General features: G+C 47.6%; 106 protein-coding genes (1 of these 106 running past the window's edge). 59 read left to right on the top strand and 47 right to left on the bottom strand.

Features of this window, described 5'->3' with window-relative positions; genetic code table 11:
• The 4 genes from QU605_RS11440 to QU605_RS11425 all read left to right on the top strand — a co-directional run.
• Window positions 1-858 carry the 3' portion of a hypothetical protein gene (locus QU605_RS11440; protein WP_289725448.1) on the top strand. The gene continues 9 nt to the left of window position 1, outside the view, so the window shows 858 of its 867 coding nt (coding positions 10-867); the start codon falls outside the window, past its left edge; it ends in the stop codon at window positions 856-858.
• 3 nt (window positions 859-861) lie between these two features.
• Window positions 862-1260, top strand: a complete 399-nt coding sequence (locus QU605_RS11435) for a c-type cytochrome (protein ID WP_289725447.1) — start codon at window positions 862-864, stop codon at window positions 1258-1260.
• A gap of 64 nt (window positions 1261-1324) precedes the next feature.
• The gene (locus tag QU605_RS11430; protein ID WP_289725446.1) at window positions 1325-2548 is read left to right on the top strand and encodes a glutamyl-tRNA reductase; all 1224 of its coding nucleotides are present in this window, start codon (window positions 1325-1327) and stop codon (window positions 2546-2548) included.
• 19 nt (window positions 2549-2567) lie between these two features.
• Window positions 2568-3338 (top strand): hypothetical protein, encoded by a 771-nt coding sequence (locus tag QU605_RS11425; RefSeq protein WP_289725445.1) that lies wholly within the window; start codon window positions 2568-2570, stop codon window positions 3336-3338.
• An 87-nt stretch (window positions 3339-3425) separates the two neighbouring features.
• On the opposite strand, the gene QU605_RS11420 is transcribed toward QU605_RS11425, so the two are convergent.
• On the bottom strand, window positions 3426-11948 hold the full coding sequence (locus tag QU605_RS11420; protein WP_289725444.1) for a T9SS type B sorting domain-containing protein: 8523 nt from the start codon (window positions 11946-11948) through the stop codon (window positions 3426-3428).
• 161 nt (window positions 11949-12109) lie between these two features.
• Between QU605_RS11420 and QU605_RS11415 the strand changes: the two genes are divergently transcribed.
• Window positions 12110-13231: a PQQ-dependent sugar dehydrogenase gene (locus QU605_RS11415; RefSeq protein ID WP_289725443.1), complete on the top strand. Its 1122-nt coding sequence runs from the start codon at window positions 12110-12112 to the stop codon at window positions 13229-13231.
• A 32-nt stretch (window positions 13232-13263) separates the two neighbouring features.
• Here the strand turns inward: QU605_RS11415 and QU605_RS11410 are convergent, their stop codons facing one another.
• Entirely contained in the window at window positions 13264-14079 is an 816-nt protein-coding gene (locus QU605_RS11410) for an N-acetylmuramic acid 6-phosphate etherase (RefSeq protein WP_289725442.1), read from the bottom strand.
• 2 nt (window positions 14080-14081) lie between these two features.
• On the bottom strand, window positions 14082-14831 hold the full coding sequence (locus QU605_RS11405) for a DeoR/GlpR family DNA-binding transcription regulator (protein ID WP_289725441.1): 750 nt from the start codon (window positions 14829-14831) through the stop codon (window positions 14082-14084).
• A gap of 165 nt (window positions 14832-14996) precedes the next feature.
• Here QU605_RS11405 and nagB point away from each other — a divergent pair, with 165 nt between their 5' ends.
• From nagB to QU605_RS11385, 4 genes are all read left to right on the top strand, one after another.
• Entirely contained in the window at window positions 14997-16937 is a 1941-nt protein-coding gene (gene nagB / locus QU605_RS11400) for a glucosamine-6-phosphate deaminase (protein ID WP_289725440.1), read from the top strand.
• Between the two features lie 142 nt (window positions 16938-17079).
• Window positions 17080-18348, top strand: coding sequence for an MFS transporter (locus QU605_RS11395; RefSeq protein ID WP_289725439.1), 1269 nt, complete (start codon window positions 17080-17082; stop codon window positions 18346-18348).
• Window positions 18341-19933, top strand: a complete 1593-nt coding sequence (locus tag QU605_RS11390; protein ID WP_289725438.1) for a glycoside hydrolase family 3 protein — start codon at window positions 18341-18343, stop codon at window positions 19931-19933. Before QU605_RS11395 ends, QU605_RS11390 begins: the two co-directional genes overlap by 8 nt.
• Window positions 19923-21005: an anhydro-N-acetylmuramic acid kinase gene (locus QU605_RS11385; RefSeq protein ID WP_289725437.1), complete on the top strand. Its 1083-nt coding sequence runs from the start codon at window positions 19923-19925 to the stop codon at window positions 21003-21005. The genes QU605_RS11390 and QU605_RS11385 overlap by 11 nt, the downstream gene beginning before the upstream one ends.
• Before the next feature lie 217 nt (window positions 21006-21222).
• Here the strand turns inward: QU605_RS11385 and QU605_RS11380 are convergent, their stop codons facing one another.
• From QU605_RS11380 to QU605_RS11370, 3 genes are read right to left on the bottom strand one after another with little or no spacing between them, the layout of a single operon-like run.
• Window positions 21223-22764 carry an acyl-CoA carboxylase subunit beta gene (locus QU605_RS11380; RefSeq protein WP_289725436.1) on the bottom strand — a complete coding sequence of 514 codons (1542 nt, stop codon included), beginning with the start codon at window positions 22762-22764 and terminating at the stop codon, window positions 21223-21225.
• 2 nt (window positions 22765-22766) lie between these two features.
• A complete protein-coding gene (accC, locus tag QU605_RS11375) occupies window positions 22767-24209 on the bottom strand; it encodes an acetyl-CoA carboxylase biotin carboxylase subunit (RefSeq protein WP_289725435.1) in 1443 nt (480 codons plus the stop codon).
• 12 nt (window positions 24210-24221) lie between these two features.
• A complete protein-coding gene (locus QU605_RS11370) occupies window positions 24222-24707 on the bottom strand; it encodes an acyl-CoA carboxylase biotin carboxyl carrier protein subunit (RefSeq protein ID WP_289725434.1) in 486 nt (161 codons plus the stop codon).
• Between the two features lie 255 nt (window positions 24708-24962).
• On the opposite strand from QU605_RS11370, the gene udk reads away from it, so the two are divergent.
• The 11 genes from udk to QU605_RS11315 all read left to right on the top strand — a co-directional run bounded on the left by udk (window position 24963) and on the right by QU605_RS11315 (window position 35319).
• Complete coding sequence (gene udk / locus QU605_RS11365) at window positions 24963-25574, top strand: uridine kinase (RefSeq protein WP_289725485.1); 612 nt, start codon at window positions 24963-24965, stop codon at window positions 25572-25574.
• A complete protein-coding gene (locus tag QU605_RS11360) occupies window positions 25571-25912 on the top strand; it encodes an FtsB family cell division protein (protein ID WP_289725433.1) in 342 nt (113 codons plus the stop codon). The genes udk and QU605_RS11360 overlap by 4 nt, the downstream gene beginning before the upstream one ends.
• On the top strand, window positions 25896-27269 hold the full coding sequence (locus QU605_RS11355) for a methylmalonyl-CoA mutase subunit beta (protein ID WP_289725432.1): 1374 nt from the start codon (window positions 25896-25898) through the stop codon (window positions 27267-27269). The genes QU605_RS11360 and QU605_RS11355 overlap by 17 nt, the downstream gene beginning before the upstream one ends.
• On the top strand, window positions 27256-29412 hold the full coding sequence (scpA, locus tag QU605_RS11350; protein WP_289725431.1) for a methylmalonyl-CoA mutase: 2157 nt from the start codon (window positions 27256-27258) through the stop codon (window positions 29410-29412). The genes QU605_RS11355 and scpA overlap by 14 nt, the downstream gene beginning before the upstream one ends.
• Window positions 29413-29583: 171 nt before the next feature.
• Window positions 29584-30357: a ParA family protein gene (locus QU605_RS11345; protein WP_289725430.1), complete on the top strand. Its 774-nt coding sequence runs from the start codon at window positions 29584-29586 to the stop codon at window positions 30355-30357.
• Window positions 30357-31265 (top strand): ParB/RepB/Spo0J family partition protein, encoded by a 909-nt coding sequence (locus QU605_RS11340; RefSeq protein ID WP_289725429.1) that lies wholly within the window; start codon window positions 30357-30359, stop codon window positions 31263-31265. Before QU605_RS11345 ends, QU605_RS11340 begins: the two co-directional genes overlap by 1 nt.
• Window positions 31258-31899, top strand: coding sequence for a DUF5683 domain-containing protein (locus tag QU605_RS11335; protein ID WP_289725428.1), 642 nt, complete (start codon window positions 31258-31260; stop codon window positions 31897-31899). The genes QU605_RS11340 and QU605_RS11335 overlap by 8 nt, the downstream gene beginning before the upstream one ends.
• Window positions 31900-31904: 5 nt before the next feature.
• On the top strand, window positions 31905-32606 hold the full coding sequence (gene dapB / locus QU605_RS11330) for a 4-hydroxy-tetrahydrodipicolinate reductase (RefSeq protein ID WP_289725427.1): 702 nt from the start codon (window positions 31905-31907) through the stop codon (window positions 32604-32606).
• Window positions 32607-32657: 51 nt separating this feature from the next.
• Window positions 32658-34370 carry a signal peptidase I gene (gene lepB, locus QU605_RS11325; RefSeq protein ID WP_289725426.1) on the top strand — a complete coding sequence of 571 codons (1713 nt, stop codon included), beginning with the start codon at window positions 32658-32660 and terminating at the stop codon, window positions 34368-34370.
• 6 nt (window positions 34371-34376) lie between these two features.
• Window positions 34377-35006 (top strand): WbqC family protein, encoded by a 630-nt coding sequence (locus QU605_RS11320; protein WP_289725425.1) that lies wholly within the window; start codon window positions 34377-34379, stop codon window positions 35004-35006.
• A complete protein-coding gene (locus tag QU605_RS11315) occupies window positions 34999-35319 on the top strand; it encodes a DUF6122 family protein (protein WP_289725424.1) in 321 nt (106 codons plus the stop codon). The genes QU605_RS11320 and QU605_RS11315 overlap by 8 nt, the downstream gene beginning before the upstream one ends.
• Here the strand turns inward: QU605_RS11315 and QU605_RS11310 are convergent.
• From QU605_RS11310 to QU605_RS11280, 7 genes are read right to left on the bottom strand one after another with little or no spacing between them, the layout of a single operon-like run.
• On the bottom strand, window positions 35299-36318 hold the full coding sequence (locus QU605_RS11310; protein WP_289725423.1) for an endonuclease/exonuclease/phosphatase family protein: 1020 nt from the start codon (window positions 36316-36318) through the stop codon (window positions 35299-35301). The two genes, QU605_RS11315 and QU605_RS11310, sit on opposite strands and share 21 nt — an antisense overlap.
• A 9-nt stretch (window positions 36319-36327) precedes the next feature.
• Complete coding sequence (locus tag QU605_RS11305; RefSeq protein WP_289725422.1) at window positions 36328-37197, bottom strand: rhomboid family protein; 870 nt, start codon at window positions 37195-37197, stop codon at window positions 36328-36330.
• Window positions 37198-37944 (bottom strand): rhomboid family intramembrane serine protease, encoded by a 747-nt coding sequence (locus tag QU605_RS11300; RefSeq protein WP_289725421.1) that lies wholly within the window; start codon window positions 37942-37944, stop codon window positions 37198-37200. It lies immediately after the preceding gene.
• Window positions 37945-39795, bottom strand: coding sequence for a DNA mismatch repair endonuclease MutL (gene mutL / locus QU605_RS11295; RefSeq protein WP_289725420.1), 1851 nt, complete (start codon window positions 39793-39795; stop codon window positions 37945-37947).
• Window positions 39779-40153 carry a riboflavin synthase subunit beta gene (locus tag QU605_RS11290; RefSeq protein WP_353655887.1) on the bottom strand — a complete coding sequence of 125 codons (375 nt, stop codon included), beginning with the start codon at window positions 40151-40153 and terminating at the stop codon, window positions 39779-39781. The genes mutL and QU605_RS11290 overlap by 17 nt, the downstream gene beginning before the upstream one ends.
• A gap of 43 nt (window positions 40154-40196) precedes the next feature.
• A complete protein-coding gene (gene ribH / locus QU605_RS11285; protein WP_289725419.1) occupies window positions 40197-40673 on the bottom strand; it encodes a 6,7-dimethyl-8-ribityllumazine synthase in 477 nt (158 codons plus the stop codon).
• Entirely contained in the window at window positions 40673-41440 is a 768-nt protein-coding gene (locus tag QU605_RS11280) for a tetratricopeptide repeat protein (RefSeq protein WP_289725418.1), read from the bottom strand. The genes ribH and QU605_RS11280 overlap by 1 nt, the downstream gene beginning before the upstream one ends.
• Before the next feature lie 117 nt (window positions 41441-41557).
• On the opposite strand from QU605_RS11280, the gene recF reads away from it, so the two are divergent.
• Genes recF through QU605_RS11265 form a run of 3 tightly spaced genes read left to right on the top strand, consistent with a single transcriptional unit; the run spans window position 41558 to window position 43347 of the window.
• Window positions 41558-42637: a DNA replication/repair protein RecF gene (gene recF / locus QU605_RS11275; protein WP_289725417.1), complete on the top strand. Its 1080-nt coding sequence runs from the start codon at window positions 41558-41560 to the stop codon at window positions 42635-42637.
• Window positions 42618-43064 carry a hypothetical protein gene (locus tag QU605_RS11270; protein ID WP_289725416.1) on the top strand — a complete coding sequence of 149 codons (447 nt, stop codon included), beginning with the start codon at window positions 42618-42620 and terminating at the stop codon, window positions 43062-43064. The genes recF and QU605_RS11270 overlap by 20 nt, the downstream gene beginning before the upstream one ends.
• A complete protein-coding gene (locus tag QU605_RS11265) occupies window positions 43054-43347 on the top strand; it encodes a DciA family protein (RefSeq protein ID WP_289725415.1) in 294 nt (97 codons plus the stop codon). The genes QU605_RS11270 and QU605_RS11265 overlap by 11 nt, the downstream gene beginning before the upstream one ends.
• A gap of 51 nt (window positions 43348-43398) precedes the next feature.
• On the opposite strand, the gene QU605_RS11260 is transcribed toward QU605_RS11265, so the two are convergent.
• From QU605_RS11260 to QU605_RS11245, 4 genes are all read right to left on the bottom strand, one after another.
• Window positions 43399-43821 (bottom strand): nucleoside-diphosphate kinase, encoded by a 423-nt coding sequence (locus tag QU605_RS11260; protein ID WP_289725414.1) that lies wholly within the window; start codon window positions 43819-43821, stop codon window positions 43399-43401.
• Window positions 43822-43869: 48 nt separating this feature from the next.
• Window positions 43870-44319, bottom strand: a complete 450-nt coding sequence (locus tag QU605_RS11255; RefSeq protein WP_434967927.1) for an alkaline phosphatase D family protein — start codon at window positions 44317-44319, stop codon at window positions 43870-43872.
• Window positions 44320-44464: 145 nt separating this feature from the next.
• Window positions 44465-45223, bottom strand: a complete 759-nt coding sequence (locus tag QU605_RS11250; RefSeq protein WP_289725413.1) for a DUF6090 family protein — start codon at window positions 45221-45223, stop codon at window positions 44465-44467.
• 78 nt (window positions 45224-45301) lie between these two features.
• Window positions 45302-45907: an alkaline phosphatase D family protein gene (locus QU605_RS11245; protein WP_289725412.1), complete on the bottom strand. Its 606-nt coding sequence runs from the start codon at window positions 45905-45907 to the stop codon at window positions 45302-45304.
• A gap of 71 nt (window positions 45908-45978) precedes the next feature.
• On the opposite strand from QU605_RS11245, the gene QU605_RS11240 reads away from it, so the two are divergent.
• From QU605_RS11240 to QU605_RS11230, 3 genes are read left to right on the top strand one after another with little or no spacing between them, the layout of a single operon-like run.
• Window positions 45979-46995 carry a DHH family phosphoesterase gene (locus QU605_RS11240; RefSeq protein WP_289725411.1) on the top strand — a complete coding sequence of 339 codons (1017 nt, stop codon included), beginning with the start codon at window positions 45979-45981 and terminating at the stop codon, window positions 46993-46995.
• Window positions 46992-47543 (top strand): gliding motility-associated peptidyl-prolyl isomerase GldI, encoded by a 552-nt coding sequence (gene gldI, locus QU605_RS11235; protein WP_289725410.1) that lies wholly within the window; start codon window positions 46992-46994, stop codon window positions 47541-47543. The genes QU605_RS11240 and gldI overlap by 4 nt, the downstream gene beginning before the upstream one ends.
• A gap of 7 nt (window positions 47544-47550) precedes the next feature.
• Window positions 47551-48645: a peptidylprolyl isomerase gene (locus QU605_RS11230; protein WP_289725409.1), complete on the top strand. Its 1095-nt coding sequence runs from the start codon at window positions 47551-47553 to the stop codon at window positions 48643-48645.
• A 15-nt stretch (window positions 48646-48660) separates the two neighbouring features.
• On the opposite strand, the gene QU605_RS11225 is transcribed toward QU605_RS11230, so the two are convergent.
• The gene (locus QU605_RS11225) at window positions 48661-50124 is read right to left on the bottom strand and encodes an aminoacyl-histidine dipeptidase (RefSeq protein WP_289725408.1); all 1464 of its coding nucleotides are present in this window, start codon (window positions 50122-50124) and stop codon (window positions 48661-48663) included.
• 73 nt (window positions 50125-50197) lie between these two features.
• Here QU605_RS11225 and QU605_RS11220 point away from each other — a divergent pair, with 73 nt between their 5' ends.
• The 20 genes from QU605_RS11220 to QU605_RS11125 all read left to right on the top strand — a co-directional run bounded on the left by QU605_RS11220 (window position 50198) and on the right by QU605_RS11125 (window position 76203).
• Complete coding sequence (locus QU605_RS11220; protein ID WP_289725407.1) at window positions 50198-51271, top strand: DUF3810 domain-containing protein; 1074 nt, start codon at window positions 50198-50200, stop codon at window positions 51269-51271.
• A 113-nt stretch (window positions 51272-51384) separates the two neighbouring features.
• The gene (locus QU605_RS11215) at window positions 51385-54330 is read left to right on the top strand and encodes an amidohydrolase family protein (protein WP_289725406.1); all 2946 of its coding nucleotides are present in this window, start codon (window positions 51385-51387) and stop codon (window positions 54328-54330) included.
• A gap of 24 nt (window positions 54331-54354) precedes the next feature.
• Window positions 54355-55641 (top strand): amidohydrolase family protein, encoded by a 1287-nt coding sequence (locus tag QU605_RS11210; RefSeq protein ID WP_289725405.1) that lies wholly within the window; start codon window positions 54355-54357, stop codon window positions 55639-55641.
• A gap of 57 nt (window positions 55642-55698) precedes the next feature.
• Window positions 55699-56514 carry a TrmH family RNA methyltransferase gene (locus QU605_RS11205; protein ID WP_289725404.1) on the top strand — a complete coding sequence of 272 codons (816 nt, stop codon included), beginning with the start codon at window positions 55699-55701 and terminating at the stop codon, window positions 56512-56514.
• A gap of 84 nt (window positions 56515-56598) precedes the next feature.
• On the top strand, window positions 56599-57840 hold the full coding sequence (locus QU605_RS11200; RefSeq protein WP_289725403.1) for a M48 family metallopeptidase: 1242 nt from the start codon (window positions 56599-56601) through the stop codon (window positions 57838-57840).
• Between the two features lie 112 nt (window positions 57841-57952).
• Window positions 57953-58495, top strand: coding sequence for a DUF4287 domain-containing protein (locus QU605_RS11195; protein WP_289725402.1), 543 nt, complete (start codon window positions 57953-57955; stop codon window positions 58493-58495).
• A gap of 164 nt (window positions 58496-58659) precedes the next feature.
• Window positions 58660-59421 (top strand): hypothetical protein, encoded by a 762-nt coding sequence (locus QU605_RS11190; protein ID WP_289725401.1) that lies wholly within the window; start codon window positions 58660-58662, stop codon window positions 59419-59421.
• 92 nt (window positions 59422-59513) lie between these two features.
• On the top strand, window positions 59514-60083 hold the full coding sequence (locus QU605_RS11185) for a hypothetical protein (RefSeq protein ID WP_289725400.1): 570 nt from the start codon (window positions 59514-59516) through the stop codon (window positions 60081-60083).
• A gap of 341 nt (window positions 60084-60424) precedes the next feature.
• Window positions 60425-61150, top strand: a complete 726-nt coding sequence (locus QU605_RS11180) for a DUF2092 domain-containing protein (RefSeq protein WP_289725399.1) — start codon at window positions 60425-60427, stop codon at window positions 61148-61150.
• 16 nt (window positions 61151-61166) lie between these two features.
• Window positions 61167-62282: a DUF6515 family protein gene (locus QU605_RS11175; RefSeq protein ID WP_289725398.1), complete on the top strand. Its 1116-nt coding sequence runs from the start codon at window positions 61167-61169 to the stop codon at window positions 62280-62282.
• Window positions 62283-62495: 213 nt separating this feature from the next.
• The gene (locus QU605_RS11170; protein WP_289725397.1) at window positions 62496-64703 is read left to right on the top strand and encodes a RelA/SpoT family protein; all 2208 of its coding nucleotides are present in this window, start codon (window positions 62496-62498) and stop codon (window positions 64701-64703) included.
• Window positions 64704-64793: 90 nt separating this feature from the next.
• Entirely contained in the window at window positions 64794-65246 is a 453-nt protein-coding gene (locus tag QU605_RS11165) for a Fur family transcriptional regulator (protein WP_289725396.1), read from the top strand.
• Window positions 65247-65258: 12 nt separating this feature from the next.
• Complete coding sequence (locus QU605_RS11160; protein WP_289725395.1) at window positions 65259-66530, top strand: adenylosuccinate synthase; 1272 nt, start codon at window positions 65259-65261, stop codon at window positions 66528-66530.
• 27 nt (window positions 66531-66557) lie between these two features.
• Window positions 66558-68234 carry an OstA-like protein gene (locus QU605_RS11155; protein WP_289725394.1) on the top strand — a complete coding sequence of 559 codons (1677 nt, stop codon included), beginning with the start codon at window positions 66558-66560 and terminating at the stop codon, window positions 68232-68234.
• A 14-nt stretch (window positions 68235-68248) separates the two neighbouring features.
• Window positions 68249-69442 carry an aspartate aminotransferase family protein gene (locus QU605_RS11150; protein WP_289725482.1) on the top strand — a complete coding sequence of 398 codons (1194 nt, stop codon included), beginning with the start codon at window positions 68249-68251 and terminating at the stop codon, window positions 69440-69442.
• Between the two features lie 144 nt (window positions 69443-69586).
• A complete protein-coding gene (locus QU605_RS11145; RefSeq protein WP_353655886.1) occupies window positions 69587-70933 on the top strand; it encodes a tetratricopeptide repeat protein in 1347 nt (448 codons plus the stop codon).
• Window positions 70934-70960: 27 nt separating this feature from the next.
• Complete coding sequence (locus QU605_RS11140; RefSeq protein WP_289725392.1) at window positions 70961-71884, top strand: DUF368 domain-containing protein; 924 nt, start codon at window positions 70961-70963, stop codon at window positions 71882-71884.
• A 4-nt stretch (window positions 71885-71888) separates the two neighbouring features.
• Window positions 71889-72908 (top strand): DUF368 domain-containing protein, encoded by a 1020-nt coding sequence (locus QU605_RS11135; protein WP_289725391.1) that lies wholly within the window; start codon window positions 71889-71891, stop codon window positions 72906-72908.
• On the top strand, window positions 72901-73647 hold the full coding sequence (locus QU605_RS11130; RefSeq protein WP_289725390.1) for a shikimate dehydrogenase family protein: 747 nt from the start codon (window positions 72901-72903) through the stop codon (window positions 73645-73647). The genes QU605_RS11135 and QU605_RS11130 overlap by 8 nt, the downstream gene beginning before the upstream one ends.
• A gap of 99 nt (window positions 73648-73746) precedes the next feature.
• Window positions 73747-76203, top strand: coding sequence for a DUF349 domain-containing protein (locus QU605_RS11125; RefSeq protein ID WP_289725389.1), 2457 nt, complete (start codon window positions 73747-73749; stop codon window positions 76201-76203).
• Between the two features lie 8 nt (window positions 76204-76211).
• Here the strand turns inward: QU605_RS11125 and rimO are convergent, their stop codons facing one another.
• Complete coding sequence (gene rimO / locus QU605_RS11120; RefSeq protein ID WP_289725388.1) at window positions 76212-77534, bottom strand: 30S ribosomal protein S12 methylthiotransferase RimO; 1323 nt, start codon at window positions 77532-77534, stop codon at window positions 76212-76214.
• Between the two features lie 86 nt (window positions 77535-77620).
• Between rimO and QU605_RS11115 the strand changes: the two genes are divergently transcribed.
• Complete coding sequence (locus QU605_RS11115) at window positions 77621-78754, top strand: serine hydrolase domain-containing protein (RefSeq protein ID WP_289725387.1); 1134 nt, start codon at window positions 77621-77623, stop codon at window positions 78752-78754.
• 20 nt (window positions 78755-78774) lie between these two features.
• Here the strand turns inward: QU605_RS11115 and QU605_RS11110 are convergent, their stop codons facing one another.
• From QU605_RS11110 to recR, 12 genes are all read right to left on the bottom strand, one after another.
• The gene (locus tag QU605_RS11110) at window positions 78775-80577 is read right to left on the bottom strand and encodes an amidase family protein (protein WP_289725386.1); all 1803 of its coding nucleotides are present in this window, start codon (window positions 80575-80577) and stop codon (window positions 78775-78777) included.
• Window positions 80553-81404, bottom strand: a complete 852-nt coding sequence (locus QU605_RS11105; RefSeq protein WP_289725385.1) for a DUF2911 domain-containing protein — start codon at window positions 81402-81404, stop codon at window positions 80553-80555. Before QU605_RS11105 ends, QU605_RS11110 begins: the two co-directional genes overlap by 25 nt.
• On the bottom strand, window positions 81401-82363 hold the full coding sequence (gene ftsY, locus QU605_RS11100) for a signal recognition particle-docking protein FtsY (RefSeq protein ID WP_289725384.1): 963 nt from the start codon (window positions 82361-82363) through the stop codon (window positions 81401-81403). The genes QU605_RS11105 and ftsY overlap by 4 nt, the downstream gene beginning before the upstream one ends.
• A 139-nt stretch (window positions 82364-82502) precedes the next feature.
• Window positions 82503-82655 (bottom strand): DUF4295 domain-containing protein, encoded by a 153-nt coding sequence (locus QU605_RS11095; protein ID WP_289725383.1) that lies wholly within the window; start codon window positions 82653-82655, stop codon window positions 82503-82505.
• Window positions 82656-82662: 7 nt separating this feature from the next.
• Complete coding sequence (gene rpmG, locus QU605_RS11090; protein ID WP_289725382.1) at window positions 82663-82845, bottom strand: 50S ribosomal protein L33; 183 nt, start codon at window positions 82843-82845, stop codon at window positions 82663-82665.
• A gap of 19 nt (window positions 82846-82864) precedes the next feature.
• Window positions 82865-83104, bottom strand: coding sequence for a 50S ribosomal protein L28 (rpmB, locus tag QU605_RS11085; protein ID WP_289725381.1), 240 nt, complete (start codon window positions 83102-83104; stop codon window positions 82865-82867).
• 72 nt (window positions 83105-83176) lie between these two features.
• Window positions 83177-84424 carry a competence/damage-inducible protein A gene (locus QU605_RS11080; RefSeq protein ID WP_289725380.1) on the bottom strand — a complete coding sequence of 416 codons (1248 nt, stop codon included), beginning with the start codon at window positions 84422-84424 and terminating at the stop codon, window positions 83177-83179.
• Entirely contained in the window at window positions 84424-84762 is a 339-nt protein-coding gene (locus QU605_RS11075; RefSeq protein WP_289725379.1) for an Hpt domain-containing protein, read from the bottom strand. The genes QU605_RS11080 and QU605_RS11075 overlap by 1 nt, the downstream gene beginning before the upstream one ends.
• Window position 84763: 1 nt before the next feature.
• Window positions 84764-85375 carry a fumarylacetoacetate hydrolase family protein gene (locus QU605_RS11070; RefSeq protein ID WP_289725378.1) on the bottom strand — a complete coding sequence of 204 codons (612 nt, stop codon included), beginning with the start codon at window positions 85373-85375 and terminating at the stop codon, window positions 84764-84766.
• A gap of 35 nt (window positions 85376-85410) precedes the next feature.
• Window positions 85411-86184, bottom strand: coding sequence for a 3'-5' exonuclease (locus QU605_RS11065; protein WP_289725377.1), 774 nt, complete (start codon window positions 86182-86184; stop codon window positions 85411-85413).
• 24 nt (window positions 86185-86208) lie between these two features.
• Window positions 86209-87555 carry a dihydrolipoamide acetyltransferase family protein gene (locus QU605_RS11060; protein WP_289725376.1) on the bottom strand — a complete coding sequence of 449 codons (1347 nt, stop codon included), beginning with the start codon at window positions 87553-87555 and terminating at the stop codon, window positions 86209-86211.
• Window positions 87556-87639: 84 nt separating this feature from the next.
• Entirely contained in the window at window positions 87640-88257 is a 618-nt protein-coding gene (gene recR, locus QU605_RS11055) for a recombination mediator RecR (protein WP_289725375.1), read from the bottom strand.
• A 119-nt stretch (window positions 88258-88376) separates the two neighbouring features.
• Between recR and QU605_RS11050 the strand changes: the two genes are divergently transcribed.
• Window positions 88377-89858 (top strand): sodium:solute symporter, encoded by a 1482-nt coding sequence (locus QU605_RS11050; RefSeq protein WP_289725374.1) that lies wholly within the window; start codon window positions 88377-88379, stop codon window positions 89856-89858.
• On the opposite strand, the gene QU605_RS11045 is transcribed toward QU605_RS11050, so the two are convergent.
• The gene (locus QU605_RS11045; RefSeq protein ID WP_289725373.1) at window positions 89837-90211 is read right to left on the bottom strand and encodes a CoA-binding protein; all 375 of its coding nucleotides are present in this window, start codon (window positions 90209-90211) and stop codon (window positions 89837-89839) included. The two genes, QU605_RS11050 and QU605_RS11045, sit on opposite strands and share 22 nt — an antisense overlap.
• 382 nt (window positions 90212-90593) lie before the next feature.
• A complete protein-coding gene (locus tag QU605_RS11040; protein ID WP_289725372.1) occupies window positions 90594-91601 on the bottom strand; it encodes a 3-oxoacyl-ACP synthase III family protein in 1008 nt (335 codons plus the stop codon).
• A 204-nt stretch (window positions 91602-91805) separates the two neighbouring features.
• On the opposite strand from QU605_RS11040, the gene QU605_RS11035 reads away from it, so the two are divergent.
• Entirely contained in the window at window positions 91806-94241 is a 2436-nt protein-coding gene (locus QU605_RS11035) for an alpha/beta hydrolase family protein (RefSeq protein WP_289725371.1), read from the top strand.
• Between the two features lie 10 nt (window positions 94242-94251).
• Here the strand turns inward: QU605_RS11035 and QU605_RS11030 are convergent, their stop codons facing one another.
• A complete protein-coding gene (locus QU605_RS11030; protein ID WP_289725370.1) occupies window positions 94252-95565 on the bottom strand; it encodes an ABC1 kinase family protein in 1314 nt (437 codons plus the stop codon).
• A gap of 18 nt (window positions 95566-95583) precedes the next feature.
• Entirely contained in the window at window positions 95584-96243 is a 660-nt protein-coding gene (locus QU605_RS11025; protein ID WP_289725369.1) for a TetR family transcriptional regulator C-terminal domain-containing protein, read from the bottom strand.
• Between the two features lie 349 nt (window positions 96244-96592).
• Here QU605_RS11025 and htpG point away from each other — a divergent pair, with 349 nt between their 5' ends.
• Together htpG and QU605_RS11015 are read left to right on the top strand one after the other, a co-directional pair.
• Entirely contained in the window at window positions 96593-98482 is a 1890-nt protein-coding gene (htpG, locus tag QU605_RS11020; protein ID WP_289725368.1) for a molecular chaperone HtpG, read from the top strand.
• A gap of 89 nt (window positions 98483-98571) precedes the next feature.
• A complete protein-coding gene (locus QU605_RS11015) occupies window positions 98572-98925 on the top strand; it encodes a DoxX family protein (RefSeq protein ID WP_289725367.1) in 354 nt (117 codons plus the stop codon).
• A 47-nt stretch (window positions 98926-98972) separates the two neighbouring features.
• Here the strand turns inward: QU605_RS11015 and QU605_RS11010 are convergent, their stop codons facing one another.
• Both QU605_RS11010 and QU605_RS11005 read right to left on the bottom strand, forming a co-directional pair.
• Window positions 98973-99359, bottom strand: coding sequence for a hypothetical protein (locus QU605_RS11010; RefSeq protein ID WP_289725366.1), 387 nt, complete (start codon window positions 99357-99359; stop codon window positions 98973-98975).
• Window positions 99360-99373: 14 nt separating this feature from the next.
• Window positions 99374-99958 (bottom strand): RNA polymerase sigma factor, encoded by a 585-nt coding sequence (locus QU605_RS11005; RefSeq protein ID WP_289725365.1) that lies wholly within the window; start codon window positions 99956-99958, stop codon window positions 99374-99376.
• A 127-nt stretch (window positions 99959-100085) separates the two neighbouring features.
• Here QU605_RS11005 and QU605_RS11000 point away from each other — a divergent pair, with 127 nt between their 5' ends.
• Both QU605_RS11000 and QU605_RS10995 read left to right on the top strand, forming a co-directional pair.
• Complete coding sequence (locus QU605_RS11000) at window positions 100086-100436, top strand: DUF6249 domain-containing protein (RefSeq protein ID WP_289725364.1); 351 nt, start codon at window positions 100086-100088, stop codon at window positions 100434-100436.
• Window positions 100437-100622: 186 nt separating this feature from the next.
• Complete coding sequence (locus QU605_RS10995) at window positions 100623-101258, top strand: MOSC domain-containing protein (RefSeq protein WP_289725363.1); 636 nt, start codon at window positions 100623-100625, stop codon at window positions 101256-101258.
• A gap of 55 nt (window positions 101259-101313) precedes the next feature.
• Here QU605_RS10995 and QU605_RS10990 read toward each other — a convergent pair whose 3' ends face one another.
• Window positions 101314-101673, bottom strand: a complete 360-nt coding sequence (locus tag QU605_RS10990; protein ID WP_289725362.1) for a hypothetical protein — start codon at window positions 101671-101673, stop codon at window positions 101314-101316.
• A 213-nt stretch (window positions 101674-101886) separates the two neighbouring features.
• Between QU605_RS10990 and QU605_RS10985 the strand changes: the two genes are divergently transcribed.
• Genes QU605_RS10985 through QU605_RS10975 form a run of 3 tightly spaced genes read left to right on the top strand, consistent with a single transcriptional unit; the run spans window position 101887 to window position 103700 of the window.
• Window positions 101887-102768, top strand: coding sequence for an AraC family transcriptional regulator (locus QU605_RS10985; RefSeq protein WP_289725361.1), 882 nt, complete (start codon window positions 101887-101889; stop codon window positions 102766-102768).
• Window positions 102768-103364, top strand: coding sequence for an alpha-ketoglutarate-dependent dioxygenase AlkB family protein (locus tag QU605_RS10980; protein ID WP_289725360.1), 597 nt, complete (start codon window positions 102768-102770; stop codon window positions 103362-103364). Before QU605_RS10985 ends, QU605_RS10980 begins: the two co-directional genes overlap by 1 nt.
• A gap of 21 nt (window positions 103365-103385) precedes the next feature.
• Window positions 103386-103700 carry a TIGR03643 family protein gene (locus QU605_RS10975; RefSeq protein WP_289725481.1) on the top strand — a complete coding sequence of 105 codons (315 nt, stop codon included), beginning with the start codon at window positions 103386-103388 and terminating at the stop codon, window positions 103698-103700.
• Window positions 103701-103708: 8 nt separating this feature from the next.
• Here the strand turns inward: QU605_RS10975 and QU605_RS10970 are convergent, their stop codons facing one another.
• A complete protein-coding gene (locus QU605_RS10970; protein ID WP_289725359.1) occupies window positions 103709-104497 on the bottom strand; it encodes a S1/P1 nuclease in 789 nt (262 codons plus the stop codon).
• 183 nt (window positions 104498-104680) lie between these two features.
• Here QU605_RS10970 and QU605_RS10965 point away from each other — a divergent pair, with 183 nt between their 5' ends.
• The 3 genes from QU605_RS10965 to QU605_RS10955 all read left to right on the top strand — a co-directional run bounded on the left by QU605_RS10965 (window position 104681) and on the right by QU605_RS10955 (window position 108974).
• Window positions 104681-106882, top strand: coding sequence for a DUF5916 domain-containing protein (locus tag QU605_RS10965; RefSeq protein ID WP_289725358.1), 2202 nt, complete (start codon window positions 104681-104683; stop codon window positions 106880-106882).
• A 72-nt stretch (window positions 106883-106954) separates the two neighbouring features.
• The gene (locus QU605_RS10960) at window positions 106955-108217 is read left to right on the top strand and encodes a DUF819 family protein (protein WP_289725357.1); all 1263 of its coding nucleotides are present in this window, start codon (window positions 106955-106957) and stop codon (window positions 108215-108217) included.
• A 55-nt stretch (window positions 108218-108272) separates the two neighbouring features.
• On the top strand, window positions 108273-108974 hold the full coding sequence (locus tag QU605_RS10955) for a DUF4369 domain-containing protein (protein ID WP_289725356.1): 702 nt from the start codon (window positions 108273-108275) through the stop codon (window positions 108972-108974).
• Window positions 108975-108978: 4 nt separating this feature from the next.
• On the opposite strand, the gene QU605_RS10950 is transcribed toward QU605_RS10955, so the two are convergent.
• The 8 genes from QU605_RS10950 to QU605_RS10915 all read right to left on the bottom strand — a co-directional run.
• Entirely contained in the window at window positions 108979-109248 is a 270-nt protein-coding gene (locus QU605_RS10950; protein WP_289725355.1) for a hypothetical protein, read from the bottom strand.
• 57 nt (window positions 109249-109305) lie between these two features.
• A complete protein-coding gene (locus QU605_RS10945) occupies window positions 109306-110274 on the bottom strand; it encodes a type I phosphomannose isomerase catalytic subunit (RefSeq protein WP_289725354.1) in 969 nt (322 codons plus the stop codon).
• Window positions 110249-110731, bottom strand: coding sequence for a peroxiredoxin (locus QU605_RS10940; RefSeq protein ID WP_289725353.1), 483 nt, complete (start codon window positions 110729-110731; stop codon window positions 110249-110251). Before QU605_RS10940 ends, QU605_RS10945 begins: the two co-directional genes overlap by 26 nt.
• Window positions 110731-111141, bottom strand: coding sequence for a 6-pyruvoyl trahydropterin synthase family protein (locus tag QU605_RS10935; protein ID WP_289725480.1), 411 nt, complete (start codon window positions 111139-111141; stop codon window positions 110731-110733). Before QU605_RS10935 ends, QU605_RS10940 begins: the two co-directional genes overlap by 1 nt.
• 4 nt (window positions 111142-111145) lie before the next feature.
• Window positions 111146-111673: an isopentenyl-diphosphate Delta-isomerase gene (gene idi / locus QU605_RS10930; protein ID WP_289725352.1), complete on the bottom strand. Its 528-nt coding sequence runs from the start codon at window positions 111671-111673 to the stop codon at window positions 111146-111148.
• Between the two features lie 152 nt (window positions 111674-111825).
• Entirely contained in the window at window positions 111826-112785 is a 960-nt protein-coding gene (locus QU605_RS10925) for a PorP/SprF family type IX secretion system membrane protein (protein WP_289725351.1), read from the bottom strand.
• Window positions 112786-112789: 4 nt separating this feature from the next.
• Window positions 112790-114793, bottom strand: a complete 2004-nt coding sequence (locus QU605_RS10920) for a T9SS type B sorting domain-containing protein (protein ID WP_434967928.1) — start codon at window positions 114791-114793, stop codon at window positions 112790-112792.
• Window positions 114794-114824: 31 nt separating this feature from the next.
• On the bottom strand, window positions 114825-115343 hold a 519-nt coding region (locus tag QU605_RS10915), incomplete at its 5' end, for a hypothetical protein (protein ID WP_353655884.1).

Genomic DNA, 115343 nt, shown 5'->3' with positions numbered 1-115343 from the left:
GGCTCAAAAATCAATCGCCCTTTATTGCAGGGTATCTCCTGCATCCTGCTAGTGTTTTTCATTCAGGCAGGCCTGGCCCAGGATAAGGAACGTCTCAGACTTTCTACCTCTTATACCAAGGTGATGGACGGCCCCCTGTATCTGGATTTTCAAACCTCCGCCCGGATCGACAAAACGAACATCACTGTCCCTGACGCTGAACTTGAGGTGTATTATGAAGTAGACGGGCAGGAATTTCCCCTCGGGACCACAATCACTGGCCCTGATGGCAAAGGGCAATTTACTCTGGAGGGATTAGAGGCTATCCAACCGGATTCCACAGGCCTTTATATTCTCGGAGCGTCTTTTGCAGGCAATGATACTTTCAGAAGAGCCAGCAGCTCCGTTGAATTCAGGGATGCCCTTCTGATTGCTTCCCTGGTTCAAAAAGACAGCCTGAACTTTATAGAAGCCACATTAAAGGATAAGGCACTGGATAGCACTATTGCCGATGCACTGATCAGAGTACAGGTCACCCGGATGTTTAAACCTTTGGTGATTAGTGAAGACCTCCTGATGACCGACGAATCCGGCACTGTCATGGTTGAGATTCCCGCGGACATTCCCGGAAAGGATGGCAATCTGTCCATGGAAGTAGTTATTGAAGAAAACGACGATTATGGAACCGTTAAAGCCCGTCTGGATGCCGCGGTTGGCACTCCTATTGTCACATCGAGTACGTATGACCAGAGAACCCTTTGGGGACGCAGCGGTCGCGCGCCTTTGTTTATTCTGTTCTTTACTGGAATGCTGGTGATTGGTTCCTGGGGTATTATCTTTTATTTACTTTTTAATCTTTATAAAATCACTAAAAACTGATCTATGAAAACAATTAAAATCCTTTTACCCCTTGCCTTTCTCGCTCTGGCGTTTTACGCCTTTACGACCCCTCCTCAGGATGAATGGGTGGTTCCCGAGAAGTATGTAAACATGAAAAACCCCACAGATCCGACTGCGGATTTGAACATAGGTAAAGCCCTTTACTCCAAACACTGCCAGTCCTGCCACGGAAAAGAAGGGTACGGAGACGGTAAGAAAGCCGCAGGTCTCAAAGGGGATTTAGGGGATTTCTCCTCCGCAGAATATCAGGCACAGACCGACGGGGAGTTGTTCTACAAAACCTCTTTTGGCTTTGGTGATATGCCGGAGTACACCAAGAAAATGCCGGACGATGAAGACCGCTGGCTGATTGTAAATTATATGAGAACCCTGAAGGAATAAACCGCAGGTTCAGCAGCGTTAAGCGGATAAAACTGATTTTTGATCAAAACCCGTTCCAGCCATTATGGAGTCGAGATTAAGATACCTTAGCATTTCACACCACACAGCCCCGGTAGCCCGAAGGGAGCGATTTCACCTGTCCGATACACAGAAGCAAAAAGTAGCCCATGGGCTGCAATCGGCTTTTCCGGACCTTCGTTCCCTATTGTTGCTCGTTACCTGTAACCGTACGGAATGCTATTTTGAATCTAAGCAGACCGCCGCAGCCGAGGTTCGGGACTACCTTTTGCAGCTTATCGTCGGTTCGGTTGAGGCTTCCGATCAGTCGGATTTCAGGCTCAGCGATCGCACCAAAGATACCGTCCTGCATTTGCTCAGGGTTTCGGCAGGTTTGGAATCCTCTGTACTGGGAGACTCTGAAATTATTCACCAAATCAGGAAAGCCTATCATTTCTCGCTTGAAAATAATTTGCAGGGATCCCATTTGGAACGCAGCATGCAAACGCTTTTCAGAACACACAAACGGGTGAGTAATGAAACCGGGTTCAGGGATGGTACTACCTCCACGGCCTACAAGGCATTAAAGCTAATTGGAGACACCTTTGGAAGTGAGGCAAGTCAGAAAAAAATCCTCTTTGTGGGTGCTGGCGATATCGTAAGGCAACTTTTTAAATACAACAGTAAATTCGGGTATCGGAATATTTTTGTCACAAACCGGACCATGGCGCGCGCGGAAAGGCTGGCCAGGCTAAACAAAATATCCGCCTGGCCGTGGGAAAAACTCCTGAAAAATGACCTCGGTGAATTCGATGTGATCATTTCAGCGGTCAGTCATGCCTCCGGATTAATCCATAAGGGAATAGGTGTCGATAAACCGGTCCTGCTCGTCGATCTGGCGGTTCCCGGAAATTTCAGCCCTGCCCTGGCAACAAACCCTGCAGTTGAGATGCACAATCTGGATTCCATCGCTTCCCAGTTAAAATCCAACCGCATGGCGCGTAATGCTGCGGCTGAAAACGTTGAGGAAATCATACATCAGGAATGGTCTGCCTTCAATGAATGGCAGGAAATGCAGCCTTTCAGAAGCCTGATGGCCGAACGGAAAAAGCAGGTATTCAAGACCCTGAAGCGCATTGGGGTTGCAGAAGGCCATGGTTGGTCCAAAGGCGAAATCTCAGTCTTGTCCAATCGCATTATGCGGAAAATCCTCAAAAAACCGGAGACGCTTCAAAACTCCAAAAACCTGGAAAAACTGATTGCCCAATACGCGTCAGTCCCGGCACTCTAAACTTTAACCCTATATAAGCATGCAAATTTTTAACAACAGGTATATCCTGTTCTTTTTTGGTATCACCCTTACACTATCTGTGATCTCCTGTAAACAAGGTCCGAATGCAGGAGATACGATTCCCCTTAAGACCGAGCCCAGTATGGAAGATGTTCATAAGGATGTCATTATGGACCTGCGAAAAATTACGATTGCTGAAGCGGTACCCACGAGTAAATACCTTTATCTCAAAGTGACGGAGGACGGTCGGGAATACTGGATGGCAACTTCTCAAACAGCGGTTAATTCAGGTGAGGTTTATTATTACAACGAAGCCCTCATCCGAACTGACTTTGAAAGTAAGGAGATGCAGCGGGTTTTTGACACCATATATCTGGTAACCCGAATTGTACCGGAAGCACAGGTCGATAAACTCAAGTCCCAGGAAACTAAGGCAACCCCTCAGGCGGATGCCTCGACTCCTGATGATCCCGATTCCCCTGCAGAGATGATGCAGGGTAATGCCTCCCCCGTACAGATTTCAGAAATATTTGACAACCCCGAGGCCTTCGAAGGCCGAAAAGTTGAGATCTCCGGAACCTGTACCAAGGTTAATGAGGGGATTCTCAGTCGTAACTGGATACATCTAAAGGATGGAAGCGCAGATGATAAAGACCTTGTGGTAACCTCTTCTGCCTCAGTTAAGCCAGGTGATCGGGTGAAGCTGCAGGCCTTTGTACGCCTCGACAAAGATTTCGGCGCCGGCTACCGGTATGCGATTATCCTGGAAGACGGTATCCTGGTAGAATAAATACCCGGATGACTTAAAGTGCGTTCATGCGGAAACTAAAAAAGCCTGTACACGTTTGTACAGGCTTTTTTACTCGTAAATCCGACCCTATCTGAATAGGGTAAAGTGGCCAACATATTGTTGCTTTTCGTTGTCATTGGCATTAACCACATACCAGTAGTCTCCGGAGGGGAGCTCTTTACTGTCATAGGTTCCATCCCAATTGGTTACCTGGTCAAGGGTTGCCACTACCCTGCCGTAACGGTCGTATATGATCACTTCGATATTCGGGAAGAACTCCCGGTTAAGGGGTGCCCAGACATCATTCATGCCGTCGCCGTCAGGGGTGAAAAAATTGGGGAAGTCCACCATTCCGGTAAAATCAAATGGGAAATCGATACTGATTTCACATCCTTCCCGGTCCCTTACCCTGATATTGACCATTGCGTCGAAATTCAGGTAGAACACGTTGGTACTGCCAAGAGACTCACCCTGGAAGAAGTACTCATAACCTCCATATCCCCCACTGGCTGTTGCAGTGATCTCATTCGGCCCGGTCTGCATGGCGTCCAGCGTAAGCGGCTCATAAGCCTCTATAGTGAACTCGATAAAATTAGTACATCCGTTTTCATGGTAGATATATACGATATGGTCTCCTGCAGGTAAATCACCCCAGGTTCTGGTCAAATCCGCCATTGCCGTAATTGCGTCTGTAGGATCCACAGGATCAAGGGCAAAAAGCACTTGATCGAGGACACTGTCATCCTGCATTTCGATACGCGTGGTACTGAAGGGGAAAATTCCATCACACCCATAATCGACTACTGCTTCTGCCCCCAGCTCCACGCCAATATCTATAGGGAGGATCACATTGGTCAGACAGCCGTTGGCGTCCCGAATAAATACTACATAGGACTCTCCGCCCTGCAGATTGTCGAAAAAGAGATTGTCATTCCGCACAAAATCGGCGTCATCTGCGGAATTCAAACTTGTTTCATAGTACCGGATACCTGCCGGTGTCGTAAATGGTGTTCCTCCGGAAACTGTTAGTTGGGCAGTACCATCGGCAAACCCGATACATGTTTCAGGTGTTGTCGTAAAATCTGCATCCAAAGGCTCCGGTTCAATTATACGAACCGTGGTAATTTCAGAACAACCCTGCTCATCCTGAATCAGGATGTCGTATTCCCTTCCGGGGAAAGGTGCCCCTTCCAGGTCTGTAAAGGTATAGGCTCCCGGAGTAGCGGCATCTGTAAAGAATTCGTTGAAATTTGGTTCAATCGCAAACTGTACAAGTCCCTGTCCACCGCCAGTTACTTCAACCGTTGCGGTACCATCAGTCTCACCGGCACAACTTATTTGTGTAGTGGATATGCTGTAGGTGATCGGATCGGGCCGGGCTATGGAGAGGGGTCCTTCCACATCCGCACACGTACTTCCGCTAATTACAGCAACGTAATAATCGGTTCCTTCGGACAAACCTTCAAAAGTACCATCTGGTTGGGGGCCCCGAACGACAACCGCACCCGGATTCGGGCTAAACGGATCTCCCGGGTCTCCTCTGTAAAGGAAAAAACTATTATTACCCACACCACCTCCTGCGAAGGATTCAATACGTCCATCGAGTTCGGTCGCACAGGAAATATCGTCCGGCAGGTTCACTACCAGATCCAGATCCTGGGCATCGATTAAGGTAAGCCCGTTGGAGGTCACAACATCACAGGCATTGGTCGCATTTACTTTCCGAACTTCGAATTGATAGAAACCTGGCAGTCCCTGAATCAATACGGAGTTTACACCTGCTCCCATTGAAATAAAGGGATCCGTCGGAGGTACTCCCACGGGGCGGTACTCATAGTTGAAACCAACCTCAGGATTGGTCACCGTAAGGCGCATTTCTCCAAAACCACCACATCCGGGAGCCTGTACCTGAAGTAAGGTAGGGACAATGGCCGGTGGGGGATCCACGTAATACGGTGTTGTAACACCCAGACAATCAAAGCTTGACGATACTTCGATAGCGTACCAGCCAGCACTTAAATATCCAAAGCCATTAGCACCGATAAATGTCGGCGAACTCTGCAGACCACTTCGGGAGAGCTCATCGTTGATGTCGTTGCTTCCCAGGTAAATCAGCTGATAGATAAACCCAGCTCCCGTAACACCTCCGGAAGCTCCCGCGACAGCGGTAGTTTCATCTCCTGTGGCCGGATCGAAGGCCTCGAGAACGGCATTATTTCCTCCGGGACATATCAGGCCCTGCGGCTCGCGTATACCCACCAAAATCGGTGGAACCGGATCCAGGGTAATATCCGTAAACTCTGTACATCCCTCAATGTCCTCTACCTCTACCCTGTAATTCCCGCTAGAGAGATTCTCGAAACGCGACTGAGCGGATAAGGGGACAACCTCTACATAGGTTCCGGTGCCATTATCTCTCAATAACCGGAATTGATAGGGACTCGTATCCCAACCTCCGGAGGAGGCGGCATTAATTATACCTGTATTGTCCGTACAACTTACGTTGCCTTCGGAACTGGCAATGGGTACTAAGGGTCCGTTCGGAGCCCTTACAGTGGCCAGATTACTTATGCCTGGGCAACCTGGTGCCGAAATTGTAGAGATCTCCACAACATAGTTCCCTCCTGAAAGGCCGGTAATTCGGGCCGGATCACCGCTGGCATCCGGGAAGTTGGCGGTGTCAAAGCTTCCACTGGCAGCTGCAGGGAGTATGCGATTTCCACTTGTGTCTATAAGGAAGGCGTCATAGTTGTACACCCCACTGTAATCCGAAACCTCAATGAAGAGTGCACCATCATCGCCGGGTACGGCACAACGGACCGGATTCGCTTCTCTGATCACCACATCCGGATAGAGCGGATCGGAAACCTGATGAAGGGGCAGCGGATAGCTACATCCCTCGATATTATCAGTTACCTGTAAAAGATAGCCCCCGGCTGCAGGGAGATCAACCAATACAAAGGAATTTCCAGGGGTATTCGTAACAGGGGTTACGGCCGCAGGTCCATTGACCAGGGATACTGTAAAGTCAGTGGTACCAGCCACATCAATACGGACTTGTTCGGGATCCGTACAGGTCAGGACATCCATGACGCTCAGGGATGGAATTACATTTGAAGGCGGATTAATCACAGGCAGGGTTACCTGATCCTGGCATCCATTTCCGTCAATGGCATAAACAGTAATGGTCTGGGGAGCGCCATTGTCGATAATTTCAAAGGTATTTGCGCTCTGATAATTCTCAAAACCAGTGATACTGTACTGATAACCTCCGGAAGCCGTTCCCGGATCTACCACAGATACCGTTATGATTGTGGAACTGAACTGGTTGGCACCGGGTACACAACTAAAAGGCGGAGCCGAAGCGCTAATCGAAAAGACGGGGGGCTCCACGATATCGATATTGTCCTGTCTGACCTCACAACCGCGGTTAGACACTACGGTGACATCATAAACCCCGGGGGGCAGATTGCTAAACGAACCCGCTCCGTTCTGATCGACAACTGTTGCCGTACCGTTTACAAACAAGGTGTATACCAGGGGACTATCCAAATCCGTCCCGGGTTGCAGGATGACCTCAATGCTCCCATCGTCAGCCCCGTTACACGAAATATCGGTATCGAGTATCGTGGCAATTACAGGTTCATTGGCAGCAGGCATCGTAATATCATCCACAAGGAAGGTACAATTCCCAGTGAGGTCGATAACCAGGTTATCTGTGACGAGTACCTCATAATCACCGGGTGCGTAGCCTGTAAAGACCCCTGTAGTATTGTCGGCGATATAGGCGCCGCTGCCATCACGAAGTTCAAATGTAAAATCACCACTACCGCCATTGGTCGAGATTGTAATGACCCCATCGGTATTATTACAGGAAGGGTCTGTTGTGAAATCCCCGGAGGCATTAAGAAATTCATAGACCGTAGCCGTTCCCTGACTGGCACAACCACTGGCATCTACCACATCCACGATATAATCTCCCGGCGATCCCACCGTATAGGTATATTCCCAAAACCCACCATTGAGCACAGGGAATTGTTCATCCCCATTTAATGAGAACCGGGGCGTATCTACCGTGCCAGGCATTTGTACCAGGATGTCAAAGGTCGTAGCTGTTATATCACAGCCGTTTTCTACCAGGAAGGTGGGTGGTACCAGGTCCGGGTTTAGGCCAATAATTGTTTGAATGGCAAAGGAGGCACAATTGGCGACATCTCTGACGTAAATATCATAGGTGCCCGCAGGGGCGACGAAGGTCGTCTCGAGGGTCCAATCGCCGGGTGTAGGGCTCACTCCAGCATCCATATAGGCAAACACATAGGGGCCACCAGAGCCACCTGTACCCTGTACCGTCAATTGACCGAAGGCATTACAATTAGCCGGTGAGGACGCCACTATATCGAATGCCGGTAAATTCTGATCCACGGTTACTGCAGCAGCATCTGTACAATTATTGGTCAGGTCGGTCGCAATGATCTGATAATTCCCGGCCGGGGTCTCATAGGTATTGGAATATATAGGGGAAACATTGGTCGGGTTCTCAATCGTGATCCGGGTACCGTTATCCGTATTGAGAAGTTCAATCAATAAATCACTGCTCGCGGCAAAGCCGTCAATGTTATAGACGATTTGTCCATTTCTACTCAGGTCACAGAAGTCCGGAGTCGAGGTGGCCGTAATGTCCAAGGGTGTAGGGCCGGCAACGGGAGCTATTTCATCCAGGTATACACATCCCGTTCCCTGGTCGGTCACCTCAACTTCATAGGCAACTCCAAACTGCAATCCTGTAAAAGTATGCCGTCTCGGGGGGCTGTTCGGTGTAACCGGAGGATTGGGATCTATGGCCAGACGGATCAGGAAGGGCCCTGTACCTCCCACAATTTCCACGGTATTGGTAAACCCGGAGGGGTCACAGACCGGGGCAAGGACCGGATCTGGTACGACATCCAGTGTCGTTTGGTCGATGGTCACCAGGTCTTCGTCACGACACCCATTCGCATCCAGGGTGACGATGCGATACGTATCCGGAGCCAGGTTCGAAAAAGATTCCGAGGTACTGGAGGTTGGGCCAATGCGGCTGATTTCTGTACCGAATTGATCCTGCAGGATATAGGTGAAATCCGGAGTGCCATCAGAAACGGATGTAATATCGATACTTCCCTCAAGAACACCTGTAAGGCAAACCGCGGTAACGGGGTTTACAGTAGCATCTGGAGGAAGCGTTGGGTCATTTGGAATCGTAACAGTTGCAGGAGCCGTTTCACAACCGATGGCATCCCTAACCGCATAGGTATAGGTTTGGCCGGCATTCAGGTTTGAAAATACGGTCTGACTCCCAAAGGCACCACCTTCAAAACTGACCAGAAAAGGCGGGATCCCGCTGGTAGCATCGGGGACTACGGTAAGAATCCCATTATTGGTTTGACCACAACTGGCTGGAATTACACTCGCAGAAGCCGGGTCAAGCGGAATTGGCGGATTGAGCGTAACCGGTACGGATTCCGAGATACATCCCTGGTTATCCGTTACCCGGAATACATAATCCCCAGGCGTATTGGTATCGAAGAGGAAAGAGTTGGATGTAAGTGGAATCGGCGGACCGAAGGTCGATCCGTTATCCGCACTTATTTCATACTGTTTGGCTCCCGCCCCGGTAGTGTACCCACCGGAAACTTGTACGCGAAGACTACCATCTGCGCCACCACAGGGGATTTCCGTTTCAATGGAACCTGTGACACGCAATTGCGGATTAACAGTCACATTTATCTCATCTTCACAATTGTTGCTGTCGACGACCTGAATTCGATAGTTCCCGGGACTGAGTCCAGAAAATACCGGGCTTACCTGCAGGGCACCTCCGTTGATACGGTATCTGTGACTCCCGACAGGCGCTGATCCTGCCGTAGAGGTAACCGCCAGTGTCGCCCCGATTCCCGGAACAAAACAGAAATCTGAGGATGGCCCATCCAGCGCGATATTCGGGGAGGAAACCGGTGTAAGGTCAAATGAAAAGGAGTCCGTACACCCTTCCGAATCCGTAACCGTAAGAATATAGGTTCCGGACTGCGTTAGGTTTCCAAAAGTACGACCACTTTTGGGTCCCCGGGTTGAACCGTTTGGTTGTTCAAGGCTATAGCGGTACGAGCCCCAACCACCTGAGGCTATGGAAGTCACCCGCCCCCTGTTCCCGTTGCTACAGGTCATCGCGGTAACATTCCCACTTAAGGTGAGCGGACTTGACGGCTCCTCTATTTGCAGGGAGCTTGAATCCGTACACCCCGTATCGGCATCGGTCACTACAATGGTATATGTACCTGCCCCCGAGGGTGGCAGGGTAACCTGTGGGGTATTCTGAACAGGGCTCGTAGGGCCTCCGTTAATCGAATAGGTAAACCCATTGAGAAAACCGTCCACGATAAATGTACCCGACCCATCTGTAGCCCCCGTACAAACCCTTAAATCACCACCGGAACTTAAACGAACTCCGATGGAATTCAGCAGGGCAGGGGTAAAACTCTCTTCGTAAAAACACCCGTTGGCATCTGTTATACGGAAGGTATATGCCGTATTTACACTAAGCCCGGGGAATGTATCACTTGCCCCGTTGTCAAGAGTGATCGGACTGACAATCTCATATTGGACAATTGCGGCATTACTGGTTCCGGTCAATTGCACATCAGAAGTTCCTGCGGCACAATTGATGATCCCCTGGGCAAAGTCAATGTCCGTTGGTGGATCGGCATCCAGGATATCTATAGCGGTCAACTGCAGGCGACAGCCCCCGGTATCCCGAATTATGGGCGTATACGTCCCCGGTGCGAGGTTCGAGTAGGTCAACTGGGTGCTGAAGTTCACTCCATCGATACTGAATTCGTACCCGCTTCCGGAACCGCCACTAAAGGGTCCCTGAAATTCTATGATCCCCCCGTCTGTTCCTCCACTTGCGTTACAGACGCGATCCTGGAGTTTCACTGCATTTCCCGTAATGGCTCCAACATTGGTTAGCGTAAGGGAAGTAGGAAGGGTATAAATACAGCTAAAACTTCCTGATTCATACCGTACCTGAATGGAATTGTAGGTCCCGTCCCCTACGGTCAGAACAGGATTTGCAGACCAGGGGTCGACTGGCTGGGCTCGAAATGAAAGATCGTAGCCCTTGGCATCCAGAACGTTAATATCGATCCGCGCTCCGTTATTACAATCGCCATCCGTTCCCGAGGCGGTAACGTCGGGGGGAGAGAGCTCCTGTACAGAAGCAGAGGCCGTAATTAAACAGCCATTGGCATCGGTTATCGTAAATTGGTAGGATCCGGCCGTGGTAACATTATATGTGGTTTGGCCTACATATGTTCCACCAGAATTACCGCCATCGCTAACGGTAAACGTATAGGGAGGAACCCCCCCGGAGGTTCTGACAATGATATCGGCATCGTTCGCACCACAGGCAGGATCGGTACTCAGGCTTTCATTTACCTCTGTTGAGGCCGCCAGGGCAACAAGGCCATCCCCGATTATTATCGGGTTCCCATTGACATCCAGGGATTCCTGAGGTGGCAGAATACCCAGGGTAGGATCCCCTGCACATTGCTGGGTTTCGACCTGAACACTGTATGTTCCCTGTCCTACTGCTGCAAAGGTATATGGGTTATTGGGGATGAAAGTGGTAAATTCCTGAGGAACGCCATTCTGGTCCAGCAACGTATACCGGTAGGGGCCAGGAACGTTATTTACATTCACTGTAATCGTACCCGTATCCCCAAAACAAGTTGCATCTGTAAAGGTCACATCCAGGTCGATAATACGATCTTCGATTACTATCGGCTCGTAAGGGTACTCACAGGTATTGGCCGTATTTCTCAGGCGTGTTTTAACAAGGTAAGTACCAGGGGTAAGGCCATCAAAAATGGCGGAATTTTGCCAGGGACCAAAACCAGATCCATTATCGATGCTGTATTCATAAGCACTGGAGAGGTTAGTCAACTGGATACGTCCGGGCACACCACAGATAAAATCCCTTTTAATATAGGTTTGCGTGATGCTGCTCTTTTTGACTTTAAAGTAGTAATATGTGCCGCCATTCGCGCGTACACGGAACTCCGCTCCCGTAGTTGGCGGTATTGTTCCCGCTGAAACTGTATATGAAGCAGAGGTCCCGACGGTTTGCCATGAGGAATTACATTCATTTCCTATAATTGGGGGACAGTCATCATTAACATCAAAAGTACAGCTCCCGCTGGGTACGAGTTGCTGCCATTCATAAGAACTGAATGATCCGCTCAGGCTAATCAAGCGATCATCAAAATCCCCGCACAGGTTGAATCGGGCAATTGTGAAGCCGTTATCCGAACAGGTCACCTGTTCGTCAGCGTTCAAAATAATCGTGGAAAACATCGGGGCGGCTTCTGCCGCTGCAACATCAGCTTTTGTCGGAGAAACAATCGAAATTGCGTCAGCGGTCGTATCGGATTGCGTTTCAGCCTTGTCAGAAAGGCTTTCTACGGCCTCTACCAAATGGTACAGCGGACTGTATTCGAAAGCCGAAGCACTAACAAAAGATATTCCCACTACAAGCAGGGCATACCAAAGGTGCCTGGTTTTTTTCGGGAGCATAGACTAAGTAGGCTTCAGAGAGCACAGCAGGGATTCGGGAGTCCTTCTGTACTCTGGTTGTAATTATTTACGCTTATAATTTCTCTTTATCTTTGGGGCTTAACCCTGTTTGCCACCTTATCACATATTTTGGAAAAATGGTACTACATCAACGAAATGGTATGAAAAATAGTATTGTCAGCCTGTGGTTTTTCGCTGTAATGATCTGCATGTCATGTGCGCAAAACGATCAAAACAGTGCAGAAAACCCTTCCCAGGAAGTGTTTTCTGCAGAGTTGTTTGTCGATGACCTCCAAATACCGTGGGGGATGGTGTTCCTGCCGGATGGCAGCCTCTTGATTTCGGAGAAATCCGGGTCGCTGATTTGCTTCCGGGATGGAAAAAAAATTGAGATTCAGGGGGTACCGGAAGTCTATGTCCGGGGCCAGGGAGGCCTTTTAGATCTGGAACTTCATCCCAACTTTGCACAAAATGGATGGATTTACCTGAGTTATGCCTCTGAGGAAGGTCCGGAGAAAGGCGGGCATACTGCCATTGCAAGGGCACGTCTTAGCGGAGATCAACTAATCGATTTGCAAGTACTTTACAAAGGAAGCCCAAATACCACCCAGGGCCAGCACTTCGGTTCCAGAATTGAATTCGACGCGGAAGGCTACCTCTACTTTACCATCGGGGAGCGGGGTGCACGCGATACCAACCCTCAGGATTTATCCCGTGACGGCGGAAAAGTCTATCGCCTGCACGATGATGGTACAGTACCTTCCGACAACCCATTCGTCAATACCCCGGATGCTATTCAAGCCATCTATACCTATGGCAACCGCAATCCCCAGGGTATGATTCAACATCCTGAGACGGGCGAAATATGGATTCACGAGCACGGGCCACGAGGCGGAGATGAAATCAATATCGTCTCGGCAGGGGAGAATTACGGCTGGCCCCTGGTTACTTATGGCATTAACTACAGTGGCACACCTATTACAGATAAAACCGAAATGGAGGGTATTATAGCCCCTATCCACTATTGGGTTCCTTCCATAGCCCCCAGCGGGATGTGCTTTGTTACCTCGGATCGGTATCCGGGATGGAAGGGAAGTCTGCTGGTGGGGTCCCTTTCCTTTCAATACCTGGAGCGTCTGGAAATGAAGGGAGAACAGGTGCTGAGGCGCGAGAAACTCATGGAAGATATCGGTCGGGTTCGCAACGTAAGACAAGGTCCGGATGGATTGATCTACGTGGCCGTGGAAGGCAAGGGAATTTATCGTCTGAACCCCAAGTCCTGATGCTTTAAGGGGGATGCGTGTTTAAATCCCCTTCAGCTGTTGTAGGCCTCGAGCGCTTTTTGGACTGAGCCATATCTGGCCAGTGCCTCACCGGCCTTTTCATAAGAAAGGCCCAGGTGCTCTACCAGATACCGGGTTCCCCGATCGATGAGTTTATTATTACTCAATTGCATATGAACCATTTTGTTTCCGCGAACCCTGCCGATTCGGATCATCAGGGCCGTGGTAATCATGTTAAGGGCGAGTTTCTGGGAGGTACCGCTTTTCATTCGCGTGCTTCCGGTAACAAACTCGGGCCCCACCCGGATTTCTATAGGAATTTCCGCAGTCAAAGCCAGGGGTGAGCCGGGGTTATTGGTAATCCCTGCGGTCAGGAGTCCTGCTTCCCTGGCCATTTGTATTCCCCCCACAACATAGGGCGTGGTCCCGGAAGCGGCAATTCCCACAAGGGTATCCATTTCATTGATTTCATGGGTTATCAGGTCTTTCCAGGCCTGTTCCGGGTCATCTTCGGCATGCTCAACCGCCTTGCGAATGGCCCGATCCCCTCCCGCGATGAGTCCGATTACCCGGTCGTGGGGCATCCCATAAGTAGGAGGGATTTCTGAGGCGTCGAGTATCCCGAGCCGTCCACTGGTACCGGCCCCAATATAGAACAGGCGCCCCCCGCTCAGAAAACGGGGCTCCATTGCCTCCACCAGTGCACCGATAGCCGGAAGTGTTTCCCGAACGGCCAGGGCAACTTTCTGGTCTTCCTGATTGATGCGGTCGAGCAACTCGGGAACTTCCAGCTGCTCTAAATTATCGTGTAAGGAAGGCTGTTCTGTAATCTTTATAAAATCGGACATTTTTAGAGAATGTGAATTTGATGTTTTCGAAATGAGTTTAGTCGGCTGGAATCTGGATTCAATTCGGTGACCATTGTGTTGATCGAACTGATGTCACAGGTTCGGTATCTATGCTGGGAATTCAATTTTTCTGCAATACACAACAGAACTACTTTGCGGGAGGAGGCAATGACCGCCTTTTTGACCTGTACGACATCCCAGTCAAATTCGGTCAGGCCGTGAAGGGCATCTACATACCCTGTCCCGATAAACCCGTAATCGACCCTGATATCCGCCAGTGCATTGATGGCTGTTACGCCAGTAGTGATCTGGGCCTCCCTGGAGACTTCTCCCCCGATCAGGATCACGCGTACCCCGGGCTTGGTCTGCAGCAATAAGGCTACAGGAAGGCTAATGGTAAAACAGGTGAGTTGCATTTCCTCGGGAAGCAGCCGTGCCAGTTCCTGGCAAGTGGTCCCGCCATCCATAAAGATTACACTGCCATTCTTTAGAATACTTATGGCTTTACTGGCAATCGCAATTTTCTCCTCAATGGCATAGGTATTCGTGTTGGCGGCGGCGGGAGAAATAAATCCCAGGGATACAGCTCCCCCATGAACTTTCCTGAGCTTTTGAATGGCATCGAGTTCTTTAACATCGCGCCGGACGGTATCCACAGAAACCTCAAGCTTCTCGGCCAGATCGGTGAGAAGCACCCGGTTGTGTACTTCGACTTCTCTGAGAATTATTCGCTGTCGTTCTTCCTTTAACATCAGATTGTTTGTCCAAAGATACGAATTTCGATTTTTTGCAAGTATTAATTCTATAAAAACATTTTTATGGCTTTTATTGCAATTTATTGCAGTTTTTATTGCATTTTATTGCAGGTTTAAAAACTTAAATGTAATTTTGCCTACGAATTCAAGACCTAAATTCTCATGCCTGATCTAACCCCTGCCACCTCTTCCTATCCCATCCCCAGCGATGAAGAGGCCGTTAAATTTGAAAAAATACGCTCGAGTATCCACGAGAATTCAGAATCCGCTTCGCATTATGTAGCCTGCGAAATCGCCGAATTGATACGCAGCAGGCAAAAGGAAGGAAAAAATGTAGTACTCGGGCTGGCTACCGGATCCACCCCAACGAAACTATATGACTATCTGGTCCGATTCCATAAGGAAGAGGGTCTGAGTTTTAAAAATGTGATCACTTTCAACCTGGATGAATACTACCCGATGGAGCCGGATTCGATCCACAGCTATGTGCGCTTCATGAAAGAACACCTTTTTGACCATATCGATATCCCGGCGAAGAACATCCATATACCCGACGGAACGCTCGAGAAAGAAGACGTGAGAGCCTTCTGCCTGGACTATGAAAAGAAAATACAGCAAGCCGGAGGCCTTGATATTCAGATTCTCGGTATCGGACGCACCGGGCATATCGGTTTTAATGAGCCGGGATCTTCCCTTGGCAGCATCACCCGAATGGTTCGTTTGGATCGGGTCACCCGCCTGGATGCGGCAAGCGATTTTTTTGGCCTGGACAACGTGCCGACAAAAGCAATTACCATGGGGGTAGGCACCATCCTGTCTGCAAAGCGGATTATCATGATGGCCTGGGGAGAAGGCAAGTCAGACATTATTCACAAAGCTGTTGAGGGAAAGCAACGTGAGTCTATCCCTGCCACTTTCCTCCAGAATCACCCAAATTGTGAAGTGATAACCGACCGGCCTGCGGCCTCTGCCCTGACCAGAATCGCGACACCGTGGCTGGTCAGTGAGTGTGACTGGGATGATATCCTGATCAAAAGAGCTGCTATATGGCTCTCCCAAACGCTCGGGAAAGCCATCTTGAAGTTGACCAATGAGGATTATAATGAGTACGGCATGGGGAATCTTATCGCTGAAATTGGCTCCGCAGAACACATCAACCTGCAGGTCTTTAACAACCTGCAACGAACCATTTCGGGCTGGCCGGGTGGTAAACCCAATGCGGATGACAGCAACAGACCTGAACGTCGGGATCCCTTCCCCAAACGAAGCCTGATTTTCAGTCCGCATCCCGATGATGATGTCATTTCCATGGGCGGCACCCTGCTGCGACTAGTAGATCAGGGGCACCAGGTGCACGTCGCATACCAAACTTCCGGAAACATTGCAGTTTTTGATGACGAGGTAATTCGTTTCCTTGATTTTGCCACGGATATTCAGGAGGGAAACCAGGAACTGCATGACCAGTTCAAAGAGGTACGCACTTTTTTAAGTCAAAAGAAACCCGGGGAAGTGGACAGTGCCGAAATTCAGAATTTTAAGGCGCTGATTCGGAAAGGAGAAGCCCTTTCTGCCTGCAGGTATTGCGGGGTTCCTGAAGCGAACGCCTATTTTATGAATCTCCCTTTTTATGAAACAGGCACTGTGAAGAAAAAACCCCATTCTGAAGCGGATATCATCCAAACATACGAACTGCTTCAATCCATCAGGCCACACCAGATTTTTGCCGCCGGTGACCTGTCCGATCCACACGGCACCCACAGGGTGTGCCTTCAGATTATTTTTCAGGCCCTGGAGCGACTCAAAAAAGAAGAGGCCTCCTGGCTGAAAGACTGTTATGTCTGGCTCTACCGGGGCGCATGGCAGGAATGGGATATCGCCGATATGGAAATGGCTGTTCCCATTGGCCCAAAAGACATGGAACGTAAAAAGAATGCGATTTTCAAACATCAATCCCAAAAAGACAGCGCCATGTTCCCGGGGCATGACCAACGTGAATTCTGGCAACGCGCGGAACAGCGAAACCGGGAAACGGCGCGAAGATATGACGCCCTTGGCCTGGCAGAATACGAAGCCCTGGAAGGTTTTGTGCGATACCCCTTATAAGGTGCAAAGCGGCTTTCCGGCCCAATACAAAAACCGATAGCAGGTTTATGGAGTCCTGTGAATAATGGTATTATTTGGAAAGGCAGAAGGTTGACTGCAGGTTTCAATCCTATTTTTTTACTTTTAAGGCAAACTTCACGGCATGACCCCGAAAGATGCGCGGGCCTGGTGGTGGGTACCCAGTCTGTATTTCACCCAGGGCCTTCCTTATATACTTGTAGTTACCGTTTCGGTAATCATGTATAAACAACTGGGCCTGGGCAATGCCGAAATCGGCCTATACACAAGTTGGCTCTACCTCCCCTGGGTCCTTAAACCCCTTTGGAGTCCATTTGTGGACCTGACAGGTACCAAACGCCGCTGGTTTCTCTGGATGCAATTACTCATATCGGTCGCCTTATTCGGGGTTGGAGTCAGCCTGCCCACCAATGCATTCCTGGTCACTACCCTGGCCTGTTTCTGGATGGTGGCTTTTGCCTCCGCTACAAACGATATTGCTTCCGACGGATATTACATGATCGCCTTAAGTGAGAAAAAACAATCTTTTTTCGTCGGGCTTCGGAGTACATTTTATCGCCTTGCCATGATTACAGGTCAGGGCCTAATCGTGATTTTAGCGGGGTATTTGGAACAGCGATTGGGAGATCCGGCGCGAGCCTGGTCGATCACCATGATATTCACGTCCTTTCTCATGGTACTTCTGACCGTAGCGAACTTTTTTGCCACACCGGTTTATGAAGTAAAATCAAAACAGGCAACAGGTGAGGGATTTGTTACTGTTCTAAGGGGCTTCTTCCAAAAGCCCGGTATCGGCTGGGCAATTGCCTTTATACTGACCTACAGACTCGGTGAGTCCCAACTTGTCAAAATGGCGGCCCCTTTCCTCCTGGATACCCCGGGGGCAGGAGGGTTGGAATATTCCACTGAAGCCGTAGGTACGATTTACGGTACCCTTGGCGTAATCTTTCTTTCAATTGGAGGCATTCTCGGTGGTATCCTGATCTCGAGGGATGGCTTGAAAAAGTGGATGCTCCCCATGATACTGGCATTAAACCTTCCCAACCTGCTCTATGCCATACTCGCGTGGACGGGCACAGACAATCTCTGGGCTGTCAGCGGCACGGTGATCCTAGAACAGTTCGGATATGGTTTTGGATTTGCCGCTTTTCTCGTCTACCTGATTTATATCGCCAAAGGCCCCTATAAGACAGCGCATTATGCTTTAGCTACTGGTTTTATGGCCCTGGGAATGATGCTTCCGGGAATGGTCAGTGGCTATATTCAGGAATCTTTGGGCTATCCCGGTTTTTTCGTTTGGGTAGTGGTCGCCGCCTTTCCTTCGCTAATCCTCCTGAAATATGTGAGGTATCCTGAAGATTTTGGTAAAAAAATCGCCGAGAAAGATGTGTAAGGTCCCTGCATACGAAGAAGTTAAAATCCAGTTTACGAATCGGGAAAAGGCCGCACAGCTCTTTATGCCAGCGGCCTTTATCAATGATTCAGAATCGGAAGTCCGGGCTCTGGAATCGCTGATTCAAACCCATCAGGTGGGTGGCCTGTGCTTTTTTCATAGCAGGGCGAGTGCAGCGACAAACTTCGAAGGCCAGCGTGAAATCCCCTATAATGAAAATAGCCTGGAGCGGCTTAAACAACTTATCTCGCGTTATCAGAAGTCTGCCAGGCACCCGCTGCTGATTGCCATCGATGCAGAATGGGGTTTGGCCATGCGGGTGGAACACGGATCGCGTTACCCTTTCGCGATAACCCTGGGAGCCCTGAAGCCTGCTTCGGAACCTCTCTTGTATGAAATGGGACTTTCAATGGCAAGGGATTGCAGGGATATTGGAATTCACCTGAACCTCACTCCTGTAGTTGATGTCAATACGAATATTGACAATCCTGTAATCGGGTTCAGGGCTTTCGGAAGCATCCCTGAAGATGTCGGCCGAAAAGCAGCAACCTTGCATAAGGGTCTGGCGGAAGGTGGTATCCTCAGCTGTGCCAAACATTTCCCGGGCCATGGAGATACGGATATGGATTCGCACCTGAACCTTCCGGTCCTTCAAAAAAACCTTTCACAATTGAAAGGTGAAGAACTGATCCCGTTCCGTGAATTGATAAAAGCCGGGGTCCCCGTAGTGATGACAGGACATTTATCACTCCCCCACCTGGATCCCACCGGCCTGCCTGCAAGCCTGTCGGAACCGATTATTGCGTTACTCCGCAATATGGGATTTGAAGGGACTGTTATAACCGATGCGATGAATATGCATGCGCTCCTCGGTTTCGAAACCAGGGCAGAACGGTTGAATTTAAGGGCCCTGCAGGCAGGTAATGACCTTTTGTGTTATGCCGATCGCATACCTGAAAGTATAGACCTTATTTTAAAGGAAGTTTCAGAATCGCGTCTGGAGGAATCCTTCCAAAGGGTGTGGAGGCTAAAGGAAGAGGCATTCAGGAAGCACGGTACATCCCTCCAACCGAAAAACAGTATCAATTCCCTGAACCGCGAGCTTGCCCGGAACTGCATTTGCGAAGTCAATATGGCCAAAGGTTTGCTTTCTCAATTCAGAAGAGATGGCTTTTCAATACTATCTGTGGGTACGGCACCAGAGTTATTTATCAATTCAGTGCGCACCACCCTGGATTTTGATCATTATCCATGTCCTTCGGGCCTGGATATTCAAAATCAAATCCCGACCAAGACCCGGAATATTCTGTTAACGCTCAATCCCCCGAGCATGAAGCCCAGGGACCTGTTTGGCCTTCCGGAATCCCTGGTTGCACAATTGGTGGCATTATCCTCAGATCGTCAAGTCCTTTTGTATCTGTTTGGAAATCCGTACTTGATACCAAAATTACCCTTAAACCATTTTAAGGGAATCGTTTGTGCCTTCCAGGACCTGCCGGCCTTTCAGGAAATGGCCGGGGCACATTTTACAGGTGGACTCAAAGCCACTGGTATACTTCCCGTAAAACTACAGTATGGCACATAAGAATTCCTTCAGAGTATTGGGTATGATGTCAGGTACTTCCCTCGATGGACTGGACCTGGCCCTTTGTGATTTTGAACGAAAAGGAGACTTTTGGTCCTATAGGCTCATCCGGGCAGGTTATCAGAATTACAGCCCTGAATTGAGGACAGAACTGGCGACAGCAATCTCCCTGGGCGCCCCCGAATTAATGGAATTGGATGCCAGATACGGGGCTTGGCTGGGAAAACAGGCTATAGACTTCCTGGACACCGAGGCGGCTTCCCTTGACGCTATAGCCTCTCATGGACATACGGTTCACCACAGGCCCCATATGGGCTTTACTTTTCAGCTTGGATCGCCCCAAAATATCGCCCTGTCCAGCGGGCTGCCTGCGATTGGCGATTTTCGTTCAGGCGATATTGCATTGGGAGGGCAGGGAGCCCCTTTGGTTCCCATTGGGGATCGCCTTTTATTTGGAAAGTATGCGTATTGTCTGAATCTGGGGGGAATTGCCAATATTTCCTTTGAAAGGGGCGGAGAACGGGTTGCCTTTGATATCGGGATTGCGAACATGCTTTTAAACCATCTCGTCAAACCGCTGGATTTACATTATGACGCTGAGGGTTCTCTGGCGCGAAGTGGTCAGATTAACGTAGGGTACCTCCAGGCCCTGGATGCCCTGCCGTATTACAAAAAGCCCTACCCGAAATCCACAGGATACGAGTGGTTCGAGGAAACCATCATTCCGTTGACCAGGAATTTCCCGGACAAACCCGAAAACCTGCTACGCACCGCGGTTCAGCATATTGCCAATCAGATTGCGATCCAGATCCACAAGGTGGGCAAAGGGGCCCCTGGGGAGGTTTTGGTAACCGGGGGGGGTGCCTTGAATGTATTTTTGATTGAACTTCTTCGGGACCAATTGGACCCGAATTTTCAGGTGGTCATCCCGGATAGGGAACTGATTGATTATAAAGAGGCCATCGTATTTGGCTTCCTGGGTGCCCTGCGGCTATGCAATCAGCACAATGTGCTGGCTTCGGTAACCGGTGCCAGCCGCAATTCCTGTTCCGGAATACTGTGTTTGCCCTGATCTGGGATGCACCGCGACCTTCACAGGAAGTTTCAAAGTCCATTTTGGGTTACCTGCATTGGTTTCCCGCTGGTTACAATCCCGGATTATTCGGCCGCTTTTATGAGTGTTTACAGTGCGTTCCGATTTGATTTTGCAGGTTGAAAGAATATCTTATTTACGGGTGGGTGGGGGTTCCCATGAACCCCGATCGAAACCTGCCGCCTCCCGCCATTTGCTAGAGGGGTATATTCCCGTGTTTACGCCTGGGCTGAGCTACTTCCTTGTTTTGAAGGGAAGCAAAACCCTTTATCAATTTTCTCCGCGTCTCATTGGGAACAATAACCTCATCGATAAAACCCCTTTTGGCCGCACGGTACGGATTTGCAAATTTTGCCGCATAAGCTGCCTCCTTCTCGGCTAACTCCCTTTCTGGATCGGCTGCCTCCTTGATTTCTTTTCGGAATATTATCTCACTTGCTCCTTTTGCGCCCATAACGGCAATTTCAGCCCCGGGCCAGGCGTAATTCAAATCAGCACCGATATGTTTGGAATTCATCACATCGTAGGCACCGCCATAGGCTTTACGGGTAATCACCGTAATTCTGGGTACGGTTGCTTCGCTCAGGGCATATAATAGCTTGGCCCCATGCATGATGATTCCAGACCACTCCTGATCCGTTCCCGGCAGAAACCCGGGCACATCCACCAAAATGAGCAAAGGGATATTAAAGCTATCACAAAAGCGTGTGAATCGGGCTGCCTTTCGCGAGCTGTTGCTGTCGAGCACCCCGGCCAGGAACATCGGCTGATTGGCCACGATTCCGATACTTTTTCCTGCGAGGCGCGCAAAACCAGTGATGATGTTTTCAGCGTAATCTTTGTGAATTTCAAAAAATGAATCCGAATCAATGATTCCCCCGATCACCTCATGCATATCATAAGGCTTATTGGGGTTTTCAGGCACAATTCCCCCGAGTTCCTCGCGCCACTCGGTGTCCAGTTCATAGGGGAGATCCGGAGCTTTTTCACGGTTGTTCTGGGGAAGGTACGAAAGCAGTGTTCTAAGGTCTTCCAGGCACACCACGTCGTTTGAGGCAGTCCGGTGCGCAACTCCCGATTTTACAGCGTGTGTTGTGGCTCCTCCCAGTTCTTCTGAGCTCACCGTTTCATTGGTCACCGTTTTGACGACATTGGGCCCGGTAACAAACATATAGCTCGTTTCCTCCACCATAAGAATGAAGTCGGTCATCGCGGGTGAATAAACAGCCCCCCCGGCGCATGGCCCCATAATGGCAGATAATTGGGGTACGACTCCCGAGGCCTGTACATTGCGATAAAAAATATCGGCATACCCTCCCAGGGATCGCACACCTTCCTGAATTCGGGCGCCACCGGAATCATTCAACCCAATTACAGGGGCGCCCACGCGCACGGCCAGGTCCATTACTTTACAAATTTTCTCTGCGTGCGTTTCTGATAGGGAACCTCCAAACACCGTAAAATCCTGGGCGTAGACATAGACCAACCTGTTGTGAATTGTACCATATCCCGTAATTACACCGTCCCCGTAAAATTGTTGATCTTCCATTCCAAAGTCCGTAGTCCGGTGGGTGACCAGGGCTCCCATCTCCTCAAAGGAACCCTCATCAAGGAGGTACATAACCCGTTCCCGGGCCGTCAGTTTTTTCTGTGCGTGTTGCCTTTCAATCCGCTTGACCCCGCCACCAAGGTGGGCTTCCTTTAATCGGTTCTGAAGTTCCTCTAGTTTCTTATCCATAATTATGTAGTGGGGGTCCGTAATTGTTTTTGTTGTTCTAAATAATGCTTTAAAGCAACAGCCGCTGCCACTCCGGCCTCCTGTTCATCGATAGCTTTGAGCATCTCAGGCGCGTAGTGATCTTTAACAAAATGCGTATTGAACATCCCGCTTCTAAAAGACTGGTGCCTGCAAACAAATGCACCGAAAGGCAGGGTCGTTTGTACACCCTCCACCTGGTATTGTGATATTGCCTCGAGCATAAGCTGAATGGCTTCCATGCGGTCCGCCCCATAGGTGATCAGTTTGGATAGCATGGGATCGTAATAAATTGGGACCTGCATCCCCTCTTCAAAACCATTGTCTACCCGAATTCCTTTTCCTTCCGGAAGTTTGTAGCGTTCCAGGGTTCCTACCGATGGCAAAAAATCATTTCGCGGATCTTCGGCATAAACCCTTAATTCTATGGCGTGTCCCTGGATATGAAGGTCATCCTGCTTCAGGGGGAGAACTTCCCCCCTGGCCACACGAATCTGAAGGGCAACCAGGTCGTGCCCGGTAATCAACTCGGTTACCGGGTGCTCCACCTGGAGTCGGGTATTCATCTCCAGAAAATAGAAATTATGTGCATCGTCAATCAAGAATTCCACCGTGCCGGCCCCAACATAACCGCAGGATCTGGCAACATCAACTGCCGCCTGGCCCATGCGATCCCGAAGTTCAGGTGTGAGTACGGCTGAAGGAGCTTCCTCAACGACTTTCTGATGGCGTCGCTGTATACTGCATTCCCGTTCAAAAAAGTGAAGGATATTGCCGTGTGTATCCGCCATTACCTGTATTTCGATATGACGGGGGGAACTGATATATTTCTCGATAAAAACCGAACCATCCCCAAAGGCTGAGGCTGCTTCACTCATGGCCCTTTGAATCTGAGATTTGAGCTCCTTTTCAGCCTCAACAATGCGCATCCCCTTACCTCCCCCTCCGGCAGCTGCCTTAATGAGTATCGGAAACCCGATTTCTTTGGCCACCTCAAGGGCCTCCTCCAAATCCGTTACCGGATGGTCCGTTCCGGGGACCATTGGAATATCGTAGGCCTTTACGGCTTCCTTGGCCGCCAGTTTATCGCCCATGGTGTGAATGGCCTCTGGTCCGGGTCCGATAAAAATCAGGCCATTCTCCGATACCGTTTTCGCAAATTCAGCATTTTCACTTAAAAACCCGTATCCGGGATGGATTCCATCAACACCCATCGATTTGGCGACTTCCACAATATGTGCTCCCCTGAGGTATGATTTATTAGAAGGGGCTTCTCCAATGCAGACCGCCTGATCGGCAAACCGAACATGGGGGGCATCCCTGTCGGCTTCTGAGTAAACCGCCACTGTTTGAATGCCCATTTTACGCGCCGTCCTCATCACCCGGATTGCGATTTCACCCCGGTTGGCTATCAGTATTTTATCCATTTGCCGTGTATTTTATTCAAATTCTAAAAGAAGGCTTTTCTTGTCTACAGCAGCTCCCTTCTCGACCGCAACTTTCGCAATCTTACCATCCCGGGGGGAGAGAATTACATTTTCCATTTTCATCGCCTCCAAGACCAATAAGGGGTCTCCTTCCCTGACCTCGTCGCCCTGAGAAACCTGAATATCGAGTATCAAACCGGGCATGGGAGCCTCAATATGTGAAACGTTCTTAGAAGTTCCCAGTTCAAAGCCCATAGTGGAGATCAACTGGTCAAGGGGATTCGAAATCGATATTGTGTAAGGTTTCCCATTTACGGACACCTTGTAGGATTTTGAATCAAAATCTTCCTCGAGGATCTGTACCTCAAAAGAATGGGAATTGTGAATTACATGAAACGTATTGGAGGAAAGGCGGGCCTGATCATAAGTCTCCAGGGATTCCGAATCCATATGAAAAGACCATTCCCCGTTAACTTTAATTTCAAAAGGGTTTGCCATAGGGCCGTTTTTTGCTTTGGTATAAAAATACGTGATAGGAACTGAATCTATAAATTCAGCCATATAATTTTCATGAGAGCATGCGGGTTTGAAAAGTGGCAAACCTGAAATTCACCACTTCAAAACTATAAATCTGCACGAGTTCTAACTATGAGTATTATCATTTGAATCGATTAAAATCCTCACGAGATTCGCCGAAGAAGTCTCGATATGGCTTAAACTAAATTCCTATTTTTGAGACAAATTTCAATTTCCATGGTAACTATTGGAATTGCGGGAGGAACGGGATGTGGAAAAACGACTGTGGTCAATCAGATCATAGAAGAGCTCCCCCCTGATGAAGTTGGAATTTTATCTCAGGATTCCTACTACAAGGATCTGTCCGGAATGAGTTACGAAGAGCGGTGTCAGATTAATTTTGACCACCCCAGCACTATTGATTTCGATCTTCTGGAAGCCCATCTGAAAGCGCTTAAATCAGGGAGGCCTGTTGAGCAACCGATCTACTCTTTTTCCGAGCATAACCGGACGGGGGAGACCATACTGACCCCGCCCCGGAAAGTAATGATCATTGAAGGGATACTGATTATGACGCAACCCGAAATCAGGGATCTCTGCGATATTAAAATTTTTGTGCATGCAGATTCGGATGAGCGGCTGATCCGTAGGTTAAAAAGGGATATTACGGAACGCAATCGCAGTATTTCCGAGGTGCTGGATCGTTATCAGCATACGCTCAAGCCCATGCACGAGCAATTTATTGAACCTACCAAGGAGTTTGCGGACATCATTATTCCTAACAACAAATACAATACGGTAGCCGTAGACATTGTTCGCACCATTATATCCGAAAAACTGACTCAATGAGCTGGAAAGATTTCAGAAAAAAGCGATGGTTTGGGATCGTAAGCAATATTTACGTTCTGGTGCTTACCATCTTTGCCATTTGGATGCTTTTTTTTGACACCAATTCCCTGCTGATTCACCGGGAACTTCGCAAAGAAATCAATAAACTGGAGAAGCAACAGGAATTTTTGAAGGAGGAGATCTCCAAGGATAAGGCGATAATTGAAAAACTTTCAGATCCCAAGGAACTCGAGAAATTTGCACGGGAGCAGTATTATCTGAAAAGAAAAAATGAAGAGATATTTCTAATCGAATACGAAGACAGTATAAAGCCAGACCCGGATGAAGAATCCAATTGATTTTAAAGACTTCCCTCCAATTTCAGACAAAGCCTGGAAACAACAGATTCAGGCGGATCTCAAAGGAGGGGATTACAACGAACTACTCACCTGGACCTCTCCCGAGGGAATTGTCGTAAAACCTTTTTACACCGAAGCGGACATTCCTGAGGCGGGCGAAGGAAAATCCGAACCTGGGGCTGGAGGCTGGAAAATCGGATACGCGTTTAACCTGGGTTCTGAAAAGGCCCGTGATCTGGTCGGTACTAACCTGGAAAACGGTGTCGAAGCGCTGTTAGTCCGGGTCCCTTATGAGGAACTGGAAAAATTGGGTGAAATCAAATCGGTACCTGTACCCCAATTCTGGGATCTCCCCGGTTCTGATCAGAAGCTCCTCAATGGGCTGAAGAAGGTTGCGCACCCTAAGGCTGAATGCCTTCTCGATCCGATCCATACCCTGGTTACATCCGGAAACTGGGTCGTAAACAAGGAGATGGATTTAGAGGTTTTAGGATCATTTGCGTCGGCAAATGAATTAAATACATGCCTTGCCATCCATATGGACCGCTACCAAAACGCGGGTGCCACCCGGGTACAGGAATTAGCCTACGCCCTTGCACACGGGCATGAGTATCTCCTTAGAAGCGTTGACGATCAGCGACTCAAACCCCTTCTTGAAGCGCCTGTTTTTCTAGTTTCCATGGGCAATGAATACTTTTTTGAAATCGCAAAACTACGGGCCCTGAGAAAGCTTTGGGAACTGCTGGCCCAGGAATACGGGTATTCGGGAAAATGTAAAATTATCGCACGTCCTTCGCTGCGCAATAAAACACTCTACGACTACAACACCAATATGCTGCGGACCACTACAGAATGTATGTCCGCGATCCTGGGGGGCGCTGATGTAATTTGCAACCTCCCTTACGATACGCTCTACCATTACCCCAATGATTTCGCGTCACGCATCAGTCGCAATCAGCTGCTGTTATTGAAGCATGAAAGTTATTTCGACAGTGTTTCCAACCCGGCTGACGGGAGCTATTATATTGAATCCTTGACGGATCAGCTCGGGCAGAAAGCCCTTGAGGTGTTTAAATCCATTGAAAAAGGCGGAGGGTTTCTTTCTCAACTCCGGGAACACACCATTCAGAAGAAAATTGAAGAGAGTGCCCTAAAGGAACAGAAAGCTTTTGACGCGGGTAAGCGGGTTCTTGTTGGATCCAATAAATATTCCAATAGCGATGACCACATGGCGGAAACCCTGGAGAAAAACCCCTTCAGACCTTTTAGGAAGGTACAGACACAGATCGCTCCAATCCTGGCAAAACGACTATCTGAAGCCAGCGAACGCAAAAGACTTGAAGATGAAAAGATCTAAAGCACTGAATATTCAGTGGACCCCTTCGACCCCTGGGAATTCCAGTTCTGCTAAGGCTAATGGAAATCTGAAAACGGCTGAGGGGATACATCTGAAACGCAACTATTCCCACGAAGACCTCAGCGGTTTAGAACACCTCGAGTTCGGCGCAGGCATTCCTCCTTATTTACGGGGGCCTTACAGCACCATGTATGTCAGGCGTCCTTGGACCATCCGCCAGTATGCCGGGTTTTCAACGGCCGAAGAGAGCAATGCCTTTTACAAACGAAATCTCGCCGCAGGTCAGAAAGGCCTTTCTGTAGCCTTCGATCTCCCCACCCACAGGGGGTACGACAGTGACCATGAACGCGTAAGGGGTGATGTTGGGAAAGCCGGGGTGGCCATTGACACCGTAGCGGACATGAAACTCCTTTTTGATGATATCCCCCTGGATAAAATGTCTGTTTCCATGACGATGAATGGTGCCGTAATCCCCATTATGGCCTTCTACATTGTCGCCGCTGAGGAACAGGGGGTTGCTGCAGATCAACTTACCGGAACCATACAGAACGACATCCTCAAAGAATTTATGGTGCGCAACACCTATATCTATCCCCCTGCCCCATCCATGCAGATCGTTGCCGATATTTTTGAGTACACGAGCCGGCATATGCCGCGGTTTAACAGCATCAGTATTTCCGGTTACCACATGCACGAAGCGGGAGCCCCGGCACATATTGAGCTTGCCTATACCCTTGCCGATGGTCTGGAATACATCCGGACAGGTCTTAAAGCGGGGTTGAAAATCGACGCCTTTGCCCCAAGGCTTTCTTTTTTCTGGGGTATTGGCATGAACCATTTTATGGAAATTGCCAAATTAAGGGCCGGAAGGTTGCTTTGGGCGAAACTGGTCAGGAGTTTCGACCCGGAATTGTCCAAATCCATGGCGCTTCGCACACATTGCCAGACCAGCGGTTGGAGTCTTACCGAGCAGGATCCCTTTAACAATGTTGCCCGAACCATGATCGAAGCTTCTGCAGCTGCCTTCGGCGGAACCCAGAGCCTGCATACCAATGCGCTGGATGAAGCCATTGCTTTGCCCACAGATTTTTCAGCCCGGATTGCGAGGAATACCCAGTTAATCCTGCAGGAGGAAACCGGAATAACCCGCACTGTGGATCCCTGGGGCGGCAGTTATTACGTGGAGAGTCTTACGGCCGAGCTTTGCGAAAAGGCCTGGGAACTTATAGAGGAGACGGAATCCTATGGCGGGATGACACGGGCGATAGAAGCCGGCATCCCCAAATTGCGCATAGAGGAAGCGGCTGCCCGCAAACAGGCTCGAATCGATGGAGGTCAGGATCTGATTATAGGATTAAATACCTACCAGAGTCCGGAGGAGGACTTCCTGAACATTCTGGAAGTAGATAATTCTAAAGTGCGACAGCAGCAAGTAGACCGTCTGGAAGAAATTAGAAGCAACAGGGATGCCCAAAAAGTACAGCGGGCCCTTGATCGCCTTGCACTGGCCGCTGCCAAAAAGAAAGCCGGGAAGGCCACAGGACCGGATGAAAATTTATTAGCTTTGGCTGTAGAAGCCGCCAGGCACAGAGCCAGTCTGGGCGAAATCAGCCAGGCGATGGAAACCGCATTTGGCAGACATAAGGCTCAGGTACAATCAATTTCAGGAGTGTATTCAGACGAAATCAAAAAAGATGAATCTTTTGCAAAAGCGCGGGAACTCTCCGACGCTTTTGCCATTAAGGAAGGGCGCAGGCCCCGGATCATGATCGCAAAGATGGGTCAGGATGGACACGACCGGGGTGCTAAGGTAGTGGCTACCGCCTACGCCGATCTCGGATTTGATGTGGATATCGGCCCGCTGTTTCAAACTCCGGAAGAGGCCGCCAAGCAGGCGGTGGAAAACGATGTACATATCCTTGGGGTTTCCTCCCTTGCCGCCGGGCATAAGACCTTAGTTCCTGAGGTAATAAACGCCCTCAAAGTGCTCGGCAGGGACGATATTCTCGTAATTGTGGGAGGTGTAATTCCCAAGCCGGATTACGATTTCCTCTATGAGTCGGGGGTTGTAGGAGTTTTCGGACCCGGAACACGGATTCCGGATGCGGCCATCGAAATCCTGGAATTGCTTACAAGCACCTGAATCCGTGTCCAATAGCGGATGTGGCCCCGGCCTGATCCCATAAGGCGAAAGGGTACCTTATAAGGTCAATTAACCGCATTTAAAGGCAGAGTTATTCACCTTGTGTTAACAAGTTCCGCTTTCTTCAACGGCAAATAATCGTATTTTTAACCCCTAACTTTTTTGGCACCTATGGGTAAGATAATTGCGATTGCGAACCAGAAAGGGGGCGTTGGGAAAACGACTACTACAGTTAATCTCGCTGCCGCTTTGGGGGTATTGGAGAAAAAAGTGCTGGTAATCGATGCCGATCCGCAGGCCAATGCGACCTCTGGACTTGGGATTGATGCAGATGCCCATTCTGCGGGGAGTTATCAACTTCTTGAACACACGCTGTCGGCAGCTGAAACGATAATCGAAACCAGTTCTCCTAACGTCGATCTGATTCCGGCTCATATTGATTTGGTGGCTATTGAAATTGAACTGGTCGATAAGGATGACCGGGAATACATGCTCAAAAGAGCGGTTGCTGAACTCGGGGACCGGTACGAGTACATTCTGATTGACTGCGCACCTTCTCTCGGACTTTTGACCCTGAACGCGCTTACTGCTGCGGATTCGGTAATTATCCCCATCCAATGCGAATACTACGCCCTTGAGGGTCTTGGAAAATTACTGAATACCGTAAAGAGCGTACAGCGGATTCACAACCCGGATCTGGATATCGAGGGAATGTTGCTCACGATGTATGATTCGCGCCTGAGACTTTCGAATCAGGTGGTTGAAGAGGTTAAAAAACACTTTGGCGATATGGTTTTTGAAACGATAATCCAAAGGAACGTCCGCCTGGGCGAAGCTCCCAGTTTCGGGGAGAGCATAATCAAATACGACGCGAGTAGTAAAGGGGCTGCGAATTACCTGAATATGGCCCATGAATTGCTTCAGAAAAACAGACAAACCGTTTAATGGCAAAGGCTACCCGAAAACAGGCACTGGGTCGCGGGCTTTCTGCCCTGCTGAAAGACCCTGAAAATGACATTCAGTCGGCTTCCGATCAGAATGCAGACAAGGTAGTGGGAAGCATCGTGGAGTTGGATTTGGAATCCATTACGGTCAACCCATTTCAACCCCGGTCTAATTTTGACGATGAGTCTCTGAACGAACTGGCGGATTCTATCAGGCAATTAGGCCTTATTCAGCCCATCACTGTTCGAAAACTCGGATTTAACTCCTACCAACTCGTTTCCGGGGAAAGGCGCTATCGGGCTTCTAAAAAAATAGGCCTCAAACAGATTCCGGCATATATCCGGATTGCCAACGATCAGGAATCCCTTGAAATGGCCCTGGTTGAAAATATTCAGCGGCAGGATCTGGATCCGGTTGAAATCGCACTTTCTTATCAACGCCTAATAGATGACATTGGTCTTACCCAGGAAAAACTCAGCGAGCGCGTCGGGAAAAAGCGTTCAACCATAACAAATTATTTGAGGCTTCTCAGGCTGGATCCTATTATTCAAACGGGGATGCGGGATGGATTTATCAGTATGGGACATGGCAGGAGTCTGGTCAATGTTGACTCCAGGGAAGACCAGATTTCGATCTATGAACGTATCATCGGTGAAAATCTTTCCGTACGCGAAACGGAGTCCCTGGTCCGGAATTATCACCACCCTGGCGAAAAGGTTCAAAAGGGAAGTACTTCCAAAAAAGCGGGAATTCCTGATTTTGCTGCCGAAGGCATGGAAGCCCTTAGGGAATACCTGGATACCGATGTAAAATTGGCAGTTACTAAAGATGGTAAAGGGAGGATTAGCATCCCCTTCAAAAATGCGGCCGATTTCATTAAACTCAAAAAACGCATAACCGGTGCCTAAGCTTCTTCTCGTTCTGGGATTTTTTTGTGCCCTAACCTCCTTGTGGGCCCAGGAAGAAAGTCCTACTGAGCGGGAGATCGATTCGATTCAGAACAACATATCGCAGCAGGGCATTACTGTGGAAGAGGTCACTAAAAAACCTGCTAATAATCCCCTGGCGCCAAGTAAGGCAGCCTTTTACTCGGCTGTCGTGCCCGGACTTGGGCAAGCATACAACAAGAGATACTGGAAAATCCCCATAGTTTGGGGTGCTATTGGTACCGGAGTCTACGCTTATATGTACAACGACGATCTGTACGACAGGACCCGAACGGCATTCAAACGCCGGTTGGCAGGATTTACGGATGACGAATTTTACGACGTGAACCCGGATGATGATTTTGTTCCCACAACTCCGGATTTTTCCACCGAAGCACTCCAGGATGCCCAGGAACGGTATCAGCGCGACAGGGATTTGGCCCTTCTCATTACCATTGCACTATACGCCCTTAATATTATAGATGCCAACGTGGATGCCCACCTTAAGCAATACAACGTAAGCGAAGACCTCAGTTTGCATTTTGAACCCTATCTCGGTACGCATCCCATAAACACCGATGCAAGCTATGGTTTAGGACTCGCAATTCGATTTTAACAGCTATGAGAATTGTTTTGTTTGGATATGGGACCATGGGTAAGATGATCGACAGGATTGCCACAGCCCGAAACCACAAGATTGTCTCCCGAATAGACACCCCTGGGGATATTCCCCCATTTGGAGAACTGGATGTGGCCATTGACTTCAGCACCCCGGATTCCGCTTTGGGTAATATAAGTGCATGCCTGGAAAACGGAGTTCCCGTAGTATCGGGGACCACCGGTTGGCTCGATGGCTTTCCCAAAGCCGAACTCCTTTGTAGGCAGCAAAACGGGGCATTTTTATACGCATCCAATTTTAGTTTGGGGGTGAACTTGTTTTTTGAGCTCAATGCCCATCTGGCACGGATGATGTCCGGGTTTCCGGACTACGCCCCCACGATGACTGAGATACACCATACCCGGAAACTGGACGCCCCCAGTGGGACGGCTATTACGCTTGCAGAAGGAATAATCGAGAATAGCACCTATACGGCCTGGGATTCAGAGCGCTCCTCATCGGAAACAATTCCCATCACCTCTGAACGCATCGGGGATACCCCTGGAACGCACCGCATTGCCTATGATTCCGAAGTGGACCGGATTGAGATACAGCACACCGCCCATAACCGTGAAGGATTTGCACTTGGGGCCGTTCTTGCAGCCGAATGGCTGATCGGGAAAAAAGGTGTTTTTGGTATGAGAGACGTGTTAAACCTCCGTTAAATAGAATGTAATTTCGCCATCAGCTGGCTTTCTTTGACTTAAAAGGTACGTATGAATTACACACAGTGGCTACTTTTTTTCCTGATCATTCAAATCATCCACTTCCTGGGAACCTGGAAATTATATGTTAAAGCAGGGCGTAAAGCCTGGGAAGCCGCCGTTCCCGTATACAATGCCATTATCCTGATGAAAATTATCCGCAGACCCGCCTGGTGGGTGGTTTTGCTCTTTATCCCCATTATTAATCTGCTCATGTTTCCGGTCATATGGGTGGAAACCATCCGTAGTTTCGGTCGGAATCGACTTATGGAGACCTGGTTGGTCATCCTTACCCTCGGGTTCTATATCTATTATGTCAACTATGCGCTGGATGTGCAATATATCACCGACCGTGACCTGCATCCCAAATCAGCCTCGGGGGAATGGGTCAGCTCCATTGTCTTTGCCATTGTAGCTGCCACCCTTGTCCACACGTACTTTATTCAACCTTATGTGATCCCTACCGGGTCCCTTGAGCGCACACTCAGGGTTGGCGACCTGCTTTTTGTAAGCAAATTCCACTTCGGCGCCCGTGTCCCCATGACGACCGTTGCGGCCCCAATGGTACACGATACCCTGCCGGTTCTCCATACCCGTTCGTATCTTAAAAAACCCCAGCTGCCCTATATGCGACTTCCTGGATTTCAGAAAGTCTCGCGTACGGATCTCGTGGTCTTCAGCTGGCCGGCAGATACGGTTCGACAATTCTTTAAAGCCGAGGCCGGGGTAAAGAAACCCATAGATAAAAAATCGAACTACGTCAAGCGCTGCGTTGGTGTTCCCGGTGATTCCCTGGAAGTTCGGGATGGATATGTATTTATCAATGGGAAACAACTCGAATTACCCGGCCGGGCAAAACCGATGTACGATTACAGGGTCTACAGTCAAAAAGGCGTTTCCTCAAGGGTCCTGGATCAGGCAGGGGTATCCGACTTTACCCGAACCTATGTAACAGCACCTCTTAACCGTTCCCAGTTCCAAATACTCAGCACTGCGAATCTCATGGGAGCTCAATCCAGGGAAGATGGACAAATAGAACTGATGACAGGTCCAAACGGACTCTCTCTCGAAATCATTCGGAAGGCGGGAATTTCTTCCATCAAAGAGGTTACCCCTAGGGAGCGTGTGACCACCATGACCGCAGATATGGTCAGGGAACTTGAGAAAATATCGGCCATCGATTCCGTGGTTCGAATCCTGGAAACCCCCGGTGTAGCGGGGTACAATATTTTTCCTCAGGACCAGAGATACCCCTGGAATTACGATCAATTGGGACCCATATACATCCCCTCCAAGGGAGATGAAATAGCCCTTACCCCTGAGACGTTTCCCCTGTACCGGAAAATCATCCGGGACTATGAGGGGAATACGGCATCGGTTTCGGGAAATCAGGTACTCATCAATGGTTCGCCTGCAAGTAGCTATACCTTTAAACAGGACTATTACTGGATGATGGGAGATAACCGCGATCATTCTGAAGACAGCCGGGCCTGGGGTTATGTTCCCGAAGATCACATCGTCGGTAAGCCTGTTTTTATATGGATGAGCTTCGATAATTTTAAGGAAGGAATAGCCAATTGGAGACCCCGCTGGAATCGTATTTTTACTACAGTGGGGGGGGATGGTGAACCAAGGTCTTATTTCAAATATTTCCTCCTGTTGCTCATCGGGTATTTTGTATTTGATTTCTTCAGAAAACGTAAACGGAAGCAACCAAAGAGCTAAGCATCCATGGCATTGTTGCTCCATCCGGGTTATTTTCCCAATTGCCTTACGATGGCCGTAGTGGCACAGCATCAGGTGATTTGGGAAGTCTGGGATAATTTCCAGAAACAGACTTATAGAAACCGATGCTATATCGCAACGGACCAGGGGGCCCTTATGCTGAACATTCCTATTGTCCACGTAGGCGGGTCTACAGGAAGACAGCTCTACAGGGACGTGCGTATCGAGAACACCTATCCGTGGCAGCGACAGCACTGGAGGAGCCTGGCTACTGCCTACAGATCCGCTCCCTTTTTTGAATTCTACGAAGAGGACTTTATGCCGATTTTCGAAAACTCATTTGGGTTTCTTATGGATTTAAATCTGGAAACCATTACGGTTCTTTGCAGACTCCTGGACCTTCCATTCCCCACCGGTAAAACGACACGTTACCAGACCAAGCCTGAAAATGTTCAGGATGGCCGAAGCTTGATTTGCGCTAAGGAAAAAAACCCAATACCAACACCCGAATATCCACAGGTTTTTCAGGAAAGGCATGGATTTCTGCAAAACCTCAGTACGCTGGACCTGTTATTTAATGAAGGTCCGGCTGCAAAGGCCTATCTGAAGGGTGTCGAATTCCCCTGGAATGCTTAGGGAAATCGTCCATTACGGGATTCATTTTATCCTACCCATTATAGCAGGGATTCTTTTTTATCCGGGCAAACGCCTGAAAGCTACCCTCATCTTGCTTTCCGGCATTATCATTGACCTGGATCACCTGCTCGCCAACCCGGTTTTCGATCCGAACCGATGCAGTATCGGGTTTCATCCGCTCCACGCCCCCTGGGCCATTGTCCTATATGCTACCTTGCTAATTCCTAAATCCACCCGTATTTTCGGGTTGGCGCTGATGATTCATATCCTGGCTGATGCCTCGGATTGCTGGCTACTCTTCAAGGGGTTTTAGGGTAACCTGAATCGGAAGGTGGTCCGAATACCGTATATCAAAATTTGTGTGGTCGAGGACCTCAATCCCCTCAGATACCAGCACGACATCTATCCGGTAAGGCAGCATTTGATTCAGGTAATAGGTAGCACCCCATCCGTTGCCCCTCCGCCGAAAACTGTCAGACATTCCCTTGCTCAACACGCGATACGGTCGGGAGAACGGAGTGGCATTCAGGTCGCCGGCAAGGATAACCGGATAGGGAGAAGCCTTTATGTGATCCCTTACGATTGCAGCCTGTTCCCTGTGCTTTAAGGCGACTTTATTCAGCCGGTTGAAAAAACTCCGTCCCTTATTGGCAAACAGGAAACTCCGTGACGGAATCTGATAGGATTGCAGGTGTATATTGTAAATCCGTAGCGTATCCCCTCCCCTGAGGATATCCGCAAAAATGGCGCTGTTTCCCGAATTCGGGAATAAGATCAAATCTGAATTGATAATTGGAAATTTTGAAAAGATAGCCTGTGGGCTTTTGCCCGATGTGGCCGGGGTAACCAACCTGTATGCGAATCGCTTAAAGGGAGGGAGATAGGTTCGGTTGAACTCCTGAATGCAGATGATATCCGGGTCCTTATCTTCCAGGAAAGCTACAATATGGTCACCTGCATTCCGGGGTTCATAGTATCCCCTGGCATTAAACCCTCGTGTGTTGTAGGAAATCAGGGTGAAACTGTCCTCTGATTCCTCAGCCCTGTTTAAGCTGAAACCGTATACCGATCCGAAACTCAGCAACGAGATGACCAAAGCAGAGAAAGGCCACCAGAAAACCCTGGTTTTCATTGGAAACGTAAGCAGCAGATAAAGCAGGTTAGCCAGCATAAGCCAGGGAACGGCAATACTCATGGCGTCGAGGATGGGAAAAAAGGGAAGGGGAAGAAAATAGTGGATGCAGGCGAGGATAAGCGTTCCCGAGAGCAGCACACCAACCCAGAATAAAAACCGCTTTATCAATGCCCGCATACCCGATATTTAATCGTCTTCCTTGCCCGCCTTAAAGAGGAAGTCTTTTTCAGATTTGGTCAGGCTGTCGTATCCGGACTTGCTTATTTTATCCAGAATACCATCGATCTTGCGTTGACGGGTTTCACGGTTGTAGTCTACAGGTCGGGTTGGGCTGTTCTGCCGCTTGCGATACACGGTCTTCATGGGGGCTTTCTTTTTTTCGAACATACTTCCGATTTGATCGAGCAATTTTGAAAAACCGGCCCCCAGGTCTTTGCCTTCATGAGACTTCCTGGCATACAAGTACCCCAGCAATGCACCGCCGAGATGGGCAATATGGCCACCGGGATTTTCAACTGGGATCATAACAAGGTCCAGGAGCACCAGAAATGCACCGATATACCAAAGCTTTAAGTTAAAAAAGAAGACCCTTACCTCCTGCTGGGGGATGTAGGTGCAAACGTAAATAAGGACAGCCATAACCCCGGCAGAAGCCCCGATAAGCGGGGACTGGCTGTTATAGAATGCCGGAAAAAGATTGTATGCCAGTAAAAATAAAGCCCCTCCGGAAATGACGCCCAGAAAATACACATTGATAAAACGTCTGGATCCAAAATAGTTAAAGAATATCCGGGCGGCATAATAAAGCAGGAGCATATTGAAAAAAATATGCCAAATCCCTCCATGCAGAAAGGAATAGGTTACAATAGACCAGGGCTGGGACACAAAATCCAGAAAGCCTTTAGGTAATTCAAACCAGCGCCCCAGGGCCCAGGGCTCCAGCTGCAGCAAAAAAGTCAACAACCGCACAACAAGAAAAACTGCTGCATTTACCACAATTAGCTTTTCAGCTATATTGAGCCTGGCAAACTGATATTTAAGATTAGTATTACTCATTTATGAATCCCAGCGATTTTTGTTGAATTGAGTTTTTTTCCAGTACCACATCATCAGGAAACCAAACAGGGCTCCCCCCACGTGCGCAAAATGCGCGATCCCATTTCCAAAAATCGAATACCCGGTAACCCCGGAAAATAAATCCAGGCCAATCAGTACCGGTATAAAGTATTTCGCTTTTATGGGAACGGGCAAAAATATCAAAAATAGTTCGCTGTTCGGGAACAACATGCCAAAAGCGACAAGGATTCCATATATAGCTCCGGACGCCCCTACTGCAGGAGTCATAAAGGAGCTGAGCATCGATTCCACCTCGCCCCGGGGGGCCACTTGCATCCATCCCTCATTGTATTTCCCTTCGATAAGCAGGCTGAGAACATCCGATTCGGGCACCCCGGCTGCAGCAAGGGCTTGTAACCCCTGACTTACGTGGTAATAATTTACCCCTGTATGGATCAATGCCGCACCGAGACCTGCCGAAAAGTAAAAAAACAGAAACTTCTTGGTACCCCACATTCGTTCCAATGGGGTGCCGAAAGCCCAGAGCGCATACATATTAAAAGCCAGGTGCATCAGTCCGCCGTGCATAAACATATGAGAGACGATTTGCCAGGCGGAGAAGTTGGGATTCTGGGGGTACCAGAGTGAAAACAACTGGTAAAACAGGTCGCTGTACAAGGCTGTCCCAATAAAAAACAGCCCGTTAATTACCAGTAAATGCTTGATGCCATCAGTGATTCTACCCATTTAATGGAGTTTTTTTTCGAGTTCATCCACCCCAAAGGTGGCGTATATTTTTTTATTAAACGGACTGCGCTCCGATTCCTTACAGGCGAACAAATCGTCGATAAGTGCCTGCCTCGAGGTTGTGTCGAGGGTTCGGCCCGGTCGTATTGAAAGGGCTCTTGATAGCAAACGCGCCATTCGGTCGGCCTCTGAATAGCCCTCAGACCCCAGTTGTTCCTTCCAGTTTGTCAATAGATCTTCCAGAACATTACCCACCTGTGCTTCCGGAATCAGAACAGGAAGTGCACTAATGGTGATGCCCGTTTCCGTTTCAAACTCCATCTGAAAACCCAATGCCTTAAGGGATTCCTGCATTTCTCTGAGTATAGCAAGATCCATGGGGTCAAAGGGCAGGTGAAGCGGAAATAACAATATCTGGGAAGCGGGTTCTTTCTGGGATATATTCTCCAGGAATTGTTCATAGAGCACCCGCTGATGGGCACGTTGCTGATCGATTAGCAAAAGGCCAGATTTTACGCGCGTGAGTATGAATTTTCGATCTACCTGAAAGGAAGTTACCTCAGTGAGGGAATCCAGGGTGTCTTCCTGAAAGAGCGCTTGTGAAGAGGTCTCCGATTCGACCACCCAATGCGATCCTTCTCCTTCCCGGTATTGACCCTCTCCCAGCCCTTCGTAAAGGGCTGTCCAGGAACCTTCTTCCTTTCTCGAATAGGGTTTCCCCTTTAAAGGATTACCGGTACCCTCTGAAAACGGGTTAAAATTACGGTCTACCTCTATTTGGGGGCGCGTTACCTGCTGATTCCTCAAGTTATAGGGAGTTTCCAAATTGGGATCAGAATCAAAATCAAGTACCGGCCGGATATTAAACTGACCCAGGCTGTGCTTAACCGCTGACCTTAGAATCGCATAAACGGTTTGCTCATTTTCAAATTTAATCTCCGTTTTTGTCGGATGAATGTTGATGTCGATGGTATCAGGCGGTACCTCTAGAAAGATGAAATATCCCGGAAGCGTATCCGGGCGAAGTAAACCTTCATAGGCATTCATTATCGCATGGTGCAAATAGGGATTCTTGACGAACCGGTTGTTGACAAAGAAAAATTGCATCCCCCTGCTTTTTTTGGCGTATTCGGGTTTACAGATAAATCCTCCAACCCGAACAACCTGGGTCTCCTCTCCTACAGGCACGAGCTGGTCATTCATGCGGCTGCCAAACAAATTCACAATACGCCTGCGAAGGTTGGACTCCGGAATGTTCAGGAATTGTGCATCGTTATGGGTCATCTTAAAGGATACTTCGGGATGTGCAAGGGCGACCCGCTGGAATTCCTCGAGAACATGCCGGAATTCCACTTTGGATGACTTTAAAAAATTTCGCCTGGCCGGAATATTGAAAAAAAGGTTCTTGACGCTAATGGAAGTACCCTGAGGAATGACCGTTTCCTCAACAGATTCCCGGGTGCCCCCCATCATTTTTAGATGGGTACCCAAATCATCCTTTCCGTTTCGGGTCTGCAGGTCAAGACGGGCAATGGCAGCGATGGATGCCAGGGCTTCCCCTCTAAAGCCCATCGTATGAATTTCAAACAGGTCTTCGGCCTTTCGAATTTTGGAAGTCGCATGCCTGACTACCGACAATTCCGCATCGGCCCTGTTCATGCCTGCCCCGTTATCTACGACCTGTATAAGGGTTTTTCCTCCTTCTTTGACGATGAGTTGAATTTCAGTGCCTCCGGCGTCTATGGCGTTTTCAAGCAATTCTTTGACGACTGACGCCGGTCTCTGAACCACTTCACCTGCCGCGATCTGATTGGCTACATGTTCCGGTAAAAGTTCAATCCGTTCTGACATCGGCAGGGAAAAAAATAGATAAATCAAAGTCGAGAATGTAGAGCACAATCAATACGAGGATTATTATAATAATGAGCATACGCCATCGGTGATTCTGATCTCCTTCCCGTTTTAAATCGGACATGGCATTGCGAAATCGATTTTTAATCCCTCCGGGATGATCCACCGTGGAGCGATATTTGTCGAGTTTATGCCCAATTTTATAAGGGTTGCCCTCGCCCTTATCGTCGTAATACCTCGGTTTGTAGCCGTATTTTTTGTTCTTACGAAGTTTTGAAAACCGTCCCATAGCACCTTTCTCAAAATTACTTAAAAACAAAAGGAGTGCCGAAACCACACTCCCAAAAATTGTTAACACCCATAAGTATTTCCTGGATTCGCTTTTTCAGCCTCCTGTTGGATCAGAGAACAGCCATTTTTAAGGCGGCAATTGCGGCTTCTGCTCCCTTATTGCCATGCCGACCCCCGCTGCGGTCCTTTGCCTGCTGAAAGGTATCATCTGTAAGTACGCAAAAGATAACCGGGACATCGAGCTTCAGGTTGAGGTCCATGATCCCCTGGGCGGTGGCACTACATACAAAATCGAAATGCGCCGTCTCCCCCCTGATAACACTACCAATGGCGATCACTGCGTCCGGAGATTCCTTTTGAATGATTTTGCCGCAACCGTATGCGAGTTCAAAACTTCCGGGCACATCCCAACGGAGGATATTGTCGGGTACTGCGCCACAATCCAATAGGGCTTCATGAGCACCCAGGTAAAGGGCCTCTGTTATTTCGGAATTCCATTCAGAGACCACGATCCCAATGCGCAGGTTTTTCGCATCAGGTACTTTCTCCCTATCGTACTGAGAGAGGTTTTTACCCGCTGTGGCCATCAGTTTCCTGTTTTAGCCATACCAATAAATGCATCCACTCCCGAACCCTGTGCGGATTGCGGGTAGGATTCCTTTATGCGGGTGAAGTGTTTTAGGGCTTTTTCCTTTTGTCCGAGTTCCAGGGCGGTTACCCCGGCTTTCTGGAGGTAAAGGGGAGTTGTAAAGTCATTTGAATCTTCTGCAAGGGCTCTCTCATAATATCGGAGCGCATCCTCGTATTGCTCGAGTTGCACAAAAGCATCCCCAATATTTCCCAGGCTTACCGGGCCGAGCATGGCATCGTCCGTCTTGAAGTCTTCCAGGTACGAAATCGCTTCCTGGTACTGATTCAATTTCATATACGATATCCCAGCGGCATACCGGGCAAGGTTCGCTGCCTTGGTACCCGAATACTCATCTACGATATCCAAAAGGCCGTATTTCCCTTCAGCTCCTTCGAGAGCCAGGGTGTACAAAGAATCTGCCTGTACCCCACTCTGCTGCGCCTGGCTAAAATACTGAAGTGGGTAAAAAAGCTCATTGCTGGCACTTTCTTCACGCGGCTCCTGTATAAATTGCTGGTACCCGAGGTACGCTAAAACAGAAACAGCTACGATCCCGATGATGCCAAGGATGTAGTTTTGATTCCTCGCCACCCACTGCTCCGTCTTGGAAGCACTGGAATCCAGAGTACTAAATACCTCAGCAGTAGTACTGCCATGAACATCGAGTTCATGCTCCTCTGCTTTGTTTTTCGGTTTATACCCCCGCTTTTTGTATGTGGCCATTTTTTGTAATATTGGTCGCGCAAAAATAAAGGTTTTATCTAAAACAGAAAGGTAATTTATTCCTTATTTTTAGATATTTTAAATCGGCCTGATGCCTTGAAAGCCTCCTGAATCCAAATGCACTTAAAGCGTTTATCCTTACTTAATTACAAGAATTTCGAAACGCGGGAATTTGAGTTTGATGCAAAGATTAATTGTCTGGTTGGCTCCAATGGCGTCGGAAAGACCAATGTATTGGATTCAATCTACCACCTGGCGTTCGGTAAAAGTTATTTCAACCCCGTCACCACACAAAATATCCGGCATGGGGAAGAATTTTTTGTCATAGAGGGTTTATTTGAGAAAAAGGATCGGGAAGAGCGCATTGTTTGCAGCTTTAAGAAAGGAGGCAAGAAAGTTCTTAAACGCAATGGTAAGGTGTACGATCGTATTTCGGACCATATTGGCCAGGTTCCCCTGGTGATTGTCTCCCCTTCGGACAGAGACCTGATCCTGGAAGGGAGTGATGTGAGACGCAAGTTTATGGACGGTGTGATTTCCCAGTCAGATAAAGGGTACCTGCAGGATGTGCTCGATTATCAAAAACTGGTCTCCCAGCGGAATGCCCTCTTGAAATTCTTCGCTGCCAATCGGACTTTCGACGCCGACAGCCTGGAAGTGTATAATGATCAGTTACATGCCCTGGGTACGCGTATTTATGAGAAACGGGTGGCTTTTATGGTCGATTTTACCCCGATTTTTGCGGCCCAGTACAAGGTCATTTCAGGCGGAGATGAACCGGTACAACTCAGCTATCAAAGTCAGCTGGATGCGGCTCCCCTCTCGGATTTGTTGCGCGATAATCTCGAGAAAGACAGGGTACTGCAATATACGAGCCAGGGGATTCACAAGGATGACCTGAATATGGAGATAGGTGGACATCCCATCAAGAAATTCGGAAGCCAGGGACAACAAAAATCCTTTCTGATCGCCCTGAAATTTGCGCAGTTTCAATTTATGAAAGCTCAGGTATCGGGAATGCCCGTTTTGCTTCTGGATGATATTTTCGATAAATTAGATGAAGACAGGGTTTCACACATTATAAGCCTGGTTAATCAAGATCATTTCGGACAAATTTTTATCAGTGATACCCATGCCGAACGCACCGAAGCAACCGTTAAGCGAATTCATCAGACCTATGCGCTCATCGCCCTTTAGACCCGTGTTGTCCTTAATCGGCCTGCTCTTTATACTATCCTGTAACAGCGGACCCGCTCCTGAGGACCTAAACTACCTTCAGGGCTACTGGGAAATTCGAAAAGTGGCATTTGAGGACGGTGCAGAAAAAGCATATGCCGTAAACACTACAATTGAGTACTTTCAATGGGATGGGAAGACCGGGTATCGCAAAAAAGTTCAGCCGACCCTGGAGGGGAGATACCTCACTTCGGATGATGCACTGCCTATGGAAGTAAACTGGCGGGAAGAAAGTCTTTTTCTGGAATTTTCTGGTGGAGATTCCCGGTGGGAGGAAGAAGTTCTGCTCCTGGATACCCTGAACCTGACCACCCGCCACAGCAATGGAATCATTTATTCCTATACCCGCCATGAACCCTTTTCACTAAAAGAAACAAATGTCGAATAAGGAGGAAGATCACTCGCTCAATAAGGTCCTCAAGGATTTTATTAAAAACAACCATCTGGAGGACGGCCTGGACCAGGTGCAGGCGGCCGAAGCCTGGAAACGGGTCATGGGACCCGGTGTGTCCAACTACACCCTTAAGGTACGCCTGGATGGGAGCACACTGGTGGTGTATCTGAAGTCCTCAGTACTGAGAGAGGAATTAAGCCTGGGCGCAACCCGTATCAAAGAGATGATGAATGAGGATCTGGGTCGAAAGCTGATCGAAAAGATTCGACTTCAATAAAAAAACCCGGAGCAAATGCCCGGGTTTGTAGGTATCGTATTTTCAGAGGTGTCAGGAGAAAATTTCCCGTCCTGAAAAATGGAATGCACCTTCTATTGAGGCATTCTCATCACTATCTGAACCGTGTACCGCATTCTCTCCAATATCTTTCGCAAAGAGTTTCCTGATGGTACCTTCAGCCGCCTCAGCGGGGTTTGTAGCTCCGATCAGGGCACGAAAATCTTCCACTGCATTTTCCTTTTCAAGGATAGCGGAGACGATAGGTCCACGTGTCATAAAGGTCACCAATTCGTCAAAAAACGGCCGATCTTTGTGAATTGCATAGAATTCCCGGGCGTCACGCCGACTGAGTTGGGTGTATTTCATTGCCACGATTCGAAAACCTGCTGAAGTGATTTTTTCTAGAATCGCTCCGATATGCCCGTTTTCGACCGCGTCGGGTTTGATCATGGTAAAGGTTCTGCTTCCTGCCATTTGTAAAATTTTCGGCAAAAATACGCTTTCTCCCCTCAACCCGCAAACTCAATACGTTTGTGTGAGCTCCTGAACTATTTTATTGCCATCCGTATGGATTTGAAAGATCGCTTTGTGCTTTTGAAAATCAAGAATAACCCATCCAAAACTCACCTCAGGCACAACCTTACCCACACGATATGGATTGACTTCCCCCTTAAAACTGCTGTAGGCATGCGTCAGGCCGCTGGAGGTAAAATCAACAAGCGGGTATAGCAGGGGCTCTGAATCCATTCGGGAAAATTCTGATATGTGCCGGTCTCCGGACAATACCATAACCCCTCGGGCACCCGAACTACCGATCAATTCGATGAGCCGGTTTACTTCGTGGGGAAAATTACCCCAGGTTTCAAATCCGTGTTCCCCTGACAATACTTGTATACTGCTGACGATCATATTAAAGTCTGCTTCAGAAGTTTTGAGTTCTTTTTCCAGCCATTCCCATTGGGCTGCACCCAATACGGTTCCAGAAGTAGTGGTGGTCAGATTTGTGAACAGAGTTTGGAATAGTAGATTGGTAGCTATTAGACGTATATGTTGTTAGTTTTTGCTTGAATCAAATATTAATACCCTTATGCAATATGTGTTTATATGATTTCTAGCTTTAGTCTATATTTTGCCTTATTTGCGCAATTAATCGTTTAGATTGCTCTTCTAGCGGTAAATAGAAATTCTTATTTAGGTTTATTGACATTACAATGAATATGTAAAGATTGCTTTCAAATTCTGGCTTTTCAAGAAAAGTGAAGTCATTGTTTGGAAACCTACTTGGTTCAACAGCAATAAGAGCGTCCTCGATAATATCTAAGTGTCTTCTGAAATTTCCATTATTGATAAAGAATTGATGGGTGTAAGCCCCCTTTTCAGTAACAGCGTTTTCTTGAATTTTCACAAGTTCTAATTGTGATTGTAATTCAGAAATTGCCTTTCTCAAGGATGGATCAGAAATGATTGATAATTTTCCAGAATTATTTATTTCATTATAAATTCCTTGGTTGGGTATATACCTAGAAGCATATTTAAAAGCTCCCACCATATTTTGGGATAATTCTTTTTCACTTAGTACGGGTAATGACGGCCCAGTGAATTTTCCAATAGTTATGCAATTTTTAATAATTTCGGTATTGGTTTCAATAGTCTTAGTGAGTATCGTGAGATTGGTTTCAAGCTCTAGTAACAACGACGTCAATAATTGCTGTTCGATAACCTTATTTTTTTGTTCTTCATTCCAATTATTTATCTGCAATGCAATCAAAATACCAATAACTACAAGGACAATTTCTCCAATAGCATACAAAACGTATTTGCTGAACTTGTTATCAGCAAGGAGTCTTTGACGAATTTTACGGAAAAATTTAATCATGCGAAGTAAAAAATTAGTTGTCTTTTCTAAGATGCTGAATTAATATAAGCGACTTAAAATCAGGCGGATAATATTTAATTAAAAGACCGCCACATTAGATACTATCACAGAGGTGTCAGTATGGGGCAAATACCTTTTATCCCCTGTGGGATCTTCCCTTAAGGCAGTTCTGAAGCACCGGGTATCCAGAACCAGGATTTTTACGCTCCCTTTACCGTGTCTGTAGGTATGAGAGGCATAAATACCTTCCCGCTGGCGCCTGGGACTATCGGCCGGGACATCCATGAAATCCATAAATTCCTGCTGGCTTACTTCCCGGGCCGTAAACTCCGCTCCCCCGTCATTCAGACCGTAGTCGTGATCATCCCAGGTTCCGATTACTGGAGTGGCAGCCTTTAATCTGGAATAGCCCGGAACCTTCTTGAGTTCAGCATAGTATTCCCGCAACTTTTCCTTTTCTGCTGTATCGGCGTAGACATTATCCCCTCCCCAGATCCAGAGATCCGGATCAAGCGCTAGAATGTCATCCCACAGCAGATTCCCCCGCCCGGTATCGTTACAGGAGCCGAAGGCAATTCTGAATGTTTCCCTTTCCGGGCTCGCCGATGCTGCAGATGCATCCTTTCCCGGCTTGCAGGAGAGCAATATCAGCAACAGCAACAATTGAAAATGAAATAGTTTCAAAACTTGTACTTTATTCTTCTAAAGGTATCATTTCTGATCCGGCTTTAATCAAATTTAATATCTTTGCCCGCATGAATTCTGACTTAGTCGGGCCTTTAAATGCCTTCTTGAAAACCGGACGCCGGATCGTTCTGGTCCCTCACAAGAACCCTGATGGAGATGCTATAGGCTCATGCCTGGGGTTGCAGCGCTTCCTGGAAAAGAACAACCACACCACCCACCTGATTTCCCCCAACGATTTCCCTGAATTTCTCAAATGGATGCCCGGAGCCGATTCGGTTCTTAATTTTGAGAAAAATCGGGAGGAGGCTTCGGAACTTATCGAAAGGGCAGAACTGATTTTTACACTGGATTTTAATTCCCTTGGAAGAATTGGGGCTATGCAGCCGGTCCTTGAAAAGGCCACATGTCCCTTTATAATGGTCGATCATCACCAGAGCCCGGATACCTATGCAGCAATTACCTATTCCGACCCGGAAATGAGTTCCACCTGTGAGATGGTCTTTCATCTGATCGATGCTTTGGGTGCGGTTGACCAAATAGATGGAGCGCTCGCGTCCTGTCTCTATACAGGTATCCTGACCGATACGGGATCGTTTAAATACTCAGGGACGACCCCAACGACCATGAGGGTTGCCGCAGAACTTATGGAACACGGAGCCAACCATACTGAAATACACAGGCACATCTACGACACCAACCGGGCTGAACGTCTCCAGTTGCTGGGTTGCGCGCTTCAGAACCTGGTGATCTTAAAGCCTTATCGCACGGCATATATCACCCTAACCCAAAATGACCTGGACCAACACGGCTTCCAGAAAGGTGATACGGAGGGCTTTGTCAACTATGCACTCTCCCTGAAAGATGTGGTCCTTGCCGCAATTTTTATCGAAAACAGGGACGAAGGAATTATAAAAATTTCCCTGAGGTCGCAGGGTGAATTCTCGGTTAACGACATGGCACGGTTACACTTCAACGGAGGTGGGCATATAAATGCTGCCGGTGGACGCAGCGATGAATCGCTGGAGGCTACCACGGCGCGGTTTGAATCCCTCCTTCCTTCATATGAAAAGCAACTAAACCGATGAGACAGGTTTTAATTTGTACAGCTGTTATGATTTTTTTGGCCTCCTGCCAGGAGCAGACCCCGCGCCGACCGCTGGAGGTTCGCAGCGGGAGTTTTTTAAAAACTTCTGCAGAGCGCAACAAACGCTTGCTGGAACTGGAAACCGCAGCCATGACGAAATTAGTACAGGAAGACAGCCTGAACACTTATCAGGAAAGTTCCAGTGGTTTTATGTTCACTTATGAAAAGAGGGTCTCTGAGGCCCGCCCCCCGGCCAAACCAGATGATCTGGTCACACTTACCTATAACATCCGCACCTGGAATGAGGATACGATATACAGGAGAGATGAAATCGGAATGCTTCGCTATAAGGTGGATAAACAGGAACTTTTTCCGGGACTTCGTTATAGTGTAAAATTGCTCAGGGAAGGAGAATCGGCAACCTTTTTATACCCGTCTTCCCTGGGGTATGGATACCATGGGGATGATGCCCGGATTGGTCCCAACACCCCGCTTAAATGTACTGTTGAGATTTTTAAAATAGAACCAGATACTAAAAACGAAAATTGATTGAGCTATGAATAAAACTGCTATAATACTGTTGATGACCATTGGTTTGATGTGGTCGTGCAAGTCCAATTACGCGGATCTCGGGGATGGCCTTTACGTGGAATTACAAACGACCAAAGGCGATGTTGTCCTGAAACTCGAACAGGACAAAGTTCCGTTAACCGTGGCAAACTTTGTGAGTCTTGCAGAGGGAACCAACCCGTATGTCAGCGAGGAATTCAAGGGAAAGCCCTTTTATGATGGCCTTATCTTCCACCGGGTTATGCCCGATTTTATGATTCAGGGAGGAGATCCGTTAGGAAATGGCACCGGGAATCCGGGCTACCGTTTTAAAGATGAATTCAATGCGGACCTCAAGCACAATGCCAAGGGAGTGCTCTCCATGGCAAATGGCGGACCAAACACCAACGGCAGTCAATTCTTCATTACCGTAAAAGAAACTCCGTGGCTCGATGGAGTGCATTCCGTTTTTGGTAAGGTGATAATGGGAATGGACGTGGTTGACTCCATCGTCGCAGTACCCACCCAGCCAGGGGATCGACCTGTGGACTCTGTAATCATGAAAAAAGTGACGATTCTCCGCAAGGGCAAAGAGGCCAAAGACTTTGATGCTTTGGAGATTCTTGCGGATTACTTTGCCGAAGAAGAAGCGATTCAGGAAAAAATCAGAGCGTACGGCCAGGAATTGATCGACCAGAAATCAGAAGCCGTTGAACTTCCATCGGGACTCAGATACATAGTGATCAAGGAGGGTGAAGGCCCAAAACCTTCAACAGGACAAAGAGTTTCGGTCAATTACGCCGGCTGGCTGGAAAATGGAACCCTCATTGATACGAGCGTAGATTCCATCGCGAGGCAATTCGGTAAATACGAACAATTGCGCTCCCTCCATCGCGGTGATTTTAGCCCCTTAACCATGGTACTGACCCCGGACATGCAATTATTTGCCGGTTTTAAAGAAGCGATGCTGGGGATGAAGGCCGGGGACAAATGGCGCATTTTCGTACCGCCTCATTTGGGATATGGCAGCCAGGGTAGCGGACCCATCCCTCCGAATGCCAATTTGGTATTCGATCTGGAAATGTTACCGCTGTCTGAATAGCCTCGGAATACCTTACTAATCTGCTTCGGGAATGTGCGCTAACACATCCTGAAGCAGCTTCCAGAATTTAAGGGTAGAAGAGACAGAAGCCCGCTCATCCGGGGAGTGTGCCCCCAATATGGTCGGCCCGAAACTGATCATATCGATCCCAGGATAATGGTTCTTAAGAATTCCGCATTCAAGGCCTCCATGGCCTGCAAGTACCTTGGGGTCTTCTCCGAAAAGGGACGCATACCGACGGGAAACCACCTTTAGAACAGGTGAGGTGATATCAGGGAGCCAGCCGGGATAATCCCCGCTGGTTGTAACGAGGTAGCCTGCCGGTTCAAAAGAGGCCCTTAATTTGCGTACCAGGTCCGATTTGGCAGATTCCCGGGACGATCGTGTAAGACATGCAATCTCTATTTTTCCACCCCCAACGTTTACCCGCGCAACGTTATTCGATGTCTCAACAAGGTCGGGGAATTCGGAACTCATGGCATAAACCCCATTTTGGAGGCTGTATAAACAATTCAGCAAGCGGACTGTGTCCTCCGACTGCATTACTTTTTCCGGGGTTTCAACGGATTCGATTCCAATTTGCAGTGCATCTTCTTTCACTTCGTATTCTTGCAGGATGGCGCTCTTTTCAGATTCCAATGCCTGAAGGACTGCCTTCTCCACCGCTGAAGAAAACACGATACCTGCAGTTGCCTCACGCGGAATGGCGTTCCTCAGACTCCCGCCTTCCATTGAAGCGAGCCTTAACGGTGCAGCTTCAAGGCCGCTCAGTATGAGCCGGCTGATGATCAGGTTGGCATTCCCCAGTCCTTTATGGATATCCATACCACTATGACCGCCCTTGAGGCCTTTGATGCTGAGCACAAGCCCCCGGTACCCGTCTCCGGGTGTCACCTGGTCATAGGTGCCTGTGGCGGTAACATCTACCCCCCCGGCACAGCCAACGCACAAGGTATCGTCCTCTTCTGTATCGAGGTTTAACAAAATGCTGCCGGTTAAAAAATCGGCATCCAGATTCTTGGCACCGGTCATCCCGGTTTCCTCATCGATGGTAAAAAGCGCTTCTATCGCAGGATGCGGGATCGTTTCTGAGGCGAGTATCCCCATTATGGCTGCGACGCCCAGACCATTATCTGCACCCAGTGTTGTACCCGCTGCCCGGACCCAGTCGCCATCAACATACATTTGAATGCCCTGGGTTGAAAAATCGAACTGGGTTGCCCCGTTTTTCTGATGCACCATATCGAGGTGCGCCTGCAGGACCACCGTTTTCCTGCCCTCCATTCCGGGAGTCGCCGGTTTACGGATCAAAACGTTTCCGGAGGGATCGGTTTGCGTGTCCAGTCCGAGTGAGTTCCCGAATTCGACCATAAAGGCAATCACCCTTTCTTCTTCTTTGGAAGGCCTGGGTACTGCATTGAGATTGGCAAAGTGTTTCCAGACAGGAATGGGTTCTATTGAAGCGATGGCAGCAGACATAATATGCATTTAGTGAGTCTCAAAAATAACCATTACGAGTCATGCTCGAAGGAATATTATCTATTTTTACGCCATGCGTTCTCGTTTTAAGATCGGTATTGCCCTTTCCCTTCCCATTCAACTTCTCGCTGTAAACTGGATGTCCGCCCATCCTCAGTGGGTTGAGACCTATTACAGCCTGGGCCTTTATCCACACATTGCTGCTTTCTTTAGACGACTCTACGGGTGGATTCCCTTTTCTGTAGGTGACGTGCTTTATTTTTCGCTTAGTGTCGTTGCCGTCATTTATTTAATTCGCAAATGGCACTGGATCCGAAATCATTTTTGGTCCTTTATCAGAAATGTTTTCGTTTTAATTTCTGTACTCCACTTTACTTTTTATCTGCTCTGGGGAAGCAACTACTTTAGGGTGCCGCTTTCAAAAACACTGGGGTACGATGTAAAATATTCCACTGAAGAGCTAATATCGGTCACTAAACATCTGATCGGCAAGACGAATTCCCTGCAGGAAAAGCTGAGTGGGAATACCGAGCAGGCGGTTGATATTCCGCTCACGCGAACTGAAATCCTCAATAAAACGGTCTCAGGCTATGGCAGCCTGGCCCATACCTTCCCAGGTTTCAGATATAAAAACCCGAGTCTTAAACCTTCCCTCTTCAGCACAATGCTCACCTATATGGGATATGGGGGGTATCTGAATCCATTTACGGCAGAAGCACAGGTCAATCACCGTTTACCCACCTTCAGGTATCCGGTTGTTTCAGGACACGAGGTAGGTCACCAGTTGGGATATTCCGCTGAGAATGAGACCAATTTTATAGGTTATCTGGTCACCCTTAGGAACCCCGATGAATATTTCCAGTATTCGGCATCTGCCTATGGGCTGAGCTACTGCCTATCCGAAATTCGAAGAAGGGACAAAACGGCTTATGAAAATCTACTGACGACCATAAACCCGGGCGTTCGCGCAAATTACAGGCAGCTAAATGCTTTCTGGAAATCATTTGAGAATCCCATGGAGCCCATTTTTAAATCCATCTTTAACCAATACCTCGAGATAAATAAACAAAAGGACGGTATCCGCTCCTACAACAGGGTAGTGGCGTTGATCGTGGGCTATCACAGGGTTTATCCGGTCAATCCATAAAACCGTTAATCTTAGGTTTTTGCATAAAGTCTTCCTGAGAATAGCTGATTTTGGTATATTGCCCAATTGAACTACCCAAAATTCACACTACTCATTCAAACTACAGTCCTCTTATGAAATGGAAACTATTGCTCCTCGCCCTATTGGGCCTGAGTTATGGCTCTTATGCCCAGAAATATTTCCCAAAAAACGACGGGGTTAAAGCCAGCAACAGCAACTACACGGCCCTTACCAACGCCCGCATCTATGTAAGCCCAACAGAAGTGATCGATAAAGGCACCCTGCTGATACACGACGGGAAAGTCGTTAGTGTGGGCAAGCGCGTGGATGTCCCGGCTAATAGCATGGTACTGGATTTGGAAGGAAAATCAGTTTATCCTTCTTTTATCGATATCTTTTCTTCATTTGGCGTGGAACAGGCCAAACGAAACCCGTCAGGCGGCAGATCTGCCCAATACGGACCCAGCCGCGAGGGTTTCTATTGGAATGACCATATAATGCCTGAAAATAATGCAGTTTCCAAATATAAGTTCGATACCAAAGAAGCCAAAGACTTGCGCGGACTCGGTTTTGGCGTGGTCAACAGCCATATTCAGGATGGCATTGTTCGGGGAACAGGGGTGTTGCTCGCCCTAAATGAAGAAGGCAATGATTCTGAGCGCATACTGGAAGACGCCTCAGGACAGTATCTGTCTTTTGATCGCAGTATTGCAAAAGCGCAATCCTACCCTACTTCCCTAATGGGTTCGATGGCTTTATTGCGCCAAATGTACCATGATGCTTCCTGGTACGAAGGCGGAAACGTTTCAACAACCGACCGTTCCCTAGAGGCCCTGCTCAAAAACAAGAACCAGGTGCAATTTTTCGCAGCCGGAGATAATGGACATATCCTCAGGGCAGATGGCATTGGTGATGCCTTCGGAATTCAATACGTGATTCTGGCCGGAGGTCAGGAGTATGAGAACATCCAGGATGTAAAAGCGACGATGGCCCCCCTTGTTGTGCCACTGAACTTTCCCGAGGCATTTGACGTTTCCAATCCTTATCAGGCCGGATACGTAAGTCTCGAGGATATGAGGCACTGGAACCATGCGCCTTCCAACCCCGGCGTTCTTGAGGAAAATGACATTCCATTTGCCTTCACACTAAAGGATTTAAAAAACACCAAGGACGTCCACAAAATGATTCGGAAAGCCATGGAATACGGGCTTTCGGAGACAAGGGCCCTTGAAGCCCTGACGGCTGAACCGGCTCGAATACTGGGGAAATCCGAAGAAATAGGCACCTTGCAACAAGGGCGGTATGCCAACTTCCTGATCACTTCCGGGCCCGTTTTCGGATCAGAGACAACCCTTTATGAAAACTGGGTGATGGGTAAACGGCATGTACTGGCGGATATGGATAAAAAAGATATCCGGGGCGAATATGCCCTTAGCGCGGATGGAAAAGAATTCGCCCTTTCGGTAAGCGGGAAGGCAAGCAGCCCAAAACTCGAAGTCAAAAAAGGTGAGGAAGTCCTGAAATCAAAAATGAGTTACGACAATGACTGGGTCATGGTCTCCTTTTCGGACGGCAGTGATTCGTACCGTACTTCGGCTTTGGCAGATCCAAAATCGGACAACCTCAGCGGCAAGATGATTTTACCCAACGGAAAAGAAACGCGTTTTACAGCCCGAAAAACCGGCCCCTTTAAACCTGAAGAGGAAAAGTCAAAGGATAAAAAAACACCGGAATTGCTTCCTTTGAGCTACCCCAACGTCGGATATGGGTATCAGAAAGTCCCGGAACAGCAAAACCTGCTCTTTAAAAATGCCACAGTTTGGACTGGGGAAGCCGAAGGGATCCTGCAGAATGCAGACGTCCTGATCAAAAACGGCAAGATCACCAAGGTGGGAACAAATCTCTCAGCTGGAGGGGCTAAGGTCATCGATGCGACCGGCAAACACCTGACGGCCGGAATTATCGATGAACACACGCACATCGCCGGTCTTGCCATAAATGAAGCCGGTCATAATTCTTCGGCAGAGGTAAAAATGACCGATGTGCTGGATTCTGAGGATATCAACATCTACAGAAACCTGGGCGGGGGCGTGACCTCGGCTCAGCTCCTCCACGGGTCGGCCAATCCCATAGGGGGCCGCTCGGCAATCTTTAAGCTGAAATGGGGACAGAGTGCTTCTGAGATGATCTACACGGATATGCCCAAATTCATCAAGTTTGCTTTGGGTGAAAACGTTAAGCAATCCAATTGGCAGAGCTTTGACAGGTTTCCACAGACCCGTATGGGGGTGGAACAGGTATTTGAAAACTACTTTCAGCGCGCCAAAGAGTACCAGGTATTGAAAGATTCGGGAAAACCTTACCGGTACGATGAGGAGATGGAAGTGCTGGCAGAGATTCTCAGGGGAGAACGCTATATAAGCTGTCACTCCTATGTTCAGAGCGAAATCAATATGCTGATGAAACTGGCCGATCGCATGGATTTCAAGGTCAACACCTTTACCCATATCCTCGAAGGGTACAAGGTAGCCGATAAAATGGCTGAACACGGTGCTGGTGGTTCCACCTTCAGTGACTGGTGGGCCTATAAATACGAAGTTAAAGACGCCATTCCTTACAACGCAGCCATCATGCATAGTCAGGGGGTAACAGTAGCCATCAACAGCGACGACAGGGAAATGTCGCGCCGTTTGAATCAGGAAGCGGGTAAAACTGTAAAATACGGGGGGCTTTCGGAGGAAGAAGCCTGGAAAACAGTAACATTGAATCCCGCAAAATTGCTTCATATCGACGACCGCGTTGGAAGCATAAAAGTGGGGAAAGACGCCGATTTGGTCCTGTGGACGGACCATCCGCTCTCCATATATGCCGTTGCTGAAACCACCTATATCGAAGGGGTTCCCTACTTTGACAGGAACGAGGATGCCAAACTCCAGCAACGCATGGCATCGGAGCGGAGTAAGCTGGTTGAGATGATGCTCGATGAAAAAGCAGGAGGGGCGTCCGTACAGCCTCCGAGACAAAAACAGAAAAGAGCCTTTACTTGTAACAGCCTCTAAAAGCAAGACGTAATTATGAAAAATATGAAATCATATATAGCAAGTACACTTTTAGCCGTGATAATGACCGCAACGGGATGGGGGCAACAAACTCCTGCCCTCCCCCAGAGTGAAACGATCAGCATCACCGGGGCGACACTCCACCTGGGTAATGGGGAAATCGTCGAAAATGGCACGGTGACTTTTACCGAGGGCACCATAACCGCGATCGGAGCAGGATTACAGGGATCCGGGCGCGTTATCGACGGCAGCGGCAAACACGTCTATCCGGGCTTCATCGCCCCGGGGAAATCCCTCGGGCTTATTGAGATCAATGCAGTTCGTGCGAGTAACGACCAGGATGAGATCGGATCGCTCATACCGCACGTCCGCAGTGTCATTGCCTACAACGCTGAATCTCAGCTGGTGGAAAGCATGCGGCCTAACGGGGTTTTACTCGGGCAGATAACGCCTCAGGGTGGACGTATCTCAGGGACTTCTTCCATAGTTCAATTCGATGCCTGGAATTGGGAAGACGCCGTAGTACATGAAGATGATGGCATACACCTTCACTGGCCAGGGGCCTTTCGAAGAGGCCGCTGGTGGATGGGGGAACCCCGCGGTTTCCAGCCTAATAAGGACTATGAATCCCAGAAGCAGGAAGTACTCACCTTTATCAGCAATTCCAAAGTATACGGCTCTGGTAAAGCGGAGGAGGTCAATCCGGCGTTTGAAGCGATGCAGGGACTCTTTAAGGGAACACAAACCCTTTACCTGTACGCGGATGGAGAACAGGAGATTATCGATGGGGTCACCCGCTCGAAGGCTGCCGGTATTCAGAAAGTTGTTCTTGTAGGGGGGTATCAGGCACATAAGATTACCGATTTCCTGAAATCGCACAATATTCCGGTTCTGGTGAATTTCACCCATACCCTGCCTAACCTGAATGACGATGCCTACGACCTGCCGTACCGCCTCCCAAAATTACTCGCTGATGCGGGGCTCCTTGTAGGTATTCAGAATGCCGATGCATCGAATTTCCAAACCCGGAACCTCCCGTTTTACGCGGGCCAGGTTGTCGGACAGGGACTCGATAAAGAAAAGGCCCTGGCGATGATCAGTGGGAATACGGCTCGGATTCTGGGGATTGACGACAAATATGGCACCCTGGAAACCGGGAAAAGTGCAACCCTCTTTATTTCGGAAGGGGATGCCCTGGATATGCGTGGGAATCAATTGACCCATGCCTTTATCGATGGGCGCGAACTTTCCCTGGAAACACATCAGACCGAGCTCTGGAAACGCTACATGGGCAAATATGCCAGGGAGTAAACCCTGACATGTGTATCTTTAACAACGGAGGGGTTCATTGAACCGTTCCGTTTTTTTATGACACAACCTGGGATGAAATTCATCAGCAGCATACAAAACCCGGAAGTCCGGCAAATAGAACACTGGAACCGAAAATCCCGTAACCGGAGACGAGACGGCGTTTTTGTACTGGAAGGTTTGCGGGAGCTCCAGCTTGCCCTCTCAGGAGGGTATCAGCCTGAGAAACTCTATTTCTGCCCTGAAATCCTGGATGAATCCGTCTTGAATGACATTCTCGGACTGGAGGATTGCTCCAGGGCAAGCCTTAGCCCGGACGTATATGGCCATCTGGCCTACAGGGGAAAAACTGAAGGAGTTATCGCCCTGATGCGCACTGGGGATCACAGACTTCAAAACCTGATCTGGAAGCGAAAAAACCCGCTTATTCTGGTCGCAGAGGCCCCGGAAAAACCAGGAAACATCGGAGCCCTCCTCCGGACCGCTGACGCAGCCGGACTCGATGCAGTTTTAATAGCAGATCTCAAAGGAGATCTCTACAATCCGAACATAATCCGCTCCAGTGTGGGGTGTTTGTTTACCGTACCCGTTGCCATAGGCGACAGTGCTGAAATCCTCGACTTCCTGAAAACATCAGATTTCCAGGTCCTGGGAGCTGCATTGGGTGCTTCCATTCCATACCATAAGGCAGATTATACCAGAGCAACAGCCATAGTTGTGGGCACAGAGGCTACGGGACTCACTTCGGTTTGGAAGGAAGGCGCTGATCAGCTTATCGAGATTCCGATGGGAGGAGTAATCGATTCCATGAATGTTTCTGTAGCCGCTGCAATCCTGATATTTGAAGGTCTCAGACAACGCGGGTTTCCAGGCTGAATGCGCAATGTCCCCTTGTCATTGACCTAATAAATTACGGGACTACGGATATTATTTCTATTTTGCCTCCCTTACTTCGATGCAATGACTTCAGAAACGCTCTTATATGCCATTGTTGGCATCCTTATTCTGGATTATTTTCTGGACACCGTCCTGGAAATGCTGAATGCCCGGAGATTTTCAGATCCTGTCCCTGCCGAATTGGAAGGTATTTACGATCCGGAAGAATACCTTAAATCGCAGCAGTACAAAAAAGTGAATTACCGCTTTGGTCTGCTTTCCTCAGGACTCTCCCTTGCGGTAACCCTCCTTTTTCTGCTTTCCGGCGGTTTCGGGTGGTTGGACGCACTGGCTGGCTCCATCACACCAGCCCCCATCCCCCACGCCCTGATTTTCTTTGGACTGATCTTTCTGGGCAGCGACCTTCTGTCAACCCCCTTTAGCTATTACCACACTTTTGTAATTGAAGAGCGCTTTGGCTTCAACAAGAGCACCCCTGCACTCTTTTTTGCCGACAAAATAAAGGGTTGGGGCCTCCTGATGTTTATTGGCGGGGGAATCCTCGCACTGATTATGTGGTTTTATGCCTGGGCAGGGATACATTTCTGGCTCTATGCCTGGGGCCTGATCACACTTTTTACCCTGGTGATGAACCTATTTTACAGCCGGCTTATCGTTCCCCTATTCAACAAGCAGGTTCCCCTGGAGTCGGGTGGCCTGAAAAGCCGTATTGAAAAGTATGTCCACAATGTCGGTTTTGAACTCAAAAACATCTTTGTGATCGATGGCTCGAAACGATCGACAAAGGCGAATGCTTATTTCTCAGGTTTCGGGCGGGAGAAACGGGTGGCCCTGTATGATACCCTGATCGATGACCTTAAGGAAGAGGAAATCGTGGCGGTTTTGGCCCATGAAGTAGGCCATTACAAAAAACACCATATCCTCTTCAATTTGTTTGCCTCCATTATCCTCACCGGACTAACGCTTTATATACTCTCGCTCTTTATAAACCATCCGGAGCTTTCCCTGGCCATAGGTGTTAAAGAACCCAGTTTTCATGCCTCGTTACTTGGTTTTGGTATGCTCTACAGCCCCATCAGTGAACTCACCGGACTGGTTATGAATTACTTTTCAAGGAAGTTCGAATATCAGGCAGACCGATATGCCCGGCAAACCTACGCCGCCCAGCCACTGATCGATTCCCTGAAAAAGCTTTCGCGTAAAAACCTCAGCAACCTTACCCCCCACCCAGCCTACGTCTTTGTGCACTATTCCCATCCGCCCCTGATAAAACGGATACGGGCGCTCAACAAGGCCACCCACTAAACGTTTCAGGGCTTCTGCAGCCCATAAGAATAGTATTGCACGGGTTTCGTATCTTTAGGAGTATCCCCCTTGAAGTTGTAAAATAAATCCATTAACCCTAAAGCACCCTGCTATGGATTCCGCACTGAAATCAATGATCGAAAACATGCCTGAGAAAACGGGCAAATCTTTGGACGAATGGAAAAATATACTCCGCACAAAGGCATTTAACAAGCATTCTGAGGCCCTGAATTTCCTTAAAAAGGAGCATGGAGTTACCCATGGGTTTGCCAACACCATTGTGGCGCTTTTCAGGGATGGGGGAGAATCTCCCGAGGATCATGTCGAGAATCAATATAAAGGAAAAGAATCCCTGATCCCGATTTACGAAAAGCTCCTGGAAGTAGTCCGGGACTTTGGTCCGGATGTACAGATCTCACCTAAGAAAACCACTGTTAGCCTGGTGCGGAAAAAACAGTTTGCCCTTATAAAACCTGCTACGAAAACACGAATTGATCTCGGCCTGAAACTTCGGGAAAAGGAACCTGCCGGCCGGCTGGAAGGTTCCGGACCCTTTGGCACCATGTGCACGCACCGCGTCCGGCTGGAAGCGGTTAACCAGGTGGATGCCGAACTCAGGAGTTGGCTCGAAGCTGCCTACGAAGAAGCAAATTAATGGGTTTACCGGGATCTGAATAGTCCTGTGATCTTATAAAAGCATATCTCAAGGTCCCCAAAAATGGCCCGCCTTATTTTAAAATTTTGCCACCCATTAAAAAGAAAAAATTAGTAAATTCAACGGTTGTTTTTCTTTCTTAAATCCAAATAAACTTCGATCATATGAAAGCCTTTTTCAAACCCAACCTGTTTTTAATGATTTTGTTCGGGATGCTACTTATGAGTACTTCCGGAGAAACGCTCCAGGCCCAGGATATGCGGACCGAACGCGTCGCTTTCCAGAAGGGAGCGAGCAGTGCAACCGTAGAGGGCGCGATCAGCGGGCGGGAAATCGTCGACTACCTATTAAACGTTCGTGCAGGCCAGAATATGAATGTCAGTTTGGCCTCCCAAAATGCCGGTATTTATTTCAATATTATGGAGCCAGGCGAAGCATACGTGGCTGTCTACAATGGTTCCGTCAACGGGAACCAGTTCGAAGGGTTCACTGCCAAAAGCGGGGATTACCGAATTCGCGTATATCTGATGAAGGGCGCGCAAAATACATCCGCCAACTACCGCCTCGAGATGATTGTCGGCGGGTCCGGGGATTCCGGAAATTCAGTAACATCAGGCGATGCCACGGTAGCAGGAACGGACTTCAATGCCACTGGCAATATCCCATGCAGTCTGGGGAACGGGCAACCCGCCGGAAACTGCCCCTTTGGGGTTATGCGGCGTGGGAATGGAGATGCAGATGTACAGGTCACCCTATCCGATGGGAGAATGCGATACATCTACTTCCAAAATGGTAAGGCAGTCGGATACGACCGCAGCCAGGCCGATACGGGTGAATTCCGCGCCACCAAAGAATCGGATCTGTATATTATCCATATAGGAAGTGAACGATACGAAATCCCAGAAGCCGTAATTTACGGAGGCTGAGCAAACTGATTTAACTCCATAATTTTCAGCCTTTTGAAGGCTGCTCATAGCAAAAGAAACGAAATACACCTATTTATTAACAGAACCCAATTATGAAAAGAAACGACTATTTGATTCCAATGGCGCTACTCCTTGCCATTTCCCTGACCTCATGTAAGCAGGATACCAAGGACAAGATCAATCAGGCCCAGGAGGCTGTTGTAGAAGAGACCAAAGAAGCCGCAAAAACTGTTGGAGATGCCGCCGAGAAGGCAGGGGAAGCCGTCGGGGAAGCCGCTGAAAAAGCAGGTGAAGCTGTCGGGGATGCCGCTGAGGCCGTCAAAGATGAAATCAAAAAAGTGCGCATTCAATTTGATTCCGGAGCCAACAGTAAAACCATTGAAAGCAGCATTTCCGGGCGGGAAACCGTGGATTACGTGCTTAACGGACAGGAAGGCCAGTATATGAACATTAGTATGGCCACACAACACGGCGCCACCTATTTTAATGTTATGGAACCCGGGGAAGCATACGTTGCGATCTATAACGGATCCACCAGTGGGAACCAGTTCGAAGGTACGGCTGCCAAAAGCGGGGACTACACCATCCGTGTCTACATGATGCGCAGCGCGGCGCGGCGGGGTGAAACTGCCGATTACCGCCTGGAGATGATTGTAGAATAGTCGCTTTACAAAATGGGCTCTAACGCGGAAAGGAGACCCTACAGGAATCCGGAGGCCAAAGCACGGCGTGTCATGATGACACATTAAACCCAATAGCCTCAAGCCTTTAAAGTATAAATGGCAGGACTAACATCCTGCCCTTTATACTTTGTCCTACTCCCTGTTTTACAAGGTTCCTCGAACAAACCGTTGCCCCAGAAGAAATGATAAAGCTCCAAAGGCAAATATGATCCCGCAGGGTTCATTAAACTTGATTTCCTTTGTCAAATTCATAAAATTCCGATATTTTACTCCTGAGAACTTTTATGTATCTTATCCAACCATTTTAAATCGTCAATCCGATGACACGAATTCTGATTTGTTTCCTAAGTATACTTCCCTTTACCGGGGTTTCCCAAACGACCGACAACATAGATCCAGTTGCCATTTCACTTATTGATAAAATGGGAGAAGTAATTGGCGGGATGGAAGCGATCAGCTTTCACCTGAGGTCAGTAAATGATGACAGGAATCAGTTGGGCCTCATGGAACGTACTTTCACCGCTCATGAAGTCTACTTTAGAGGACCGGACCGGATGGCGGTCTATAACTCAGGAGATAAAGGAAGTACGGGCTATTGGTACAATGGGGAATACATAACCTGGTACTCCTTCGACGAGAACAACTATGTAACGCTTCCGGCTCCCGAGAGCATTATTAAAACCATTGATAGTGTCAATTCCAAATTCGGTATGGAATTCCCGGCGGCTGACCTTTTTTATCCATCCTTCGGGGATGACCTGCTGGAATACTTTGGCAACGTCACTTATATGGGGATTAAAAATGTAGAAGGCGTAGCATGTCACCATATAATCGCAGAGACCAAAACAGATAATTTCCAAATTTGGATTGAGAACGGGGCGTTTTACCTTCCAAAGAAGTTCCTGTTTATCAAAAAAGGGGACTCCCCTTCAGTGGTAGAGGGTACTTTTGAGAATTGGGACACAAATCCGCAGCTCCCCGATGAGATATTTGAATTTAATCCTCCTGCAAACGCGGATCTGATCAGCATAATGCCTAAGAATTAAAATTAAGACACACCCTATGAAATCGGTTAGTAAAACACTTTTAAAAATAGCTGTCCCGGCTCTACTCCTACTTCTGGCTCCAGTTGAACTGGAAGCACAACGGATGGGACACAGAAGTTCCAGAAGCAGCATGTCCAGACCGAGCAGCAGACCGGCCAGTACTCCATCTACACGCCAAAGCAGGCCATCAACCAGTCGGAATACGCGATCAACAAATACAAGGGCTACTACATCCAGGCCCTCCTCAAAACCCTCCGTAAATGGAGGATACAATAAGTCGTCAAGGGATGTTTCCAGACCATCCACGTCGACAAGACCAGCGACAACGGATCGGAGTGCCTCGAATGCCAGAGACCGCGCGTCCAGTTCGGACAGGAATAAGGCTGTGGACAGGTCCTCAAGGGACAAAACCTCCAATGTCACCCGGCCCGGGGACCGCGGTAGTAATACAAGGGATCGCGCTGGCGACCGAAACTCTAACAACCGGGTAAATGTCGATAACAGCCGCAGGGGGAATACCAATATAAATATCGACAACAGCCGGAACGTCAATGTCAACAGGCGAAACACGTACGTACGGACGAGTCCCGTGCGCTATACAAGGCCCCCGTACCGATATGGCGGCTGGGGATTCTATTGCCACAGACCTTATTACTATCACCCGTACAGACCCTTTTACTGGGGACCCGTCTGGCATCCCTGGGGTTATTTTGTGACCACCATGGTCACAACAGCCATCGTGGTGAGTATTGTCAATGATAGCGGGCAGGAAGAAGAGTATCATTACGACGAAGGAAACTACTACATCAAAACAGATAAAGGATACGAAGTGGTCCAGGCGCCTGTTGGGGCTACGGTCAACAACATACCCGAATCGGCGGAACAGGTACAGGTCGGCGACACCTATAATTATTACTACGGCGGAGCATATTACGACAAAACCGAGGAGGGTTACACCGTTGTTCCGGCTACTGCGGGTACCATCGTTCCCGCCCTGCCCGAGGGAGGCGAAGAAGTAAAAGCGGGTGATCGGACGTATGTAAAGTTCGGAGACACCTATTACCAGCCTGTACAGGTAGATGGTAAGGACATGTATGAGATTGTTGAAATGAAGGAAGAGGAAACCTCCTAAATACATATTCTAATAAGGACAAATCGTCCTTAGACCCTGCATTGCAACGGAAAACCGGAGCCTTGCAGGGTTTTTTATGGACCGAACCATCTTGGCACCCATAGAGAATCTCCGGAAGCAACGTATTTATCGCACATGCGCAACTCATCATGACAACTTGGCGGAGGCACGATTTTTGTAGGTTGTAAGAAGGTTTTATCCTATTTTTAAAGTATGGCCACACAGGCAGTCATAGAAGAAGAAAACAAGGCAATCGCCCGGGAGTACAAAGAACTGCTGCGCATCAGTTATCAAAACCTTACCAATGAGGACAAGAAACTGATTCGCCAGGCCTTTGACGTAGCTGTTGATGCCCATAAGGATCAGAGGCGAAAATCCGGGGAAGCCTATATTTTCCATCCTATTGCGGTGGCAAAAATCGTGGCCTCAGAAATTGGGTTGGATGCCACCTCCATAGCCGCAGCACTGCTTCACGACGTTGTAGAAGACACCCCGTATACCCTTGATGACATCGAGCAGATATTTGGAGAGACCATCGCAAGGATCGTCGATGGGCTGACCAAAATAGGTCACCTTAAAAAAGACATGAATATTTCTCAGCAGGCGGAGAACTTCCGTAAAATGCTGCTGACTCTACATGACGATGTCCGCGTAATTATCATCAAGATCGCAGATCGGTATCACAACCTGCTCACCCTGGATTCAATGGCGGAACACAAGCAGGTCAAAATCGCTTCAGAAACGCTTTATATTTATGCCCCTCTGGCGCATCGTATAGGGCTTTACAATATTAAAACAGAACTCGAAGACCTAAGCCTTAAATACACGGAACCCGAAGTGTATAAGGATATACAGGGGAAAATAGAAGGCAGTAAGGAAGCCCAGGAAAAATATATTCAGGATTTTTCTAAGGTTATCCAGGATTCCCTGGATAAGGAAGGACTGAATTACGAAATCAAAGGCCGGATGAAGTCCACCTTTTCCATCCGGCGCAAAATGCAGTCGCAAAATGTAACCTTTGAAGAGATCTACGACAAGTTTGCGATTCGGATCATCTATAAATCGGACCGGAAAAACGAGAAATTCCTCGCCTGGAAAATTTATTCCATTGTAACGGATAACTTCACCCCAAATCCCGTTCGCCTGAGGGACTGGATTTCTTCACCCAAATCGACGGGTTACGAAGCGCTGCATATTACCGTGATGGGACCCATGGGACGCTGGGTCGAAGTACAGATCCGAAGTGAGCGCATGCATGAGATTGCCGAAAAAGGCTATGCGGCCCACTTTAAATACAAGCACGGGGACCAGAAAGAACAGGGAATCGAAATATGGCTCAACCGGCTACAGGAAGCCATGGAAACCTCCAACGGAAGTGCCGTGGATTTTGTGGAGGAGTTCAAACTCAACCTCTACTCCAAAGAGATTTTTGTGTTTACACCCAACGGAGAGCTCAAAGCCCTTCCGAAAGGAGCCACCCCCCTTGATTTTGCTTTCAACATTCACACGGAAGTGGGAATGCACACACGGGGAGCCAAGGTAAACGGAAAGCTCGTTCCCCTGAATACGGTTCTGAAGAGTGGTGACCAGGTGGAAATAATCACCTCGGACAATGCAAAACCAAACCAGAACTGGCTGGATTATGCAACCACGGCAAGGGCGCGTTCCAAGATCCGTTCCTCGCTCAGGGAAGAGAAAAAGGAAGTAGCTACGGAAGGTAAGGAAATCCTCAGGCGTAAACTTAAGTCCCTGAAGATTACCTTAAATGAGGATGTCATCAATAAGATGGTCACCTACTTTAAGCTCAAGACCAGTCTTGACTTGTTCTATCGCATAGGTAACGGAGTCATAGACAATAAACAGATACGGGATTTTGCGGCTTCATACAACAACGCCTTCCTCAATTTTTTCAAAAATCGGATGCGCCGAAAAGGTGCGCCTGAAGGGATTGACCGGGATGAAATTACCGCGACCTATGACATGCTGGTCTTTGGAAAGGAGGAAGAAAAACTCAGCTATACCCTGGCGAATTGTTGCAACCCCATACCCGGGGACCCTGTCTTCGGATTTGTTACCGTAAATGAAGGCATTAAGGTCCATAAGAAAGACTGCCCTAATGCGATTTCCATGCAATCCAAATTTGCCTACAGGATAATCTCAGCAAAATGGATCGACTCCTCACAAGAAGAATTCATCGCCGAAATCCGAATGAGTGGCATCGACAACCTCGGCCTGATTAACTCCATAACCGATATTATATCAGATGAGATGCATGTCAATATGCGAAATATCAACTTCAGTACAGACGGAGGAACTTTTACAGGCCGTATCAAACTGGTTGTCAAGAATAAGTCCATTTTGAAAAAGCTGCTGGATAATCTTAAACGAATTAACGGAATCGATAAGGTTACGCGGGTTTAACACCCTTTTAGGTATCAAATTCAGGCATAGAATCGGCCCCTTTTCCTTTTTTTAAATGTACTTTTGTAACCGGATTGCAAGCCCTCTTTTATGAATCGGAAAGATCAGGAAATCGTAAAAAGCGTGTTCACTTCCTTCCTGGAGGAAAACGGGCATCGGAAGACCCCGGAGCGCTATGCGATTTTACAGGAAATTTACGATAATGACGACCATTTTGATATCGAGTCACTCTATATCAAAATGAAAAACAAGAATTATCGCGTCAGCCGGGCTACACTCTACAACACCATCGAATTGCTCCTTGAATGCAAACTGGTGCGCAAACACCAATTTGGAAAAAACCAGGCGCAATACGAAAAATCCTATTTTGACCGCCAGCACGATCACGTTATCCTGACGGATACAGGAGAAGTCGTCGAGTTTTGCGATCCGAGAATTGAATCGATTAAAAAAACCATTGAAGAGGTTTTTGACATTGAAATTAACAACCACTCACTTTACTTTTACGGAACTCGTAAAAAGAAAGAAGAAGTCACGGACTAACCCAGCCATATCATGCGCGTAGATTTGCTGCTCGGCCTCCAATGGGGAGACGAGGGAAAAGGAAAAATTGTTGATGTTCTAACACGGGATTACGATATTATCGCTCGTTTTCAAGGGGGGCCTAACGCAGGCCATACCCTGGAGTTCGATGGGATAAAGCACGTTCTGCATACGATCCCTTCAGGTATCTTTCATAAGAATGCCACAAATGTCGTAGGCAATGGGGTCGTTATCGACCCTGTGATCTTTGATAAAGAACTCGAAAAGCTGGAAGGCTTTGATATCGACATTCAGAAAAAACTCCTGATATCGAGAAAGGCACACCTTATACTGCCGACGCACCGGTTGCTCGATGCGGCTTCGGAAGCTTCGAAAGGTAAGGCGAAGATCGGAAGCACCCTAAAGGGAATCGGGCCGACATATATGGACAAGACCGGGCGCAACGGGCTCAGGGTCGGCGACCTGGAATTACCGGACTGGAAGGACAAATACAATGCCCTGGCCGAAAAACACCAGGCCATGATCCATTTCTACGACGTGGACATACAGTACAACCTTCAGGAACTTGAAGCGGAATTCTTTACGGCTGTAGAGCGTCTGAAAGCGCTTGAATTTATAGATAGTGAGGAATATCTGTATCAGGCTCTGAGTTCTGGGAAAAAAGTGCTGGCTGAAGGTGCACAGGGCTCCCTGCTCGATATTGATTTCGGCACATACCCCTATGTAACTTCCTCAAATACAACCGCAGCCGGAGCTTGTACCGGCCTTGGGATTTCACCGGGAAGTATAAAGGAGGTCTTCGGTATTTTTAAAGCCTACACCACCCGGGTTGGAAGCGGCCCCTTCCCAACGGAGCTCTTTGATGAGGATGGGAAGACGATGGCGAGGGTTGGCAATGAATTCGGGGCAACCACCGGAAGGCCCAGACGTTGTGGCTGGCTGGATTTGGTTGCGCTTAAATACACCGTCAGGATCAATGGGGTAACCCAGCTGATGATGATGAAAGCCGACGTGCTCAGTGGGTTTGAAACCCTTAAAGTATGTACCGCCTATCACTATCAGGGCAAACAGATCGACCACCTCCCCTATTCTATCGAGGCACCATTTTTAACCCCTGTTTACAAGGAGTTACCAGGCTGGAAAGAAGATCTCACCAAAATGACTGAGGCTTCTCAGCTTCCTAAGGAACTCGAAGCTTACATCCAGTATCTCGAATCGGAGCTTCAGGTCCCGATACGGATTGTCTCTGTTGGTCCGGATCGGACGCAGACCATCCATCGGTAAAATGTTACTTTTGTAGAAACAACCCTGGTGAAATCCTTCATCCTCTTTCTCGGAATCTGTATCCTGACTACAGGACTTTGGAGTCAGCAGAACACGGATCAGGGCAAAAAGATCACTATCGTCTATGGGGGTAGTTTTACCAAAGACGAAACCCTCAGACCGGGAGCTTCTATTTTTTCAAAAGACCAGAAACAGGTGCAATTTGAGCATCAGGGTGCTGATCTCTGGTGCGATTATGCTTTGCTGTATCAAAAAGAAAATCGCCTTGAAGCCATCGGGAATGTCCGTTTAAAGCAGGGTGACTCCATCCTGATGACCAGCGGGTATATCGAGTATGATGGCAACAGTAAACTGGCAAAGGCCTATAAGGAAGTCCGGCTGACCAACAGCAGCATGACCCTGACCACGGATACCCTGTATTTTGATCGCGAAAAGCAGGAGTCCTACTACAGGGATTACGGAAAGATCGTAGATTCAGCAAATGTACTTACCAGCCGGGTGGGCAGGTACTATATGATTCCGGAAAAATACCAGTTTCAGGACAGTGTCCTGATCGAGAATCCGGAGTACACGATGGAATCGAGTCGCCTGGATTATTACACAACTTCCAAAAATGCCTATATGTACGGACCCTCAACGATTACAGGGGAAACGTACCAGCTCTATTGTGAACGCGGATATTACGATACACAGGCAGAACAGGGATACGGCATTAAGAATACGGAAATCCATTACAGCAACCGCATCATTGAAGGAGACAGCGTCTATTTTGACAAAGCCCGGGAATTTGCTTCAGCCACCAACAATATAAAAGTCACAGATACCATTAACCAGGGAATCATACGGGCGCAATATGCGGAAGTGCACCGGGCTAAAGACTCCCTTTTTGCGACCCGAAGAGCCGTTTCAGTCAGCCTGATGGAGCAAGACTCGGTGTATATGCACGGAGATACGCTAATGGTTACCGGGCCCCCTGATGCCCGTTCCCTAAGAGCATTCCGCAACGCAAAGTTTTACAAAACGGATATGAGCGGGAAATGCGACAGTATTCATTTTGAGGAGCGAACAGGGTTGACCGAACTGATCCGAAATCCGGTACTTTGGAATCTTGAGAACCAGATGACCGGTGACAGTATACACCTGCTCAGTGACATGGAGACGGATAAATTGGATTCGCTGAAGGTCATAAATAATGCCTTTATCATATCCGAAGATACGGTAGGCCAGCGCGGTTTTAATCAGGCAAAGGGCAAAGACCTGTTTGGAAAATTCATCGAAAATGAATTAAAACTCGTCGATCTTGTCAGGAATACCGAGGTCATCTATTACATGTATGACGACGATGGCGCCCTGATTGGAATCAACAAAACCAAATGCAGTAAAATCCGCCTGACTTTAGAACAAAGCGATATTGAAGACATCACTTTTATAACCGAACCGGATGGGGATATCACCCCTGAGAAGGACTTTCCACCGAATAGCAAAAAACTGGAAGGGTTTATATGGAGGGGAGATGAACGTATTCGCAGTCCGGAAGACATATTTGATACAGACGACAACAACCTTGTTTTGCCTGTTATACGGGGTATTACAGAACCTATCGACCTGGAAAATCCGGAATCGGAATCCGCGGGGGAAGACCCGCTACCCAAGGGTTCTAAAACCTCAGAACCAGCTGCCAAGCACAAATTACCCAGGGCGTGAATTCTCTTGAGGACATGAATGCTGATTTTCGTGCTTTTCAAAGCCAGACTACTCCGCATCCGCTGGGCCTGGAGATTTCGCACGCCTCAGGCAGTTTCCTCTACGACGCAGATGGGAAGGAGTACCTCGACTTTATTGCAGGTGTTTCCGCGGTGTCCCTTGGACACTGCCACCCGGAGGTGGTCGCAGCAGTCCAGAAACAGGCGGCTTTGTACATGCACGTCATGGTCTATGGAGAGTTCATACAGGAACCGGCCCTCCGCCTCTGCAAGGCCCTTGCAGAAGCACTTCCCGAACCCCTGCAAACCACATATCTGGTAAATTCGGGTACCGAAGCAATGGAAGGTGCCATTAAACTGGCGAGACGCGTTACCGGGCGATCAGAGTTGATCGCCGCCCGGAATGCATATCACGGCAACACGCTTGGGAGTTTAAGCCTCATGGACTTTGAATCCCGGAAGGCGCCTTTCCGACCATTGATCCCAGATGTACGTCATATTGAATTCAATAACCCTTTAGACCTTGAAACCATAAGTACCAGGACGGCGGCGGTGATTCTGGAAACCATTCAGGGCGGGGCGGGCTTTATCCTCCCCGATCCGGATTACCTCCGGCAGGTCAGGCAGCGCTGCCATGAAACCGGATCCTTACTTATTCTGGACGAGATTCAACCGGGATTCGGGCGAACCGGCACCCTCTTCGCTTTTCAGCAATTTCAATGCATCCCGGATATCCTGGTCATGGGCAAGGGAATGGCGTCAGGATTGCCCATTGGGGCGTTTACCGCATCCAAAGAACATATGGATAGTTTGATGCTAGACCCGAAACTGGGACATATCACCACCTTTGGAGGGAATCCTGTAGTGGCTGCGGCGGCCCTCAAAACACTCCAGATCCTTCAGGAATCCAGCCTGATAGCGGATACGCTGCGTAAGGAAGCGCTTTTTCGCGAACGCCTGTTGCACCCTTCCATATTGGAAATCCGCGGCAGGGGCCTGATGCTGGCCCTGATTTTAGAAACTCCGGCCCAGGCCGAATTCCTGGTCCTCGAGGCTAAAAAGGAAGGCCTGTTGTTGTTTTGGTTGCTTTTTGAACCCAGGGCTGTTCGTATTAGCCCGCCTCTGACCCTCTCTGAAGCTGAGATAAGAAGGGGCTGCGACCTTATTCTGAAGGTTCTTGAGCGGTACTCCACAAACCCTGTTAACTAATTTGTTGATAAGAAAGGACCGGGACAGGCCATAACGCTGCCTAAAAAAAATATTTTTAAATCCATACGAACAGTATCCAAGAAGTCATGTATGGCATTAGACTCCAGTGAACAACCGGGTCCACCGATTGCAAAATTCGAATCCATGCTCAGAACGGATGACGTTTATTTCTTCGATGCAGAAGATTTCGAAGAAATCATCCACCATTATCTGAATCACGGAAAAGTTTCTCTCGCCAAAAAGGCGATAAAAATGGGACTGCAGCAGCACCCGAATTCCCTCGATATTCGCTTGTTGGATGTTGAGGTAATGGTTTTTGAAAACGAGTTTGACCTGGCGGAAGGCGTGCTTGATGAATTACAGATCCTGGAACCCAACAACGAGGAGATATTTGTACAGAGAGCCAATATCCAGTCCAAACAAGACAATCACCTGGCTGCGATTGCCCTCCTGCATCAGGCCCTTGAAATGACCGATGACGTGGTTGACCTATACTCTCTTCTCGGGATGGAATACCTGTTCATCGACGATTATACAATGGCCAGGAAATGCTTTATCCGATGCCTGGAAGCAGACCCTGAGGATTACGCATCCCTCTATAATACCATCTATTGCTACGAATTCCTGGACGAACACGAAGGCGCCATTAGCTACCTGAACACCTATCTGGACAGCAATCCGTACTGCCAGATTGCCTGGCATCAGTTGGGAAAACAGTACTTTGCCGTTAAAATGTACCCTGAGGCTCTTGCTGCCTTTGATTTTGCGATTATTTCTGATGACAGCTTTTTAGGGGCGTATTTTGAAAAGGGGAAAGTCCTTGAAAAACTTGGAAGGTATGAGGAGGCCATTGAAAATTACAATACAACCACGGAATTAGAAGATCCGACCTCCCACGCCTACCTGCGTATCGGAAAGTGTTATGAGCAATTGGACCGGCCGGAAAAAGCCCGTTACTACTTCTATTTGACCGTACACGAAGACCCACTTCTGGATAAGGGATGGCTTGCCATAACCGACCATTACCTGAAGAAGAAAGACTACCAGAAAGCCCAGGAATATATCGATAAAGCCCTGAGCATTGACGGGGAAAATGCGATCTACTGGAAGCGTTCCGGAATGATTCACAAGGCGCTAAAACAAGTCCATGAAGCTGATTTTGCCTTTAAACAAGCCACAGAACTCGGGAACTACGAGGTAGATACCTGGCTGAACTGGGCTGAGATCCTCTGCGAATGCGATGAGCTCGAAGCAGCGGAGGTGGTGCTGAGGCAGGGGTGTGAATTCCACCCGGAATCCGCTGAACTCCAGTATCAGCTGGCCGGAGTCTATCTGCGGCAACACTTCCCGGACAAGGGTAAAAGAACCTTGCAGAAAGCCCTGAAGGAGGCTCCCGATAAATACCCCTATTTTGAAACCAGATTTCCCGAAATCTCCCGTGCTTTATGGGTGCAGCGCCTGCTTCGGGAGTCCGGGAAAGCTTCCAAATAAAAAGGCTACTTTTGCTTTTTTAAAACTATGGAAGGACGCACTCCGATTCAGTATCTATGGGTAGTTCTCAAAGGAATGGCCATGGGCGCAGCCGATGTTGTCCCTGGGGTTTCCGGAGGTACAATTGCTTTCATTTCAGGGATTTATGAGGAATTGATCCGATCCATAAACAACATTCGACCCTCGCTGATCGGCGTGTTGAAAAAAGAGGGATTCAAGGCTTTCTGGCGGGAACTGAACGGCAGCTTTCTCCTGGCCTTACTAACCGGTATTGCCATAAGTGTGATTACCCTGGCCAAGAGCATTAGCTGGCTACTGATCCACCAGCCTGTCTTACTCTGGTCATTTTTCTTCGGACTGGTAGTTGCCAGTGTATTTTATGTCGCCAGATCGATCGATCAATGGAAGCTGAATATCCTCATCATGGCTTTACTCGGTGCAGTTATCGCCTACGCCGTAGCATCTCTCCCGGTTTCGCAAAGGGAAGCGGGAATGCCCTTTCTCTTCCTTTCCGGGGCCCTTGCCATATGTGCTATGATTCTGCCGGGGATTTCAGGGGCATTTATCCTCGTTCTTCTGGGATCGTACAAAACCATACTGGACGCAGTTCACGAGCGGGATCTTAAAATTATTGCCGTTGTGGGTGTGGGTGCAATTATTGGTCTGTTGAGTTTTGCACGCCTTTTAAAATGGATGTTTTCCCGATTTAAGAATGCGACCCTCGGCCTGCTCACAGGTTTTATTATTGGTTCACTGCCAAAAATCTGGCCCTGGAAGATTGTGCGTGAGACCGAAGTTTTTGATGACAAAGAGATCGTCGTTGCGGAATCTGTGGTGGCCCCATGGAATTTTCCGGAGGACCCCCAATGGGTACCGGCCATTATCCTGGCTATCCTCGGTTTTTGCCTTATTTTTATGCTGGAGCGACTGGCTTCAAAAAAGACTACCTAATCCGATGGACGAAATCAGGACATTCGGCGACAAGATTTTGTTGTTTATAAAGGGGTTAGCCATGGGCGCAGCCAATAAGGTTCCCGGGGTCTCGGGAGGGATTGTAGCGTTTGTTGTCGGCTTTTATGAGGAATTTATAGACTCCCTCAGGCGCATAAACCTCACTGCGTTCAGGCTTTTATTCAATGGCCGTTTTAAGAGTTTTTACCGGTATGTGAATGGTCCTTTTCTATCGATTCTCATCCTTGGAATGTTATTCAGTTATTTCAGCGTCTCAAAAGTCCTGGACTATTTTTTGGATCGGAGGGAGCTTTATGTCTGGTCCCTGTTTTTTGGTATGATCATCGGATCGATCTATTTTATTTCCAGTGAATTTGAGGACTGGAACAGAAAGACTGTAATTGCCGGGATTGTCGGTCTTGTGGTGGGTATTTCCATCAGCTTCCTGAGCCCGGCCCGGGAAAATGATAACCTGTGGTTTATTTTTTTCTGTGGAATCATCAGCGTCTCCGGGATGACGTTACCCGGGCTTTCGGGTTCGTTTATACTCATATTACTTGGTAATTATGTCCTCCTCCTTGTGGATTCTGTAAATGCCCTGTACGATACCATGGCTGAATTCCTGGTAGGAGATTTCAGTGTCGTCAACAATGGGGAACGAAAAAGGACCCTGCTTATTCTATCTGTTTTTACACTGGGATCGGCGGTCGGCCTGGTGACGCTCTCCCATCTGCTGGGGTATGTGCTAAAGCATTTCAAGAGCATAACTACCGCCGTTATTATAGGCTTTATTACAGGTTCACTGGGCGTGGTCTGGCCATGGAAAAAAACAATCTTCCTTCTGGATGAGGCCGGGAACCGGATACTGGATTCCAATGGGGACGGAATTATTGTGAATTACACGCGATTCCTACCTGATCCGGGAGATCCCCAGACCTGGTGGGCTTTGGTCTACATACTCCTGGGTATCGTTATCCTTGTAGCCCTGGAATGGTATGGTAAATACAGATTGAAAGATGCGTAGGTTCGGGCTCATAGGCAAAGACATCTCCTATTCTTTTTCTCCAGGATACTTCAGTGCAAAATTTGAATCCCTGGGCCTGAAGGAGTGTTCGTATGAAATATTTGACCTTCCCGAAATTTCCGGATTTTCAGAGATTTTGTCCCAGCCGGATCTGTGCGGACTCAATGTTACAATCCCCTACAAAACCGCCATTTGTTCGTTCATGGACCGCCTGGACCCGGACGCCGCAGAAATTGGGGCTGTAAATACGATTCGGTTCACAAGGAAAGGACTCGTGGGATACAATACGGATGTAATCGGATTTACCAGGTCCCTTTCACCCATGCTCTATCCTGAGGATACTGCTGCCCTAATCCTGGGAACCGGAGGAGCTTCTAAGGCCGTTGCCTATGGACTGACCAAACTTGGGATTCGGTTTCGATTTGTTTCCAGGTCCGCCAAGGACGGTGCGCTCGGCTATGCAGATCTCAACCAAACCATCCTTAACGACTATCAGCTAATTATCAACTGCACCCCTTGTGGGACGTACCCACGGGTGGATGAGGCGCCCCCTATACCCTACGATGCCCTGAATACAACCCACCTGCTTTACGACCTCATTTACAACCCTGAGAAAACCGCCTTTTTAAAGAAGGGAAGTAAGGCCGGATGCCGTGTAAAAAATGGTCTGGAAATGCTCCATTTGCAGGCAGAGGCTTCCTGGGAAATCTGGAATACCGAGCCCACGGATTTACCCTAAATCCGAATTTGGGAAAAAAGAATTGAGATACCTTTTGTGGTGAGCCTACATGTTAGTATCTTGGAAAAGGAGAACGAAGGATTCCGAAAATTTACAGCAATGTCTGAAGCGGATAACAATGAACTGCAGAAAAAACCTGCAGGGGGGAAAGTACCAACAGAAACACCTAAAAGAAACTCGAGCACCGAACCTGACGAGCGCACAGAGGTTATTGTGGATACCGGCCATGTGAAACCGGAAAACGAACCGCAAGAGCAATCCCCGGCCCAATCGGAGCAGGCTAGTCCGGATGCACTGAAAGAAGTCCCTAACAGTGAAACCGTGGAGGATTCAAGTGCCCAGGCGGAGGACGCTGCCGGAGCACTTGCAGAGTCGGTTCCCATACCCCAAAAGACTTCGGATGAAAATGAAGTCAACGGCACGGCTGAAAACCCACAGAAGACTTCGGATGAAAATGAAGTCAACGGCACGGCTGAAAACCCACAGAAGACTTCCGATAAAAATGAGGACGCAGATACCGCTGATGCGACTCAAAACAAAATCGAAACCACTTCCGGAAAGAAGGCACCTGCTGTCCTTGAACCGGAGGATGAATCTGCCGATGCTGCATCGCCCGCTCAGGTTGAGCTTCAGCCCGAAAAAACAGTTGAGTCATCAGAAGACCCGGATACAGATTCCAATGAAGATCCGGATGACGACGCAGAAGAAGCCGACATAGATAAAACCATTGCCGAGGATGCCGAGGATACGGAAAACCAACGCAGACATCACATCCCATTTTTGGACTACCATTCGCTTTCCATGGAAAATCTCGTGGGAGAATTGCAGCGCTTGTTACGGGCCGAAAAAGTACAGTCTATCCGCCGACATGTGGAAGCAATCCGCCGGGAATTCAACCAGAAGTTTCAGGCCTTTATTGAGGAGAAAAAGGAAGAGTTCATCGGCCGGGGTGGGGAAGATTCCGATTTTAGTTACAACTCCGTTACCAAAAGGCAGTTTAACGAACTGTATTCAGAGTATCGGGAGAAGCGGTCGCAGTACTACAAGAATCTGGAGAAACAACTCGATGAAAACCTTCAGGAGCGACTCATCATTATCGAGGATTTAAAAGGGCTGGTAAATGTTGAAGAGGACATGAATTCCACCTACAAGAGTTTCAAAGAAATTCAGGAACGCTGGAAAAAAGCGGGGCCGGTGCCCCGGGCCAATTACAATGATGTCTGGCGCACATACCAACATCACCTGGAGATTTTCTATGATTTTCTCTCCCTGAACCGGGAACTCAGGGATCTCGATTTTAAGTACAACCTGGAGGAAAAAGAAAAACTGAGTGCCCGTGCTGAGGCATTGCTGCAGGAAGAAGATATCAACAAAGCTTTCCGGGAATTACAGATCCTTCACAAAATCTGGAAAGAGGACATTGGTCCGGTAGCCAAGGAACATCGGGAGGCCATTTGGGAAAAGTTTAGCGAGGCAACACGTAAAATGCACGAACGCCGGCAAAGACATTTTCAGGAACTCGACAAACGCTATGAGGGCAATCTGGAGGAAAAACAGAAAATCATTGCCCGAATTGAAGAAGTAAGCAACACGGTTGCCAAAAATCATAAAGGCATTCAAAAACAAATTCGGGAAATTGAAACCCTTCGGGATCAGTTCTTTAAAGCGGGTAAGGTCCCCCAAAAGGATAATGAAGCTACCTGGGCATCTTTTAAGGGTGCTGTCCGTAATTTTAACCGCAGTAAGAATGCCTTCTACAAAACACTCAAAAAAGAACAACAGGAAAACCTGGATCTGAAAAGAGCACTGCTCAAACAGGCCATAGCCCTTAAGGATAGCGAAGACTGGGATACGGCAACCTCAGAGATGAAAAAAATCCAAAGGGAATGGAAAGAAATCGGACACGTTCCCAGGAAATATTCAGATGCGATTTGGAAAGAATTTAAGACGGCCTGCAACCACTATTTTGATCGCCTGCACAGCAATAAAAACAGTGCCTTTGCAGAAGAAAAAAAGAACCTGGAGCTCAAATCGAAACTCCTTGACGAGTTGCGTGGTTTCCAACTGGAAGGTAATCGGGAAAAAGACCTGAAAACCCTCCAGGATTACATCGGTAAATGGAAGGCTGTTGGTCATGTTCCACGTAACCGGAAACACATCACTTCTAAATTTAACAAGATTCTGGATGCCCTGTTCAGAAAACTGGATGTGGGCAAACAAGAAGCAGAAATCCTGAAATACGGGGATCGGATTGCGGATTTGGCCAAAGAGGAGGATTCCCGAGCCATTGCCCAGGAACGGCAGTTCGTGCGTAAGAAGATTGAAGAAGTCAAAGGTGAAATCCGGCAATTGGAAAACAACCTCAACTTTTTCTCGGAGCCTTCAGAGGATAATCCGCTGGTAAAGGAAGTACTCCAAAACCTTGAAAAGAAGAAAAAAGGTCTGGAGAACTGGAATGCAAAGCTGAAAAAGCTCAATATTCTTAGGAATAGCCTTAATAATGATGAAAAAAGTCCGGATGAATCCAATTCGGAAGCTTCGGAAAACACTGATTGAACCCCTGCCTAAGACATAGGCTGGGTTGGTTCAACCGGCTCTGCATACAAGTCAAAATCAGAGGCTCCGGTGATCCTAAGTTCCGCAAACTCCCCAAGACGAAGATACCATTTGGAAGCATCCACAAGAACCTCATTGTCCACATCTGGAGAGTCGAATTCTGTGCGTCCAACAAAATAGCCACCCTCTACCCTATCGATCATACATCTGTACACCCCACCGATTCTTTCCTGATTGGCTTCCCATGAAATCTGGGATTGAATCTCCATGATTTCATTTGCCCGTTCCTGCTTAAGGGCTTCGGGTACATTGTCTTCGAGCGCAAAAGCATGGGTTTGTTCCTCATGAGAATAGGTAAAACAACCGAGTCGCTCAAATCTCTGGGAACGGACCCACTCCTTGAGAAGCTCAAAATCCGCCTCGGTTTCACCCGGGTATCCAACAATAAGGGTGGTCCGTATGGCAATCCCGGGAACTTCCTTTCGGAAGGATTCCAATAAGGCATTTGTTTTGGTATGTGTCGTCCCTCTTCTCATACTTTTGAGAATAGGGTCTGAAATATGCTGCAAGGGAATGTCTATATAATTACAAATTTTTGGCTCCTGCCGCATCACATCGAGTACGTCCATGGGAAAACCCGTGGGGAAAGCATAATGCAGTCGAATCCAATCGATTCCCTCCACCCCGCATAACGCCCTGAGAAGGTCGGCCAGCGCCCTTTTTTTATAAATATCCAGGCCGTAATACGTCAGGTCCTGGGCAATTAATATGAGTTCACGAACTCCTTTTGCCGCCAGAGAATGTGCCTGATCAACAAGGGATTCGACAGGCGTGCTCCTGTGCGCACCCCGCATAAGGGGAATCGCACAAAAAGAACACGGACGATCACATCCTTCGGCAATCTTGAGATAGGCGTAATTGGAAGGAGTAGTGGTCAAACGTTCCCCCACGAGCTCGTGTTTGTAATCCGCACCAAGGGCCTTTAAGAGCCTCGGGAGGTCCCGGGTACCAAAATAGGCGTCCACATTGGGTATTTCCTTTTCGAGATCAGGCTTATAACGCTCGCTCAAGCAGCCAGTGACAAAGACCTTATCCACGCGACCCGCCTCCTTTTCACGTACCTGCTCCAGAATTGTATTGACACTTTCCTCCTTGGCATTGGCGATAAACCCACACGTATTGATAACCACGATATTGCCATCTTCTTCATGTACAACTTCTTTCTGGTTTGCTCGTAACTGTCCCATCAACACCTCTGAATCGTACAGATTCTTTGAACATCCCAGCGTAATGACGTTTATGCGGTTCTTGGTACGTGTTTTGGTTCTCATAGGATTTTATAGGCCGCAAAAATACGATATACCCTCGTTTTGTCGAGTTTTTTGAAAGAAATATCCGGTTTTTACGTTTTACGACTATGAAATGGGCATCAACATTCATATCCAAATCGTCATTTAAGATTATAGGGAGCTTTTTACTGGTTTTTATTCTGGCTACCTGTACCAAATCTGAAACCGAATCTGAGACTGATCCCGAAAATACCCCGGACCAGTCCCAGGATCTTTACTATCCGCCCATTTCCGCCAGTAAGGCATGGGAAACCGTTTCTTTAGAAAGCCTGAACTGGGACACGGCAGCCGCCACGGATCTGAATGCCTTTCTGGAAGCCGAAGGAACACAATCCTTTCTCATCCTGAAAGACGGTAAAATTGCTATGGAATCCTATTTTGGAACCACTACCAAGGAGAGTCTTTGGTACTGGGCCTCGGCCGGTAAAACCCTGACTTCCTTTTTGATTGGTATTGCAGCTGCTGAGGGCAAGCTTTCAGTTGATGACCGCACTTCAGACCATCTGGGCCAGGGTTGGACCTCTGCCCTAGCAGAGAAAGAACAAAAAATCCGAATTATAGACCAACTCCGCATGACCTCCGGCCTGGATGAAAACATCTTTGAGTGTACCACGCCGAATTGCCTGCAGTTTACTGCAGACGCCGGGACGCGATGGGCCTACCACAACGGCCCCTATACCATGCTGCAATCCGTAATCTCGAATGCCGTATCTGAAGATTTTAACACCTATTTCAACAGTCGCCTGCGAAACCGGATAGGGATGGATGGATTCTGGCTCGCCCAGGGCCAAGGCAACAACGTGTACTACAGTAGTGCACGCGCCATGGCCCGGTTTGGCCTCCTTATCCTTGGGCAGGGGAAATGGGATTCCGAACCCGTCCTCACAGATATGAACTATTACAGGGATATGCTCCGCCCTTCCCAATCATTTAACCAGGCGTATGGGTATCTCTGGTGGTTAAACGGTCAGGATCGCTTTATGGCCCCGGGCAGCCAGGTAGTTTTCCCTGGGGAATTGATTCCTTCGGCCCCGGGTGACCTGGTGGCCGGACTGGGTAAAAACGATCAAAAACTCTATATCGTCCCCTCCCAAAATCTCGTGATTGTTCGGATGGGAAACGATACCGGGGATGCGCTTCTGGGACCATCGAGTTTTGACAGTGCCCTTTGGGAACGTATTTCCGATATGATCGGCCTGTAAAAAACGCCCTGAATCAATGATTATTCATATCCTTCAGGCGCCTTGCGTGCCGGCTGAATCGCTTCAATAGCATAGGCAAGCTGAAAAGCAAGGGGTACTTGAAACCCCCTTACGATGATGGTAAGTCCTGCGGGTTCTCCGCTTTCCCTGTAACCCATTGGAATTGTAAGTGCAGGGTTTCTTGCGGTAGCAGCATAACCTGCATGGAGGTTATTTACAGAAAGAATACCGTCTAACTGATGGGCTTCCCAGGGTTCGTCAAAAAACTGACGGCCCCCGTCCAAAAGTGCCTTCCTGATTTTTAGAAATGCTTCTTCTGAAGTTGTATCCGCCACGATCCCTTCAAGTAACTTCTGCCCATAGGGGATCCTCAATTCAGGATCTGCATTATTGAAGGCCACGACATCTGCCACTGAACGTACCGTTACCTCAGTGGTATCCCGTATCTGGGTATTGAGGTACTCGGGCAAATCCTTTCTCATATCCAGGTTTAACAGGGTAAGAAATCCTTCCCGTTCAACTTCCGGAGCCTTAAATGGAATGATTTTGGCCCCGGCTTTTTTAAGGTTTTCAACGGTACTGCGGTAAAGTTGATCAGATTCCATTAAGGATTCAAATACGCCCAGTCGCAATCCACCTATGGCGTTTGGTGTGGGTTTCAGATACCAATCCGCTCCCCAATTCACGTTAAAGGCAACGGGATCCAGGATATCGTATCCGAGCATGGCATCCATAAGGATGGCCGCATCGGTCACTGAACGCGTCATCGGACCAGGGGTATCCAGTGTACTTGAGATGGGGACAATTCCATTGCGGCTCAGCATACCTACCTTCGGTTTTAAACCTACTATGGAATTCTGACTGGATGGTGAGAGGATCGAGCCCGAAGTTTCAGTACCTACGGCACCCATGGCATAGCCTGCTGCCATTGCGGTCCCACTTCCCGAACTTGAACCCCCGGTTTCAAATGCCCTCCGCCCATAAGGGTTCAGGGTCTGTCCGCCCACTGCACTATAGCCGACAGGGCAGCCGCTACACATATAATATGCCCATTCACTCAGGTTGACCTTACCGAGTATTAAAGCCCCCCGCTCCTTTAAACGTTCAACGATATAAGCGTCGTCTGTTTGGTTGTTCATAAGCGCTATAGCACCTGCTGTGGTATGCATCCCGGCGGTGTTGATATTGTCCTTTAGCAGGATAGGCATGCCGAATATCGGGTGGCGTTCCATCCCCGGGGAGGCCTTTAGGGCAGAATCCTTTCGCTTTGCCTCCCGAATCACATCTGCATTCAGGGCAATTATCGTATTTAATGTTGTGCGATTATCGAGTTCGAAAGCATAGATTCGGTAAAGGAAAAATCGCGTAAGGTCTTCATATGAAAATGCCCCACTTTTTACAGCGGATTGGACCTCGGGAATTGTACGGCCCATGATCTGGGGCTTCAGGCGTTCATACTCGGTTTGAGCCATTTTGCCCACCTCGGGATACAGGGGCATAAACACCTCATTTTTGTCCAGCACTTTGGACTGTATAAGTTTATAACGCATACGTGCAATAGGGTGCTCCGCATTTGCCTCTAACTCCCCGGATTCGTCGTATCGGGTCCACAGCATGCCCTCAGAGGGTACTGCGTCCTGTGTTGTATCCTCCTCAGCCGCAGGAGTATCTGTTGAAACCTCTTCGGTCACGATTTCTTCTTCCGTGCCGGAGTCTGACTTTTTTGAGAATTGATTGCAGGCAGAAAAGGAAAGCGTTATCGCCAGAAGCAGGATACGCGCCCCTGTCATGTGTAAATTCACTCTTTTAAATAGCCGGTCCATTTTTTAATGTTTTGTTGGTTCATTCGTACAAACTCGTCTTTACCCTCAGCTGCGGCCAGGGCTTCCGATCGTTTCGCAGCCCTTATAGCCTCAGAATACGCACCCAGGCCCTCTAAAATTAAGGATTTGACACGATAAAAATAGTAGGTGTCCCCTCCTTCCAGGGACTTGTTAATATACTCCAGCGCACGCTGGTAGTCCCTTCCCTCCTCCTGCAGGTAGCGCGCCACTTCATAATACGTCTGGGGGGTAGGTTCATTTCCCAGAGCCTTTTCTATGCGTTGATCCATCAGAGAAATGGTATTGACCGCGATGGGAATCCGGACGCATGTCCGGTCCCAGATGAGGAGCATCTGCATCCCATTGTGGGTTATCTGATCAAAGGTGATAAGAAAATTTTCCTGAACCTCTGGCCAGGACTCAGGGGCTACGGCAAACCGGACCAGGTCATTTTCGCGCTTATAGGCATCCCGCCCGTCTCCCCATAGGGTCGTATCCTTATGGATTACGATGTTCCATACGGACGCTTCAGGAAAGGCATAGAGCGCATAAGTCCCGGCTGGGACCGCTTCCCCACCCAAAGTCATGTTATGGGAAAGTGAAATTTTGGTAGATTCATTTGCGCCTACCCTCCAGATTCGACCGTAGGGTACGAGGTTGCCAAATACTTCCCGGCCCTTTACTGCCGGACGTGAATACCGAACGCGGACCTGGCTGAGGCCTACCTCCTGTATAATTTCCTGAAATGGACTGGCCTTCGGATGGCTGAGTTGAGCATGTACCAGAAGGCCGGCCCATAAGAACCCGAGGGTAAGGATTATTCTCATGAAGTCGCACTGAAGAAGGAATCCACAAACTCAAACTTATTGAAAACCTGCAGGTCTTCTATTCCTTCCCCCACCCCGATATACTTTACCGGTATTCTGAACTGGTCTGAAATACCAATCACCACTCCGCCTTTGGCCGTCCCATCGAGTTTGGTCACCGCCAGTGAAGTCACCTCAGTAGCCTTTGTAAATTGCCTGGCCTGTTCAAAGGCATTTTGTCCGGTAGACCCATCGAGTACCAGCAGCACTTCATGAGGGGCATCGGGCAGTACTTTCTGCATTACCCGTTTTATTTTGGAGAGCTCATTCATCAGATTCACTTTGTTGTGTAATCTCCCCGCGGTATCGATCAGGACCACATCAGCATCCTGGGCGACTGCAGCGCTCAGGCTGTCGTACGCAACGGAGGCCGGATCGCTGCCCATTTTTTGTTTTATCAAAGGAACGCCTACCCGGTCAGCCCAAATCTGTAACTGGTCAATTGCAGCGGCGCGAAAGGTATCGGCTGCCCCAAGAACAACCTTCTTTCCCTGCTTTTCAAACTGATAAGCCATTTTACCGATAGTGGTGGTTTTCCCAACCCCATTGACCCCAACGACCATGATCACATAGGGTTTCTTTGAATCTGGCAGTTCGAACTCGGTAGCATTTCCCGTATGGGTCTCTGCGAGCAATCCCGCAATCTCTTCCCTGAGAATCCGATCTAATTCTTCCGTGCCCACATACTTATCCCTGGAAACGCGTTCCTCGATTCTGCTGATCACCTTTAAGGTCGTTTCAACGCCCACATCAGAAGTTACCAGAACCTCTTCCAGTTCATCCAGGACTTCGTCGTCAACCCGGGATTTGCCTACTACAGCTTTACTGAGCTTGTTGAAGAAACTTGTCTTGGACTTTTCAAGTCCTTTATCCAGGCTCTCCTTCTTCTCCGACGAAAACAATTTTTTAAACAGACTCATAGATCACTCACTATGCTTTCAAAGATAGTACTTTAATAGGTTTGGACATAAGGGTATTCGCAGATGGAACTGGGATTGAGGCGCATAAAAAAGCCGCCTTTTTGAAGAAGGCGGCTCAATGCTTTAATGAATGGTAATGCTATTTACTCGAAAGCCATTCGTTTACCATTTCAGGAGGCATAACTGATTCCACAAAAGTGTAGGCACCTGATTTATTAGATTTAACCATTTTGATGGCTTTGGTCAAACGCTTTGAGGAAGACTGAAGGGATGCTACCGTTTTCTTTGCCATAATACTTTTATTTTATCTCTTTATGCACTGTCATCCTTTTGAGGATGGGATTATACTTTTTGATCTCCATCCGGTCAGGGGAGTTCTTTTTATTTTTTGTCGTGATATATCGGGAAGTACCCGCCATTCCGGAGTCCTTATGCTCAGTACACTCCAGTATCACCTGTACTCTGTTGCCTTTTTTTGCCATGGTGCTTCGCTTTAGCAGTTTACTTTATGAGCATTCCTTTTTGCTTCGCTTCCTTCAAAACCGCTGAAATTCCTTTCTTATTTATCGCCTTGAGGGCACGGGTAGATACCCGAAGGGTAATCCATCGATCTTCTTCAGGGATGTAAAACCGCTTTTTAGAAAGGTTTACATCAAACCGTCTTCTCGTTTTATTGATGGAGAAGGAAACGTTGTTCCCAAACATCGCCTTTTTCCCTGTGATATCGCAGACTTTTGACATTGCGCTTTTATTACTTAGTTCAAAACAGGGTGCAAATTTACGGCATTTTTATTGTACGCCCAAACTTCTTTTTCAGAATTTTAGGATTTCCTGCTGCATCAATTCCATGGCCTTATGCACCGATTTCTGGACGATCCGATCCCGGTGATTTCCCATGGTAAATTCAGACGCAAAGGCTCCATCAGGGCCTGAAATTCCTATAAAAACACGTCCAATCGGAGAATCAGAATCCCCTTTATCCGGGCCCGCATTTCCCGTAGTGGCTATGGCAAAATCTGTATTCATAAGCGTGCGAACCTGTTCTGCCATGGCTTTTGCAACCTGTTCACTCACCACGGAATGTTGCCTGACCAGTTCTTCCGGTATACGCAGGACATCTGTTTTGACCGCCGTGGCATAGCTGACTATACTCCCTTTGAAATAGGCCGAGGCTCCCGGAACTGAAGTAATTTGAGAAGCGATCCGGCCTCCTGTAAAACTCTCAGCCGTTGCAAGGGTCATCTTTCGACTGGTAAAGGATTTTTTTAAGGTCTCCTCGAGGGCCTCTCCGTCTTCCTCACCAAAGAGGATATCCGAAATTCTCGATTTTAAACTCGCTGTGCGGGAATTGAGTTCTTTTTCCAAAGCCTCCAAATCCGTGCCCGAAATTGATAGTCTTAACCTCACCCGCCCCAGGTTCGGCAGGTATGCCAATTTCATGTGACCGGGCAAATCGTCCTCCCAATCCTCAATGCGTTCAGCTATCGCACTCTCTCCTAAACCATAGGTGATCAAGGTACGCTGGAGTAAAACCGGTAGGGTAAAAGAGGATAGAATGCGCGGCCTGACCTGATCCATAAAAAGGTGCTTCATTTCGAAGGGTACACCGGGCAGGGAAACAAAAATCGCATTGGACCCTTCCATCCACATCCCCGGAGCCGTACCATACGCATTCTTCAGGACCTCAGCCTTTGAAGGCACAAGTGCCTGCCTTCGGTTCAGATCGGAAATTGGAGTGGTTATATAGGTACTGAAAAGGTGTTCGATATGCCCCAGTACATCGGGATCCTCGATGAGCTTGTCATCAAAGTATTCACAGAGTACGCGTTTGGTGATATCGTCCCTTGTGGGACCCAGGCCCCCGGTGATGATAATGAGGTCGGCCCTGGATTCGGCTTCTTTTAAGGCTGTGAGGATATGAGCTCTCTCGTCCTGTACCGATGAAATCTGATGTACGGCTATACCTGTTTTCCGGAGCTCGGAAGCGAGAAATGCAGAATTTGTATCTACGATCTGACCGATGAGAATCTCATCGCCAATGGTGACGATTTCTGCCCGCATTACTGGTCGAAGTCCCGCTTTAATTCGACAACAGCCTGATCGACATCCTGTTTTAGACGTGTAAAACGGGCTCTGATGCCTTCGAGGTCCTCCTGGTTTTTACCCATGGTCTCCATCTCGAGCGCAAGGGCACGGGTCGACTCCATTTCCAGTAAGTCCACGTTCGGCTTAAGCTTGTGGGAGAGCTGGTAAATCTGCTGGAAATCCCCGGAGTTTACAGCTGCCTCCAGTGTTTTCAAATCATCCGGGACTTCTTCGAGAAAAACACCAATCACCGAATTGATGAAATCCGAATCCCCCTCAGCCATTTCATTAATCTTGTTCAATCCGTAAATCATATCAACGCACGTTTAAAGAAAACAACATTTCCCCTTCCAACTTACCTGTAAGATAATCATTTGGTGCCACCTGTCCAACCCCGGCAGGTGTTCCCGTAAACAGGATATCTCCCTTTTTTAGGGTAAAAAAGGTTGAGGCATAAGCGATTAACTGGTCAACGCTCCAAAGCATATGTGCCGTATTGCCTTGCTGAACAACACTCCCGTTCTTCTCCAGTGTGAAATTCAGTTCCTTGAGGTCGCCGAACCTGTCTTTCGGTACCCAGTTGCCAATAACAGCTGCCCCGTCAAAGCCTTTCGCTTTTTCCCAGGGCAGACCTTTCGACTTTAATTCATTCTGCAGGTCCCGGGCCGTGAAGTCAATCCCCAGGGAAATCTCATCGTAGTATCTGGACGCGAAAGCCTCGCTGATATGTTTTCCAACTTTTTTGATTTTTACCAGAAGTTCGACTTCATAATGAATGGAATTTGAAAATTCCGGGATAAAAAAGTCCTGTTCTCGAGGAAGAATTGCAGAGTCTGGTTTTATAAACAGGACAGGGGATTCCGGTCGACTATTCTCTAATTCTTCGATATGTTCGGCGTAGTTGCGCCCGGCACAAATGAGTTTCATTCGAAAATATTTGAAATCCCGGAGAGCCCGGGTGGCTATAATTTTGTGTTCATAGCGGCCAGTCGGATCTGGGTAAGAACCTTTTTGGTGTACCTTGGGAAATCGGCATTCAGCAGCCAGCCAAAATACCCGGGTTCTGCCTCGAGCACCTCGGTTACTTTGCGTCCCTTGTGTTTTCCAAAACCAAAAACCGGGTCTCCCGATTTATCCTTTCGAATAAACCCGGCAAAATCTACAAACTCAGAATGCGTCGAGAAGGCCGCCAGGGATTTCACATCGTTCTCAAGATCCGGATACCGCTCAAGTTGCGCCAGAAGCACCTCATAGGTGGCTTGTGTATCTGCTTCAGCACTGTGGGCATCGGTGAGGGTTTTATCGCAATAAAACTGATAGGCTGCCTCCAAGGTCCGCTTTTCCTTTTTGTGAAAAATGGTCTGCACATCTACAGCAACCGTATTTTTCATGTCGAAATCCAAACCAGCCCTTAAAAGTTCTTCCGCCAGAAGTGGTATATCAAAACGGTTTGAGTTAAACCCTGCGAGGTCGCAGCCCTGTATCATTTGTTGTATTTCCCGGGATCGCTCTTTAAAAGTAGGTTCCTGCGCCACCTGCTCATCTGTAATTCCATGGATGGCGGTAACTTCTGGGGGAATAGGCATCTCCGGATTGATCAACCATCGCTTACTCTCCGTATTCCCGTTTGGATACGCCTTCAAAATGGCCATCTCTACGATGCGATCCGTAGCCACATTCGTTCCGGTGGTCTCCAAATCAAAAAAACAGATCGGTCTGCTTAAATTCAATTTCATACCCGTTACTGTTTAAAGTCTGATTTAGATTTCCCGATTCACGTCCCATGCCTCGAGGTAATCGGCAACGGACTTGACAAACATTCCACCCAGCGCACCGTTTACTACCCGATGGTCATAGCTGTGTGACAGGAACATTTTTGAGCGAATGCCGATAAAATCCCCGGATGGCGTTTCAATGACGGATGGAATCTTCCGAATGGCCCCAAGGGCGAGTATTCCTACCTGTGGCTGGTTGATAATAGGGGTGCCAAAAACACTGCCAAAGGTGCCTACATTGGTTACCGTATAAGTACCGTCCTGAATTTCATCAGGTTTAAGAGCATTATTTCGTGCGCGACTGGCCAAATCATTAACGGCTTTTGCCATTCCGACGAGATTCAGCTGATCGGCATTTTTGATCACCGGGACAATAAGGTTGCCATCGCCCAGGGCTGCTGCCATACCCAGGTTAATGTTTCGTCTTTTGATAATCGCATCACCATCCACGGCGATATTCATCATCGGGTACTTTTTGAGCGCTATGGCCACAGCTTCCATAAATATAGGGGTAAACGTGAGTTTTTCACCTTCCCGTTTCTGGAATGCATCCTTTACTTTATTACGCCACTCGACGACATTGGTTACATCAACCTCCACAAAACTCTGGACGTGGGCCGAGGTGGCCACACTGTCTGTCATGTGTTTGGCGATGAGCTTGCCCATACGCGTCATCGGGATTTTTTCATCACCCTTTCCGGTGGGAACCGGGGTTTTCTGTGCAGGGGATTCGGGCTTGTGAACAGGTTCTGAAGCTGTTTTGGTCTCGGGGATTTTTCCGCCAGATGCAGGAGCCTGTTTACGATTCCCAATGTATGCGAGCATATCATCCTTGGTCAGCCGACCAGCGGCTCCGGATCCCGGAATCGCGTCCAGTTCTTCCTGACCAATACCCTCTTCTCTGGCCATATTCCGAACAAGGGGCGAATAAAAACGTTCTGTGCCCGTAGATTTGGCAGGAGTTTGAGCAGGGGTTGTTATTTCCTTTGCAGCTACAACGGTCTGAATGACTTCGGGAACTGCCTGAGGAGTTTCAGCGGCCTTTTCAGTAGTCTGGACGGCCTTACTGTCAGCTGTACCGTCGCTGTCTCCGGCGACCTCAATAACGGCTACAACCTGTCCCACTTTAATAACATCGTCAACCTCAAAGCACTTCTCCAGGAGCACACCATCCACTTCACTGGGTACTTCGGAATCCACCTTATCTGTTGCAATTTCAAATACGGCTTCATCTGCTTCAATGGAATCTCCCACTTCCTTCAACCAGGAGGTCAGTGTGGCTTCAGCTACACTCTCCCCCATTTGCGGTAATTTCAGTTCAAATTTTGACATATTCGTACTCAGATTCCTTTATTAACGATATTTTTTGCAAAAATAATAAAATCACCCTCAATTTATTGATAAATTTTCGAGGTATTACCCTTTCAAAGAGCCTTCAAATGGTATTCTCTGGACGATTGACCTGCCCAGGGTAACCTCATCGGCGTACTCCAACTCATCTCCCACGGGTATTCCTCTGGCTATTGTGGAAAGCTTTACGGGAAGGCCCTCCAATTGTCGGTAAATATAGAAGTTTGTAGTGTCCCCTTCCATGGTCGCACTCAGGGCAAATATCAATTCCCTGATTTCTCCTTCCTTTACCTTGCTGACGAGCGATCCTATGGTGAGGTCATGGGGACCCATACCTTCCATAGGGGATATCTTTCCGCCAAGTACATGGTACAGACCTCTGTAATGACCCGTGTTCTCGATAGCCATCACATCCCGGATATCCTCTACCACACAAACCATGGACCTGTCGCGCTTTGGGCTGCTGCATATTTCACAACACGCTGCATCCGAAATGTTGTGACATTCCTTACACTGGCGGATCTGGGTTCTGAATTCCAGAAGGGCATCGGCCAGGGATTCCGTTTGACCCTGGGGTTGACGCAACAGGTGCAAGACAAGTCTCAGGGCCGTACGCCTCCCGATACCGGGTAGGTGGGCCATTTCCGAGACAGCTTTCTCCAACAGTTTGGACGACATTTCCACAGCTACAAAACTACGTATCTATTTTAAGTTTTGTACTTTGGCCTCAAAATAAAATACCCCTTTTTACGCACGGCCTGCCGGCTTTAAACCACAAGGGTATTGATTGCATTGCAACCCCTATGACTCCGATACATATCCTACTCCTGATCGGTATTTACTTTCTCCTGCTCCTTCTCATTTCATATTTTACGGGACGGAACGACTCTAACGAGGACTTTTTTCGGGCCGGTAAATCGGCTCCCTGGTTTTTGGTCGCCTTCGGGATGATTGGTGCCTCACTCTCCGGTGTAACCTTCATATCTGTACCCGGAAGTGTAGAAGCGACTTCTTTTTCATATATGCAGGTCGTATTTGGTTACCTGGCCGGATACTTTGTGATCGCTTTTGTTTTGCTGCCCATTTATTATCGGATGAACGTTACCTCCATCTATGAATACCTGGAGGAACGATTCGGCTGGCATAGTTATAAGCTGGGTGCCCTGTCCTTTTTTATCTCCAGGGTTCTCGGAGCCTCTTTCAGGCTTTTTTTAGTCGCTATCGTCCTGCAACAATTTGTGTTTGATGCCTGGGGGGTACCCTTCGAACTTACTGTCGTACTTTCCATAGTGCTCATCTGGGTGTACACTTTCCGGGGTGGCATAAAAACCATTGTCTGGACCGATACCCTGCAGACCCTCTTCATGCTTTGTTCTGTAGGCCTTTCCATCTATTTTATCAATCAGAAACTCGGGTGGAATCTCATTGATTTTCTAAATTCAGAAGAACTCAGGGACTATAATAAAATTTGGTTTACCTCAGATTGGAATGCGCGAAATCATCTGGTCAAATCATTTCTCGGAGGGATGTTTATCACTATTTGCATGACCGGACTCGATCAGGACATGATGCAGAAAAACCTCACCTGCAAGAGCCTTAAAGATGCGCGTAAAAACATGATTTCCTTTAGCCTGGTTTTGGTGATTGTGAATTTTCTATTCCTCCTCTTGGGTGCCCTGCTCTTTATATACGCCGATGCTATCAATATCGGAATGCCTATAATGGATGGCAAACCCAGAACAGACCTGCTTTTTCCCGAAATCGCTCTCAATAGTGGTTTGGGTCTGGGAGTGGCCATAACTTTTTTACTCGGGCTGATCGCGGCAGCCTACAGCAGTGCAGATAGCGCTCTTACCTCTCTGACCACTTCATTTTGCATCGACTTTTTGGGCATGGAACACCTACCGGAACCCCGTAAAAAGACCCTGAGAAAACGGACCCATATCGGGATGAGTTTGCTCCTAATAGCGGTCGTAATCCTTTTTAAATACGTATTGGATCGCAATGTCATCGACGGACTGCTGACCGTGGCCACGTATACCTACGGCCCATTACTCGGCTTATTCTCTTTTGGAATACTTACATCCTACAAACTCAGGGACAACTTGGTGTGGATCGTCGCTCTGCTTGTCATCTTTAGTGTAGTGGGCATTGCCAACCTGCCACAGGATTGGCTTGGCGGATATCAGATAGGGTATGAACTCCTTCCCCTGAACGGGCTACTTACCTTTATAGGTCTCTGGCTTATTCGGATTCCCAAAACTCAGACCGTGTCCGGGAAATAGGTCCGCATGGAAAGCATGACCAGCGTACAGGCTACCACTACTTCGATTCCCTCATTACGGAGCAACCCATAAAACTCGGGATTCTCTGTTCCCGGGTTAAAAATGACCCGTTCCGGACGCATGGCAATGATCGCATCGTAAAAAGGAACCTGTCTGGATGGACGCATATAAAGAGTAAGGGTATGCACCTCCTCAATACCTTCCAGGGAAGTCTGTATTTGTACGCCCTTGACGCTTCCCGCCCGCAATCCAAAAGCCAAAGTTGGCAGTTCTGCATCAACGAGTCGTTCAATGGCGATATAGCTATATCTGCTCGGTTTGGAAGATGCCCCAAAAACCAGGGTATTTCTCATAGGCTGTTAAATACTGTTAACCGGTGTAACGAACTTCGATTCCCTTCGTCTTTAATATAAGGCACACAAGAAGTCTCTGACCCGGCTTTGTTCTTTAGTTAATGGTTAGTGTTTTGTAGGGCCAGTCAGTGATCGAAACCCCGTCCCATTCCAAAATTGGGGATTGGCGGGGTTTTTTGTTAACACGACTCTGATTAGGATAAAGCGAAAATTGGATTTTGGTCCTGATTCCGTTTAATCCCAGAGTTAAAAAATTGCGGCCTGGGTATGCATTGGTTGGTTGCACCTCCTTTTGGCCGCCTTATGAGAACCCTGACTTTATCGGTCGGGGTTCCCTGTTTATAATAGACATTGTATTCGATTTACCTGAAGTTCCCGGGGACTACCAGCGAATGATAACACTTCCCCATGTAAAACCGCTGCCAAAAGCCGCCAGGACAACGAGATCACCCTCTTTGATCTTACCTTCCTCCCATGCTTCTGTAAGGGCGATAGGAATACTTGCCGCAGTTGTATTTCCATATCGCATGATGTTGTTATACACCTGATCATCAGACAAACCAAATTTTTTCTGAATGAACTGTGAAATACGCAAATTGGCCTGATGGGGAATGAGCATATCGATATCTGAAGGTTGCAGTTGATTCTTGGCAAGGCCTTCTTTTATTACCTCACTAAAACGTACCACGGCATTTTTAAACACAAATTGGCCATTCATATAGGGGTAAAAAGAAGTGTCGTCCGGGTCGTTGTCCTTTAAAATATCGAGCACCCATCTCTTGCCCATTCCGGGTGCGATTAAAGAGAGCTCTTCGGCATGCTGTCCTTCGCTGTGCAGGTGAGAGGAGAGGATGCCTTTTTGAGGGTTTTCTTCACGGCTCAGGATTGCGGCCCCTGCCCCATCGCCGAAAATCACAGAAACCCCTCTGCCCCGGGTGGTCATATCGAGGCCCCGGGAGTGTAGTTCCGATCCGATGACAAGGATGTTTTCATACATACCGGTTTTGATGTACTGATCGGCCAAAGAAATAGCGTATACAAAACCTGAACACTGGTTTCGAACATCTATAGCTCCTACGGTCGGAAGGCCAAGATCCCGTTGCACCAGGACCCCCGGCCCTGGGAAGTAATAATCAGGGCTCAGCGTTGCAAATACGATAAAGTCGATTTTGTCTTTTTCAATACCCGCCCGTTCTATGGCAATCCTGGCTGCTTTTACCCCCATGGATGTGGTGGTATCCTCGGTCCCTTCCACATGCCGCCTTTCCTTTATACCCGTCCGCTCCTGAATCCACGCATCGCTGGTCTCCATGACCTTCGATAGATCGTCGTTAGTAACCACTCGTTCAGGCACATAAAAGCCCAGGCCTGAGATCTTTGAATTATACATGATATGTCGTTTGAGTTCGCAGTCGAAAACCAAATAATTTGGAGGCTTCCGAATGAAAAATAAATGTACCCATAATTGAGAAGTTGGCCTAAAAACTCCCGAAAAACTTTGGCGGGCCAAAGGATTCCTATTTCCTGTGATTTGAAAAATTTAGGTATCTTGAAACAATTAATCTCACTACACCAATCCATGAATAAAGTACAGATGAAAAAATGGCCCATTTGGTGCCTTTTGGCCCTGATGCTGACGGGACAGGCACAGGAACAACTCACCTATCAGACACCTCCTGAAGAAATTCTTAAACTGGCAGAGGCGCCTCTCGCTCCCCGCGTCCTGATTACGGACAGCGGTCAGTACATGATGCTCATGTACAGAAGTCCGTATAAGACCATCAGCGAATTATCGGAAAAAGAAATGCGCCTGGCTGGCCTGCGGATTAACCCGGTGACCAACATTGGCAGTCGAACGAATTACTACAACAATCTCCATATTAAAACTCCCGAGGAACGTGAATCACGACAGGTTTCCGGACTTCCTGAAAACCCCAGATTTGCAAACTTTTCCCTCTCTCCTGACCAGGAATACCTGGCGATGACACATACCACCATGACAGGGGTGGAACTCTGGATCGTCGACTTGTCAGAAGCCTCAGCCCACAGACTAACCGGGCCGGTACTCAATGGCAATATGGGAGATGTGATCAATTGGTTTAAAGACAGCCAGGCTGTACTTGTCAAAACGCTTCCCGAAGACCGCAAAGACCTTATCGACCGCCTGGATATCACGCCTACAGGGCCTACCATAGCGACAAACGATGGGAAAAAGGCCCAAAACCGCACCTATCAGGATCTGATCAAAAACACGGACGACGCCTTCAATTTTGAACAATTAGCCCGGTCGGCTCTTAAAAAAGTAGGAATCCAGGGTGAAATTACTCCATGGATGGGCCCTGCACTCTATCGCAATATTAGTTTCTCCCCGGATGGAAATTACGTTATGGTTGTAACTGCGGAAAAACCCTTTTCCTACCTGGTTCCCTATTATCGGTTCCCCTCAAAGACGCAAATACATTCCAAAAATGGAGCCCTGGTCCGCACCCTCCTGGAGGTTCCCCTGATCGAAGACCTCCCGAAAGGATTTATGGCGGAGCGAACGGGAATGCGCGATATCAGTTGGCGCCGGGATAAGGCGGCAACCCTGGTTTACGCAGAAGCGCTGGACGGAGGGGATCCTGCAAATGAGGTACCTTACAGGGATCAGGTTTTTCTTCTCGATGCCCCTTTTGATGGAGCGGGCACTCCCGTTCTTAAAACGATAAACCGCTACAACAATATTCTATGGGGCTCCGATGATGTAGCCATAGCAACGGATTGGTGGTGGGATACCCGTAATACCAAAAGTTACCTTTTCAACCCTTCCAAGCCCGGCACTGAACCCGTAGTTCTATCGGACAGGAGCTATCAGGACAGGTACAGCGACCCGGGAAATTTTGCCACGATGCGAAATTCATTCAAAGAAGATGTCCTCGCCTTTGATAAAAAAGGATACGCCTATTTGCTCGGGGACGGATATACAGAGGAAGGACAATTCCCTTTTGTCGATCAGGTTAATTTAAAAACCCGAGAAAAAACCCGATTGTACCAGTCGCGTATTCCAGGGAAAATGGAAACCTTGCTGGACTATAACCCGGAGCGGGATGAACTTCTGGTTCAGGTTGAATCGCCTTCAGAATATCCAAATTACTACTATAAGAGCCTGATCAAACGGAAAGCTCCTGCCCAACTGACCTTTTTTGACAATCCGTTTAAGAGCATTCAGGAAGTACATAAAGAGGTCATTACCTATAGCCGAGAAGACGGACTGGAACTCAATGGAACGCTCTATCTGCCTGTGGGATATGACAGGGCCGCCCTTGAGAAAAAGCCCATGATCCTCTGGGCGTATCCCAGGGAATTCAAGGATAAAAACAGTGCCGCTCAGAATACCCAGAATCCCAACGAATTTACCTACCCCTATTGGGGATCCCCTATCTATTGGGTTGCCCGGGGATACGTGGTTTTAGATGATGCCGCATTCCCGATCATCGGAGAAGGTGAGGCAGAACCCAACGACAGCTTTCGGACCCAGTTAGTGGCCAATGCGAAAGCCGCTATTGATGCTGTGGATCGGATGGGATATATCGATCGAAACCGCGTAGGGGTCGGTGGACATAGTTATGGGGCCTTTATGGTTGCCAACCTCCTCTCCCATTCAGACCTGTTTGCAGCGGGAGTTGCCCGGAGCGGGGCCTACAACCGCACGCTCACCCCTTTCGGCTTCCAGAGTGAACAGCGGAACTACTGGGAAGCCCCGGAGGTGTACTATGCGATGTCTCCGTTCATGCATGCTGAAAAAATGAAGACCCCCCTCCTGCTGATACACGGGGAAGCGGACAACAATTCAGGGACGTATCCCATGCAAAGTGAACGCTATTTTAACGCGCTTAAAGGACTTGGTGCTAAAGTGAGGCTGGTCATGCTGCCAAAGGAAAGTCACGGCTACAGGGCCCAGGAAAGCATTATGCATATGCTTTGGGAACAGGACCAGTGGTTTGAGAAATATCTCAAAGCCGAAGACACATCCGAGTCAGGAAGTCGCTAAAAAAGCCGGATCAATTCCCGAGGTACCGCTCATAGTCATGTACCCTAACCTCTGCCTTGAGATCGTGAAGCAGGTTGTAGAGCCCGAAGAATGTCCTGTTGATATACAGAAAATGACGTGACCCCCTATTGGCATTCATCTTGCGGATTTTTGGATCAGCGCTGAATTGTTGGCTTAAAGCGCCTATTTGCTCCCAGAATTGTGGGGATGAAAAGTCAAAGGAATCCTGGTTAAAAGGCCGGGTAAAAAGTTCGAGCATTTCCCTGAAGAGCGCTTTAAAGAACACAGTTTCATCAGCGCTGTCCGTGGGCGTTAGAATGTCCAGTTCATATAATTTCCGGGTAAACAGGGCATCATCGCTAAAGGTGGCCTGTCTTGCGAGCTCAAAATACGGAGTATAAAAAGATTCAGGAATCGCTTTGATGCACCCGAAATCTATTGCGATCAAACTGCCATCCTTACCGACCAGGAAGTTTCCCGGATGCGGATCTGCGTGCACTTGTCTGAGATGGTGCATCTGAAACATATAGAAATCCCAAAGCACCTGGCCAAGGCGGTTTCCGGTCTCGGGATCATAATCCTTCTGAGTGAATTCACCCAGGTGCTCCCCTTCCATCCAGTCCATGGTCAAAATACGCTCGCAGGAGAGGTCCGGATAGTACTTTGGGAAGCGGATGCCTTCTAAAGGGGCGCAGGCTTCGGTTATGACCTGGCTCTGCTTCAATTCGAGCAGGTAATTTGTCTCTTCTGTCAATTTGTCCTCCACCTCCTTGAAATACTTATCCGTATCCTTTCCCTTCAGGTTGAACATGCGCAACGCTACCGGCCTTACCAGTGCCAAATCACTGCTGATGCTTTCGGAAACACCGGGATACTGGATTTTAACAGCCAGTTCTTTTCCATCCTTCCGCGCCCTGTGAACCTGTCCAATACTGGCGGCATTCACCGATTCAGCCTCAAAATGATCAAATATTTCGTCGGGATAATAGCCCAGATAATTCCGGAATGTCTTCCGCACCAGGGGTCCGGAAAGCGGGGGTACAGAGAATTGGGCCAGAGAAAAGCGCTCGACATATGCCCGGGGAAGCATATTTTTTTCCATACTCAGCATTTGGGCGACCTTTAGGGCACTTCCCTTAAGGTTCTTTAACCCATCGTAGACATCCCTGGCATTTTCCTCATCCAGGGATTCGCGCTCCAAATCCGGGTTCAGTAATTTCTTCCCGTAGTATTTCATGTAATTGCCGCCGACCTTAACCCCGGTCTGAACGAGCTTACCAGCACGTTCTATTTTGGAAGTCGGAATTCTGTCGAGGGTCTTCATAGCTTATGTTTGCCAGGTTCAGGCGAACCGTTCTTTGAATAAAAACTTTCCGAAATCCAGTACCCGCTCAAGAGGTGTGTTGTCGAAAATGTCGAAAATCGTATTGACAGATTTTTCTATGGCTACATCTGTTTTTTCAAATCCGGGAGAATCATCATTTATCCAAAAACGCAGTAAAAACATGAGTTGCAGCCATGCCCCTTCAGCAAAAACCTCAGGGTTATGCTGGGTTAATTTTGTGCTTTTTTCCGCATTGGCCTCCTCGATTAAATCCCTGGCAAATGCCCTGGTATGACTGCGAAGTCCTTTCAATTGATTGAGCTTCTGCATAGGTTCTCCAGACTGACGCAGTGCGAAGAGGATGTAACTCCTATTGAGGCCCAGCAATTCAAAAAACGTGAAATAAAAACTCAACATGCGCTCCCTGTTACCATATCCGGTATACGCCTTGTCCTTTTCCAGGAGTGTTATGGTTTCTTCATAAAAGAAGACCCAAATTTCTTTTTGAAGGGACTCCATAGACCCAAAGAGGGAATAGAAATCAGATTCTTCGATCTCCTGTTCTTTACAGAACTTAAAGACGGAGACAGGAAAACGTTCATTTTCCAGAGATTGCGTCATGTAGGCAGCGAGCAATGTTTTTTTATCGGGTTTAGCCGTTTTCTTTTTAGCGCTCATATTGACATTTATTGTTTAAGCAAATTTACTTTACTTTAAACGATATAGGTGTTAATAAAGTGAGAAATTGTACATAAAAAAAAGCGTGCCTCCAAGTGAAGACACGCTTTCAAACAACCTAACCAATTAATAAACAAACTGATTACAAAATCAAAAAAGCTTTTTCATAGCAGTCTTGTTTGAATCGTTATACAAATATAATTAATGTTCATCTCTTTTTATTTATTCCTAAACAGAAATATTTGTTAAATTTTGATATCGACCAAAACAACTATTTTAAGATGTCAGTTTGTCACCTTACCGCTTATTGGTATTTTTTTTGCTCTGCAGGATGTAAAAACTTCTTATTATGACAACAGGTAAAATCAATGTATCCGTTGAGAATATATTTCCACTGATCAAAAAGTTTCTCTATAGTGATCATGAAATTTTTCTCAGGGAACTTATTTCCAATGCCACAGATGCGACGCTTAAATTGAAGCACTTAGTTTCTATCGGTGAGGCTAATGTCGAGCTGGGCAATCCAATGATTGAAATAAAAATCGATAAGGAGGGCAAAAAGTTGCACGTTATCGATCAGGGAATCGGAATGTCCGAGGATGAGGTGAAAAAATATATCAATGAAGTGGCCTTTTCCGGAGCCGAAGAATTCCTTGACAAATACAAGGATGCAGGTAAGGATGCAGGTATTATCGGGCACTTCGGCCTCGGATTTTACTCTTCTTTTATGGTAGCAGACCGGGTGGATATTTTCACAAAAAGCCACACGGATGCTGATGCGGTGCACTGGAGTTGTGACGGCAGTCCGGAATTTAGCATTGAAAAGAGTGACCGGACGGAAAGGGGCACTGAAATTGTACTTCATATTGCAGAGGATTCCGAAGAATTCCTGGAAGAAGGACGCATTCGGGAACTCCTTCAGAAGTACAATAAATTCATGCCAGTTCCCATAAAATTTGGAACGCGGACCGAAACGCTTCCCAAGCCGGAGGATGCCAAAGAAGAGGATCCGGCTCCAACCCAGGAGGTGGATGACATTATTAATAACCCAACTCCGGCATGGACCAAAAAGCCGTCAGATCTCACTGATGATGATTACAAGGCATTCTACAGGGAATTGTACCCTATGCAATTCGAAGAACCCTTGTTTCATATACATCTGAATGTAGATTACCCTTTTAATCTTACTGGAATCCTGTATTTCCCGAAATTGAACCAGGACCTGGCCAATCAAAAAGATCGGATTCAGCTTTACCAGAATCAGGTATTTATTACCGATAACGTGGAGGGCATTGTCCCTGAGTTCCTTACAATGCTCAGGGGAGTGATTGATTCTCCGGACATTCCATTGAACGTTTCCCGTTCATACTTGCAGGCCGACGGTGCTGTAAAAAAGATCTCCTCATACATTACGCGCAAGGTTGGCGACAAACTGAATTCACTCTTCAAAGAGGATCGGGAAAACTTCGAAAAAAAATGGGATGACATCAAGGTGGTGATCGAGTACGGAATGCTTTCTGAGGAAAAGTTTTTTGAAAAGGCTGATAGTTTTGCGCTATACCCAACTGTGGATGGAACGTATTACACCTTTAGTGAGCTACAGGAAAAAGTTAAGGATCTGCAGACGGACAAAGATGACAAACTCGTACTGCTTTACGCTTCAGATAAGGAAAGTCAACATTCCTATATAGAAGCAGCCAAAGGGCGCGGCTATGAAGTACTTATGATGGACAGTCCCATTGTCGCCCACTTAATGCAGAAGCTGGAGACGAGTAAGGAAAAAATTTCCTTTGCCCGCGTAGATGCCGACCATCTGGACAAATTGATTCAAAAAGAAGAGACTCAAATTTCAAAACTTTCCGAGGAGGAAATTGAAACACTCAAAGGTCAGGTAGAAGGGGTTTTGGGAGAAAAGAGCAGTTATATGGTACAGATGGAAGCTATGGAAAGCAGCGCTTCTCCCTTTATGATAACCGAGCCGGAATTTATGAGACGGATGAAGGAGATGCAACAAACAGGTGGAGGCGGTATGTTCGGTATGGGGAATATGCCTGACATGTACAACCTGGTGGTCAATACGAATCACCCGTTGGTTGGAGAGATTCTCAATACAAAAACGAGCAAGAAGCGCACCCGGCTGATTAATCAGTGCCTGGACCTCGCCCGATTGTCAAAAGGATTGCTCAAAGGTGAAGAGCTGACCTCCTTTATTCATAGGAGTTACGATATGGTGAAATAATCGCCAGTATCAGTGGACCATAAATAAAAACCGCTCTGATTGGAGCGGTTTTTTCTATTTGTGCTAAAAGGATTCCTTAATTTTAGATCATGGAAACTCCGTGGCACCTAATTTTCATGGCAGGGCTGTACATTCTGGCAGGAATACTTCATTTTTTGTATCCCTCAATGTATGAGCGGATCATGCCCGGATGGATTCCGCAAAAAAAATTGGTGGTCTACCTTAGCGGTTTTATGGAGATCGTACTGGGACTCGCGCTGCTTTTTATCGAATCCAGAACGGTTGCACTTTACGGAATAATCGCGCTCCTTATTCTTTTTTTACCCGTGCACACCCATATGATAAGCAATGAGAATGCGCGTATGGGAATACCATCGTGGATTCTTCTTTTGCGAATCCCCTTTCAGGGATTGCTAATCTATTGGGCATACATGTATCTATGAGCGCATGGAGCAATCCCGAAACGCTATTTACCCCGTGATAAAACCCCTCAGATTCTAAACGATCTATTGATTAGTTTCTTAAGCCAGGCAATCTGAACTAAACTAAAAAGTGCAAAAGCCAAAGTACCGATTAATGAGGTTCTGGAAAACCTGGGCACATCCGGTATATGCCATTGCAGGTAAGTCCAGGAAAAACCGGGCATTTCAGGAAGTGATAGATCCGATAAAAAGGACAATGGGAGATAGGTGAGACTACAAAGGAGCAGAACACCAATTGTGATAAGCACCCATCCCTTTCTGGATATCAGCGGGCCATACACCACTGGGGCCGATTGTGTTTGAATTGCCTTCAAAACGTCTGAAACAAGGGTGTCAGGGGCTTTCTCCAGTGCAACTTCCCTCAACAATTCTTTAAGTTTATGTTCCGTATCCATTTTTAGGTGTATTTCTAAATATACGTTTTTAACAAGGCTCCCTGGGTTGTACCCTCAAGTAATGATCTCAGGTGCTCGCGTGCTCTGAACAATCTGACTTTAACAGCAGATTGCCCGAGATTTATAATTTCGGAAATTTCCTTTACGCTCATTTCCTGTAAGTAATAGAGGCTGATAATTGAATTCTCCTCCGTGGATAATTGTGCCAAAACGCTGACCAGGATGTCCCGGCGTTCTTTGGTCATCAAGCAGTCCCATGTGCTTTCATTTGTACCAAGGGATCGAATATCGAGGCCCCCTGATATAAAATCACCTGTCTGGCGGGTTTCGCGACGTGAGGCGTCAAGGATTCGGTGATAGGCCACCCTGTAGAGCCAGGTCGAAAATTTAGATTCTCCCCTGAACTTTTCCAGGGAATTGTAAACCTTTACAAAAACATCCTGTGTTGTCTCCTCTGCTAATTCCCGATTGCCCAGCATTCGTACAGCCAGGGTAAATACCATATGCTGATACCGGCTGATCAAGACTGCATATGCTCTTGAATTACCCGCCAGCACATCGCTGATAACCTCCGAATCTGAAACCGGATTCACATTCATTTCAGCTATAAGACGAAATATGGTGCCAGGGGGTTACGAAAAAAACGCACTATTTCGTAACCTGTCCTTTAATCTGATCGTCTGATAAGATGAATTTAAATTTTAAACCACTATTAAAACCAATACTATGGGATCAGAAGTCATTATTTTTATCGCCTTATTCTCAGTTATTTTCGGTGTAACCTACCTCTATTTTTCCACACGAAACAGAGAGCGACTGGCCCTGATTGAAAAGGGCGTGGACGCGAGTATTTTTTTAAAGGGTCGGGGAAGGACACAACCCATCTGGAAGGTCCTAATTGTCAATATGGCGCTCTTGTTAATGGGTATTGGAGCCGGCGTAATAATTGGTGGGACCCTCGCACAGGTCGGTGGCGTAGACTGGGATATCGCCATGCCGGGTTCTATATTCCTCATGGCCGGAACCGGATTATTGATTGGATTTTTTGTTACGCGAAAAATGGATCGGGAGGAGTAGTGTTATTGCCTTAGTCGCAAATGGGGTTGTGCAAATTCTTTTTGAATCTACTGATTGGTGGGTGCAGGTTTGTATCTTAACTTTGTTATTGCGGGGGTGGGGGCTTTTGCCCCCACCCCTTTTACATTTTCATATTGTTCTCAAAATTTTCCGATAAGTACTACCTTTAAAGTAAATCCGAAATCCATGAAAATAGTTAGCACAAACATCGCAAAGCCCGTGACGATCAGATGGAATAATGAGGATAAAATCACAGGCATCTACAAAACTCCACTAACCGACGGAATTTACCTTGGCCCGGAAGGGGTTACAGGAGATACCATTGGGAATCCAAAAGTGCATGGAGGAGCCCAGAAAGCAGCGTATCTTTTTTCCGAAGACCTGTATTCTTTTTGGAAAGAAAGGTACCCCTCACTAAATTGGGAATTCGGGATGTTTGGGGAAAACCTTACAGTTGAGGGATTGGATGAAACCAAACTCTTCATTGGAAGCCAGTACAGGATTGGGGATGCAATCGTGCGCATTACCACGCCCAGGGAGCCTTGTTTCAAACTTGGACTTCGCTTCGAAGATCAGGGCATTATCGACGCCTTTATTAAGCACGGCCGTCCCGGTACATATATTTCAGTGGTTGAGCCCGGGTTCGTTGAGAAGGGAGATCCAATGGAACTATTGGAATTAGCAGAGGAAGAGATCAGTATATCGGAGTATTTCAAATTGCTGTATGCCCCTGAAAAGGATCGGGAGCTCATTGAGAATGTCCTTAAACTTCCATGGATTTCCGGAGAAAAGAAAAACCAATTCCAAAAGTGGATCGCATAAAAAAGGGGCCAAATGGCCCCTTTTTCCTGAATTAAACCAACTAAAACTAAACTAACTAAAGTGCTACGGCTACCGTTGCCGTAAATGATGTATCGGCACCAACCAGGACCACACTGTAAGTTCCTTCATAGGCATTTTCGAAATTAAAGGCCTTTTCAATAACCGGGGACTGGTCAAACTCCTTAAGATATAAGATACGGTTCTCCTCATCATATACCTTTAAAGTGACCTTTTCGCCATTGAGATTCAAATGATTGACAAAAACTTTTTCCCCTACAACCTGTAAGGCCGGGCTGCTCGATTTAACTTCCTTTTCACCAGGATTACTTATGGAATCCGGTGATGCTGCATGAATACTCGCTGAAGCCGCGAGAATCATAAGAACTGTACTAGCTTTTTTCCAAGTGTTTTTCATGACATTCGTTTTTAGATTGATAAATGATTTACACTCCAAAAGTACATGGCGACCAGGGCTCAAACTAGCACGACATTATCCAGTTTATGTATTATTTTAACACATGATGTCACAATATTTCCCCCTAATGGTAATATTGTACATAATAGGGTTAATTTTGCATAATCCTTCTAAAGCGGTCTTACGTAAATTTGACTGATAACTGGTATTGCTATGGACACCTTGGTTAAGAGTAAACCTGCATTTGAGGCGATCGCCCCGGACTTTGGACATTCTTTTACGTACCAGAAGTTCAGTGCTCAAAAGCCAAACAAGAATAACGTTTGGCATTATCACCCGGAACTGGAATTGGTATATGTCAACGGGGGCAGTGGTCGGAGACAAATTGGAAGCCATGTCTCCTATTATACACAGGGAGACCTAATTCTGATTGGATCAAACCTTCCGCATTGCGGTTTTACGGACGCGAGCACCGGGAACAGCAACGAGTCGGTGGTTCAGATGAAAGCTGATTTTTTGGGGTCTGATTTTTTTGATATCCCGGAAATGTCAAAAATCCGGAACCTTTTTGAGAAAGCAAAAGGTGGTCTGGCTTTTGGGGGCACCTCAAAGAAAAAGATCGGTGAGAAAATTGAAATTCTGGAATATAAAACCGATTTTCAAAGGCTTCTTGCGATATTGAACATCCTCAACGAATTGGCAAGTTCGACGGAGTATGAGATTTTGAATGCCGATCATTTATCTATGGAGTTTCAATCCAAGGAAAATGACCGGATCAATACAATCTTCAATTACGTTAAAGAGAATTATCGTCAGCCCATTGCACTTGAGGAAATGGCTGACCTCGTATTTATGACGGTACCTTCATTTTGCAGATACTTCAAGAAAGTGACCCAAAAGACCTTTGTTCAGTTTGTCAATGAATACCGACTCGTGCATGCTTCAAACCTGCTGTCGGAAAACAAATTGAGCATTACACAGATTTGCTACGAGAGTGGATTCAACAACTTTTCGCATTTTAACAAGTCGTTCCGAAGCTTCACCGGGATGAGCCCCTCCAAGTATCGGAATGAATTAAAATCCGTTGTTCGCTGATGCAAGATCTCAAACAAAGCGGTTCAATTATATTACCAGATGCCAAACTTCATTACAATCCTGATTTCCTTTCGACAAGAGAAGCAGACTCCCTGTTCCATAACCTTCTTCATTCGGTAAGCTGGAAGGAAGACAGCATTCGAATTTTTGGCAAAACCTACATGCAACCGCGTCTTACTGCCCTTTTTGGCGAGGAGGGTAAATCGTATTCGTATTCGGGGATTCAAATGGACCCCATTCCATTCACGAGGGAGCTGGCTGACCTTAAAACCAGGATAGAAACCAGCAGTGGTGAGCGCTTCACAACCTGTCTGCTAAATCTCTATAGAGACGGAAATGACAGCAACGGATGGCATGCCGATAATGAGAAGGAACTTGGCAAGCACCCTTTTATCGCCTCTGTATCCCTGGGCGCGACCCGCATCTTTCACATTAAACACAGACAGGATAAAAAACTTCGCTTCCGCATGCAACTCCTTCATGGGAGCCTTTTACTCATGGGAGGGCCTATGCAGGAATTCTGGCTGCATCAGATTCCCAAATCCCGTCAACCTTTGGGGAAACGTATAAACCTGACTTTCAGGAAAATTATCTAAGGATTAAGCCTTTTTAAGTTGATCTCAGATTCTTCGTATTTTTGGGGCGTGGAAAATTCAGGATTTACACCAGAGCAAACAGATCGGATTATAGAAATGGCATGGGAGGATCGGACTCCGTTTGAGGCCATCACCTATCAATTCGGAATTACAGAAGACCAGGTAATTTCCCTGATGCGAACCGAACTCAAGCCCGGAAGTTTTAAAAGGTGGCGCAGAAGAGTACAGGGGCGCAGTACGAAGCATCAAAAACTTCGCGACCAAAATGTTATTCGTTTTAAGTGTTCACGTCAAAAGAACATTTCTGGAAATGCCATTTCCAAAAGGAGGAATTAGGGAATTCACTAGCCGTAAATTTCATTAAGAACTGCAGCTAATCTTAGCCCCCCTGCCAAAAGTTGTTCCTCCACCGTATCCCACCAAACATAGCGATACCGGTAACTGAGTTTTTCACCAGATTCGGCAGACTCGTAGACCCGGTTGGTAACCTCCTGCACTTCCTCAACCCAATCGTAAACCGACCCGTCCATCACGCTCTTGATTTTATCCCGATCCCATCGGGGCAGGCTCTCTGCCAGTTCGGAATAACTCATGCCATAGTCATCTATTAAATTTGCATCCCAAACCCGATGCAGGTTGCTCCCTCTCCCGAACCACTGAACCTGAATATCATTCCCTCCCTTATCCTCGAGTTTTCCGACATGCATTGGCTGATGCAGGTCTCCCACCAGATGTATGAGCATTTTGAGATAAAAAAGTGCCTCATCCCTGCCCGTATTCGGGTTTTTGAGGATAGAAATGCACTTCTCAATCCCCATGACCACATCACCCTCAGGACTGGGCTCGGAGTCCAGATATTGCTGATCAGCGGGATAATTCACATAGTGCCAGGGACTGAAACGGGCGAAATTCCGATCCGATTTAATCGCGTCTGCATAATTGGAGACCTCAGCCAGTGTTTCACCTTCCAGTATTTTCTCAACCGCCTTTCTGGCTTTGCGGTTCAAATGCTTCTGTGCAACTGCACCGACGACCCTATGTCCGGTTTTGGACCAATCCGGCAGCATTTTCGTAAACCCTTCAAAGGGCGTCAGAAATAAAAGCATACAACCGAGGAGGAAGAAATGTTTCATCCTTATAAAATTAGTAATTGAAAATCGAAACCTGCGTGAATTTACGGATAGAATCCATGCAATCTGAACTCGCCGCTTCCAAAATTACAAGGGGCGATATAAATCTAAAGGATACGTTAAAGAATATAAAAAAAAGGTTTCTTTCGTCAGGAAAAAATTACTTTTAGGCACCAAAATGAATTTATGCACTCCTATTGGCGGCTAGCGCTTTGTTTTTTTTGCTCCCTTGTTGCATACTCCCAAACTGGTCCCTACAAATCATTCAATGTCAAATATGTCACCGAGCGCATAGAACTCGACGGCGTCCTTGACGATTATGTCTGGGAGATTGCCGAAGCTGCTGATGAATTTTGGGAATACTTTCCAGTCGACAGCATTCAGGCACGCAAGCAGACAGAGATTAAAATGGTGTATGATGACACCAACCTTTACATTGGTATAAAGGTCCATACGGCCGGTCGGAGGTATGCCATCGAATCCTTAAAAAGGGACTTCAGGGCGGGAAACTCCGATAACATCACACTGTTATTCGATACCTTTAATGATGCCAACAACGCTTTCTTATTCGGAATCAACCCATATGGGGTACGCAGGGAAGGTCTGGTCTCCGGAGGGGGCCTGGACTTAAGGGGCTTTACGATTTCCTGGGATGTAAAGTGGAAAGGGGAATCCAAAATCTACGATGATTATTACACCTCCGAATTGATCATCCCCTTGACCTCATTTAAATTCAGGGAGGGGGAAACCAAATGGCGATTCAACAGTTACCGCTTTGACACCCAGTCAAATGAGCAGAGTACCTGGGCCCGTATCCCACAAAACCAAAACATTTACGGTCTGACTTTTATGGGGGATATGATTTTTGAGAAACCGCTCGGAAAATCCCGTACTCCCATGGCTATTATACCTTACATAGCTGCAGGTACGTTTAACGATCGGGAAAACCAAAATCAGGAAAACCGATTAAAAGTTGGCGCAGATGCCAAGCTATCTATAGGCAATAGCATGAATCTGGATATTACCGTCAATCCCGATTTCTCTCAGGTTGAAGTCGATGATCAGGTGACCAACTTAAGCAGGTTTGAAGTCTCTTTGCCGGAAAAAAGGCAGTTCTTTATCGACAACAATGACTTGTTCGCAGATTTCGGAGGGGCGCGGGACGCCAATCCCTTCTTTTCCAGGCGTATTGGGATTGCCCAGGACACCTCTGGAAACACCATAGAAAACCCCATTTTAGGCGGGGTTAGACTCAGCGGGAAATTAAACCCCAAACTGCGTCTTGGTTTTTTTAGCATACAGACCGAAAAGGATGCAGACAATGAAATACCCGCCTTCAATAACACCATGCTGGCGTTGCAGCACGTCGTTTTTGCGCGCTCCAACATCGGGTTTTATTTTATCAACAGGTCCGCATTCGGGAATGATGATTTTATCACTCGTGATGAACGTTTTAATCGGGTTTTCGGGTTGGATTACAACCTGATATCCGTGAACAACAGATGGAATGGGCGGTTTTACCTGCATCGATCCACACAGCCTGAAGTCAGCGGCAATGAACTTTCAACCGGAGCATCGATGAATTACAATTCCCGATATTACGGAGGATTTACCGATTGGACCTATATAGGAGAAAACTTTCGATCAGACCTTGGTTTTATTCGAAGGACGGATATCGTAAAGGGAACAACGGGTCTTTCACGAACTTTCTGGCCCGAAGACAGCTATGTCAACAATCATAGTTTTCGGGTTTTCGCTCAGCAGATCTGGAGCCCTTCTCTGGACATGCAGCTAACGGATTATCGCATACAGGGTGAATGGGGAGCGCGCTTTAGGGATCAATCTCAGGCCGAAGTTCAGTGGCGCAGTCAATATACCTATTTGTTCGATTCTTTTGATCCGACCGGGTCCGACGACGGCATTCCCCTTCCTGCGGATTCCGATTACCACTATAACAGTGTGCGTCTTAGATATAATTCGGATCGCAGACGTTTATTCTCCTTTCGGGCAGAGAGCACCTTTGGAGGTTTTTTCAATGGCGAAAGACTTTCCCTTGAGGGAGGGGCCACAATTCGGATTCAGCCCAAAGCCTTTCTATCCATGCAGGTTAACTATGACCAGATAACCCTTCCGGACCCCTATCCATCTGCGGATATTTGGCTTATTGTTCCGCGACTCGAGATCACTTTTTCAAGATCACTATTTTGGTCTACCCTAGTGCAGTACAGCAATCAACGGGACAATTTGGGGATCAATACACGACTGCAGTGGCGATTTGCGCCCTTATCGGATCTCTTCCTTGTCTATACCGACAACTACTACGTTGACTCCTTCCGTCCGAGGGTCCGGTCCATCAATCTGAAGTTTACCTACTGGCTCAATATTTGATAGCAGCCGTCTGATTAATCAATACATTATTCAATTTTCATGTATCTTTTGCCTGTAACAGAATTCTAAGGAATGGATACACCTCTTTTTACCAACGATACCATCGTATTTGGTTTGCTTGCCCTTTGCCTGGGCTTTATCTTCTACACTTCGGGTTTAAAAAGCGGATTCTGGAAAAAATTCTATACTTGGGTACCCGCCATTCTGCTGTGTTATATGCTTCCCGCGATTCTCGCCAGTTTAGGGATCGTTTCGGATGAACACTCGAATTTATATTTTATGGCGAGTCGGTATCTACTTCCGGCAGCCTTAGTACTGATGACCCTCAGTATAGATCTCAAGGCAATTGCACGACTGGGATCCAAAGCGCTTATCATGTTTCTGACGGGTTCCTTCGGAATCATAATCGGTGGGCCAATTGCCATCCTGATTATGTCTGTGATTTCTCCTCAAACCCTGGGTGGACATGATTTTGACGCCATCTGGCGTGGCCTCTCTACTATAGCAGGAAGTTGGATTGGAGGCGGTGCGAATCAGGCCGCTATGTTTGAAATCTTTAAATTCAACCCGGACCGCTATGGGGAAATGATTCTGGTGGATGTAGTATGCGCCAATATATGGATGGCGATCCTACTGCTCGGGGTTGGCAGGAATAAAGAAATAGACAGATGGTTAAAGGCTGATGCGTCCTCCATTGAAGCCTTGAAGAAAAAGGTAACGGCTTTTTCGGAAAAAATTACAAGGGTGCCCACCCTGAGAGACTATATGCTCATGGCAGCACTGGCTTTCAGCGCCGTAGGGGCGGCACACTTTTTGGGTGATGGGATTAGTGCCTACCTCAGTGGTGCATATGAAGTAGTACAAAACCCCAGGAGTTTTTTATCCTTCCTGGGAGGAAAGTTTTTTTGGATGGTCGTTATTGCCACCCTTGCGGGGATTGGGATGTCATTTACAGGGGCGAAAAACCTGGAAGGAGCTGGCGCAAGCAAATTGGGCGGGGTTTTCATTTATATTCTTGTTGCCACCATTGGCATGAAGATGGACCTAACTCGAATACTCGAAAACCCCGGGTTGATTTTGCTCGGCCTTATCTGGATATCCATTCATGCCGGACTACTTATTTTGGTGGCAAAGATGATCCGGGCCCCATTTTTCTTTCTTGCCGTTGGCAGCCAGGCAAACGTCGGTGGAGCAGCCTCTGCCCCAGTGGTAGCAGCTGAATTCCATGCTTCACTAAGTTCAGTAGGCGTCCTTTTGGCTGTATTGGGTTATGTTGTCGGAACCGGGGGTGCCCTTCTCTGTGCTTATCTTATGGAGGTGGTTTCAAGCTTGTAAAAGGAAAGTTGAGGTTATCAAAAAAAATGGCATATTTGTGCCTTAATTCGCGTCGATGAAAAGCTTTGTTTATTTCCTGGGAGTCTTACTTTTGATCTCTTCCTGTAAGGGTAAGGACGAAAGTCTGATAATGAAAGTAGATGGAAACGTAAAAGGACTTAAAAAAGGTACTTTATACCTGCAAGCCATTCCGGATTCCACCCTTATTACCCTGGATTCCGTTGAAATACGGGGAGACGGGAAATTTTCTTTTTCAACGATCGTTTCAGAACCCGATATTTTTTACCTCTATCTCGATAAGGCGGACAACAACAGCCTTGACGATCGTATCTCCTTTTATGGGGAACCCGGAAAATACCAGGTAACCACCCGGTGGGATGCCTTTGAGGCAGATGCAGTTGTAAAGGGTACCGTCAATCAGGAAAACTACGTGGAGTTCAAAAAAAATATGTCTCGTTTTAACCTAAGGCAATTAGAGTTGTCTCGGGCCATGATCCCACTTCAGCTTCCCGAGGATTCAACTGCGTTGGATTCAATTGAGCGGGCAGTGGACCAGAGTTTGAGACGTAAATACCTCTACACCCTGAATTTTGCCCACACCCATAAGAACTCCCAGCTTGCGCCCTACGTAGCCTGGTCCGAAATTGCAGATGCGAATCCCAAATTACTGGATTCCCTCTACCGCAACTTACCGGAGCAAATTGCAACTTCCAAGTACGGTAAGAAACTTGAAGGATTACGGGAACAGCAGGATTAGGGTATTATCCCATCTTATTTAAGCGCGCGATCAATTCAGTAGCCTCCTTCTCAAGGGATGCCCTGACAGCCTTTAAGTGTTCTTTTCTATCGGCAACATCTTTCTGATTCACCTGGGCTATGAGCGTGTCAAAGGTTTCGATCGCCTTATCAATAATAGCAGAACCCTCCTTGGAGTTTTCTTCTTGCTGACTGTTTTCAATGATATAAACGGCTTCGATAATGTCGCCCAGTACGTAATTAATGTCCTTTTTCAGGTCTCGAATACTTGCCATAATAGCTGATTATTTCGGTCAAAAGTACAACTTCCCTTTAAGAATATGTGTGACTGTTCACAAAGAAACCTTCAGAAAGCTGCTTTGTGATGTTTTTAGAACTAGCTTTTTGGCTGAAGCCGGAATAAGTACTGTTTCTCCTTTTTCGACAGGAACGTTCCATGAACCCATAACAAGTTGTGCATTACCCTGAACACAAATCAGGACGGTAAAGGAATGCTGATCCTCGAACTCCATAGTTGTCTCCGAGTCCAAATCCAGATAAGACGTTTTGAAGTACTCGCAGGAAACCATAGGGCTTTCTCTATTCAATGCACGGGAGTACTGGATTCTGAAGTCATCCTTCTTTTTAAAATCCATTGCGTCGACTGCAAGATCTGTGTGCAGCTCCCGAAGGTTACCCTGGGAATCCCGACGATCAAAATCGTATACGCGATACGTTACATCGGAACTCTGCTGGATTTCCGCCAGCAGGATTCCAGCCCCTATCGCATGGATTTTCCCGCTGTTGATCAAATAGGTATCGCCGGATTGAACAGGCTCGTAATGCAGGTAATCTGTAAGGGATTTCGAATCCATTGCCTTTTGGAATTCCTCCCGGCTCAAGTCATTCTTAAACCCAATAATTAACTCAGCTCCGGGATCGGCATCCATGACGTACCACATTTCCGTCTTCCCGAAGGAATTATGCCTTTTGCGGGCTAGTTCATCATCAGGATGCAATTGTATGGAGAGGTCTTTCTTAGCATCGATAAACTTGATGAGAATAGGAAACGCTAATCCAAAACGATTCACGACATCAGATCCGAGTAGATCCTCCGGATGAGCACTGATCAGGTCATTCAGGGATTTTCCTTCGTAAGGCCCGTTGGCGACGGTAGAAACATCCCCTTCTACCCCCGAGATTTCCCAGCTTTCCCCGATTTCGGCACTCGTAAAATCCTTACCCAGAACTTCTCTTAGTTTTTCCCCTCCCCACAGACGTTCCTTGAGGATTGGCTTAAACTTCAGGGGATAAAGATTCATTTTCCTGTATTTTTTTTATGATTTTTAGAGCATGTTTAACATGTCCTGAAGCCTGAAGTGCTTCAAAAGACAGAACCACGCAACCCGTTTTATCAATTACAAAAGTTTCCCGACCTGGCAGCAGACTCATAAAGCGATTCGACACTTTGAACTTTCTTCGCACAAGCTTTTTAGGATCGCTCAATAATACAAAGGGCAGGCGATGCCTTCTTGCGAAATATCGATGTGATCTTTGGGAATCCGAACTAATTCCGACAACCATAGCCCCTGCATCTGTGAAGTCTTCAAAGTGATCTCGAAAAGAACAAACCTCTGCCGTACATCCAGGGGTAAAATCCTTGGGGTAAAAAAAGAGAACAATAGGTCGCTGGCCTATGTGGTCCTTGCTATCAAACCAATTCCCATTCTGGTCACGAAGCCTGAAATCAGGCATTGTACTTCCGACAGCCAGCCCCATCAGTTTCCGGTATAGGTTACAAAATTGCGAGGCGTCTCGAAAAGCTGGACCTCGAGGTCATGCGACTTATTCAGATGCGGTCTTAACCGATTCCAGATAACCACTGCAATATTCTCTGCAGTAGGATTTAAATCCTTAAACTCCTCAACCTCTTCGTTGAGATTCTTATGATCCATAACATCTTCAACCTCAACTTTAATGAGGTCTTTGAGGACTTTCATGTCAATTACAAATCCGGTATTGGGATCAATCGGGCCCGTAACACTTACGATAAGTTCATAGTTGTGACCGTGAAAGAGGGGATTATTGCATTTACCGAAAACACTTTCATTTCGGGCATCGTCCCAATCTGGACGGAATAGCCGATGAGCGGCATTAAAATGTGCTTTTCTGCTGACTTTTACCTTCATCATTCTATGCCTTGTCACGACCGATGTGATCGTAAAAACGGTTGAAAATTATTCTAAACCAGGCCGTATAGCTTTCAGGATTTTCGTCGAGATCCTTGCTGATCTTATCGAGACTCATCCATTTCCAGGATGCAACTTCCTCAGGGTTAATCTGGGGGGCTCCATTGAAATGCCCCAATAACACATGATCCAGTTCATGCTCAGTAAGGCCATTGTCAAACGGCGCCTTATATATAAAGGAAAACAGTTCACTTAACTCGGTAACAAACCCCATTTCTTCCTGAAGCCGACGTCTGCCGGCCTCTAAATTCGTTTCCCCAATACGCTGATGGCTACAGCATGTATTGGTCCATAATAAGGGGGAATGGTATTTATGAGCTGCCCTTTGTTGCAGCATCGTCTCTCCTTTATCATTTAAGACAAAAACGGAAAAAGCCCTGTGCAGGACTGCCTTTTGATGTGCTTCCATTTTAGGCATTGTTCCAATTACGGAATCCTCAGGGGTCACCAGAATAACTTCTTCTTCTCTCACATCCCAAAATTAAGGCCTTTAAGGAAGAATTCGGTTAAGACATTCATAAAAAATGCCTTCAGAAATAATTTGATAAGATGTCCGTACCCAGGTAAGAAATCACTTGTAGCGACCCCTATTATCCAGCCGTAATTTTTGGAGCTGAAGTCCAGCTAGAAGAAGCGGGGGGATTTGATCCGCCCTAAGCGGCTGATAAAATCATATCGCAAAATAACCTCGAAAGAACCATCGTTAAACGCGGTTCCTCCCAATTCTGTAACCTCCCGATCATAAGCGAGGCCAATCATAAAGGACCGTGTAAGATTAAACCCCACCATTGCACTGACTGCGGCATCCCATCTGTAGGCCAGGCCCATGATGAAACTTTCATCGTACATAAAGTTTGCAGACAGGTCTACCTGCAGGGGCGCACCCATTGTTAATTTAGTCAGAAGTGTTGGTTTAAACTTCCATAAAGGGTGTATGTCCCAGACATACCCGGTTATAAAGTAGAAGTTCATTTGCTCCCGGGCAGTGGAGAGTTGAGATTCGTCAAAATGGGTAGTCTCAAGAATCCGCGGCACCGAAAGACCTATATAAAATTGCTCGTTGTGGTAGTATACACCAGCCCCGACGTTTGGTGAAATCCGGTTTTGTATGTCCTGTTGCAGTGAAAAGTCAGGATTGTTGGGATCCAGAGTGAGTTCTGAAAAGCGAATATCCAGTAAATGAAGGCTACCCTTAAGCCCAAAGCTCAGCCGCGATTCCCGTGATAGTTGAAGCGTATATGAAAAATCCGCATCAAAGTAGGTTTCAGAGGTAGGTCCGATCTGCTCATTGACTATCGACAACCCCAGACCAACACCCCTATAACCTATGGGAGCGTGAAGATTCAAAGTTTGGGTCTTGGGAGCCCCCTCCAAACCAACCCATTGAGACCGGTGCAACCCAGCGATACTCAAATGCCCGCGTGATCCGGCATAAGCAGGATTAATACTAACCGTATTGTACATATACTGAGTGTACTGCGCATCTTGTTGTCCCCAAACTCCATTGGCAAACCCAACTAAGAGAACTGGCAGAATGAAAATACTGCGAAGGATTTGAATATTTCGGCTCAATAGCTGCAGCATTGCATTATCTATTTAAATACAGGTATCCTGTACGTTGACGGGTTACTCCTTCCGGCGTCTGATATTCCAAAATGTAGAAATAGGTTCCTGTAGGGAGTTTATTATCACGGGCAACTGTTGCTCTTCCCTCAGAAGTTCCATCAAACACATTCCCCTGGGTATTGTAGGATCTGGTACTGAAAACCAGGACTCCCCATCGGTTGTATATCCGAACGCTGTTATTGGGAAAGTTTTCTAAATTGGCGATTGTTAACACGTCATAGGCGCCATCCCCGTTGGGTGTAACCGCGTTATATACTACTACACCGTCACCCTCGGCTGTGGCATCCAGATAATCCGGGATTCCATCACTGTCCGAATCATCATTAGAGAAGATACCATCCCCGTTAGCATCTTCCGAAGATGTTGGAATTCGATCTCCGTCATCATCAATATCACGGTAATCTGCCTCGCCATTTGAGTCGGTATCAGGCAAGTCTGAAACCGGCACATCAATCTCGTCATTGACATCTGAATCTATTACCTCACTCCCTTCATAACCATCGTCCAGCCCGTCATTATCCTGGTCTGTACCGATTGGACTAACATCAGGAAATCCATCCCTATCCCAGTCATGGCCCTCAATAGCATCTACCACACCATCGTCATCGCTATCGGTATCCACGTAATCGGGTAGCCCATCGCCATCCGTATCTTGAGGTATCACCCCTACGGACCCTCCATTTTCATAGGCATCGTCCAGGCCATTAGCATTCAAATCTGCATTCAGAGGCGGGAGATAACCGCCGGTTGACTGGGCCTCGACATTGTCGGGAATACCGTCATTGTCTGAATCGATATCAAGGTAATCCGGAATTCCATCAGAATCCGTGTCTACAGGATTGGTAGAAGGGTCATTATCCCCGTCGAGGTCCAAATCCTCAAAACTATCGACGATTCCGTCATCGTCACTGTCAATATCTACGTCTTCCATATTGATGACTATCGTTACAGTAGCGGTACTGCAATTACCCAGGGCATCACATAGGGTATAGGTAAATATATCAGCTCCAACAAAATCGATTTCAGGAGTATATTCAAGTAAATCGTCAGAAGGGTCATCAGGTGTCCCATTGTCATCAATACTTACAGTCCCATTTGGCGGATCACTCACCGTAAGTGTTCCCAGGGTCGGAATATCGTTGTCATTAGCGAGCACGTCAATAGTAACAGGCTCTCCCATAGAAGTAGCTACTGCATCATCGATAGCGTCCACTATAGGTAAAACTGTAATTCCCACTGTGGCGGTGCTACAATCCCCGATTGTATTACAAACGGTATAGTCAAAAGTGTCAACCCCATTAAAATCAGGATCGGGGGTATAGGTTAATATGTCATCCGTAGGATCATTTGGGGTGCCACTGTCATCTATACTTATTGTCCCATTTGCAGGATCTGTAGCGGTCAGCGTACCATCCTGAGGCAAGTAAGTATCGTTGTCAAATATGGGTACTGCTTCTGAAGTGTCCTCATTCAGGGTGAAAACATCATCGAATAGTTCAGCAGCTTGCTGCATACACACAACGACAAAAGAAGGTAATTCAGTAGTATTCCCAGCCTTGGTTATACGCGCTGTATATCGCACAACCGTTTGACTTGCAATCACCTGAGGTTGTAGCGGATCTCCACTCACAGCTGGATTCCAGGTTACCGTAGCTGTACCATTCACACTCGCTGTAATATTAAGTGTTACCTCATTATCCGGGCTGTTGCAATCCGTTAGAATGAAATAGTCTGTTGCGTTAGAACCACATAATGTTCCGTCATAGGTAGCAAAATAGATTCCGGGCTGAGTTGCCTCATAGAAGAAATCTGTACCTAAGACCGTGACGGTATCCGATGCTTCGTACCAACGGTAATTCCCTTCATCACCAGAATTAGGAGCCTGCAGCAAAAATTGCGCCTGCGACTGAATACTAAAGAATAGCAACAGGAGCAACCCGGTTTTAGAAACAATATGTCGAAGGATGTTTTTCAAAATAAAGGCTGAGCCGTTCCTGTTATCGTACAACAAATACGACGTTGATCAGAGAGTTATAGTCCGTTGGTTGTCCAATTATATCATAGGTCAGCACCCCATTGGCATCAATACTCATATTTGCAAAGACAGCGGGATCTGCAAGGGTTACATAGTAGTATAGGTCTGAAGCGGCATATGTTGGCAAGGCCGCAGGGGCGCCAGTACTTGCTACTGCGGGTGTCCCAAATTGAGCTATATACTGCGCATAAAGATCAACGGTAAAACCTGTTCCATTCGTCGAAGCGTCAATAGCTATGGAAGGTGGATAAAAAACACGTGCTGCTTTAGAAGTGATGGGTGCAATGGCATTAATAACTTCAGCTACTGTTGTCTCGTTGGTCGGTGATGACACAGCTCCTTCGTCAACGTCGATTGGTGTAGCCAGATTAACTTCAGTATCCAATTGATCGTCTGTGCTTACCCCGCTGATGTCTACACTCTGGGTTCCCCCAGCGTCTGTCACCGTAAGGTTTGTTCCGTCAAAACCGATTCCCGTATT

The organism is Robiginitalea aurantiaca (assembly GCF_030380815.1).
Taxonomy (GTDB): Bacteria; Bacteroidota; Bacteroidia; order Flavobacteriales; family Flavobacteriaceae; genus Robiginitalea; species Robiginitalea aurantiaca.
This window is presented reverse-complemented; position numbering and strand designations above follow the sequence as displayed.

Coding starts and splice junctions, on each gene's coding strand:
- QU605_RS11430 (WP_289725446.1), top strand. CDS start 1,325: ATGGAGTCGAGATTAAGATACCTTAGCATTTCACACCACACAGCCCCG.
- ribH (WP_289725419.1), bottom strand. CDS start 40,673: ATGGCCACAGCGGGTAAAAACCTCTCTCAGTACGATAGGGAGAAAGTA.
- QU605_RS11130 (WP_289725390.1), top strand. CDS start 72,901: ATGCGTAGGTTCGGGCTCATAGGCAAAGACATCTCCTATTCTTTTTCT.
- QU605_RS11010 (WP_289725366.1), bottom strand. CDS start 99,359: ATGGATACGGAACATAAACTTAAAGAATTGTTGAGGGAAGTTGCACTG.
- QU605_RS11095 (WP_289725383.1), bottom strand. CDS start 82,655: ATGGCAAAGAAAACGGTAGCATCCCTTCAGTCTTCCTCAAAGCGTTTG.
- QU605_RS11315 (WP_289725424.1), top strand. CDS start 34,999: ATGCTTAGGGAAATCGTCCATTACGGGATTCATTTTATCCTACCCATT.
- QU605_RS11185 (WP_289725400.1), top strand. CDS start 59,514: ATGAAAAGAAACGACTATTTGATTCCAATGGCGCTACTCCTTGCCATT.
- QU605_RS11125 (WP_289725389.1), top strand. CDS start 73,747: ATGTCTGAAGCGGATAACAATGAACTGCAGAAAAAACCTGCAGGGGGG.
- QU605_RS11300 (WP_289725421.1), bottom strand. CDS start 37,944: ATGGGTAGAATCACTGATGGCATCAAGCATTTACTGGTAATTAACGGG.
- QU605_RS11175 (WP_289725398.1), top strand. CDS start 61,167: ATGAAATCGGTTAGTAAAACACTTTTAAAAATAGCTGTCCCGGCTCTA.
- QU605_RS11405 (WP_289725441.1), bottom strand. CDS start 14,831: ATGTTAAAGGAAGAACGACAGCGAATAATTCTCAGAGAAGTCGAAGTA.
- QU605_RS11035 (WP_289725371.1), top strand. CDS start 91,806: ATGAAAAAATGGCCCATTTGGTGCCTTTTGGCCCTGATGCTGACGGGA.
- QU605_RS10925 (WP_289725351.1), bottom strand. CDS start 112,785: ATGCTGCAGCTATTGAGCCGAAATATTCAAATCCTTCGCAGTATTTTC.
- QU605_RS11260 (WP_289725414.1), bottom strand. CDS start 43,821: ATGGCAGGAAGCAGAACCTTTACCATGATCAAACCCGACGCGGTCGAA.
- QU605_RS11140 (WP_289725392.1), top strand. CDS start 70,961: ATGGAAGGACGCACTCCGATTCAGTATCTATGGGTAGTTCTCAAAGGA.
- QU605_RS11345 (WP_289725430.1), top strand. CDS start 29,584: ATGGGTAAGATAATTGCGATTGCGAACCAGAAAGGGGGCGTTGGGAAA.
- QU605_RS11215 (WP_289725406.1), top strand. CDS start 51,385: ATGAAATGGAAACTATTGCTCCTCGCCCTATTGGGCCTGAGTTATGGC.
- QU605_RS10945 (WP_289725354.1), bottom strand. CDS start 110,274: ATGAATCTTTATCCCCTGAAGTTTAAGCCAATCCTCAAGGAACGTCTG.
- QU605_RS11190 (WP_289725401.1), top strand. CDS start 58,660: ATGAAAGCCTTTTTCAAACCCAACCTGTTTTTAATGATTTTGTTCGGG.
- QU605_RS10950 (WP_289725355.1), bottom strand. CDS start 109,248: ATGGCAAGTATTCGAGACCTGAAAAAGGACATTAATTACGTACTGGGC.
- rpmB (WP_289725381.1), bottom strand. CDS start 83,104: ATGTCAAAAGTCTGCGATATCACAGGGAAAAAGGCGATGTTTGGGAAC.
- QU605_RS11420 (WP_289725444.1), bottom strand. CDS start 11,948: ATGCTCCCGAAAAAAACCAGGCACCTTTGGTATGCCCTGCTTGTAGTG.
- QU605_RS11265 (WP_289725415.1), top strand. CDS start 43,054: ATGTCGAATAAGGAGGAAGATCACTCGCTCAATAAGGTCCTCAAGGAT.
- QU605_RS11050 (WP_289725374.1), top strand. CDS start 88,377: ATGACTCCGATACATATCCTACTCCTGATCGGTATTTACTTTCTCCTG.
- QU605_RS11150 (WP_289725482.1), top strand. CDS start 68,249: ATGAATGCTGATTTTCGTGCTTTTCAAAGCCAGACTACTCCGCATCCG.
- QU605_RS11060 (WP_289725376.1), bottom strand. CDS start 87,555: ATGTCAAAATTTGAACTGAAATTACCGCAAATGGGGGAGAGTGTAGCT.
- lepB (WP_289725426.1), top strand. CDS start 32,658: ATGAATTACACACAGTGGCTACTTTTTTTCCTGATCATTCAAATCATC.
- QU605_RS11170 (WP_289725397.1), top strand. CDS start 62,496: ATGGCCACACAGGCAGTCATAGAAGAAGAAAACAAGGCAATCGCCCGG.
- QU605_RS11395 (WP_289725439.1), top strand. CDS start 17,080: ATGACCCCGAAAGATGCGCGGGCCTGGTGGTGGGTACCCAGTCTGTAT.
- QU605_RS11135 (WP_289725391.1), top strand. CDS start 71,889: ATGGACGAAATCAGGACATTCGGCGACAAGATTTTGTTGTTTATAAAG.
- rpmG (WP_289725382.1), bottom strand. CDS start 82,845: ATGGCAAAAAAAGGCAACAGAGTACAGGTGATACTGGAGTGTACTGAG.
- nagB (WP_289725440.1), top strand. CDS start 14,997: ATGCCTGATCTAACCCCTGCCACCTCTTCCTATCCCATCCCCAGCGAT.
- QU605_RS11080 (WP_289725380.1), bottom strand. CDS start 84,424: ATGCGGGCAGAAATCGTCACCATTGGCGATGAGATTCTCATCGGTCAG.
- QU605_RS10955 (WP_289725356.1), top strand. CDS start 108,273: ATGAAAAGCTTTGTTTATTTCCTGGGAGTCTTACTTTTGATCTCTTCC.
- mutL (WP_289725420.1), bottom strand. CDS start 39,795: ATGTCAGAACGGATTGAACTTTTACCGGAACATGTAGCCAATCAGATC.
- QU605_RS11025 (WP_289725369.1), bottom strand. CDS start 96,243: ATGAGCGCTAAAAAGAAAACGGCTAAACCCGATAAAAAAACATTGCTC.
- QU605_RS11310 (WP_289725423.1), bottom strand. CDS start 36,318: ATGCGGGCATTGATAAAGCGGTTTTTATTCTGGGTTGGTGTGCTGCTC.
- QU605_RS11320 (WP_289725425.1), top strand. CDS start 34,377: ATGGCATTGTTGCTCCATCCGGGTTATTTTCCCAATTGCCTTACGATG.
- QU605_RS11000 (WP_289725364.1), top strand. CDS start 100,086: ATGGGATCAGAAGTCATTATTTTTATCGCCTTATTCTCAGTTATTTTC.
- rimO (WP_289725388.1), bottom strand. CDS start 77,534: ATGAGAACCAAAACACGTACCAAGAACCGCATAAACGTCATTACGCTG.
- QU605_RS10990 (WP_289725362.1), bottom strand. CDS start 101,673: ATGAAAAACACTTGGAAAAAAGCTAGTACAGTTCTTATGATTCTCGCG.
- QU605_RS11340 (WP_289725429.1), top strand. CDS start 30,357: ATGGCAAAGGCTACCCGAAAACAGGCACTGGGTCGCGGGCTTTCTGCC.
- QU605_RS11385 (WP_289725437.1), top strand. CDS start 19,923: ATGGCACATAAGAATTCCTTCAGAGTATTGGGTATGATGTCAGGTACT.
- QU605_RS11305 (WP_289725422.1), bottom strand. CDS start 37,197: ATGAGTAATACTAATCTTAAATATCAGTTTGCCAGGCTCAATATAGCT.
- QU605_RS11270 (WP_289725416.1), top strand. CDS start 42,618: ATGCGCTCATCGCCCTTTAGACCCGTGTTGTCCTTAATCGGCCTGCTC.
- QU605_RS11210 (WP_289725405.1), top strand. CDS start 54,355: ATGAAATCATATATAGCAAGTACACTTTTAGCCGTGATAATGACCGCA.
- QU605_RS11160 (WP_289725395.1), top strand. CDS start 65,259: ATGCGCGTAGATTTGCTGCTCGGCCTCCAATGGGGAGACGAGGGAAAA.
- QU605_RS11180 (WP_289725399.1), top strand. CDS start 60,425: ATGACACGAATTCTGATTTGTTTCCTAAGTATACTTCCCTTTACCGGG.
- QU605_RS10980 (WP_289725360.1), top strand. CDS start 102,768: ATGCAAGATCTCAAACAAAGCGGTTCAATTATATTACCAGATGCCAAA.
- QU605_RS11370 (WP_289725434.1), bottom strand. CDS start 24,707: ATGGCAAACCCTTTTGAAATTAAAGTTAACGGGGAATGGTCTTTTCAT.
- QU605_RS11015 (WP_289725367.1), top strand. CDS start 98,572: ATGGAAACTCCGTGGCACCTAATTTTCATGGCAGGGCTGTACATTCTG.
- QU605_RS11360 (WP_289725433.1), top strand. CDS start 25,571: ATGAGCTGGAAAGATTTCAGAAAAAAGCGATGGTTTGGGATCGTAAGC.
- accC (WP_289725435.1), bottom strand. CDS start 24,209: ATGGATAAAATACTGATAGCCAACCGGGGTGAAATCGCAATCCGGGTG.
- QU605_RS11280 (WP_289725418.1), bottom strand. CDS start 41,440: ATGGCCACATACAAAAAGCGGGGGTATAAACCGAAAAACAAAGCAGAG.
- QU605_RS10985 (WP_289725361.1), top strand. CDS start 101,887: ATGGACACCTTGGTTAAGAGTAAACCTGCATTTGAGGCGATCGCCCCG.
- QU605_RS11415 (WP_289725443.1), top strand. CDS start 12,110: ATGAAAAATAGTATTGTCAGCCTGTGGTTTTTCGCTGTAATGATCTGC.
- QU605_RS11435 (WP_289725447.1), top strand. CDS start 862: ATGAAAACAATTAAAATCCTTTTACCCCTTGCCTTTCTCGCTCTGGCG.
- QU605_RS11225 (WP_289725408.1), bottom strand. CDS start 50,124: ATGTCTGCTGCCATCGCTTCAATAGAACCCATTCCTGTCTGGAAACAC.
- QU605_RS10960 (WP_289725357.1), top strand. CDS start 106,955: ATGGATACACCTCTTTTTACCAACGATACCATCGTATTTGGTTTGCTT.
- QU605_RS11240 (WP_289725411.1), top strand. CDS start 45,979: ATGAATTCTGACTTAGTCGGGCCTTTAAATGCCTTCTTGAAAACCGGA.
- QU605_RS10970 (WP_289725359.1), bottom strand. CDS start 104,497: ATGAAACATTTCTTCCTCCTCGGTTGTATGCTTTTATTTCTGACGCCC.
- htpG (WP_289725368.1), top strand. CDS start 96,593: ATGACAACAGGTAAAATCAATGTATCCGTTGAGAATATATTTCCACTG.
- QU605_RS11110 (WP_289725386.1), bottom strand. CDS start 80,577: ATGGACCGGCTATTTAAAAGAGTGAATTTACACATGACAGGGGCGCGT.
- QU605_RS11425 (WP_289725445.1), top strand. CDS start 2,568: ATGCAAATTTTTAACAACAGGTATATCCTGTTCTTTTTTGGTATCACC.
- ftsY (WP_289725384.1), bottom strand. CDS start 82,363: ATGAGTCTGTTTAAAAAATTGTTTTCGTCGGAGAAGAAGGAGAGCCTG.
- QU605_RS11115 (WP_289725387.1), top strand. CDS start 77,621: ATGAAATGGGCATCAACATTCATATCCAAATCGTCATTTAAGATTATA.
- QU605_RS10965 (WP_289725358.1), top strand. CDS start 104,681: ATGCACTCCTATTGGCGGCTAGCGCTTTGTTTTTTTTGCTCCCTTGTT.
- QU605_RS11220 (WP_289725407.1), top strand. CDS start 50,198: ATGCGTTCTCGTTTTAAGATCGGTATTGCCCTTTCCCTTCCCATTCAA.
- QU605_RS11045 (WP_289725373.1), bottom strand. CDS start 90,211: ATGAGAAATACCCTGGTTTTTGGGGCATCTTCCAAACCGAGCAGATAT.
- QU605_RS11355 (WP_289725432.1), top strand. CDS start 25,896: ATGAAGAATCCAATTGATTTTAAAGACTTCCCTCCAATTTCAGACAAA.
- QU605_RS11005 (WP_289725365.1), bottom strand. CDS start 99,958: ATGAATGTGAATCCGGTTTCAGATTCGGAGGTTATCAGCGATGTGCTG.
- QU605_RS11230 (WP_289725409.1), top strand. CDS start 47,551: ATGAATAAAACTGCTATAATACTGTTGATGACCATTGGTTTGATGTGG.
- scpA (WP_289725431.1), top strand. CDS start 27,256: ATGAAAAGATCTAAAGCACTGAATATTCAGTGGACCCCTTCGACCCCT.
- QU605_RS10940 (WP_289725353.1), bottom strand. CDS start 110,731: ATGGGGCTGGCTGTCGGAAGTACAATGCCTGATTTCAGGCTTCGTGAC.
- recF (WP_289725417.1), top strand. CDS start 41,558: ATGCACTTAAAGCGTTTATCCTTACTTAATTACAAGAATTTCGAAACG.
- QU605_RS11410 (WP_289725442.1), bottom strand. CDS start 14,079: ATGTCCGATTTTATAAAGATTACAGAACAGCCTTCCTTACACGATAAT.
- gldI (WP_289725410.1), top strand. CDS start 46,992: ATGAGACAGGTTTTAATTTGTACAGCTGTTATGATTTTTTTGGCCTCC.
- QU605_RS11200 (WP_289725403.1), top strand. CDS start 56,599: ATGACTTCAGAAACGCTCTTATATGCCATTGTTGGCATCCTTATTCTG.
- QU605_RS11380 (WP_289725436.1), bottom strand. CDS start 22,764: ATGGATAAGAAACTAGAGGAACTTCAGAACCGATTAAAGGAAGCCCAC.
- QU605_RS11030 (WP_289725370.1), bottom strand. CDS start 95,565: ATGAAGACCCTCGACAGAATTCCGACTTCCAAAATAGAACGTGCTGGT.
- QU605_RS11250 (WP_289725413.1), bottom strand. CDS start 45,223: ATGATTAAATTTTTCCGTAAAATTCGTCAAAGACTCCTTGCTGATAAC.
- QU605_RS11145 (WP_353655886.1), top strand. CDS start 69,587: ATGCTCAGAACGGATGACGTTTATTTCTTCGATGCAGAAGATTTCGAA.
- QU605_RS11195 (WP_289725402.1), top strand. CDS start 57,953: ATGGATTCCGCACTGAAATCAATGATCGAAAACATGCCTGAGAAAACG.
- QU605_RS11105 (WP_289725385.1), bottom strand. CDS start 81,404: ATGAGAATAATCCTTACCCTCGGGTTCTTATGGGCCGGCCTTCTGGTA.
- QU605_RS11070 (WP_289725378.1), bottom strand. CDS start 85,375: ATGAAACTCATTTGTGCCGGGCGCAACTACGCCGAACATATCGAAGAA.
- QU605_RS11040 (WP_289725372.1), bottom strand. CDS start 91,601: ATGTATAATTCAAAGATCTCAGGCCTGGGCTTTTATGTGCCTGAACGA.
- QU605_RS11065 (WP_289725377.1), bottom strand. CDS start 86,184: ATGAAATTGAATTTAAGCAGACCGATCTGTTTTTTTGATTTGGAGACC.
- QU605_RS10995 (WP_289725363.1), top strand. CDS start 100,623: ATGAAAATAGTTAGCACAAACATCGCAAAGCCCGTGACGATCAGATGG.
- QU605_RS11075 (WP_289725379.1), bottom strand. CDS start 84,762: ATGATTTACGGATTGAACAAGATTAATGAAATGGCTGAGGGGGATTCG.
- QU605_RS11165 (WP_289725396.1), top strand. CDS start 64,794: ATGAATCGGAAAGATCAGGAAATCGTAAAAAGCGTGTTCACTTCCTTC.
- QU605_RS10935 (WP_289725480.1), bottom strand. CDS start 111,141: ATGAAGGTAAAAGTCAGCAGAAAAGCACATTTTAATGCCGCTCATCGG.
- dapB (WP_289725427.1), top strand. CDS start 31,905: ATGAGAATTGTTTTGTTTGGATATGGGACCATGGGTAAGATGATCGAC.
- udk (WP_289725485.1), top strand. CDS start 24,963: ATGGTAACTATTGGAATTGCGGGAGGAACGGGATGTGGAAAAACGACT.
- QU605_RS11205 (WP_289725404.1), top strand. CDS start 55,699: ATGACACAACCTGGGATGAAATTCATCAGCAGCATACAAAACCCGGAA.
- QU605_RS11390 (WP_289725438.1), top strand. CDS start 18,341: ATGTGTAAGGTCCCTGCATACGAAGAAGTTAAAATCCAGTTTACGAAT.